Annotated in this window: 110 protein-coding genes and 1 tRNA gene (2 of these 111 only partly in view); 67 read left to right on the top strand and 44 right to left on the bottom strand. The window is 49.9% G+C overall.

Features of this window, described 5'->3' with window-relative positions; all coding sequences use genetic code 11:
- The 4 genes from ACYQ1O_RS03020 to ACYQ1O_RS03005 form a co-directional block, all read left to right on the top strand.
- Nucleotides 1-169, top strand: the 3' end of a protein-coding gene (locus tag ACYQ1O_RS03020; RefSeq protein WP_459990152.1) for an MG2 domain-containing protein. It extends 4682 nt beyond the left edge of the window; 169 of the gene's 4851 nt are visible here — the last part of the coding sequence; its start codon lies beyond the left edge, outside the window; the stop codon is at nt 167-169.
- Nucleotides 156-725: a hypothetical protein gene (locus tag ACYQ1O_RS03015; protein ID WP_459990151.1), complete on the top strand. Its 570-nt coding sequence runs from the start codon at nt 156-158 to the stop codon at nt 723-725. Before ACYQ1O_RS03020 ends, ACYQ1O_RS03015 begins: the two co-directional genes overlap by 14 nt.
- Before the next feature lie 71 nt (nt 726-796).
- The gene (locus tag ACYQ1O_RS03010) at nt 797-2743 is read left to right on the top strand and encodes a heavy metal translocating P-type ATPase (protein ID WP_459990150.1); all 1947 of its coding nucleotides are present in this window, start codon (nt 797-799) and stop codon (nt 2741-2743) included.
- A gap of 25 nt (nt 2744-2768) precedes the next feature.
- Nucleotides 2769-3458, top strand: coding sequence for a TIGR04283 family arsenosugar biosynthesis glycosyltransferase (locus ACYQ1O_RS03005; RefSeq protein ID WP_459990149.1), 690 nt, complete (start codon nt 2769-2771; stop codon nt 3456-3458).
- Nucleotides 3459-3644: 186 nt separating this feature from the next.
- Here ACYQ1O_RS03005 and ACYQ1O_RS03000 read toward each other — a convergent pair whose 3' ends face one another.
- The 4 genes from ACYQ1O_RS03000 to ACYQ1O_RS02985 all read right to left on the bottom strand — a co-directional run bounded on the left by ACYQ1O_RS03000 (nt 3645) and on the right by ACYQ1O_RS02985 (nt 6151).
- A complete protein-coding gene (locus ACYQ1O_RS03000; RefSeq protein WP_459990148.1) occupies nt 3645-4196 on the bottom strand; it encodes a chlorite dismutase family protein in 552 nt (183 codons plus the stop codon).
- A gap of 162 nt (nt 4197-4358) precedes the next feature.
- Entirely contained in the window at nt 4359-4643 is a 285-nt protein-coding gene (locus tag ACYQ1O_RS02995) for a helix-turn-helix domain-containing protein (RefSeq protein ID WP_459990147.1), read from the bottom strand.
- Entirely contained in the window at nt 4636-4863 is a 228-nt protein-coding gene (locus tag ACYQ1O_RS02990) for a type II toxin-antitoxin system RelE/ParE family toxin (protein WP_459990628.1), read from the bottom strand. Before ACYQ1O_RS02990 ends, ACYQ1O_RS02995 begins: the two co-directional genes overlap by 8 nt.
- A gap of 376 nt (nt 4864-5239) precedes the next feature.
- Nucleotides 5240-6151: a LamG domain-containing protein gene (locus tag ACYQ1O_RS02985; protein ID WP_459990146.1), complete on the bottom strand. Its 912-nt coding sequence runs from the start codon at nt 6149-6151 to the stop codon at nt 5240-5242.
- Between the two features lie 521 nt (nt 6152-6672).
- Between ACYQ1O_RS02985 and ACYQ1O_RS02980 the strand changes: the two genes are divergently transcribed.
- Both ACYQ1O_RS02980 and ACYQ1O_RS02975 read left to right on the top strand, forming a co-directional pair.
- A complete protein-coding gene (locus ACYQ1O_RS02980) occupies nt 6673-7029 on the top strand; it encodes a hypothetical protein (protein WP_459990145.1) in 357 nt (118 codons plus the stop codon).
- Between the two features lie 40 nt (nt 7030-7069).
- Nucleotides 7070-7657, top strand: coding sequence for a type IV pilus assembly protein FimV (locus ACYQ1O_RS02975; RefSeq protein ID WP_459990144.1), 588 nt, complete (start codon nt 7070-7072; stop codon nt 7655-7657).
- Between the two features lie 152 nt (nt 7658-7809).
- Here ACYQ1O_RS02975 and ACYQ1O_RS02970 read toward each other — a convergent pair whose 3' ends face one another.
- A complete protein-coding gene (locus ACYQ1O_RS02970) occupies nt 7810-8289 on the bottom strand; it encodes a nuclear transport factor 2 family protein (protein WP_459990143.1) in 480 nt (159 codons plus the stop codon).
- Between ACYQ1O_RS02970 and ACYQ1O_RS02965 the strand changes: the two genes are divergently transcribed.
- Nucleotides 8288-8413, top strand: a complete 126-nt coding sequence (locus ACYQ1O_RS02965) for a hypothetical protein (RefSeq protein WP_459990142.1) — start codon at nt 8288-8290, stop codon at nt 8411-8413. The two genes, ACYQ1O_RS02970 and ACYQ1O_RS02965, sit on opposite strands and share 2 nt — an antisense overlap.
- A gap of 10 nt (nt 8414-8423) precedes the next feature.
- Here the strand turns inward: ACYQ1O_RS02965 and aroE are convergent, their stop codons facing one another.
- The 3 genes from aroE to hemB are packed head-to-tail and all read right to left on the bottom strand — an operon-like array spanning nt 8424 to nt 10828.
- On the bottom strand, nt 8424-9260 hold the full coding sequence (gene aroE, locus ACYQ1O_RS02960) for a shikimate dehydrogenase (protein ID WP_459990627.1): 837 nt from the start codon (nt 9258-9260) through the stop codon (nt 8424-8426).
- A complete protein-coding gene (locus tag ACYQ1O_RS02955) occupies nt 9260-9793 on the bottom strand; it encodes a hypothetical protein (RefSeq protein WP_459990141.1) in 534 nt (177 codons plus the stop codon). Before ACYQ1O_RS02955 ends, aroE begins: the two co-directional genes overlap by 1 nt.
- Nucleotides 9794-9820: 27 nt before the next feature.
- Complete coding sequence (gene hemB, locus ACYQ1O_RS02950; RefSeq protein WP_459990140.1) at nt 9821-10828, bottom strand: porphobilinogen synthase; 1008 nt, start codon at nt 10826-10828, stop codon at nt 9821-9823.
- 92 nt (nt 10829-10920) lie between these two features.
- On the opposite strand from hemB, the gene ACYQ1O_RS02945 reads away from it, so the two are divergent.
- From ACYQ1O_RS02945 to ACYQ1O_RS02930, 4 genes are all read left to right on the top strand, one after another.
- Entirely contained in the window at nt 10921-11562 is a 642-nt protein-coding gene (locus tag ACYQ1O_RS02945; protein WP_459990139.1) for an MlaC/ttg2D family ABC transporter substrate-binding protein, read from the top strand.
- Between the two features lie 138 nt (nt 11563-11700).
- On the top strand, nt 11701-12672 hold the full coding sequence (cmoB, locus tag ACYQ1O_RS02940) for a tRNA 5-methoxyuridine(34)/uridine 5-oxyacetic acid(34) synthase CmoB (RefSeq protein WP_459990138.1): 972 nt from the start codon (nt 11701-11703) through the stop codon (nt 12670-12672).
- An 80-nt stretch (nt 12673-12752) separates the two neighbouring features.
- Complete coding sequence (locus ACYQ1O_RS02935; protein WP_459990137.1) at nt 12753-14405, top strand: copper resistance system multicopper oxidase; 1653 nt, start codon at nt 12753-12755, stop codon at nt 14403-14405.
- A complete protein-coding gene (locus ACYQ1O_RS02930; RefSeq protein ID WP_459990136.1) occupies nt 14402-15076 on the top strand; it encodes a copper resistance protein B in 675 nt (224 codons plus the stop codon). Before ACYQ1O_RS02935 ends, ACYQ1O_RS02930 begins: the two co-directional genes overlap by 4 nt.
- Nucleotides 15077-15182: 106 nt before the next feature.
- Here ACYQ1O_RS02930 and ACYQ1O_RS02925 read toward each other — a convergent pair.
- Nucleotides 15183-15269 (bottom strand) — tRNA-Leu (locus ACYQ1O_RS02925).
- A gap of 221 nt (nt 15270-15490) precedes the next feature.
- Between ACYQ1O_RS02925 and rnr the strand changes: the two genes are divergently transcribed.
- From rnr to ACYQ1O_RS02850, 15 genes are all read left to right on the top strand, one after another.
- Complete coding sequence (rnr, locus tag ACYQ1O_RS02920; protein WP_459990135.1) at nt 15491-17776, top strand: ribonuclease R; 2286 nt, start codon at nt 15491-15493, stop codon at nt 17774-17776.
- The gene (locus ACYQ1O_RS02915; RefSeq protein WP_459990134.1) at nt 17769-18089 is read left to right on the top strand and encodes a hypothetical protein; all 321 of its coding nucleotides are present in this window, start codon (nt 17769-17771) and stop codon (nt 18087-18089) included. Before rnr ends, ACYQ1O_RS02915 begins: the two co-directional genes overlap by 8 nt.
- Nucleotides 18090-18131: 42 nt before the next feature.
- Nucleotides 18132-18872: a 23S rRNA (guanosine(2251)-2'-O)-methyltransferase RlmB gene (gene rlmB / locus ACYQ1O_RS02910; protein ID WP_459990133.1), complete on the top strand. Its 741-nt coding sequence runs from the start codon at nt 18132-18134 to the stop codon at nt 18870-18872.
- Between the two features lie 369 nt (nt 18873-19241).
- On the top strand, nt 19242-20843 hold the full coding sequence (locus ACYQ1O_RS02905) for an efflux transporter outer membrane subunit (protein WP_459990132.1): 1602 nt from the start codon (nt 19242-19244) through the stop codon (nt 20841-20843).
- Nucleotides 20840-21970 carry an efflux RND transporter periplasmic adaptor subunit gene (locus tag ACYQ1O_RS02900; RefSeq protein ID WP_459990131.1) on the top strand — a complete coding sequence of 377 codons (1131 nt, stop codon included), beginning with the start codon at nt 20840-20842 and terminating at the stop codon, nt 21968-21970. Before ACYQ1O_RS02905 ends, ACYQ1O_RS02900 begins: the two co-directional genes overlap by 4 nt.
- Before the next feature lie 63 nt (nt 21971-22033).
- Nucleotides 22034-25087, top strand: coding sequence for an efflux RND transporter permease subunit (locus tag ACYQ1O_RS02895; RefSeq protein WP_459990130.1), 3054 nt, complete (start codon nt 22034-22036; stop codon nt 25085-25087).
- Nucleotides 25088-25187: 100 nt separating this feature from the next.
- Nucleotides 25188-26795: a DNA recombination protein RmuC gene (locus ACYQ1O_RS02890; protein WP_459990129.1), complete on the top strand. Its 1608-nt coding sequence runs from the start codon at nt 25188-25190 to the stop codon at nt 26793-26795.
- Between the two features lie 178 nt (nt 26796-26973).
- A complete protein-coding gene (locus ACYQ1O_RS02885) occupies nt 26974-27411 on the top strand; it encodes a protein YgfX (protein ID WP_459990128.1) in 438 nt (145 codons plus the stop codon).
- Nucleotides 27412-27530: 119 nt separating this feature from the next.
- Entirely contained in the window at nt 27531-27776 is a 246-nt protein-coding gene (gene hfq / locus ACYQ1O_RS02880) for an RNA chaperone Hfq (RefSeq protein ID WP_459990127.1), read from the top strand.
- Between the two features lie 100 nt (nt 27777-27876).
- Nucleotides 27877-29145: a ribosome rescue GTPase HflX gene (hflX, locus tag ACYQ1O_RS02875; protein WP_459990126.1), complete on the top strand. Its 1269-nt coding sequence runs from the start codon at nt 27877-27879 to the stop codon at nt 29143-29145.
- Nucleotides 29146-29332: 187 nt separating this feature from the next.
- A complete protein-coding gene (gene hflK / locus ACYQ1O_RS02870; protein ID WP_459990125.1) occupies nt 29333-30574 on the top strand; it encodes an FtsH protease activity modulator HflK in 1242 nt (413 codons plus the stop codon).
- The gene (hflC, locus tag ACYQ1O_RS02865; protein WP_459990124.1) at nt 30571-31434 is read left to right on the top strand and encodes a protease modulator HflC; all 864 of its coding nucleotides are present in this window, start codon (nt 30571-30573) and stop codon (nt 31432-31434) included. Before hflK ends, hflC begins: the two co-directional genes overlap by 4 nt.
- 78 nt (nt 31435-31512) lie before the next feature.
- Nucleotides 31513-32715 carry an ATP phosphoribosyltransferase regulatory subunit gene (locus ACYQ1O_RS02860; RefSeq protein WP_459990123.1) on the top strand — a complete coding sequence of 401 codons (1203 nt, stop codon included), beginning with the start codon at nt 31513-31515 and terminating at the stop codon, nt 32713-32715.
- A gap of 11 nt (nt 32716-32726) precedes the next feature.
- Entirely contained in the window at nt 32727-34019 is a 1293-nt protein-coding gene (locus tag ACYQ1O_RS02855; protein ID WP_459990122.1) for an adenylosuccinate synthase, read from the top strand.
- 168 nt (nt 34020-34187) lie between these two features.
- Complete coding sequence (locus ACYQ1O_RS02850; protein WP_459990121.1) at nt 34188-35645, top strand: outer membrane protein assembly factor BamB family protein; 1458 nt, start codon at nt 34188-34190, stop codon at nt 35643-35645.
- A 199-nt stretch (nt 35646-35844) separates the two neighbouring features.
- Here ACYQ1O_RS02850 and ACYQ1O_RS02845 read toward each other — a convergent pair whose 3' ends face one another.
- Nucleotides 35845-37140, bottom strand: coding sequence for an MATE family efflux transporter (locus ACYQ1O_RS02845; RefSeq protein ID WP_459990120.1), 1296 nt, complete (start codon nt 37138-37140; stop codon nt 35845-35847).
- Nucleotides 37141-37515: 375 nt separating this feature from the next.
- Here ACYQ1O_RS02845 and ACYQ1O_RS02840 point away from each other — a divergent pair, with 375 nt between their 5' ends.
- The 3 genes from ACYQ1O_RS02840 (at nt 37516) to ACYQ1O_RS02830 (ending at nt 39621) form a co-directional block, all read left to right on the top strand.
- Nucleotides 37516-37941, top strand: a complete 426-nt coding sequence (locus tag ACYQ1O_RS02840) for a ribosome-binding factor A (RefSeq protein ID WP_459990119.1) — start codon at nt 37516-37518, stop codon at nt 37939-37941.
- Nucleotides 37941-39137 carry an RtcB family protein gene (locus ACYQ1O_RS02835; RefSeq protein WP_459990118.1) on the top strand — a complete coding sequence of 399 codons (1197 nt, stop codon included), beginning with the start codon at nt 37941-37943 and terminating at the stop codon, nt 39135-39137. The genes ACYQ1O_RS02840 and ACYQ1O_RS02835 overlap by 1 nt, the downstream gene beginning before the upstream one ends.
- A gap of 169 nt (nt 39138-39306) precedes the next feature.
- The gene (locus ACYQ1O_RS02830) at nt 39307-39621 is read left to right on the top strand and encodes a helix-turn-helix domain-containing protein (protein WP_459990117.1); all 315 of its coding nucleotides are present in this window, start codon (nt 39307-39309) and stop codon (nt 39619-39621) included.
- Here the strand turns inward: ACYQ1O_RS02830 and ACYQ1O_RS02825 are convergent.
- On the bottom strand, nt 39615-39857 hold the full coding sequence (locus ACYQ1O_RS02825) for a type II toxin-antitoxin system RelE/ParE family toxin (RefSeq protein ID WP_459990626.1): 243 nt from the start codon (nt 39855-39857) through the stop codon (nt 39615-39617). The genes ACYQ1O_RS02830 and ACYQ1O_RS02825 overlap by 7 nt on opposite strands.
- 212 nt (nt 39858-40069) lie before the next feature.
- Here ACYQ1O_RS02825 and ACYQ1O_RS02820 point away from each other — a divergent pair, with 212 nt between their 5' ends.
- Nucleotides 40070-41122: a hypothetical protein gene (locus tag ACYQ1O_RS02820; protein ID WP_459990116.1), complete on the top strand. Its 1053-nt coding sequence runs from the start codon at nt 40070-40072 to the stop codon at nt 41120-41122.
- Between the two features lie 24 nt (nt 41123-41146).
- On the opposite strand, the gene ACYQ1O_RS02815 is transcribed toward ACYQ1O_RS02820, so the two are convergent.
- Both ACYQ1O_RS02815 and ACYQ1O_RS02810 read right to left on the bottom strand, forming a co-directional pair.
- On the bottom strand, nt 41147-41443 hold the full coding sequence (locus tag ACYQ1O_RS02815) for a helix-turn-helix domain-containing protein (protein ID WP_459990115.1): 297 nt from the start codon (nt 41441-41443) through the stop codon (nt 41147-41149).
- The gene (locus tag ACYQ1O_RS02810) at nt 41436-41765 is read right to left on the bottom strand and encodes a type II toxin-antitoxin system RelE/ParE family toxin (protein ID WP_459990114.1); all 330 of its coding nucleotides are present in this window, start codon (nt 41763-41765) and stop codon (nt 41436-41438) included. Before ACYQ1O_RS02810 ends, ACYQ1O_RS02815 begins: the two co-directional genes overlap by 8 nt.
- Before the next feature lie 132 nt (nt 41766-41897).
- Between ACYQ1O_RS02810 and ACYQ1O_RS02805 the strand changes: the two genes are divergently transcribed.
- From ACYQ1O_RS02805 to ttcA, 5 genes are all read left to right on the top strand, one after another.
- Nucleotides 41898-42485, top strand: a complete 588-nt coding sequence (locus ACYQ1O_RS02805) for a class I SAM-dependent methyltransferase (protein WP_459990113.1) — start codon at nt 41898-41900, stop codon at nt 42483-42485.
- 210 nt (nt 42486-42695) lie between these two features.
- On the top strand, nt 42696-44612 hold the full coding sequence (locus tag ACYQ1O_RS02800; RefSeq protein ID WP_459990112.1) for a transglycosylase SLT domain-containing protein: 1917 nt from the start codon (nt 42696-42698) through the stop codon (nt 44610-44612).
- Between the two features lie 86 nt (nt 44613-44698).
- Complete coding sequence (fabA, locus tag ACYQ1O_RS02795) at nt 44699-45214, top strand: 3-hydroxyacyl-[acyl-carrier-protein] dehydratase FabA (RefSeq protein ID WP_459990111.1); 516 nt, start codon at nt 44699-44701, stop codon at nt 45212-45214.
- Between the two features lie 8 nt (nt 45215-45222).
- Nucleotides 45223-46443, top strand: coding sequence for a beta-ketoacyl-ACP synthase I (gene fabB / locus ACYQ1O_RS02790; protein WP_459990110.1), 1221 nt, complete (start codon nt 45223-45225; stop codon nt 46441-46443).
- A gap of 69 nt (nt 46444-46512) precedes the next feature.
- A complete protein-coding gene (ttcA, locus tag ACYQ1O_RS02785) occupies nt 46513-47367 on the top strand; it encodes a tRNA 2-thiocytidine(32) synthetase TtcA (RefSeq protein ID WP_459990109.1) in 855 nt (284 codons plus the stop codon).
- Between the two features lie 82 nt (nt 47368-47449).
- Here the strand turns inward: ttcA and ACYQ1O_RS02780 are convergent, their stop codons facing one another.
- Nucleotides 47450-47728: a GIY-YIG nuclease family protein gene (locus ACYQ1O_RS02780; RefSeq protein ID WP_459990108.1), complete on the bottom strand. Its 279-nt coding sequence runs from the start codon at nt 47726-47728 to the stop codon at nt 47450-47452.
- 16 nt (nt 47729-47744) lie between these two features.
- Between ACYQ1O_RS02780 and ACYQ1O_RS02775 the strand changes: the two genes are divergently transcribed.
- The 4 genes from ACYQ1O_RS02775 to ACYQ1O_RS02760 all read left to right on the top strand — a co-directional run bounded on the left by ACYQ1O_RS02775 (nt 47745) and on the right by ACYQ1O_RS02760 (nt 51014).
- Nucleotides 47745-48200, top strand: coding sequence for an ATP-dependent zinc protease family protein (locus ACYQ1O_RS02775; protein WP_459990107.1), 456 nt, complete (start codon nt 47745-47747; stop codon nt 48198-48200).
- 386 nt (nt 48201-48586) lie between these two features.
- Nucleotides 48587-48901: a pyrimidine/purine nucleoside phosphorylase gene (ppnP, locus tag ACYQ1O_RS02770; RefSeq protein ID WP_459990106.1), complete on the top strand. Its 315-nt coding sequence runs from the start codon at nt 48587-48589 to the stop codon at nt 48899-48901.
- A 13-nt stretch (nt 48902-48914) separates the two neighbouring features.
- Nucleotides 48915-49388 (top strand): LabA-like NYN domain-containing protein, encoded by a 474-nt coding sequence (locus tag ACYQ1O_RS02765; RefSeq protein ID WP_459990105.1) that lies wholly within the window; start codon nt 48915-48917, stop codon nt 49386-49388.
- Nucleotides 49389-49427: 39 nt separating this feature from the next.
- Complete coding sequence (locus tag ACYQ1O_RS02760) at nt 49428-51014, top strand: ABC-F family ATPase (RefSeq protein ID WP_459990104.1); 1587 nt, start codon at nt 49428-49430, stop codon at nt 51012-51014.
- Between the two features lie 49 nt (nt 51015-51063).
- On the opposite strand, the gene ACYQ1O_RS02755 is transcribed toward ACYQ1O_RS02760, so the two are convergent.
- On the bottom strand, nt 51064-51966 hold the full coding sequence (locus ACYQ1O_RS02755) for a hypothetical protein (protein ID WP_459990103.1): 903 nt from the start codon (nt 51964-51966) through the stop codon (nt 51064-51066).
- Nucleotides 51967-52376: 410 nt separating this feature from the next.
- On the opposite strand from ACYQ1O_RS02755, the gene ACYQ1O_RS02750 reads away from it, so the two are divergent.
- Together ACYQ1O_RS02750 and ACYQ1O_RS02745 are read left to right on the top strand one after the other, a co-directional pair.
- Complete coding sequence (locus ACYQ1O_RS02750; protein ID WP_459990102.1) at nt 52377-52949, top strand: ANTAR domain-containing response regulator; 573 nt, start codon at nt 52377-52379, stop codon at nt 52947-52949.
- An 18-nt stretch (nt 52950-52967) separates the two neighbouring features.
- Nucleotides 52968-53879: a GAF domain-containing protein gene (locus ACYQ1O_RS02745; RefSeq protein ID WP_459990101.1), complete on the top strand. Its 912-nt coding sequence runs from the start codon at nt 52968-52970 to the stop codon at nt 53877-53879.
- On the opposite strand, the gene ACYQ1O_RS02740 is transcribed toward ACYQ1O_RS02745, so the two are convergent.
- On the bottom strand, nt 53876-54658 hold the full coding sequence (locus ACYQ1O_RS02740) for a sterol desaturase family protein (protein WP_459990100.1): 783 nt from the start codon (nt 54656-54658) through the stop codon (nt 53876-53878). The genes ACYQ1O_RS02745 and ACYQ1O_RS02740 overlap by 4 nt on opposite strands.
- Nucleotides 54659-54803: 145 nt before the next feature.
- On the opposite strand from ACYQ1O_RS02740, the gene ACYQ1O_RS02735 reads away from it, so the two are divergent.
- The gene (locus tag ACYQ1O_RS02735; RefSeq protein WP_459990099.1) at nt 54804-55031 is read left to right on the top strand and encodes a site-specific integrase; all 228 of its coding nucleotides are present in this window, start codon (nt 54804-54806) and stop codon (nt 55029-55031) included.
- A 32-nt stretch (nt 55032-55063) separates the two neighbouring features.
- A complete protein-coding gene (locus ACYQ1O_RS02730; RefSeq protein WP_459990098.1) occupies nt 55064-55252 on the top strand; it encodes a hypothetical protein in 189 nt (62 codons plus the stop codon).
- Nucleotides 55253-55702: 450 nt separating this feature from the next.
- Here ACYQ1O_RS02730 and ACYQ1O_RS02725 read toward each other — a convergent pair whose 3' ends face one another.
- The 4 genes from ACYQ1O_RS02725 to ACYQ1O_RS02710 form a co-directional block, all read right to left on the bottom strand.
- Nucleotides 55703-58126: a tetratricopeptide repeat protein gene (locus tag ACYQ1O_RS02725; RefSeq protein WP_459990097.1), complete on the bottom strand. Its 2424-nt coding sequence runs from the start codon at nt 58124-58126 to the stop codon at nt 55703-55705.
- A 9-nt stretch (nt 58127-58135) separates the two neighbouring features.
- A complete protein-coding gene (locus tag ACYQ1O_RS02720) occupies nt 58136-59338 on the bottom strand; it encodes a hypothetical protein (RefSeq protein ID WP_459990096.1) in 1203 nt (400 codons plus the stop codon).
- A gap of 443 nt (nt 59339-59781) precedes the next feature.
- Nucleotides 59782-60030 (bottom strand): type I restriction enzyme endonuclease domain-containing protein, encoded by a 249-nt coding sequence (locus tag ACYQ1O_RS02715; RefSeq protein WP_459990095.1) that lies wholly within the window; start codon nt 60028-60030, stop codon nt 59782-59784.
- A gap of 203 nt (nt 60031-60233) precedes the next feature.
- Nucleotides 60234-62345, bottom strand: coding sequence for an HzsA-related protein (locus ACYQ1O_RS02710; protein ID WP_459990094.1), 2112 nt, complete (start codon nt 62343-62345; stop codon nt 60234-60236).
- 291 nt (nt 62346-62636) lie between these two features.
- On the opposite strand from ACYQ1O_RS02710, the gene ACYQ1O_RS02705 reads away from it, so the two are divergent.
- The gene (locus ACYQ1O_RS02705) at nt 62637-64298 is read left to right on the top strand and encodes an ATP-binding protein (protein ID WP_459990093.1); all 1662 of its coding nucleotides are present in this window, start codon (nt 62637-62639) and stop codon (nt 64296-64298) included.
- Between the two features lie 70 nt (nt 64299-64368).
- Here ACYQ1O_RS02705 and ACYQ1O_RS02700 read toward each other — a convergent pair whose 3' ends face one another.
- Nucleotides 64369-65322 (bottom strand): glycosyltransferase, encoded by a 954-nt coding sequence (locus ACYQ1O_RS02700; protein WP_459990092.1) that lies wholly within the window; start codon nt 65320-65322, stop codon nt 64369-64371.
- A 21-nt stretch (nt 65323-65343) separates the two neighbouring features.
- Nucleotides 65344-67542, bottom strand: a complete 2199-nt coding sequence (locus ACYQ1O_RS02695; RefSeq protein ID WP_459990091.1) for a glycosyltransferase family 2 protein — start codon at nt 67540-67542, stop codon at nt 65344-65346.
- A gap of 245 nt (nt 67543-67787) precedes the next feature.
- On the opposite strand from ACYQ1O_RS02695, the gene ACYQ1O_RS02690 reads away from it, so the two are divergent.
- The 7 genes from ACYQ1O_RS02690 (at nt 67788) to ACYQ1O_RS02660 (ending at nt 73212) form a co-directional block, all read left to right on the top strand.
- The gene (locus ACYQ1O_RS02690; RefSeq protein ID WP_459990090.1) at nt 67788-68951 is read left to right on the top strand and encodes an MFS transporter; all 1164 of its coding nucleotides are present in this window, start codon (nt 67788-67790) and stop codon (nt 68949-68951) included.
- A gap of 80 nt (nt 68952-69031) precedes the next feature.
- On the top strand, nt 69032-69649 hold the full coding sequence (locus ACYQ1O_RS02685; RefSeq protein WP_459990089.1) for a MotA/TolQ/ExbB proton channel family protein: 618 nt from the start codon (nt 69032-69034) through the stop codon (nt 69647-69649).
- Nucleotides 69646-70083 carry an ExbD/TolR family protein gene (locus ACYQ1O_RS02680; RefSeq protein ID WP_459990088.1) on the top strand — a complete coding sequence of 146 codons (438 nt, stop codon included), beginning with the start codon at nt 69646-69648 and terminating at the stop codon, nt 70081-70083. The genes ACYQ1O_RS02685 and ACYQ1O_RS02680 overlap by 4 nt, the downstream gene beginning before the upstream one ends.
- The gene (lpxK, locus tag ACYQ1O_RS02675; protein WP_459990087.1) at nt 70080-71078 is read left to right on the top strand and encodes a tetraacyldisaccharide 4'-kinase; all 999 of its coding nucleotides are present in this window, start codon (nt 70080-70082) and stop codon (nt 71076-71078) included. Before ACYQ1O_RS02680 ends, lpxK begins: the two co-directional genes overlap by 4 nt.
- Complete coding sequence (locus ACYQ1O_RS02670) at nt 71068-71265, top strand: Trm112 family protein (protein WP_459990086.1); 198 nt, start codon at nt 71068-71070, stop codon at nt 71263-71265. Before lpxK ends, ACYQ1O_RS02670 begins: the two co-directional genes overlap by 11 nt.
- A gap of 62 nt (nt 71266-71327) precedes the next feature.
- On the top strand, nt 71328-72083 hold the full coding sequence (gene kdsB, locus ACYQ1O_RS02665; protein ID WP_459990085.1) for a 3-deoxy-manno-octulosonate cytidylyltransferase: 756 nt from the start codon (nt 71328-71330) through the stop codon (nt 72081-72083).
- 553 nt (nt 72084-72636) lie between these two features.
- Nucleotides 72637-73212 carry a hypothetical protein gene (locus ACYQ1O_RS02660; protein ID WP_459990084.1) on the top strand — a complete coding sequence of 192 codons (576 nt, stop codon included), beginning with the start codon at nt 72637-72639 and terminating at the stop codon, nt 73210-73212.
- Between the two features lie 64 nt (nt 73213-73276).
- Here ACYQ1O_RS02660 and radA read toward each other — a convergent pair whose 3' ends face one another.
- From radA to ACYQ1O_RS02640, 4 genes are all read right to left on the bottom strand, one after another.
- Nucleotides 73277-74662 carry a DNA repair protein RadA gene (radA, locus tag ACYQ1O_RS02655; RefSeq protein WP_459990083.1) on the bottom strand — a complete coding sequence of 462 codons (1386 nt, stop codon included), beginning with the start codon at nt 74660-74662 and terminating at the stop codon, nt 73277-73279.
- Nucleotides 74659-75492, bottom strand: coding sequence for an SDR family oxidoreductase (locus tag ACYQ1O_RS02650; protein ID WP_459990082.1), 834 nt, complete (start codon nt 75490-75492; stop codon nt 74659-74661). The genes radA and ACYQ1O_RS02650 overlap by 4 nt, the downstream gene beginning before the upstream one ends.
- Nucleotide 75493: 1 nt before the next feature.
- Complete coding sequence (locus tag ACYQ1O_RS02645) at nt 75494-76429, bottom strand: YbgA family protein (RefSeq protein ID WP_459990081.1); 936 nt, start codon at nt 76427-76429, stop codon at nt 75494-75496.
- A 126-nt stretch (nt 76430-76555) separates the two neighbouring features.
- Nucleotides 76556-77680, bottom strand: coding sequence for a helix-turn-helix transcriptional regulator (locus tag ACYQ1O_RS02640; RefSeq protein ID WP_459990080.1), 1125 nt, complete (start codon nt 77678-77680; stop codon nt 76556-76558).
- 190 nt (nt 77681-77870) lie between these two features.
- Here ACYQ1O_RS02640 and ACYQ1O_RS02635 point away from each other — a divergent pair, with 190 nt between their 5' ends.
- Complete coding sequence (locus ACYQ1O_RS02635) at nt 77871-78788, top strand: hypothetical protein (protein WP_459990079.1); 918 nt, start codon at nt 77871-77873, stop codon at nt 78786-78788.
- A gap of 20 nt (nt 78789-78808) precedes the next feature.
- Here ACYQ1O_RS02635 and ACYQ1O_RS02630 read toward each other — a convergent pair whose 3' ends face one another.
- The 4 genes from ACYQ1O_RS02630 to ACYQ1O_RS02615 are packed head-to-tail and all read right to left on the bottom strand — an operon-like array spanning nt 78809 to nt 81253.
- A complete protein-coding gene (locus ACYQ1O_RS02630) occupies nt 78809-79021 on the bottom strand; it encodes a SlyX family protein (protein WP_459990078.1) in 213 nt (70 codons plus the stop codon).
- Nucleotides 79021-80250: a c-type cytochrome biogenesis protein CcmI gene (gene ccmI / locus ACYQ1O_RS02625; protein ID WP_459990077.1), complete on the bottom strand. Its 1230-nt coding sequence runs from the start codon at nt 80248-80250 to the stop codon at nt 79021-79023. Before ccmI ends, ACYQ1O_RS02630 begins: the two co-directional genes overlap by 1 nt.
- Nucleotides 80250-80723: a cytochrome c-type biogenesis protein gene (locus tag ACYQ1O_RS02620; protein ID WP_459990076.1), complete on the bottom strand. Its 474-nt coding sequence runs from the start codon at nt 80721-80723 to the stop codon at nt 80250-80252. Before ACYQ1O_RS02620 ends, ccmI begins: the two co-directional genes overlap by 1 nt.
- The gene (locus tag ACYQ1O_RS02615) at nt 80720-81253 is read right to left on the bottom strand and encodes a DsbE family thiol:disulfide interchange protein (protein WP_459990075.1); all 534 of its coding nucleotides are present in this window, start codon (nt 81251-81253) and stop codon (nt 80720-80722) included. Before ACYQ1O_RS02615 ends, ACYQ1O_RS02620 begins: the two co-directional genes overlap by 4 nt.
- 267 nt (nt 81254-81520) lie before the next feature.
- On the opposite strand from ACYQ1O_RS02615, the gene tgt reads away from it, so the two are divergent.
- A complete protein-coding gene (gene tgt, locus ACYQ1O_RS02610; protein WP_459990074.1) occupies nt 81521-82633 on the top strand; it encodes a tRNA guanosine(34) transglycosylase Tgt in 1113 nt (370 codons plus the stop codon).
- A gap of 12 nt (nt 82634-82645) precedes the next feature.
- On the opposite strand, the gene ACYQ1O_RS02605 is transcribed toward tgt, so the two are convergent.
- Nucleotides 82646-83203 (bottom strand): DUF1415 domain-containing protein, encoded by a 558-nt coding sequence (locus tag ACYQ1O_RS02605; protein ID WP_459990073.1) that lies wholly within the window; start codon nt 83201-83203, stop codon nt 82646-82648.
- 83 nt (nt 83204-83286) lie between these two features.
- Between ACYQ1O_RS02605 and fnr the strand changes: the two genes are divergently transcribed.
- Together fnr and ACYQ1O_RS02595 are read left to right on the top strand one after the other, a co-directional pair.
- Entirely contained in the window at nt 83287-84051 is a 765-nt protein-coding gene (fnr, locus tag ACYQ1O_RS02600) for a fumarate/nitrate reduction transcriptional regulator Fnr (protein ID WP_459990072.1), read from the top strand.
- Nucleotides 84052-84554: 503 nt separating this feature from the next.
- A complete protein-coding gene (locus tag ACYQ1O_RS02595) occupies nt 84555-85466 on the top strand; it encodes a quinoprotein relay system zinc metallohydrolase 2 (protein ID WP_459990071.1) in 912 nt (303 codons plus the stop codon).
- A 71-nt stretch (nt 85467-85537) separates the two neighbouring features.
- On the opposite strand, the gene cysN is transcribed toward ACYQ1O_RS02595, so the two are convergent.
- The gene (gene cysN / locus ACYQ1O_RS02590) at nt 85538-87154 is read right to left on the bottom strand and encodes a sulfate adenylyltransferase subunit CysN (RefSeq protein ID WP_459990070.1); all 1617 of its coding nucleotides are present in this window, start codon (nt 87152-87154) and stop codon (nt 85538-85540) included.
- Nucleotides 87155-87208: 54 nt separating this feature from the next.
- Complete coding sequence (gene cysD / locus ACYQ1O_RS02585; protein WP_459990069.1) at nt 87209-88117, bottom strand: sulfate adenylyltransferase subunit CysD; 909 nt, start codon at nt 88115-88117, stop codon at nt 87209-87211.
- A 426-nt stretch (nt 88118-88543) separates the two neighbouring features.
- Here cysD and ACYQ1O_RS02580 point away from each other — a divergent pair, with 426 nt between their 5' ends.
- The 8 genes from ACYQ1O_RS02580 (at nt 88544) to ACYQ1O_RS02545 (ending at nt 98544) form a co-directional block, all read left to right on the top strand.
- Nucleotides 88544-88945, top strand: coding sequence for a hypothetical protein (locus ACYQ1O_RS02580; RefSeq protein WP_459990068.1), 402 nt, complete (start codon nt 88544-88546; stop codon nt 88943-88945).
- A gap of 221 nt (nt 88946-89166) precedes the next feature.
- Nucleotides 89167-90885, top strand: coding sequence for a potassium-transporting ATPase subunit KdpA (gene kdpA / locus ACYQ1O_RS02575; RefSeq protein WP_459990067.1), 1719 nt, complete (start codon nt 89167-89169; stop codon nt 90883-90885).
- A gap of 39 nt (nt 90886-90924) precedes the next feature.
- Nucleotides 90925-92979: a potassium-transporting ATPase subunit KdpB gene (gene kdpB / locus ACYQ1O_RS02570; protein WP_459990066.1), complete on the top strand. Its 2055-nt coding sequence runs from the start codon at nt 90925-90927 to the stop codon at nt 92977-92979.
- A 151-nt stretch (nt 92980-93130) separates the two neighbouring features.
- Nucleotides 93131-93859: an endonuclease NucS domain-containing protein gene (locus ACYQ1O_RS02565; RefSeq protein ID WP_459990065.1), complete on the top strand. Its 729-nt coding sequence runs from the start codon at nt 93131-93133 to the stop codon at nt 93857-93859.
- Nucleotides 93860-93959: 100 nt separating this feature from the next.
- Nucleotides 93960-94532, top strand: a complete 573-nt coding sequence (gene kdpC / locus ACYQ1O_RS02560; protein ID WP_459990064.1) for a potassium-transporting ATPase subunit KdpC — start codon at nt 93960-93962, stop codon at nt 94530-94532.
- A 15-nt stretch (nt 94533-94547) separates the two neighbouring features.
- The gene (locus ACYQ1O_RS02555) at nt 94548-97295 is read left to right on the top strand and encodes a DUF4118 domain-containing protein (RefSeq protein WP_459990063.1); all 2748 of its coding nucleotides are present in this window, start codon (nt 94548-94550) and stop codon (nt 97293-97295) included.
- A complete protein-coding gene (locus ACYQ1O_RS02550; RefSeq protein ID WP_459990062.1) occupies nt 97282-97983 on the top strand; it encodes a response regulator in 702 nt (233 codons plus the stop codon). Before ACYQ1O_RS02555 ends, ACYQ1O_RS02550 begins: the two co-directional genes overlap by 14 nt.
- A 327-nt stretch (nt 97984-98310) precedes the next feature.
- Complete coding sequence (locus ACYQ1O_RS02545; protein ID WP_459990061.1) at nt 98311-98544, top strand: PA3496 family putative envelope integrity protein; 234 nt, start codon at nt 98311-98313, stop codon at nt 98542-98544.
- A gap of 70 nt (nt 98545-98614) precedes the next feature.
- Here the strand turns inward: ACYQ1O_RS02545 and ACYQ1O_RS02540 are convergent, their stop codons facing one another.
- Nucleotides 98615-99091: a CinA family protein gene (locus ACYQ1O_RS02540; protein WP_459990060.1), complete on the bottom strand. Its 477-nt coding sequence runs from the start codon at nt 99089-99091 to the stop codon at nt 98615-98617.
- 23 nt (nt 99092-99114) lie between these two features.
- On the opposite strand from ACYQ1O_RS02540, the gene mutS reads away from it, so the two are divergent.
- Nucleotides 99115-101685 carry a DNA mismatch repair protein MutS gene (gene mutS / locus ACYQ1O_RS02535; RefSeq protein ID WP_459990059.1) on the top strand — a complete coding sequence of 857 codons (2571 nt, stop codon included), beginning with the start codon at nt 99115-99117 and terminating at the stop codon, nt 101683-101685.
- A gap of 51 nt (nt 101686-101736) precedes the next feature.
- Here the strand turns inward: mutS and ACYQ1O_RS02530 are convergent, their stop codons facing one another.
- The 9 genes from ACYQ1O_RS02530 to rpsB form a co-directional block, all read right to left on the bottom strand.
- Nucleotides 101737-102453: a DsbC family protein gene (locus ACYQ1O_RS02530; protein WP_459990058.1), complete on the bottom strand. Its 717-nt coding sequence runs from the start codon at nt 102451-102453 to the stop codon at nt 101737-101739.
- A gap of 65 nt (nt 102454-102518) precedes the next feature.
- Nucleotides 102519-103880 carry an RIP metalloprotease RseP gene (rseP, locus tag ACYQ1O_RS02525; RefSeq protein WP_459990057.1) on the bottom strand — a complete coding sequence of 454 codons (1362 nt, stop codon included), beginning with the start codon at nt 103878-103880 and terminating at the stop codon, nt 102519-102521.
- A complete protein-coding gene (gene ispC, locus ACYQ1O_RS02520) occupies nt 103880-105064 on the bottom strand; it encodes a 1-deoxy-D-xylulose-5-phosphate reductoisomerase (RefSeq protein ID WP_459990056.1) in 1185 nt (394 codons plus the stop codon). Before ispC ends, rseP begins: the two co-directional genes overlap by 1 nt.
- The gene (locus tag ACYQ1O_RS02515; protein ID WP_459990055.1) at nt 105061-105933 is read right to left on the bottom strand and encodes a phosphatidate cytidylyltransferase; all 873 of its coding nucleotides are present in this window, start codon (nt 105931-105933) and stop codon (nt 105061-105063) included. The genes ispC and ACYQ1O_RS02515 overlap by 4 nt, the downstream gene beginning before the upstream one ends.
- A 25-nt stretch (nt 105934-105958) precedes the next feature.
- Complete coding sequence (uppS, locus tag ACYQ1O_RS02510; protein WP_459990054.1) at nt 105959-106720, bottom strand: undecaprenyl pyrophosphate synthase; 762 nt, start codon at nt 106718-106720, stop codon at nt 105959-105961.
- 14 nt (nt 106721-106734) lie between these two features.
- Nucleotides 106735-107292, bottom strand: coding sequence for a ribosome recycling factor (gene frr / locus ACYQ1O_RS02505; protein ID WP_459990053.1), 558 nt, complete (start codon nt 107290-107292; stop codon nt 106735-106737).
- Complete coding sequence (gene pyrH / locus ACYQ1O_RS02500) at nt 107289-108017, bottom strand: UMP kinase (RefSeq protein ID WP_459990052.1); 729 nt, start codon at nt 108015-108017, stop codon at nt 107289-107291. Before pyrH ends, frr begins: the two co-directional genes overlap by 4 nt.
- 95 nt (nt 108018-108112) lie before the next feature.
- Nucleotides 108113-108997 carry a translation elongation factor Ts gene (gene tsf, locus ACYQ1O_RS02495; RefSeq protein WP_459990051.1) on the bottom strand — a complete coding sequence of 295 codons (885 nt, stop codon included), beginning with the start codon at nt 108995-108997 and terminating at the stop codon, nt 108113-108115.
- Between the two features lie 100 nt (nt 108998-109097).
- On the bottom strand, nt 109098-109838 hold the full coding sequence (gene rpsB, locus ACYQ1O_RS02490) for a 30S ribosomal protein S2 (protein WP_459990050.1): 741 nt from the start codon (nt 109836-109838) through the stop codon (nt 109098-109100).
- 273 nt (nt 109839-110111) lie between these two features.
- Here rpsB and map point away from each other — a divergent pair, with 273 nt between their 5' ends.
- From map to ACYQ1O_RS02475, 3 genes are all read left to right on the top strand, one after another.
- Entirely contained in the window at nt 110112-110876 is a 765-nt protein-coding gene (gene map / locus ACYQ1O_RS02485; RefSeq protein ID WP_459990049.1) for a type I methionyl aminopeptidase, read from the top strand.
- Nucleotides 110877-110879: 3 nt separating this feature from the next.
- Nucleotides 110880-113516: a [protein-PII] uridylyltransferase gene (gene glnD, locus ACYQ1O_RS02480; RefSeq protein WP_459990048.1), complete on the top strand. Its 2637-nt coding sequence runs from the start codon at nt 110880-110882 to the stop codon at nt 113514-113516.
- Between the two features lie 209 nt (nt 113517-113725).
- Nucleotides 113726-114733 (top strand): cytochrome-c peroxidase, encoded by a 1008-nt coding sequence (locus ACYQ1O_RS02475; protein WP_459990047.1) that lies wholly within the window; start codon nt 113726-113728, stop codon nt 114731-114733.
- A 104-nt stretch (nt 114734-114837) separates the two neighbouring features.
- Here ACYQ1O_RS02475 and ACYQ1O_RS02470 read toward each other — a convergent pair whose 3' ends face one another.
- Nucleotides 114838-115343 carry the end of a hypothetical protein gene (locus tag ACYQ1O_RS02470; protein ID WP_459990046.1) on the bottom strand. It continues 733 nt past the right edge of the window, so 506 of the gene's 1239 nt are visible here — the last part of the coding sequence; its start codon lies off the right edge, out of view; the stop codon is at nt 114838-114840.

The raw sequence follows: 115343 nt of genomic DNA, 5'->3' as shown, positions 1-115343 counted from the left end.
GATTGTCCATATTGGCAAATTGACCGAACGGGGCGAGCTGGACTTTTATCAAGTCTGGCGCGTCACGCGTCCGGGCAATGCCGCCATCCCGCCCGCCACGGCAGTGGATATGTACAATGAAAGCGTACAAGGCAATAGCGTTGCGGAACGGCTGAGTGTCAACCACTAAACGCACCACGTTTTACGAAGCCGGATCCGCGCTGTTGTTCATCGGCCTGTTCAGCCAACAGGCCGATTTACAACAAGCGGGCGATGCTGCACTCAAACAATTGGCATCGTACGGCTACCAAATCCCCAACGCCAGTGAGCCTGTCCGCGTGTTTGCCGCCGCCACCCAAGCGCGGTTTGGCACACACCATGCCGGCGCTTGGCGGCCTGGCGGTATTTATCTGCGCGACCAACCCGAAGGCGGCTTGGCAATGGCGGTTTATCTACGCCACGAACTCTTCCACGAAGCCAGCTACCGCACCTGCAATGGGCGTTGGCCTGAATGGGCGGAAGAAGCCGCCGCCATGCACTTTAGCGGCGAACTCGCTACCGACGACGCCACCGATTGGCCTAGCGGCATCGCACTGGAACGCTTTAAGGAAAAAATTCAACAGCAACAGCCGCTTAGCCTGCAAGACCGGCAATTGTTGAAACATTTGGCAAGCAATGCCGTTTGGCCTAACCAAGCTTGCAAATTGCCTGTTGGGCTGGAAGATTGGTTGGGAAATTTAAAATAAACAGCCCTAGTAAAAAATACAGCAAACAGTGTTAGCCTGTTGTTTTCTGATGCTAATTGGATGGACGGGTTATGCGTTCTACTCATGAATCAACCGCTTCACGGTATGAAAGCGGCGTTGTCCTTTTTAGTTTGCTGGGCATAAGCCTCTATTTGCTATTGCGCTACGCGCTGGCGATACCTGAAACACCCCCTCTTACCTTGTCATTACAATGGTCGCTGTCCGCCAATGGCGCGCCGCCTTGGCAAGGCCTGTTGCCGTTGTCGGTCAACAGGCTTGATCTGCCTTTGCTGGCAGTGTTGCTGCTGGCGGGCTTACCCCAAGTTTACCAAGTGTTCGGCAAATTATTGCGCGGCAATTTTGGCGCGGATTTGCTGGCGGCGATTGCCATTCTTACCGCTATCGCCTTGCAGGAATATTTGGCAGGCACGCTGGTGGTGCTGATGCTAGCAGGCGGCAGCGTTTTGGAAGCTTACGCGGTGCGGAAAGCTTCGTCGGTGCTGGAAGCTTTAGCCAACCGGATGCCGTCGATTGCCCATCGCCAATCGGAAGAGGTACTGGTGGATATTGCCATCGACCAAATTAACATCGGTGACAGGTTATCGATTTTACCGCACGAAATTTGCCCCGTAGACGGCACGGTTTTGGAAGGCAATAGCACCATGGACGAGTCGTTTTTAACAGGCGAACCGTATCTGATGTCAAAAATCAACGGCTCCAAGGTGTTGTCCGGCGCGGTTAACGGCGATGGCTTGTTGGTGATCCGCGCCGACAAACTGGCGATCGACTCGCGCTACGCCAAAATTATGACGGTGATGCGCGAATCCGACCAACACCGCCCCAGCCTACGCCGCTTGGGCGACCAACTGGGCGCGTGGTACACGCCGTTGGCGGTATTGCTGGCGTTGCTGGCGTGGGCTTACAGCGGCGAAGTGGTGCGTTTTTTGGCGGTGTTGGTGATTGCCACGCCGTGTCCGTTATTAATTGGCATCCCGGTCACCATCATCAGCGCCATTTCCTTGGCGGCGCGGCGGGAAATCATCATTAAAAATCCAGCCATTTTGGAAACCATCGGTCAATGCCGCACGGCGATTTTCGACAAAACCGGCACACTCACTTATGGACGGCCCGCGTTAACGGCGGTGTTGGTCAACCCACATTATCAAGAAGCCACGGTGTTGACTTTGGTCGCCAGTTTGGAACGGTATTCCAAACACCCGCTGGCGGGCAGCATTGTTAACGCCGCAGAAAAAGCGGGCATCAGCTTGTTAAAAGTTGACGACATCAACGAATTGCCGGGCGCAGGTTTGCAAGGCTCGGTGGATGGCAAAATCATCCAAGTCACCAGCCGCAAAAACTTCACCGCTTTGCACCCCGGCCAGTTTGCCGAATTGCCGCCCATGAGCGGCGGTTTGGAATGCGTGGTGCTGATAGACGAAGCCTACGCGGCAACCTTGCAGTTCCGCGATGAAGTGCGTAGCGATAGTTCCTCGTTTATCAACCACTTACAACCCAATCATTCGTTTGAAAAAGTCATGCTGGTTTCTGGCGATAGGGAATCTGAAGTGCGCTATCTGGCAGATAAAGTCGGCATCAAACACGTTTTCTTTAGCCAAAGCCCCGAACAAAAATTGGCCTTGGTGCGCGAAGAAACCCAAAAAGCCAAAACCGTGTTTATGGGTGATGGCATTAACGATGCGCCCGCGTTAACAGCGGCGACCATCGGCATTGCCTTTGGGCAAAACAGCGACATTACTGGCGAAGCGGCGGACGCGGTGATTATGGACAGCTCGCTGCTGAAAGTGGACGAACTGCTGCACATCGGCGCCAGGATGCGGAAAATCGCCTTGCAAAGCGCAGTCGGCGGCATGGTGCTCAGCGTTATCGGCATGGTGTTTGCGGGCATGGGCTACTTAAGCCCAGTGGCGGGGGTAGTCGCGCAGGAAGTGATCGACGGCTTGGCAATCTTGAACGCGCTGCGGGCGGCGATACCGCCGAAGAGTTTGTCTGATTACTAAGCCATTCCAACAACCCAAGCAATCCATGCAATTTTCCATCATCATCCCCGCTGTCAACGAAGCCGCCAGCATAGTCGCCTGTTTGACAGCCTTGCAAGTTTGGCGTCAGCGGGCGGAAATTATTGTTGTCGATGGTGGCAGCACCGACAACACCCGCGAATTGGCGCAAGCCTTAGCCCATCAAGTCCTTGTTTCTGAAAAAGGCCGCGCCAAACAAATGAATCTGGGCGCGCGCCACGCCTGCGGCGAAATATTGGTTTTCCTGCACGCCGACACCACCTTGCCGGCACAGGCATTGGAGCTGATCGCCGCCGCATTGGCTTCGCAACACCAATGGGGGCGGTTTGACGTGCGCCTGACAGGCCGCCCGTTTTTGCTGGGCGTGGTGGCGTTCATGATGAACCAGCGCTCGCGCCTGACCGGCATTGCCACCGGCGACCAAGCCCTGTTCATGGCGCGCCAAGCCTTTGACCAAGCAGGTGGCTACCCCGACATCGCCCTGATGGAAGATATTGCGCTAAGCAAAGCCCTAAAACGCATCAGCCCACCCGCCAACCTTAATGCCAAAGTCCAAAGCTCCGGCAGGCGCTGGGAACACTTCGGCGTGGTCAAAACCATCCTGCTGATGTGGTGGCTACGTCTGAGGTACTGGCTAGGCGCAGACCCCGCCCTGTTAGCCAAACTGTACACGGCAGGCCAATTTTGGCGGCGTTAGCGTTTGTTTCGTGTTGGATATTTTTGTTCGGGTTTATTTGCCACTGTAGGGTATGCATTGCATACCTTTTAAAAACTATCCAATACCACGAAAAAAGGTTCTGATTTTAATCTTTCTACGAATATATAAAATCGCGACTTAAAAACTGTGCAGTGCAGCGAAGCGGAACGGTACTACAAAGACTTGTTAGGCATTTTTTTCTAAGCGAATATCAATTTCACGTTCAACAAATTGCCACTCTTTCGTTGCTCGTAATCGCTTAAGTAATTTATTAAATAGCTCTGTGTGTTCAGGCGCGAATTCGAACCACGTTATAAAATCAAATTGTTCCCCAAGATCGCGCGAATGATGTAATTGGCGAGCAATTTCAGGAAGATAATTTAAACCGATTTCTGTGTGATGTGATTGCTCTTCAAAAATAGACCTACGTTCATCTTGAGACATAGACCACCATTCTGCATTCTTCTTTATGGGAATGAGCGCAGCACATAAAGAACTATTTCTATTTAAACCCTCTTGCGCTGATTGGAGCTTAACAATTTCATTTCGATTGGCGTAACGTACATTACTCGTAAAACCCTGCAAAACCCAAACACCTTTTGAAGCTAAATTAGCCGCAGGAGAATTAACAACGTCAATCCGTTGAATCAATTCAAGGGGAGAGCCGACAATTGTATTTTGGCTAGTTACAGCCCACTGCCCCGCATTACTTCCAACAAATGAATAATGATTTTTCATTGTAATATTTCCGTGTGGTGCCTAACGTCAATGCAAGGGGCGCGCCGCTAGCGAAAGCCAAGCGAAGCCACTGACCTTGAAAAAAACAGAACTTCAAAACCGCCAACGGGCGGCGCGTCCTTTTGACTGGCTTATTGGGCTTGATGCTATACAAAAGCCCTGTTAAGCCAATGCACGAAGCACAGCTTGCGGTTCTTTTGCAACCACGTGTAACAAAGCCAATGCGGGACCATGAGGTTTGCGGTCGCCGCGCTCCCAATGCCGAAGCGTTCCAAGGCTGATGCAAAATTTAGCCGCAAACTCAGCTTGGGTAAGCCCCAGGTTATGGCGTAATTGCCCGACATCAATTGCTTCTGGACGATAAGTGTTTGCTTGGGCCGCTCGCCCTTCATTTAAGGCCACGGCCTCACGCAAACCTTGTGCGATACTTTCGAATGCCTCAGACATGTTCCCTCTCAAGTGCAACCTGAACGAGCAACCCAACCAGCTTGGCAAGCTCGTTACGTTCAGATTTTGTAATGTTCGATTTTTCGTTTTTGCCAAAAACGGTAAGTAAATAGAGCGGGATGCGATGGTCATGGTAGTAGTAAATGACTCGGACACCACCGCTTTTACCTTTGTCGCCCCGCGCCCACCGAAGCTTACGGATACCACCAGTCCCTTCCATGATGTCCCCAGCTCGCGGATGAGCCGCAAGGTAATTTATAACGGACTTACGTTCTGCTTCATTGAGCAGAGCGTCAGCCCGTAGGTTGGGGTGAGGTACGAACCCCAACACATCCGGATACATCAATTGTTGGGGTTCCTGACGTCACCCCAACCTACGGGCTTGATAAAAACCAAAACTCCAAAACCGCCACCGGGTGGCGCGTCCCTTTGACTGGATTGTTGGGCATTGGATGAAGCCATTTTGCCTCACATCCGAACAGTCCATTGCACCACAGAGCTGCACAACCCGCCGACCCGCCAAACAGTTTGTAAGTGGTGGGCAGAAAAGCTTTGCACACCCTGGCTATAATGGATCGTTTATTAGCGAACCCAGTTTACGGGTTTCCCCAAGACACGCCATTCAAGTGAATGTCAATGAGGTCACCCGGGTTACTGGTCAAACCAGCGGATTCACAGTTCCAGCCAACCCGACCGTCTGGCAAAGCAATTGTTTTGCTTTCTCCTGTGGTGGTGTTGGTACAGGTGACGCTTTGTGTCCGCAAGCCTCTGATACCACCGCTGACAGGCAGGGTGTTGTAGAGTTCTTGAATTTCAGTGTCGCTTAACGCGCGGTTGTAAAAACGGATATCGTCCAGTGCGCCCTTGAATGGGGAATGAAGGCTGTATATTTCTGCGTTGGAACCGATCCACAAGTTGGCATTATTGTTTTTAAAACCGCTCTCGCTATCTGCTTGTTCGACATTCAATCTGCCGTTAATGTAAGTCTTCATGACATGCTTGTTGTTGCGGTCAATGACATTCACATAATGCAGCCATCTGCCTACTAGGCGGTCGAAGGTTTTACTGTCTTGGTTGGGGAAATTACAAGTATCACCTGCCACGCTTTGGGTAAAGTAGCGGTTTTGGTGTATCCATACCGAGTATTCACGATTGTAATAGCAATTGGTTTTGACACCACCTTTATGGATAACAGCTAAGAATTCATTGTTGATGTCATCTACCCGAATCCAAAACGCCATAGTCCATTCGCTGACCGGATTCAGCGAGGCTGAGCTGGGTACGCTGATATAGCTGGCTCCATCAAACAGCAAGGCTTTGTTGTCTATGCCGTTGATACATTTCAGTTTGCCGGTAATCGTGCCATTATTGCCATTACCGCTGCTGTCGGTGGCTTGGCAGTTGTCAAACGTATAATGTGCCGCGAGTCCGGTTGTCAAATCAGCCATCGCCGATTGGTTTAAGCCTAATAATATGGCTGTTATGGTAGCGGCAAGAATTTTACGCATTTGATTATCCTCAAGAAAATAAATAATGAGAGAAGCCCAACGTTAAGTATACCCCCCAAAAGGGGTCTTGAAATGCACCTGTAACAGTGTATATCAATCTTGTATATTGATATTTTTCAAGAATATACCCCATCACTTTTCTGTTAGCAAACGATTTGGGCGAACCCTTTATACACCTCCTAACCCGTCGTCCAAGTTGTTGGATATGGTGCGTGACCGCCTTCGGGTGAAGCATTGCAGTTCGTAGGTTGTGAGACGTACACCCCCCAACACATCGGCGAAGCCCAACTAAACATGCGCCCACCAAAGAACACGCATCCGCTTTAAATCACTTCGAACTTCACAGGCGGCAGCCCGTAGGTTGGGGTGAGGAACGAACCCCAACACATCCGGATACATCAATTGTTGGGGTTCCTGACGTCACCCCAACCTACGGGCTGTAGTATATGCAATTTGTAGGTTGCAATAAAAAAAAAACTGTTTAAAATCAATCCAAAGTTCTGTTGAATGGGGATTGTAACATGCCAAAAAAATTGTTAACGACAGGCTTGCTAGAGTTTTTCTTGCTTATAATGAACGCATTAGCCGCCCAACTGTATGAGGTTGGCGTTTGGCGAATTTTAGTGCCGCTAATTGATTTAGCTCTTATAGGACTATTGGTGTCTTTATATTTTCGTATCCCTATTAGTTATTTTTTAGTTTCTGTTTATTGCATAGTTGGCACGCTAATTGGCTTCATATGCTTTATAATTGCTATGACCAGTTCAATGCGTTCTTATAGTGGGACATTCATTCTCCCTTTAATGGAATCCATTGTACTTTTAGCTTTATATTTAACTTTACACAGCAGAAATTCAAAAAAATGGTTTTTTCACTGACACTAATTTACAAAAATTACAAATAACAAGAAGGAATTGAATGGAACGAGAGCTTAATTTGGGAACGCTGACATTTGTTATTTTTCACGAGAACCATAATCGAAAATTAACAGCGTCGGAAAAGATAAAAGCAGTCGAAGACTTTATAAGCGCGCTTGATCGACTTATTGAAAGTAGAAACTTTGATTTCAATATGTTTTTTGAGGTTAATTCAATTCAAGATGGCTGTATAAAAGTCAAGCTCTCTCTAAAAATAGCGGCAGTAGCATTTGTCTCAGCTTTGGCATTTGTGGAAAGATACCCTGGTTTGCGAGAGGGTGCTTTGGCTATTTTTGAAGACGGGGAAAAAATAATAAGTTATTTTAAAAGTGGCTCTAAACCGTGCAGAATTTCACTACATACTGAAAAATTAACTAAGTCTGTATATGGCCCTGTAAGTTCTGGTGAAACGCTTTCTAGTATTGTGGAAAATTGGGATTACCCTGGTAAAACTAATCGCCAGATAATGTACGCTACAGTAATTGCTAACCCACAAGCATTCGAAAGAGGTGATATGAACATTTTAAAGAAAGATGCCATACTAACCTGTCCCACTGATGTGCATTTCAAAGGCGTAAAAAATAGATAGCAAATAGTTTAGAGTTCGTAGGTTGGGGTAAGGAACGAACCCCAACACATCAGACAAGCCCATAAGATGCATCCACCAAAGGGTACGCATCGTTCGCTTTAAATCACTTCGAACTTCACAGGCGGCAGCCAAAACCGCCGCCTGTGGGTTTGCTACAAACCCAGTTCCGTTAGGCCGGGGTGTTCGTCGGGGCGGCGGCCTTGGTGCCAATGGAACAGGCGTTCCGATTCGGTAATGGCTAAGTCGTTGATGCTGGCATAGCGCTTTTGCATCAGTCCGTTTTCTGCAAATTCCCAGTTTTCATTGCCGTAAGAGCGGAACCATTCGCCCTTGTCGTTATGCCATTCATAGGCGAAGCGCACGGCGATATGGTTGCCTGCGTATGCCCACAGTTCTTTTATCAGGCGGTATTGGTGTTCGTTTGCCCATTTGCGCGTCAAAAATTCAATGATTTGTTCGCGGCCTTGAGGAAATTCGTGGCGGTTGCGCCATTGGCTGTCAACGGTGTAGGCCAGGGCGACGCGTTCGGGGTTGCGGTTGTTCCAGCCATCTTCCGCCATGCGGACTTTTTGGGTGGCGGTGTCTTGGGTAAACGGTGGGAACGGCGGGCGGGGTTCGTCAATGGATGTCATGGGGTCTCCTGTTGATTCGGTGGATAAGGCCAGCGTTGGCGGTTGTTTAGGGTCGTTGCCGGATATTGCCAATTACACAAACGTTTTTGGCGGCAAGGCCAATGACCCCGTTTCTTGGTTTTAATTGCATTCCTTTACTGTGGATTCCGCTCGCCATCCAATAATGCAATCACCGGAGCGGTCGCAGGTCGAACTCCGCGCCAGATAAAAAACGCTTCGGCGGCTTGTTCCACCAGCATTCCTAAACCATCCAGGCTTTTTGCCGCGCCGTGGGCGATGCCCCAGCGGACAAAGGCGGTGGGGGTGTTGCCATAGGCCAAGTCGTAACAGGTGCCGTGGGTTGCCAGCAGGCCATCGGGCAAGGGCGGGAGTTGGTCGCTTAAGCTGGCGGAGGTGGCGTTTAAGATAAGCCCAAACTGCTGGCCTGCCAAGGCATCAAAACCACAGCCGCTGACCGCGCCCAGCTGTTGGAATTCGCAGGCCAATTGCAGGGCTTTGTCCACGGTGCGGTTGGCGATGACGATGCGGGCGGGCTGTTGCGCCAAGATGGGCGCGATGATGCCTCGGCTGGCACCGCCAGCACCTAAGATGAGGATGTTGGTGCCGTTTAAGCTGATGCCGTGGTTGGTGGTCAGGTCGGTGACCAATCCGCAGCCGTCGGTGTTATCGCCCAAGACCGTGCCATCGGCTTGCAAGGCGAGGGTGTTGACGGCTTTTGCCAATTGCGCGCGTTCGGTTTTTTGGTTGGCGTACGCCCAAGCCAATTCTTTTAACGGCACGGTGCAATTTAAGCCTTTGCCGCCTTGGGCAAAAAAGGCGCTGACGGCGGCTTCGAAATTTTCGGCAGGCACTTCTTGGGCTTGATAGTTGATGTCTTGCCCAGTCTGCGCAGCAAACAGGCTGTGGATGCGCGGCGATTTGCTGTGTTTGATGGGGTTGCCGAAAACGGCGTAGTGGTCGGGGTGGTTCATCATTCGGCGGCCTTTTTTCTTATCCATATTTCCCAAAACAAGGTGCTGGCGACAATAGCCGCTGCAATAAACAATTCTATCCAGAAAAAGTGTTTGATGTAGGCGGCAATCACGGCGGATAGGCCTAAAAACACGCCGACCAAACCAAACCGCCAGCCAATGCGCAAGCCGTCCAAAAGCGTGGATTGCGCCAAGATCATCAGTACGATCAGCCCCGCGTCTTCTATGGAAAACTCACGCGCCCGTTGCAAGGCATAAACGCCTTGCACAACCGCCAGTGACGTCAGCCAATGCAGGGTTTGTTCGCGGACGATGGCGGTAAAGTCTTTCAGGCTGTGTTTCGATTGCAACCAGGCGATGCCAATGGCAAACAGGGCGAACACCAGCATCAGCACCATCCAGTATTCGTAGCTGTCCGGCGGCGAGTTGTCGGTGATCCACACGCCAATCAGCGACAACACCAGCATTAAGGCCAGCACTATTTCTTCTATAAAAAAAGTCCTGATCGGATGGGGGGGGTCTTCTGTTGACATAAATCTCTCCTGGTTTGGCCGGTGGCCTTATTGTTGTTTTAGGTAGCGGGCAACATCTTTGGCGAAGTACGTCAAAATGGCATCGCTGCCCGCCCGTTTAAAGGCCAGCAGAGATTCCATCACCACCGCTTGCTCGTCCAGCCAGCCATTTAGGGCGGCGGCTTTTATCATGGCGTATTCGCCGCTGACCTGGTACGCGAAGGTGGGCACGCCAAACTGGTCTTTGGCGCGGCGGATAATGTCCAGATACGGCATACCGGGTTTTACCATGATAATATCCGCGCCTTCCTGCAAGTCCAGGGCAATTTCACGCAAGGCTTCATCGGTATTGGCGGGGTCCATTTGGTAGCTGTATTTGTTGCTTTTGCCCAAATTGCCAGCCGAACCCACAGCATCACGGAACGGGCCGTAAAAACTGGAGGCGTATTTGGCGGAATAGGCCAAAATCAACGTATTGCTGTGACCTTGTGTTTCCAGTGCTTGGCGGATGGCACCGATGCGCCCGTCCATCATGTCCGAAGGGGCGACCATGTCCGCACCGGCTTCGGCGTGCGATAAGGCTTGCTTGACCAAGACGTCGATAGTTTCGTCGTTCAGCACATAGCCGTCGCCATTTATCAGGCCGTCTTGTCCGTGCGAGGTGAACGGGTCGAGGGCGACATCGGTTATCACGCCCAATTCCGGCAAGGCGGCTTTCAAGGCGCGCACGCTGCGTTGCACCAAACCTTCAGGGTTATACGCTTCGGCGGCATCGTCGGTTTTTTTGTCGGCGGCAATTACAGGGAACAAAGCGATGGCGGGAATGCCCAATTCGAAAACCGTGCGCGCCTCAGCCAACAGCAAATCCAGCGATAAACGTTCAACGCCCGGCATGGAGCCGACCGCTTCCCGCTGGCCTTCGCCTTCGGTGACGAACATCGGGTAAATCAGGTCGTTGACCGTGACCTGGTTTTCACGCACCAAGGCGCGGGCAAAGGCTTGATAACGCATCCTTCTCATGCGTGTGAGGGGAAATTTAATGTTATGATAGGGCATGGTATACGTGACTTATGGGTTTAGGAGCGCCGGTTTTTTGTTCCGCAACATCCGGTTAATCAGACCTTAATTTTTTTGATCTTAGAGGGTTTATGAACGTTAAACGATACACATTATTTGCCATGTTTGCACTCATTGTGGCCTTGTCGCCCATGAAAATCATGGCGTCGGATTTGTTGCCGCCGCAACAGGCCATTGAAACCACCTCTTTGCAGTTGCAAGCCAAATTGCAAGACGAAACGTTTACCAAAGATTTTGGCAAGATCACCCAATTCGTCAACCAAGTGATTTATCCACACATTGATTTTGACCGCATTGCCGCGCTGGTGCTGGGCAAAAGCTGGAAAGCCGCCACCGCCGACGAACGCCAACGATTCACCAAAGAATTCCAAACCTTGTTGGTCCGTACCTATTCACGCGCCTTTGTTGAATTTAAAGAATGGTCGGTGCGCTTCTTGCCCTTACAAATGGAAGAAGGCGAAACGAAAGTGGTGGTTAAAACCGAAGTGTTGCAGCCCGGCATCAAACCCATTGGTGTTGATTACCGCATGTTGCTCAGCGATGGCGAATGGAAAGCTTATGACATCTTAATTGAAGGCGTCAGTTTGGTGACCAACTACCGCTCCACCTTCAGCAACGAAATGCAAACCAAAGGTTCTTTGAATGCCGTGATTGAAGGCTTAGCCAAACGCAATGCCGAAGCATTGACGGCAAAACCTTCCAAAAAATCTTAACGGCATCTTGCCGCTGCTGTTGGCGTAAATCCTATCGGAATCCAAAACCTGTTTTGGATTCCATTCCTCCCCATCCCTTTCCACGAAGCAAGCGGTCCGCCGGGCTGCCTAATGCGTATCTTGTAAGCTGATTGCGGCATGATCGACTACCAACCCCTCTACGACCTTCTTCAAACCACCAAAGCCGAAGCTTGGGCGGCGCAATTGCCATCGCTTTTGCAGCAAGCGTTTGATCCGGCAGGCCACGGCAATTTGGCGCAATGGCAGGCTGCATTGGCAGACTTGCCTGCCGCCGCCACGCAAAAACGCCTGATCGACCAAGACACCGTTAGTATTGGTGAGGCGGGCGAGTTAAGCATTAGCCTGTCTGCTTTCGAACAACAACTGCATGCTTTTTGTCCGTGGCGGAAAGGTCCGTTTGATCTGTACGGCGTTCATATCGACACCGAATGGCGTTCGGACTGGAAATGGCAACGCCTGGAAAAGCACATTGCGCCGCTTAAACACCGATTGGTGTTGGATGTTGGCTGCGGCAACGGCTATCACTGTTGGCGCATGTTAGGGGCGGGTGCAAAAATGGTGGTCGGCATCGACCCCACGCTGCTCAGCGTGATGCAATTTCAGGTGGTCAGAAAACTCTACGGCGAAGCGCCCATTTATGTGTTGCCGTTTGCGTTGGAAGATTTGCCCACGGGCTTAAAAAGCTTCGATACCGTGTTTTCGATGGGCGTGTTGTATCACCGCCGTTCGCCCATCGACCACTTGTTGTCCCTTAAAGACTGCCTCAATCCGGGCGGCGAATTGGTGTTGGAAACCTTGGTTATCGACGGTGGCCTTGGCGAAGTGCTGATGCCGGAAGACCGCTATGCGCAAATGCGTAATGTCTGGTTTTTGCCCAGTTGCGAAACCTTAGCGTTGTGGTTGAAACGCTGTGGTTTTACCAACATCCGCTTAGTTGACGTCAGCACCACCACGACCGAAGAACAACGCAGCACGGCGTGGATGCGCTTCCAATCGTTGGGCGATTTTTTAATGCCAGGCAACCCAAGCCTGACTATCGAAGGCTTGCCTGCGCCTAAGCGGGCGATTTTTATAGCCAACCTGCCATAAAAAACGAGCCCTGGTAGGCAGGTGTTGGGTTTTTGGTGATAATGGCTGACGCGTTGTCCAACCAACCCTTCTGAGCGCTTATGCCCCATCCATCAAACGTCCGCGTTATTATCCTCAGTGTGCTGGTGCTGTGCGCCCCAACAACGTGGGCAGATACCTACCGGCTCACCATTGACGAGCAAGGCATCAGCCTCACAGGCGAAAAGCAAACCGCCATCACCGCCAATGGCGTATCGCCAGCCCCCACCTTGCACTGGCGCGAAGGCGAAATCGTCAACTTGCAAGTCAGCAACCGCTTAAAGACAGAAACATCGTTGCATTGGCACGGCATTATCTTGCCGTATGAAATGGACGGCGTGCCGGGCATCAGTTTTCATGGTATTGGTGCGGGGCAAACCTTCAACTACCAATTTAAAGTGCAACAAAGCGGCACCTATTGGTATCACGGTCATTCCGGTTTTCAGGAACAGCAGGGCTTGTATGGCGCGTTGATTATCGACCCGCCCCATAACCACCATCCCGCCGACCGAGATTACGCCATTTTATTGGCGGATTGGCCTGAAGACCGCCCTGAGCGCATCATGGCGCGGCTAAAAAAACAAAGCGATTATTACAATTTCCAAAAACGCACGGTTGGGGATTTTTTTAGCGATGCCCGTGAAAAAGGTTTTTTTGAAACCTTAGCCGACCGTATGGAATGGGGTGAAATGCGCATGGAACCCACCGATTTGGCGGACGTGACAGGCGCGACCTACCATTACCTGATTAACGGCGCAACGCCTGACATGAATTGGTCTGGTCTGTTTGCAGCCGGAGAAACGGTGCGCTTAAGGTTTATCAACGCATCGGCGATGACGCATTTTGATGTCCGCATTCCAGGCCTAAAAATGCAAGTGATTGCCGCCGACGGACAAGACGTTGATCCGGTTGCCGTCGACGAATTCCGCATTGCTGTTGCCGAAACTTATGATGTGCTGGTCACGCCCGAGCAACCGCAAGCCTACGCCATTTTTGCCGAAGCCATGGATCGAAGCGGCTACGCCAGCGCCAGTTTAACGCCCAAAATAGGCTTGCGCGCGACACCGCCCGGGATGACCCCGCGCACCTTACTGACTATGGCGGACATGGGTATGCCAGCCAGCGGCGGGCATCAGCACGACCACGCCGCCGCTACCGAAATGCCCGTGGAAAACGAACATGCAGGACACGCCCAACATCAGCAACACAATGCCGATGACGCGCCCGCCCACAGTATGCACGACCATCAAGCCATGTTGCGCCAGCAAGCCGAAGCGTCTAACGCGCATAAAACTTTAAGCTACCCCGATTTACGCGCCAGCCAACCCGACACTGGCTGGCGCGCGCCAGACCGCGAAATCAAACTGCGCCTGACCGGCAACATGCACCGCTATATGTGGTCCTTCGACGATATTGCCTACGCCGATGCAGATCCCATCCGGCTGCGTTTGGGTGAGCGCGTGCGCTTCACATACGTCAACGAAACCATGATGAACCACCCCATCCACATGCACGGCTTGTGGCAATATCTGGACAATGGCAACGGCGAATACAGCCCCAAAAAGCACGTCATCAACGTTAAGCCCGGCACAACCGCCAGTGTGGTCGTACCGGCGGATGCGGTTGGCGAATGGGCATTCCATTGTCATTTGATGTACCACATGGATGCGGGCATGTTCCGAAAAATCATCATTACAGCGGGGCCAAAACCATGAAAATGGCATTATTTGCCGTTTGCGGCCTGTTGGCAGCCCATACCGCCAACGCCCATGATGATTCGAGCATTTTCAACCATTTCAAAGCCGAACGTTTGGAATATGAAGGCAATGGCGAGCTGCACTTGTTCAAATGGGATGTGCAGCATTGGGTGGGTAACGACAAACACAAGCTTTGGCTGAAAACTGAGGGCGATTACTCACAAGACCAAAACATCTTTGGGCGCGCCGACCTGCAATTGCTGTACAGCCGCAACATCGACACCTTTTGGGATTTCCAAGTAGGTGCCCGCCGTGCCTTCGAACCGGAACGCACTTACGACGGCGTGATTGGCTTTAAAGGTTTGGCACCGTACTTTATCGAAACCGATGTCGCCATGTTTTTCACCAACAACGGCAATGTCTTGGGGCGTTTGGATTTAAGTTACGAATGCCTGTTGACGCAACGCCTTATTTTGCAACCACGCATCGGGCTTAACGTTGCCGCTTCGGACATCAACAATCGTGGCGTGAAAGCCGGTGTCAATGAATTTGAAGCCGGACTGCGTTTGCGTTATGAAATCAAAAGGGAATTTGCCCCGTATTTGGGTATGGATTATGTCGAAGAACAATCGCTGCTCGAACACCAGCACAGCTTGCGTTTCGCGGTCGGGGTAAGGCTTTGGTACTGATCCGCCCCTGTGCGGATGGGCAAATTTCGGGCAATAAAAAACCCGCCAAGCCAGATGGCCTGCGGGTTCTTCGTGTAGCGTCGCATCCGTATAAGGATGCCTATAATGGTACCGAGAAAAGGACTTGAACCTTCACGACCTTGCGGTCACCAGCACCTGAAGCTGGCGTGTCTACCAATTTCACCACCTCGGCTTAAATTGCGTAACAACAAATCAACGCGCACTATACTTAGGCGCTGTGAAATTGTCAATCGCACCTGTGTAGCCTACAATCCAGAGGCCATTTGCGCCGCCTGCCGCCCACTCTTTTCACTTGCCGGTGCAGGCCGTGTTATTATCAATTCTAATCAATAGCCTAAGCATGTATCATATAGCCCAAGCTTATTGTAGCCATCACCTCACCCATTAGTTTAAATGCCCTTGAAGTCCAAACAAGACGTTGATGCCAAATCAACCCCCGACCCCTACGCCCAGCGCGAAGCTGAAAAATATGAAAACCCGATTGCCAGCCGGGAATGCATCCTTCAACTCATTGAAAAGTCTGGCAAGCCTTTAGACCGCAAAGAAATTGCCGAAGCCTTTGCCATCACCGACGAAGACCAACTCGAAGCCCTGCGCCGCCGCCTTAGGGCAATGGAACGCGACGGGCAATTACTGTTCAACCGGGGGCAACGTTATTGCCTAGTCAACAACAAAGATTTGATTGTTGGGCGCATTATCGGACACGCCGACGGCTTCGGCTTTATCCGCCCCGATGACGGATCGGAAGATTTGTTTTTATCACCCCGCGAAATGAACCCGCTGTTACACAACGACCGCGCCATGGTGCGCATCGTTGGCATCGACAAAAAAGGCCGCCGCGAAGGTGCGGTGGTGGAAATTCTGGAACGCAACACCCATCAAGTGGTCGGGCGGCTCTATAAAGAAGACGGATTTACCTACGTTATTCCCGACAACAAAAACATTTCGCAAACCGTTTTGCTGCAAAAAGACGGGGTAGGCAAGGCCAAACAAGGCCAAATTGTCATTGCCGAAATTGTCGAACAACCCACCAAACTACGCCAACCCATAGGCCGCATCATTGAAGTGCTGGGCGATCATCTCGCGCCGGGCATGGAAATCGAAATGGCGATCCGCTCGCACGAATTGCCGCATAAATGGCCTGACGAAGTACAAGAAGAAATCAAGCCGCTGACACCGGAAGTGCCGGAAGCCGCAAAAGCAGGCCGCGTCGATTTGCGCGACATTCCGCTGGTCACCATCGACGGCGAAGATGCCCGCGATTTTGACGATGCCGTCTACGCTAAAAAAACCCCCAGCGGCTGGAAATTGCTGGTCGCTATCGCCGATGTTTCGCATTATGTGCAAATCGGCACTGCACTGGACAACGAAGCCAAAAACCGCAGCACGTCGGTGTATTTCCCCGAAAACGTTATCCCGATGTTGCCGGAAATTTTGTCTAACGGTTTATGTTCGCTGAATCCGCACGTTGACCGTTTGTGCATGGTCTGCGAAATGCTCATTGACCACGATGGCAACGTCACCCGCGCCAAGTTCATGGAAGCGGTGATGAACTCCCATGCCCGCATGACCTACACCGAAGTCGCGAAAATCTTGGTGGAAGATGACGCGGAATTAAAAGAAAAATACAAACCGCTGCTCAAGCATTTAAAAGAGCTGTACGCGCTTTACCAAGTGCTACGCATGAAACGGGAACAACGCGGCGCGATGGATTTTGATACTCAAGAAACCCGCATCGTGTTTGGCGACAACCGTAAAATCAGCAAAATCGTTCCGGTCACCCGCAACGATGCCCACAAGCTGATTGAAGAGTGCATGATTACCGCCAATAGCGTGGCGGCGAAGTATCTGAACGGCAAAAAAATGCCTAAGCTGCTGCGTATCCACGAAGGCCCCAGCACCGATAAATTGTTTAATCTAAAAACCTTTTTGGGTGAGTTGGGCTTGCGATTGGGTGGCGATAACGAGCCTAAACCTTTGGATTACATGCACTTGGTCAACAGTATCAAAGGCCGCCCCGACGCGCATCTGATCCAAACCGTGTTGCTGCGCTCGCTCTCGCAAGCCGTCTACAGCCCTGAATTAAAAGGCCATTTCGGCTTGGCACTCGATGCTTACGCGCATTTCACCTCGCCCATCCGCCGCTATCCCGACTTGCTCGTTCACCGCGCCATCCGCCACTGCCTGCAAGGCAAAAAAGCCGAAAGCTTTTTCTACGGCGTACCCGATATGGTTATGCTCGGCGAACACTGCTCCGCCAACGAACGCCGCGCCGACGATGCCACCCGTGATGTGGTCAGTTGGCTGAAATGCGAATACATGATGGACAAAATCGGCGACGAATTCACCGGCATCATCTCCGCCGTCACTTCGTTTGGTTTCTTCGTCGAACTCGCAGAAATTTACGTCGAAGGCTTGGTACATATCAGCAACCTAGGCCAAGACTATTTCCACTTCGACCCGACCAGCCACCGCTTGTTAGGCGAGCGCACCAATACCACTTATCGCTTAGGCGATAGCGTGAAAGTGAAGGTCGTACGTGTCGATTTGGATGAAAAGAAGATTGATTTTGAACTGGTGCTGAAAACGGCTTCGGTTAAAAAAGCGGGCGATGCGCCAGCTAAATCAGCTAAACCTAAGAAGAAGCGGAAGAGAAAACCGAAGCCGAAAAATGGCTAGTAAAAATCCCATTGAGTTATTGAACATAATAGCGTTCGATGGCTCAAGGCATTTTTTGGCATTGCCGGAAACAAAATCAGCCTATTACGTATTGTTACTGATTTTTACGTTGTGGGGTGCATACCCTACAGCATGTGTTTCCGGCTTTTTAGAATTCTGGATCGATTTCCGCTATCAAGGCCAGAAATTTTCAATTAATATTCAGTATGGCGAGATTTGGTTTTTTGTCGCGGATTCAAGCTGTCCAGAAGCGTTGCTATGCAAAGTTGCGAAGCATTTTGATCGCCATTTATCCGTACAGAAAATGCCTTAGCATTTATAGCCATTAGATAAGTCTGAAAAATACAATTTAAAAATGAAATCCTCCAAACTCTACGGCCTACATTCCGTACAAGCCGCACTCGATTACTCGCCAAAATCCATCAACAAAGCCTGGATAGACGAGCAGCGCCAAGACAAACGCTTAAGCCAAGCCATTGATGCTTTATTAGATTTAGGCATAGAGCCAGAAAAACTTGACCGCAAAAAACTCGATAAACTCGCGGAAGGCAATAATCATCAAGGTATCGTCATTGAAGTGGACATGCCGGGTGAATTGTCTGAAAGCGATTTAAAAACCGCCGTGCAAAGCTTAGGCGAAACTGCGCTGTTTTTGGTGTTGGATAATGTCCAAGACCCGCATAACCTTGGCGCGTGTTTGCGTAGCTGCGATGCCACCGGCGCACATGGCGTCATCATTACCAAAGACAACGCCACAGGCATTACGCCAACTGTCTGCAAAGTTGCCAGTGGCGCGGCGGAAACCGTGCCTGTCTACCAAGTCACCAATCTCGCCCGCACCTTGCGTTGGCTGAAAGACCAAGGTTTGTGGATTTTCGGCGCGGCGGGCGAAGCGGAACAAACGGTTTACCAAGCCGATTTGACTGTACCAATGGCAATAGTCATGGGCGCAGAAGGTAAAGGGATGCGCCGCTTGACCCGTGAGCAATGCGATGTGCTGGTGAAATTGCCGATGCAAGGCAAGGTGGAAAGCCTGAATGTGTCGGTGGCGACGGGCGTGTTGTTGTATGAAGTGGTACGGCAACGGCGCGGCTAAATATCGCCTATCGATTGTTAAATTAATCCGTTCATGGTTCGACAAGCCCGTCCTTTATGCCTTTTGGGTACGAACGGATTAATTTAAGGATATTTCCATTTGCCATCCAATAATCAAAAGCAATTTATCTCAAGGCGAATAGAAAAATCTTAATAGCATTCCACCACGTCAGTGGCTTCGGCACTTTTCGTAAAGAACCCCGTCTGTGTTTGATTGGGCGCATCTTCTTGTAAAACAAATTAATTGATATTGGCTGGCTTTGCCCTGCCGCTTTGTTGGTGCTAACATGCAAGGCAGCTTTGGCTTCAACTGGCAGCTTCACCTTGCCTCAATCCGCTTCTGTCCTACCAACAGCGAATAGACCTTGTTATGACTTTACGTGCCATCACCTTTTCCTGCCGTATCGCTTTGGCTACCAGTTTGCTGGTCGGTTGTACGCTGGGGCCTGATTTCTCCCAGCCCGCCGCACCCGCCTTGCAAAGCAAAGACATCACACCAGTGGCGGGTGATGCGGTCAGCAAAAGCGGCGTAAGCCAATCGTTAATACCGGGCAAAGACATTCCAGGATTGTGGTGGGCGCTGTTCCAATCACCGCAATTAAACGCCCTGATCGAAAAAGGTTTAAAACATAGCCCCGATTTGCAAGCCGCACAAGCCGCTTTAAGCCAAGCCCGTGAGCTGGCGATTGCCAAAAAAGGCGCGTTGTTTCCGTCTGTCGATGCCGGTTTTACCGGCAACCGGCAAAAAACTTCAGGGGCGCAATTTGGTAATCCTAGCTTTGGCGGTTCCTTATTCACTTTGTACAACGCGTCGGTTCAAGTGTCTTACACGCTGGATGTGTTCGGCGCGGTTCAGCGGCAAATTGAGCAATTGGATGCCCAAGCCGAATACCAACAATTCCAACTGGAAGCGGCGTTTTTGACGCTGGCGGGCAATATTGCCACCACCGCCATCCAAGAAGCTTCGCTGCGCGCGCAGATTGATGCCACGCAAGCGATGATTGATACGCAAAGCCGCCAGCTTGAGGTGATCCAACAACAAATCCGCTTAGGCAGCGCCGCCCCCTCGGCCTTATTGGCGCAACAGGCGGCGTTGGCGCAAACGCGTACGCAATTGCCGCCGTTGCAACAGCAATTGGCACAAACCCGCCACCTGTTGAATTTGTTGGTGGGCGATTTGCCAAACGCCAATGCCGGTACTTTTAAACTTAGCGATTTGCATCTGCCCGCACAATTGCCGCTTAGCCTGCCCGCCAAATGGGTTGAACACCGCCCCGACATCCGCGCGCAAGCCAGTGTCTTGCACGCAGCCAATGCCCAAATTGGTGTCGTGACCGCCAGCATCTTCCCTGATTTTACCCTGACCGCCAGTGCGGGCAGCATTGCCACGGAAGTCGCCGATTTGTTCATTCCTGGCAGTTATATTTGGAATGTGGGCGGCAAAGCCTTGCAACCCATTTTTCGTGGCGGCGAATTTACCCACAACCGTACCGCCGCCATTGCAGCTTACGAACAGGTTGCCGCCCAATACAAAGGCACGGTTCTGAAAGCTTTCCATCATGTTGCCGACAGCCTCAACGCCTTGCACTACGATGCCGCCGAAGCGGATGCACAAAGCGACGCCGTGCAAACCGCCGCCGCCAGTTTGGCGTTGCTGCAAGCCCAATATGCGGCAGGCGCGGTCAGCTATCTGCAAGTGTTGGATGCCGAACGCACTTGGCAGCAAGCGCAAATCGGCGACAGCAAAGCCCAAGCGGCGCGCCTTGCTGATACGGTCGCGTTGTTCCAAGCCTTGGGCGGTGGTTGGTGGAATCGCCCCGAACTCAGCAAAACTTTAATTGCCGAACGCGAACGGCAAAAACCTAAAGCAAAAACCACCTTCAGCCAAGACATCCACTGTTTTTTGCATGCCTGTTTGGATAACGGCAAGTTATTGGCAATCCCTTCTCCCTCACAGGAAAACCACAAATGATAAAGCGAATGCTCATTATGCTGGTGCTGGTCGGCTTGGTGCTGGGCGGCATTTTTGGTTTCATCAACTTTAAGGCGCGCATGACCAAACAGTTCATGACCGCCGGTGGCGAACCGTCGCAAACGGTATCAACGCTGGTCGCCAGCCACCAAGATTGGCAACCCAAACAAAGTGCGGTTGGTAGCCTGCGTGCTGTACAAGGCGTGGAAATCAGTGCCGAAGTGTCTGGGCAAATCAGCCAGATTTATTTTCAACAAGGCCAACCCGTGCAAGCGGGCCAGCCTTTGTTGCAATTGCGAGCCGACGACGAACAGGCGCGTTTGTCCGCCCTGACCGCCACGGCAAAACTGGCGCAGATCACTTACCAGCGCAGCCAAGCGCAATGGAACGCCAAAGCCATCAGCCAACAAACGCTGGACAGCGACAAAGCCAATCTGGACATTGCCCTCGCCAACATTGCCGCACAGCAAGCCTTGCTGGACAAAAAGCTGGTTCGTGCGCCGTTTACCGGACAATTGGGTTTACGGAATGTCGATGTCGGGCAATATTTGGAAGCGGGTAAGCCGATCAGCACCTTGCAAGCTTTAGATAGCTTGTATATCGACTTTTTCTTGCCGCAACAGGCCTTGCCTTTGTTGGCAACGCAGCAAGCCGTTACCGTTAAGTCCGACGCTTATCCAGACCAAGACTTTACTGGCACGATCAGCGTTATCAGCCCGAAAGTGGATGCCGACACCCGCAACGTACAACTCCGCGCCACGCTAAAAAATCCTGACCACAAACTGCTGCCGGGCATGTACGCAACCGTCACCATCAGCACTGGCGCGGCGCAATCCCTCATCACTTTGCCACGCACGGCGATCAGCTTCAGCCCCTATGGCTCAACCGTTTATATCGTCAGCGAGAACGGCAAGGACGACAAAGGCAATGCCAAGTTGATTGCCAAGCAAAGCTTTGTCACCACCGGTGCCAGCCGTGGCGACCAAATTGCCGTGCTGAACGGCGTGGCTGCTGGCGATGCCGTGGTCACCTCTGGGCAGATCAAGCTGCACAACGGCTCGCCCGTGCTGGTCAACAACAGCCTGCCGCCCAGCTTTCAACCCAACCCGCAACCTGTTGACCATTAAACCCATTGAATCTGCCGTTTAATCTCAGATACATGCCGTCAACCTAAAGCCATCACAATCACCATGAACCTGACCGATATTTTTATCCGCCGCCCCGTTTTGTCTACGGTTGTCAGCCTGATGTTACTGGTATTGGGGCTGCGCTCGTTGATGGGTTTGCCGGTGCTGCAATACCCGCGCACCGAAAATGCCATTGTTACCGTCACCACTACCTATTACGGTGCCGATCCTGAGGTGGTGGCGGGCTTTATCACCACGCCTTTGGAAAACATCATTTCCCAAGCCAACGGCATTGATTACATCACCTCGACCAGCCAAAACAGCGTCAGCACCATCACCGCCAATCTGCGCCTGAATTTTGACCCCAACAAAGCGCTGACCGAAATCAGCACCAAGGTCAATTCGGTGCTGAACCAACTGCCGCCGGAATCGCAACGCCCTGTCCTCACGGTAAAAATCGGCGAAACCATTGATGCCATGTACATTGGTTTTTCCAGTGATGTTTTGCCGATCAATAGCGTCACCGACTATCTGGTGCGCTCGGTGCAGCCGCGTTTGCAGTCTGTGGAAGGCATCCAGACCGCTGAATTATTGGGCAGCAAATACTTTTCCCTGCGCGCATGGCTGGATACCGATAAGTTGGCGGGCTACGCGCTCACCGCGTCCGATGTCAGCGCCGCTTTAGCGAAAAATGATTACATCGCAGGCTTGGGTACAACCAAAGGCCAAACCGTGCAGGTCAACCTGACGGCATCGACCAGCCTGCATTCCTTGGAAGAGTTTGAAAACCTGATTATCAAACAGCAAAACGGCGCGATTATCCGCCTGAAAGACGTGGCGAAAGTCACTTTAGGGGCGGATGATTACGAATCCAGCGTGGCTTTTGATGGCAACAAAGCGGTTTATATCGGCTTGCAAATTGCGCCAGGAGCCAATCTATTGGAAGTGATGGGGCGCGTGCGTGAGGTCTTTCCTGGCATCCAAACACAATTGCCGCAAGGCATTACCAGCAAAATCGTTTATGACGCCACCAAATTTGTCGACAGCTCCATACACGAAGTCATCCACACCTTGGTCGAAGCCTTATTGATCGTCACTTTAGTGGTGTTTGCGTTTTTGGGGTCGCCGCGTTCGGTGCTGATTCCGGTGATCGCCATTCCGTTATCGCTGATTGGCACGTTTGCCATCATGCTGATGCTGGGTTTCTCTATCAATTTGTTGACCTTGTTGGCCTTAGTGCTGGCTATCGGGCTGGTGGTGGATGATGCGATTATTGTTGTGGAAAACGTCAACCGCCATATCGAAGACGGCATGCAGCCGATACCGGCAGCTTTGCTGGCGGCAAAAGAACTGACCGGTCCGATTATCGCCATGACGTTGGTGTTGATTGCCGTGTATGTGCCGGTGGGTTTTCAGGAAGGTTTGACGGGCGCGTTGTTTTCCGAATTTGCCTTTACCGTGGTCGGCGCGGTCACGGTTTCCGCCATTGTCGCGCTGACCTTGTCGCCGATGATGTGTTCGCGCCTGCTCAAAACCCATATGACAGACCGCAGCGGCTGGGAAGAGCGCTTGGTCGATTTGATTGACCGGCGCATGTTAGCGTTGCAACACGCCTACGCCAGAAAACTGCAGCAATCGCTTAATTATTTGCCCGTGACCAGCGTATTTGCCGCCATTATTTTAGCCAGCATCTATTTCCTTTACGGTGTTGCCAATCGCGAATTGGCTCCGCAAGAAGACCAAGGCGTTATCCTCAGCTTGGCGACCGCCGCACCCGATGCAACGTTGGCGCAACGGCTGATTTACGGCAATGAAGTCTACAAAAACTTTGCCAGCCACCCGGAAAATGACAATATTTTCCAACTCGACCTGCCCGGACAATCCGTTGCCGGAACGGTGTTGAAACCTTGGCATGAACGCACACAAACCGCCCTTCAAATGTTGCCGGTTATTCAAGCGGAAATGAACCGGATTGCCGGCCTGAGGGTGGCAAGCTTTTTGGAACCACCACTGCCAGGCAGCAGCGGCTTGCCGGTGCAATTTGTGATTGGCTCGACCGACTCGTTCGAAAAACTGCACGGCATGAGCCAACAGTTTATGCAGGCCGCGCAAAAAACCGGCATGTTCATGTTTTTGGACAGTGATCTTAAATACGACCAACCGCAAGCGCGGGTGAATATCGACCGCGATAAAGCCGCCTTGTTGGGTTTGACCATGCAAGATGTCGGCGCGTCCTTGTCATCGTTGTTGGGCGGCGGTTATGTCAATTATTTCAGCATGGACGGGCGTTCGTACAAAGTTATCCCGCAGCTGCAGCAACGCTTCCGGCTCAACCCTGAGCAGCTCCAGCAAATCCACATCCGTACGGCAACCGGCACTACCGTGCCACTGTCCACCATCGCCAGCATCAGCACCCATACCGTGCCGCAATCGTTAAACCACTTCCAGCAAATCAATGCCGCCGTCATCTCCGGCGTGCCGTTTCCTGGCGTGACTTTAGGCGATGCGCTCAATACACTGAAAGACGTCGGCAAACAGGTGTTACCGCCCAATTATTCGGTCGATTACGGCGGGCAATCGCGGCAATTGGTGAAAGAATCCAGCAGTTTTGTCTTCACCTTTTTGTTCGCGCTCATCATCATCTTTTTGGCGTTGGCGGCGCAATTTGAAAGCTTCCGCGATCCGTTAATCATTTTGGTTTCCGTACCCATGTCGATAGCGGGCGCTTTGGTGTTTATCGCCCTCGGCATTGGTGGTGCCACACTGAACATTTACACGGAAGTGGGTTTGGTGACGCTGATGGGCTTAATTAGCAAGCACGGCATTTTGATTGTGGAATTTGCCAACAACAAACAAAAAGAAGGCTTAAGCAAACGCGCCGCCATCGAAGCCGCCGCCAGCATCCGCTTGCGCCCCATTTTGATGACCACCGCCGCCATGGTGTTGGGCGTATTGCCCTTGCTGATGGCGAGCGGTGCCGGTGCGGTGTCGCGCTTTAACATGGGCTTGGTGATTGCCACCGGCATTGCCATTGGCACGCTTTTTACCTTGTTTGTTGTGCCAGCGGTTTATCTATTGATCGGCGAAAGCCATGCCAAGCATGAAGAATTGGTTTAAGGTAATAGGAATGCAGTCAAAGCCATTAAAATAAAAATATAGCTTTGCAAGACTGCCCATCCCATTGACCTTTCAAACGGACGCCGATAAGGAATTCCCAATGCCCGACTTGTTCACCCTTGCCCTCGCTGTTGCCTGCGCGCTGCTTTTGCTGGTCGTTGTGCTGCTGTTTGTGGTTATCAAACAGCTCAAACCGTTGGCTGCCAATGCAGCGGGCGATACTCTCAACACACTTTTGCAACGCTTGCAGCACAACGAGGAAACCTTAAAACAAGGTTTTGCCGACTCACGGCGTGAGTGGCGGGAAATGGCGGCAGAAAATCGCCGTGAAACGCTGGAGCTGTTCAAAAACCAGCAAGACACTTTACTCAATCGCATTGGCGAAAACAGCAGCCAGCAAAACCAACAATTGGATTTGTTTAAAACCGCGCTCGCCAGTTTGTCGGAAAAGCTCATCAATAACGCCAATGATTTTAAACAGGCGGTGGGCGCGTCTTTCCAAACCACCAGCGAGGCTTTGAATGCCAAGCAGGACGAGTTCCGCGACAAAAATCTCGCCAAGCTTGACAGCTTCGCCGAGCTTATCAAAGCCGATGCCAAAGCCAACCGCCAAGAGCTGAACGACTCGTTAAAATCATTCGAATTGCAGTTTGCCGACAACATCAAGGCGCTCAATGAACAATTAAGCGCAAAATTTGCCGAGTTAAACAAACAGCAAGCCGATGCCAATGCCTTGACCAAAACCAGCATTGCTGACATCCGCGACAGTATCGAAAAGCAATTGAAAGCCATCCGCGATGACAATACCCAGCAATTGAACGAAATGCGCAAAACCGTGGACGAAAAATTGCAAAGCACGTTGGAAAAACGTTTGGGCGAATCATTCAAACAAGTCAGCGACCGTTTGGAGCAAGTCCATAAAGGTTTGGGCGAAATGCAGACTTTGGCCATTGGTGTGGGTGATCTGAAAAAAGTGTTGTCCAACGTCAAAACGCGCGGCATTTTGGGCGAATATCAATTGGGCAATATCCTTGAGCAAATCCTCACGCCGGAGCAATACGCAGTCAACGTCGCCACCAAGCCGGGCAGCCAAGCCAATGTGGAGTTTGCCGTCAAACTGCCTGGTAAAGCCGATGAAAAGACGGTTTGGTTGCCAATGGATTCCAAGTTTCCGCTGGAAAGTTACCAAAGCTTGTTGCAGGCTTATGAAGAGGCCGATGGGGTGAAAATTGACCAAGCCCAAAAACTGTTGCTGAAAGCAGTGGAAAGCTTCGCCAAAGACATCAGCAGCAAATACATTGACCCGCCGCATACCACCGATTTCGCCATCATGTTCTTGCCTATCGAAAGCCTGTTTGCCGAGGTGTTGCGCCATCCGCAAATGTTTGAGCTGCTGCAGCGCAAATACCGCATCACCATCACCGGCCCGACCACGTTATCGGCGTTGTTGAACAGCTTGCATATGGGCTTCAGGACGCTGGCGGTGCAAAAACGCAGCAGCGAAGTCTGGAAAGTATTGGCGGAAGTGAAAACCGAATTTGCCACCTATTCGGAACAATTGGCCTTGGTGCATAAACAATTGACCACCGCGTCCGGTTCTTTGGAAAAGCTAAAGGACACCCGCACCAAAGCCATGGAAAGAAAACTGCGCGATGTGGCGGTTTTGGAAATCAGTGATGGGAAGGATTCCTTACCGTTATTGGATTAATGGCGGATTTTTCTATATTCCAAAGAGTCGATCATTACTTAGGAATATAACAATGGTGTATTTACAAGCCCCAAACATCGGCTATATTCACAATGCTTTTTGTAAACACGGTATTTTTTGAACTTGTTTCAAATGAAAAGGTATTATGCTGCTTGAATCCGGCAATTAGGAGGCAAGGTTGGCGCGGCAACAAGAACCCGATTTATGGATAAACTTAAAGCCTTCAAAGTGGCTTCACGCCATCACATTGGGCGCGCACTCGTTGGCGATGGCGGCCTGTTCGCTGACGGCGCTGGCGATAAGCCTTAAAGCAGTTATGATGATTGGCATCGCTATCCACGCAATCCATGCTTTGCAGCAAGCTAAAAATACCGCCGTTACGCTACAACACAGCCATGCAGGCGGATGGACGCTGGGCGGCGAGGCGGTCAGCGTATCAGCCAGCAGCACCATTAGCCCTTATGCGGTTTTTCTGCATTTAAAAGGATTGAAAAATAAGCGTTATAATCATAAAACATTGCTGGTCTTTTACGACGCGTTAACGGAAGATGATTTTCGCCAATTGATTGTGCGATTAAAAACGTCTTTTAAAATACAAGCAAGCAGTAACGGGTAAAAAATTAAGCCATGAATCGGCGAGGCTGTCATCTTTTCGTAGATAATCATTTGTATTGGCTTGTAATTGCAGTTATCTTAAGCAACAATTAACAAAAAATAATATTAAGGAGAAATAGGATGTCAAAAGGTCAAAACTTGCAGGACAATTTTCTAAACTCACTCAGAAAAGAACACACGCCTGTGTCCATCTTCCTCGTCAATGGCATCAAATTGCAAGGCAAAGTCGATTCTTTCGACCAATACGTCATTATGCTGAAAAATACTGTCAGCCAGATGGTCTATAAACACGCCATCTCCACCATTGTACCCAGTAAAGCGGTAAAAATGTCGCGTGATGAAGACTTGCCCAGCACTGAAGAATAAGCCATGACCCAGGCCGATTGCCATCATTTGCAATACACATTTCCCCTAGTCGCTTTGCCAATCATTTCCTGTCCTATTTTGTTCCGCATGGAGCCTCTCATTGTTTGACCGTCCAGGTTCTTCGGGTGAACGCGCCGTGCTGGTTCACCTGAGCTTCCACCATGACCAAGAAGATTTGCTCGAACTTAAGGAGCTGGCAAAATCTGCCGGCACTGATCCTGTGCAAGTCATTACTGGCAGCCGCAAAGCACCCGATTCGAAATATTTTGTCGGTACCGGCAAATTGGACGAATTAAAAGCCGCCGTGGTCAGCCAAATGGCGGATGTCGTGCTGTTCAACCATTCCTTAACACCTAGCCAAGAACGCAATCTGGAGACTTATCTGGGCGTGCGCGTGGTCGATAGGAACGGCCTGATTTTGGACATTTTTGCGCAGCGCGCGCAATCCTTTGAAGGCAAGTTGCAAGTCGAATTGGCGCAGCTAAAACATTTGTCGACCCGCTTGGTACGCGGCTGGACGCATTTGGAGCGGCAAAAAGGCGGTATCGGCCTGCGCGGCCCCGGTGAAACGCAATTGGAAACTGACCGCCGTTTGCTGGCTTTGCGTATCAAGCAAATTCAGCAAAAGCTCGACAAGGTCGACAAACAGCGCCACCAAAGCCGCCATAAACGCAAAAAAGCCGACATTCCCACGGTGTCGTTGGTGGGTTATACCAACGCCGGCAAATCCACCCTTTTCAACCAACTGACTGGCGCGGATATTTACGCCGCGGACCAGCTGTTCGCCACACTGGACCCTACGCTACGCAACTGCCGCTTAAGTAATAACAATGACGTGGTGCTGGCGGATACGGTCGGTTTTATCCGCCATTTGCCGCATGAACTGGTCGCCGCGTTCAAATCCACCTTGCAAGAAGCCAGCGATGCCGATTTGCTGCTGCACGTCATTGATGCCCACAGCGATGACCGCGACGACATTATGGTGCAAGTCAATAAAGTATTGACCGACATCAATGCCGACAAAATCCGGCAAATCGAAGTGTTCAACAAGATTGACCTGCTCGACAACATTAAGCCGCACATCGACCGCGACGATCAGGGCAATCCCATACGGGTATGGCTTTCTGCCGCCACCGGTGCGGGTTTGGAGCTGCTGTTGCAGGCTTTGGCGGAAGTGTTCACCAACAATAAAGTCCGCAAACGCTGCCATTTGACCGCTAGCCAAGGCGATATTCGCGGCAAATTATTTTCTTGCACAAAAATAATTGACGAGCATATTGATGACCAAGGCGGCTGCCAGCTGGATATTGAGATAGATGTCAAGCATTTAGGATTGCTCAAAAATGTCCATTGCGAAGACCTGCCCTAATAACGGCAAGCTTTTTCACAAGCCCGTTTAATTTTGGGCTAAGCCCCCGCAAAAAACCAAGATGCCACTTAATTACGATAGAATAGCCAGAACAACTTATTGACACGGAAGCCTTTCAAACCCAACGTCCTGTCATCCCTCTTGGGAAAATAATAAAAACTTAATTCATCCAATACGGAGAACAACTATGTCGTGGAACGAGCCTGGCGGCGATAAGAAAGACCCTTGGAGCGGTCGCGGAGACCAAAACGGCCCGCCTGACCTTGATGAAGCCATCAAATCATTGCAAGAAAAGTTAGGCAAAATTTTCGGCGGCGGCAACGGTTCAGGTGGTGACGGGGAAGATCACTCCTCATTTGGCAACCCCATTGCCGGCATTGGCTATATCGTTGCAGGCGCTGTATTTTTATGGGGCTGCACGGGCTTTTATATTGTCGATGAAGGCAATAATGGCGTAGAAACCCGCTTTGGCGAATACGTCAACACCACCCAATCAGGTTTGCATTGGCATCTTCCCGCACCCATCGAAAGTGTGGAAGTCGTCAATGTCAAACAAAACCGTACCATTGAAGTCGGCTACCGTACCGGCGGCGAATTGGTGGCAGGCTCGGTGCTTAACGAAGCGCTGATGCTCACCAAAGACGAAAACTATGTGGACATCCGCTTGGCAGTGCAATACCAAATCAAAGACGCCAAACAATACCTGTTCAACATCGTCAATCCTTCTGCTACGTTAAAACAAGTCACCGAAAGCGCGCAACGCGGCGTTATTGGCGGCAACACGATGGATTATGTCTTGACGGAAGGCCGTGGCGAGATCGTTGCCGAAATCAAAAAAGAAATCCAAGACGTGATGGACAATTACCAGTCCGGCATCCACATCACCAGCGTCAACCTACAAGATGCGCAACCGCCCGAACAAGTGCAAAATGCCTTTGCCGATGCCATTAAAGCCCGCGAAGACCAGCAACGCTTGATTAACGAAGCGGAAGCCTATTCGAACGACGTGGTGCCGAAAGCACGCGGCGCGGCGGCTAGAAAAATCCAAGAAGCCGAAGGCTACAAAGAGCAAGTGATTGCCCAAGCCGAAGGTGAAACCAGCCGCTTCAGCAAATTGCTGACCGAGTACAGCAAAGCACCGGAAGTGACCCGCAAACGTTTATATTTGGAAGCGATGGAAGCGGTTTTATCCGAGTCCAACACCATCATGGTCGATGTGAAAGGCGGCAACAATTTGCTTTACTTACCCATTGACAAAATGCTTCCCCATAACACCAGTACCGCTTCGGCAACCGCCCCGACATCCAGCCAAGCTGACGTGCAACAACAGGCGGCATCACAACCACAAAGCCAAGCGCAACGATTCATAGCCGAAGACCATGTAGACCATTCATCAAACCGTGGTCGTGATGCGAGGGGGCGTCAATGATGCAAAATAAATCCATTTTAGGGGCAGCCTTATTGGCCGTGTTCTTAATCGGCAACATGTCCATTTTTACGGTTCATCAGACCGAAAAAGCCATCAAATTCCGCTTCGGTGAAATTGTCAAATCCGACTATGAGCCTGGCCTGCAATTTAAGTTGCCTATCATCAACAACGTCAAAGTGTTTGATGCCCGCATCCAAACCATGTCGTCCAGACCTGAGCGGTTTTTGACCGCAGAAAAGAAAAACGTCGTGGTCGATTCGTTCGTCAAATGGCGTATCGGTGATGTCAACAAGTACTACACCGTGGTTTCAGGCTCTGCCGACCAAGCCAACATGCGACTGGATCAAATCATTAAAGACGCTTTCCGTGGCGAGTTCAGCAAGCGCAACATCAAGCAATTGGTGTCCAGCGACCGCAGCACCATCCGTGAAATTTTGGTGAAAAACACCAAAGCTTCGGCGGCGGAACTGGGTTTGGAGATCATCGACGTGCAAGTCATGCGCATTGACTTGCCCGAAGAAGTCAGCAGCTCGGTGTTCCGCCGAATGGAAGCGGAACGTGAGCGGGTGGCGCGCGAATTCCGCTCGCAAGGTGCTGAAGCGGCTGAACGTATCCGCGCCGATGCCGACCGCCAACGCACCATTACTTTAGCCAATGCCTTCCGCGAAGCGGAAAAGCTACGCGGTGAAGGCGATGCCAGATCGGCAGAAATTTATGCCCAAGCTTACGGTCAAGATGCTGAATTCTTTAATTTTTACCGAAGCTTAAACGCCTATAAAAAGACATTCTCCAACGGCAATACCTTGGTGCTTGATCCCGACTCTGATTTTTTTCAATATTTTAAGAAACAGGGCAAGTGAAATAAGGTATTATTTACCGTTTTATAACAACACAAAACGCTCCTTCTGGGGCGTTTTGTTTGAGTGGACTGTCAAAACATGCAACAAAAAAACCCTTGGCTATTACCGGACGGCATTGAAGAGCTGTTGCCAGAAGCCAGCCAACAGCTTGAAAGCCTGCGCAGCCGGCTATTAGACCTGTTTGCTTGCTGGGGTTACGCGCTGGTTATCCCGCCGTTTATCGATTATTTAGACTCTTTGCTAACAGGCTCAGGCCACGATCTGGCACTGCAAACCTTTACGTTGACCGACCAAATCAGCGGCAAACTGCTGGGCGTGCGTGCCGATATGACCCCCCAAGTCGCCCGCATCGACGCGCACAACTTAAAAGCCGATAGCCCCAACCGTTTGTGTTACGTCGGTACCATTCTGCACACCCGTGGCGATGCCTTGGAAAAAACCCGCAGCCCCATGCAAATCGGTGCGGAGCTGTACGGTCATGCCGGACAAGAAAGTGATGTCGAAGTGATCCGCCTGATGCTGGAAATGCTTGCCATCACCGGTCTGCTGAATGTGCATTTGGACTTGGGCCACGTCGGCATTTACCGCGCCTTGTGCAAACAAGCCGGTTTGGACAAAAACCAAGAAAGCCAATTGTTTGACGTGTTGCAACGCAAAGCCCGCCCCGAATTGGCGGAGCTGATGGCTAGCTTTGCCATCGACGAAACGGTTAAAGCCATGCTGCTGAAATTGCCGGAATTGAACGGTGGCCTGGAAACCTTGGCGAAAGCCAAAGCGGCATTGTCAAACGCCAATGCCGAAGTGCAGCAAGCCTTAGCCGACCTTAGCGCCATTGCCGAACAACTGACGCGCCGTTACCCCAATTTGCCCATCAGCTGCGATTTGGCAGAACTGCGTGGCTACCATTACCACACCGGCATTGTTTTCGCCGCTTTTGTGCCGGGCATAGGCCGTGAAATCGCCCGTGGCGGACGCTACGATAATATTGGCGAAGTGTTCGGACGTGCGCGCCCTGCCACGGGCTTTAGCGCCGACTTGAAAGTGCTGTCAATGTTGAACCGCCAACAACAAACGGGCGAGCCAAAAGCACTGATCTTTGCGCCTTGCCTGGAGACAAGCGACGTCAACTTCAATGCTTTGGAAGAAGCCATCCGCGCTTTGCGCGCCCAAGGCCAAGCCGTGGTACAGCAACTGCCCGGCCAAACCGGTGGCGCAAACGAATTGGGCTGCACAGCCGTGCTAGCAAACGATCATCAAAATTGGGTTATCAAACCTTTATAACTGGAATCATTATGGGAAAGAATGTAGTCGTCATCGGCACTCAATGGGGTGACGAAGGTAAAGGCAAGCTGGTCGATATTTTGACCGAACAGGCGCAAGCGGTTGTCCGCTTTCAGGGTGGTCACAACGCTGGGCACACACTGGTGATCGGCGGCAAAAAAACTGTCTTGCACCTGATACCATCAGGCATTTTGCGCGAAAACGTGCAATGCATGATTGGCAACGGTGTAGTGCTGTCGCCTGTGGCGCTGATCGAAGAAATTGAATTCCTCGAAGCCGCGGGCATCCCCGTCCGCAGCCGTTTGCTCATCAGCGAAGCATGTGCATTGATTTTGCCTATTCATGTTGCTATCGACCAAGCCCGTGAAAAAGCCCGTGGCAGCAAAGCCATCGGTACCACCGGACGCGGCATTGGCCCGGCCTACGAAGACAAAGCAGGACGCCGTGGCTTGCGTGCAGGCGATTTGCGCAACCCCACCGCCTTTGCGGAAAAATTGAAAGACTTGGTTGATTACCACAACTTCATGCTGGTCAATTACTACCACGCCGAAGCCGTCGATTATCAAAGCATTTTGGACGAAGCCTTACGTTTGGGTGAGCAAATCAAGCCGATGTTGACCGATGTCAGCGAACACCTCTACCAACACTTGGAGCAAGGCAACAACCTGTTGTTTGAAGGCGCACAAGGCGCATTGCTGGATTTGGACCACGGTACTTTTCCGTACGTCACGTCATCCAGCACCACCGCAGGCGGTGCCGCCACTGGCACGGGCGTAGGCCCCTTGGACATCGACTACGTGTTGGGTATCACCAAAGCCTATTCCACCCGCGTCGGCAACGGCCCATTCCCAACCGAATTGCACGATGCCAATGGCGAATACTTGTGCGCCAAAGGTTTTGAATACGGCGCAACCACAGGCCGCAAACGCCGCACCGGTTGGTTTGATGCGGTTGCCATGCGCAAATCTGCCAAGCTCAACAGCTTAAGCGGCATTTGCCTGACCAAGTTGGACGTGCTCGACGGCATGGAAACCATCGGTATCTGCAACGCCTACCGCTTAAACGGCGAAATCACCCAAACCGCACCGCTGGGTGCCGACCAATACGAAGAATGCCACGCCATCATCGAAGAAATGCCAGGCTGGGCAGGCACGACAGCAGGTTTGACAAATTTTGATGATTTGCCGGAAAACGCCAAAGCCTATATCAAACGCATTGAAGAGCTGGTCGGCGTAAAAGTCACCATCTTATCGACCGGCCCGGATCGCGAAGAAACCATTATTTTGGAAAATCCATTTGCTTGATTAGTGGTTTAGAAAGCCCGCATCCATGAGCGATTGGATGCGGGCTTTTTTGTGCCTGTCATATTTTTTTTGCCAAATCCGTGTTAACCTCGAACGGGTATGGCATTCACTTAAACAATAAGTTGGCCTTTTCATTGCAAAGCCAACCACTACTTAACTGAGGCGAAAATGAAACAGGCAAACACCATTAAGAATCTGGTTTTACTCTCAACGTTATTAAGCAGCGGCATGGCGTTGGCAAGCGACCAATGGCCTATGTATCAGGCCAATCCGTCACACACGGGCTATTCGCCGGTCAGTTTGAATGCCAGCGATATTGCATTTAAATGGAAAAAAACACTGGGTACGCTGCCGTTAAATCCGGTCACCGCTGCCGAAGGCCGCATCTTCGTTTCCGAAAAAGGTTATTTCGGCGACCAAAACCTTTATGTTTTGTCCAAAGACAGCAGCGTGTTGTGGAGCAAGCTGTTCTCAGACATTAACTCCGTCAATCCTCCCAGCTTTGCAGACGGCAAAGTTTATCTGCAAACCGGCAACCATACGCTAGGCACTTTTTTGTCCGCTTATGATGCCCGCAACGGCAATTTAATTTTTCAAACTCCACACGAAGCCCAGTGGGAACGCTATTATGCGCCCACGATTTACAAAGGTACGGTTTACGCCAATGGCGGCTACTACGGCGGTATGTATGCGTTCAATGGCAAAGGCGGTAAAAAAACTTGGTTTGCCGCATTAAACCAATACGACCAATGGACACCCGCCGTTGACGGGCAGTGGGTTTATGCGTATGTCGGCAGTTACTCGCCGGGCCTTTACGTGGTGGACAGGACAACCGGCGCGGCGGTTTTCAACATAGCCGATCCTGATTTTGTCTGGGATGGATGGAGCATGAATTTGGCGCCTGTGCTGGGTGGTGCGAATGACGTCTACGCCATCCACGATGGCCGGCTCATTAAATTCAATACCAGCACCAAGGCCATCCAATGGCAAAACGATGCCAATTACTTCGGGCAACCCACGTTTGCCAACAACAGGCTTTATGCCATTGCCTCAAGCACGGTGGTTGCGGTCAACAAAAACACCGGCGCACCGATTTGGACTTGGCAAGCACCGGCCTCTGACCCGTTAACCAGCAACATTATTGCCACTAAAACACATTTGTTTGTCAGCTCTGACAGCCACACCTACTGCATCGACTTAAGCACCCACCAAAGTGTTTGGTCGTATGCCGTAGGCGGAAACCTGACCTTGGCAGAAAGCACGCTGTATGTTGCCGATAAAACCGGCGCGCTCAGCGCTTTTAAATTGGGTTTAAGCGACGTTTACGCACCAACGACTTACTTCTTTACCGGCGGTACGCCCGTCAACACGACCGTTTCCAAAAACATCACCCTCAAAAATTTGGGTGACAAAACCCTTAACATCAGCAGCGTCAGTTCCGATTCGGCTGTTTTTAAAGTGGAAACCAGCCCTGTTGCCTTTGCCATTCCCGCCAACCAAAGCAAGTTAATCAAAGTCAGCTTTACGCCCACATCCGCCGCCACCTTCACAGGCAAGCTCATTGTTAAAAGCGATGATGCCAATGAACCTGAAGTGCGTACCGCAATGGAAGGCAAAGGCCTTTAAACCAGCAAAGTCCCTCGCTGCCATTAAGTCTTTGTTCACGGATTTTTCCGTTCATCCATCGACAAGCTCAGGACGAACGGAAAAACCCTGCCCCATACAGCCTATCCCATTGATAGGCTTAACTTAATGGCAGTGAGCAAAGCCCCTGTAACACGCGTCAAGATTGTTGCAGGGGCTACTTGCCAGCACATCAGCCTTATCAACGCTGCCATTTTCCAGACCTGACCGACCACCACTTGCCCGCCGCTTTTAGCAAGGTTGAGACATTCACCACCCACCACACCGCCGCCGCGCCATAGCCAAAATGGACAGCGAACAGCCAACTAAACGGAATCCGCAAAATGTTTAACGGTGCGGACCAATAAAAAATCGACTTGGTTTTGCCCGCCCCACTTAGTACGCCTTCAGCCAAGGTTTCGTAAGCCATCAGCAATTGCGAGAAGGCCAATATTTGCGCATAGCGCACGGCTTCTTCCAGCACTTGCGGGTCGTTGGTAAAAAAACCACATAATGGCTCGGCAGCAAAATAAAACGTCGCTGAAACCAACAACCCGACCAGCGTCAACATTTTAAAGCCCAGTTTGATGGCCTGTTTGGCATGGTCGATTTGGCCTGCGCCCAAGCTTCGCCCGACAATGCTGGCGATCCCCATTGAGAATCCCCAAAAAACAGGCCAAGTAAAACCTTCTAAAGCTGAAAAGCCAATGCCCAAAGCCGCATTGACCGCTGCACCTAAAGGCGAAATCACCCAATGCAGCATGGCGGCGTAAACCAAAGCAAACATCAACGTTCCCCAGCACATTGGCAGGCCAATTTTGGCGATGCCCAGCACGGTTTTGTTGAAGGCCAAATCCTTAAGCCTAAACGGCGTGCGCTTCCTTAACGTCAGCAAACCAATCAACATCGCCACCGCCTGGCTCAACCCCGTCGCCATTGCCGAACCGCCAATGCCGTAACCGAGCTGATAAATGCACACCGGGTTTAGGACAATATTAAGCACCGTCGCCACAATTTGCAGCAGCAATACCGTACGCGTCTGCCCATAGGCGATAAACACCGCGTTAAGTGTCGGCATAATGGCTTGCGGCAAGCAATACAAGGCGTGCCAGCGCAAATATTCCGCCGCTTGTCCGGCAACTTGGTCGGACAAGCCCAGCAGTTTTGATAGTGCAGGCGAATACGCCGCGCTAAAGCTCAGCACCAAGCCGCCCAGCAACAGCGCCATCATTAAAGCATTGCCGACCAATTGTTTTTGCTCGGCAGGTTTGTCCGCACCAATCGCCCGCGCCAACAAGGCCAGCGTTCCGGCAGAGACAATCGAATAAGCCGCGTAATAGGCAATCAGGATAAACGTGCAAGAAGCAATCGCCGCTTGCGCCTCCACACCCAGCCATTGCACGGCATGTTGGTCAATGACGCGGTAAGCGTTATCCAGCATTGCTGATAAGGCAATCGGCAAGGTGAGGGCGATCAGTTGTTTGCTGGTGATGGTCATAGCGTGGGGAAAAGTAGCGGCAAAACCGACAATAAACCCTGCTGGGTGCGATTAGTCAAACGGCGGTTTTTTTTACTAAGGCAATATCCGCCCTGCTGTCAGTAAAAGACGCTATTGAAAAAACCGAATACGTTGATTGTTTTGACAAAACAGAAAATTCTCTGTAGATTGCCGCGCTTTCCAACCTTTACCCGCATTTAGGAGGCTGCCATGTTAGATAGTGTAATGATTTCCAGCCTCGCATCTGTTACCCCTCGGTAATTCTGCCGATTCTTACGGATCGGGGCTTCCACAAAAAATAACCTAAATTTTTTAACACGACCGGACACGGTAGGGCTTTGTTTTGCCCTGCGTTTTTGGTCAGTGGGAGTTCGTATGAATAAGCAACGTCTTTGGACGAAACAAGCGGCGCATTTGTGTGCCGAATTTGGCGCAGAGGATGGCGTAGACCCGCGCTATGCCAAACGCCATCAAGCGCGAAAACAAACACCGCGCAAAAACCTGCAATTATGTAAAGAAGCGGCGCGGATTGTCGCGCTGGTACTAACAGGCGAAACCCAACATCCGATGTTGCGCGATTTGCTGGTGTTGTCAGTCGAGCCAGAAAATGATGGCGCGTGTATTTGCGTCACCGTAGGCCAATATGCCGCCGACAGTTTGGCGGATGAAACCGACGTGCTGGCGGCGTTAGGCCGTGTGCAAGGTTTGTTGCGCTCGGCCTTGGCACACGCGCTACATCGTAAACACACGCCGACGTTAAGCTTCCGTTATGTCGGTGTCATTAGTGAAGGAGGTATCTGATGCCGATTCAAACCGTTATTACTAAAGGCAAAGTGCCAGTAAAAATCTACACCGACACTATCGAGCCGGAAGCCTACCGACAGCTCCTGAAACTATCGGAATTGCCGTTCATCCATAGCCACATCGCGGTCATGCCGGATGTCCATGCAGGTAAAGGCGCGACGGTCGGATCGGTCATCCCGACGGCGGGCGCGATTATTCCGGCGGCGGTGGGCGTGGATATTGGTTGCGGCATGAATGCCTTGCGCTTGTCGATCAAAGCCAAGGATTTGCCGGATAACTTGCGCTCTTTGCGTTTGTTTATCGAAGCGGCGATTCCGGTCGGCTTTAACCAGCACAAAAAAGATGTCGCCAAACCATCAACCGTCACAGGTTTGGCGGTAGGCTTGCATAGCATCTTGGGCAAACATCCTAAAATCAACACCATGCAAAAGAAGCCCTACCAAACCTGGGTGCGGCAATTAGGCACCTTGGGCGGTGGTAATCATTTCATCGAGCTGTGTTTGGATGAAAATGACGATGTTTGGGTGATGCTGCATTCCGGCAGCCGTGGCATTGGCAACGTCATGGGCGAATATTTCATTGCCTTGGCGAAGAAAGACATGGGGCGGCATTTGATTAACTTGCCGGATAAGGATTTGGCCTATTTCAGCGAAGGCGCGGCGTATTACGACGATTATCTGGAAGCGGTGGCCTGGGCGCAAGATTACGCACTCATCAACCGCCGCGAAATGATGCAGTTAGTCTGCGAAGCCTTGCGTAAGAAATTGCCCAAGTTCGGCATCACCAAAGAAGCCATCAACTGCCACCACAATTATGTCAGCCGCGAAAACCATTTTGGCGCATCGGTGTGGATCACCCGCAAAGGCGCGATCAGCGCAGCTGAAGGCGAATTGGGCATCATCCCCGGCAGCATGGGCGCGAAGTCTTACATTGTGCGCGGCAAAGGCAACCCGCAATCATTCTGCTCCTGCTCACACGGCGCAGGCCGCGTCATGAGCCGCTCCGCCGCTAAAAAGCAATTCGACAGTGACAATGTCGAAGCGCAAACCAAGGGCGTGGAATGTCGTAAAGATAGTGGTGTCGTGGATGAAATTCCGGCGGCTTATAAAGACATCGACCAAGTCATGGCGCATCAGCATGATTTGGTTGAGGTGGTGCATACCTTGCGGCAGGTGTTGTGTATTAAGGGTTAGCGTATTTGGGTTCGGAGTCCAAAACATGTTTTGGACTCCATTTTCTAAGCGGGATTCGCTTGTTTCCAGATTCCATTTTTGAAACGAGCGCAAACTAACTCAAACGCAATTATCTAAAATTATATATAATGCCAGCCCACCACTTAAACCTTAAACGGACATTTTTATCATGGCCTTAAAGTATTACGACAGCCCTTTTCACGTGACACATGATGAAGAAACTGCCAGCAAAATGGTGATGAAAATGGATTTATCCATTATGCTGAGCCGTTTAATTGAAAGCAAACAATGGACGCAAGCACAAGCAGCGGAACATCTGGGTGTCAAACAATCGCGCATTTCCGATTTGGTGAACGCCAAAATTGAAAAATTCACTATTGATGCCTTGTTTGATATGCTCGACAAACTGGGTTTTCAGGTGAGTTGGGATATGCCGACTTTACAAAAGGCAACGGTACTTATCACAACCAAAACGGCTCAATGAGCCTTTTTAAGCTCCGCCAGCAATTCTTTTAAGCGTTGTTCCGCCACTTTCAAGGCTTGCCGATCAACGCCATTGGTAGTTTTGGCAAAAGCATGTAGCACAACCACCGTATCCTCATACTTTGCCACATAAACACAACGAAACGCCGGACTGCCGTTTTTCCTTAATTCAATCACACCCGCACCAACGCTATCCAAATGAATGATAGACAGTTTAGGTTCTTCACCGTATTGGATGCGGCGTAAATCAATGAATGTTAACCGTAAGATATAAATTTATGCTCTTTTGGGCATCGTGTACTTTTTTGGATTCATTTTTCAAAAGAATTGGGAACGTACACTATAAGCACCTAATTTGCTTTAAATTTTTGTTAAACACTGAAATAATGCATTAGGCTCTTTGTACATACCCCCCTTAAATTTTAAAACGCACAGGTTCTAAACATTAAATGCTTACATTTCAAATAAGAGAAGAGGTTAAAAGGATCCTCGAATCATTTATTGACGCTCAATATTTCTTTGATAGCTTAGATTCAATAAATTCTGCATTTCCTCCAATAGATCGATGCATTAACAATATTGCAATTAACGGTGGAAATAAAGCAGTAATAGTAGAAGAATTAAGAGCAAACTTGTCTACAACAAAAAAGCTAATCAACAATGTAAAACCTCGCAGCTTTTTTGCTTCAATTGAAAAAATAAAAAACGAAATCAGTCAAGCTAAATTAATTTTTAGCGAATTATCACAATTAGAGGAAATTGAAACGAACTTGGAAACGCTATCTCATAGTTACGAATCGTTTATAGAAAATTATTCTCCGGAATCCGCATGGACAATGATTAAAGAGTCGAAATCAATATCACCACTCTTAGATGGATTTAAAAAAGGTCTTAGTTTTTATCTGTCCAATTCAGAATACCCTATTCCGAGTCTTGAAGCAGGAAGAGAGCTATCCATTGTACTTTCATCATCAATGAGCCTATCTGAATTTATTTCAAAACTTCAAGCTATAGAAGAGATTTATAAGGAACTGTGTATTTTAACGAAAGTATCAATATCAGAATTTCCAATAGAAATACTAAAAATTGAATCGGGGAGTTTGTTAGCTAAGGTTTTTGGCAACAGTAAAGTTATCGCCCTATTAACCAGCTTGATTACATCAGGTGTAACGTACATATATTCAAACTACAGCCAGCAAGGCCAGCTAGTATCTTTACCTCAAAAAGTTGAAACTATTGAATCTATACTTGAACTTAGAGCAAAGTTAAAAGCTGAAGGTATAGCAGTAGAAGAAATGGATGAAAATATTAATAAAGCATCCGTATTGCTATCTAAAGAACTTAACAGGCTTATCTCTGGACAGCCTGAGATTATTATTAATAATAGAAAGTTATCAGTTGGAGATGAAATTCAAAAACAACTTACACAATCTAAAACTGCTTTGAAGATAGGGTTTGATGATAAATCAGAGAGAAAGGATTATTACTTACCTAAAGATTAGCTTATGCTGTTTTCTGTCACTGAATTAAAGGACACGATCAGCAGTATCAGGCTCAAAACTGATTTTAAGCCGCGAACCTGTCGCCTTGGCGATTTTTTCCAGTGTTTTGGTGGTAGGCATGACATGACCACTTTCCAGCCGTGCGATAACCGATTGCTTGGTTTGCATCCGGTCGGCAAGGGCTTCTTGGGTCAGGCCAGCACGTGACCGCGCGGCAATCACAGCGTTTGCCAATGAAAACTCTTCTTCCAAAGCCTCATAAGCGCTTGAGTAAGCGGCATCTTTCATCCATTTGCTGTGTAATTCATTTATTTTAGTCATCTTGAAGCTCCCGAGCTCGTGTCAAAGCAATTTCAATCTCGCGGCGCGGCGTTTTTTCGGTTTTCTTGATAAAAACCCGCACAATCACCACGCGTTTTTTTCTGGCTGTCACATATAGTGCCCCTGAAATGCCGTCCTTGCCTTTCATCCGCATCTCCCATAACTGGCCTTCAATGTGTTTGATGTGCGGTTCGCGGACATTGTCAAGGCCGACCACTGCGATAAGCTCCGCAATACGGACTAACCGCGCCCGCATATCAACAGGCAAGGCCTCGATTTCTGCATCCACGGATGTATTTAGGGTTTCGATTGTCCACGTCATAGGTCATGAATTATAGCATTATTGTTATAATTTCAATCGCCAAAAGCTATTCTTAGGAAGCTCGGTTTCTAATTTGCAAACCGCCGCCTTCTAACCCAGTCCCTAAAACAACAAAAGCGTCCGGTACATAAAATGCAAAAAGTTTTAAATGTAGGCGGCAGTAGCAAAAAAATTGCTATCCCACCCCAATATGAAGCGTTTGAACACTTATTACTCGATATAGACCCGAAAGGCTCGCCTGATATTGTTTGTGATGCGCGCACGCTCACTTCGCTGGAAGCCAATCAGTTTGACACCATCTATTGCTCCCACAATCTTGAACACTACTACCGGCATGATGTGCGTAAAGTGCTTGCCGGTTTTTTACATGTGCTTAAAGATAATGGCTTTGCGCACATTCGTGTGCCAGATATGAAAGCCGTCATGAAGGCTGCGGTTGAACAAAATTTAGATATTGACGATGTGCTTTACCAATCGCCTGTCGGCCCAATTAGCGTGTCAGATGTGGTGTATGGTTACAGTCTTGAGATTGAACTCAGCGGTCAGGATTTCTATGCCCATAAGACGGGATTTACGCAAAAATCACTTTTGAAGGCATTGCAAGCGGCTGGTTTTTCAAAAGTTTACAGCGGCGAAAGCAATCTGGAAGTGACGGCCCTTGCCTTCAAAGGCACACCTTCCCCAGCAACGCGGGCGCTTTTCCAACTCCCTTCTGATTGAACAAATAAAAACAACGCCACTCCTGCCAGCCCGCCAAACGTATTGGCTTAGCAAGCAGAAGAAAATCCTTAAATTTAAATGCCGGTGATGTAGCTTGTTGTCATATCAGGCCGCTAAACTCTGCCGATAAAGAGGTCTGCATACAGGTTTGTTAAGGTCGCCGAATAGGGTTAGCATGGCGGCAATTTAAACATTGCTGAGATTGCCAACATGAACCGCCCCTTTTTTAAACCAGCGTTAGTCGGCTGTTTTTTATGGTTTTTGCCTTGCTTAGCGATGGCTGGCGATTTGGCACAGCAACGCCAAGACTTCTTGCAGGCCGAGCAGTTATTGACAGATGGCGGCGGTGTGCGTTTTTGGTTGTTGGGTATCAGCCTAAAAGATTATCCGCTCTACCCGTATTTGCAGTACCAGCGCCTGAGCCAGCAGTTGTCGGAAACCGAGCAGATCCAAGCATTTTTGTCCGACTATGCCAATACGCGTTATGCCGAATTGCTGAGGGGCAAGTGGTTGGCTTATTTGGCGGAACAGCAGCGTTGGTCGGAGCTTGTCAGCCATTACTTGCCGCAAAACCAAGACGTGTCGTTGCAATGTCTGTTTTATTGGGCGCAATACCAATCCGGCAACCCCGCGTTGGCTTTGGATGCCGCCAAAGGCTTTTGGTTAAGCGGCGAGTCGCAGCCTAAATCCTGTGACGCCTTGTTGACGGCATTGACGAAATCGCCTCAGATGACCAGCGATCTGCTTTGGCAGCGATTCACCTTGGCTTTGGCAAACGATAACGTTGCACTGGCTGAATATGTGCGTCGATTGTTGCCCGCCAGTGAGCAAAAAACCGCCGAGACATGGCTGAAAATCCACAAAAAGCCTGCCTTGATAGTGGACAATGCTTATCTAACGGGTGACGACCGCATCAGCCAGCAAATTTTATTGCAGGGTATCAGTCGCTTGGCGCAAACCGATCTGGATTTGGCCTTGTCGGTTTGGGATGGCAAACGGCCTTTATTTGCCAGCAACGATGCCGCCGCACAGCGGGTAGACAATCAGCTGGCGTTGGCCTTAGCGCACAAACGCGATAGCCGTGCCTATAACCACCTAAGTCTTCTGTCTGCCCCCGATGCCGAAGCACGTGAATGGCGGGTGCGCGCGGCTTTGTTGGAGCAAGATTGGCCACACGTCAGTGCGGCTTTAGCGGGGCTGACGGCAGAACAACAAAATGATCCGCATTGGCAATATTGGCAAGCCCGCGCTTTCACAGAGGCAGGGCAGCTTGAACAAGCGCAGGCGTTGTTCCGTAAGGTCGCCGAAAACCGTAGCTTTTACGGCTTTTTAGCGGCAGATGCCAGCAACCAGCCTTATCGTTTCGATGATTTCCCGGTGCAGGTGGATGAGATGCAAATGCAGGCTTTGGCTAATGAAGCGGATTTTTTGGCGGCAAGCGAGCTTAACGCGCTAAACCGCCCCGCCGAATTTAATCGCCAATGGCAGTTCGCCTGCAAAAAGCTGCCCAAAGAACGTTTAATGCTTGCCGCCAAACTGGCGCAACGTTGGCAAATGCCGCAGTTGGCGATCAAGACGTTGGTAAAAGCCGATTATTGGGATGATTTGTCGGTGCGTTTTCCGGTTCTTTATGAGGGTCAGGCACAAAACAACAGCGCGTTACATCATTTAAATCCTGCCCTGTTGCTAGGTTTGATGCGCCAAGAAAGCATGCTTGACGCGCAGGCCGAGTCGCCGGTGGGCGCAAAAGGTTTAATGCAGCTGATGCCGGATACTGCCAAGCAGGTGGCTCGCGAGTTGAGCGAAAACTGGCAGGGCGGGCAAAGTTTGTATAACCCTGACACCAACATCCGCTTAGGCAGCCGATATTTTAAAAAATTGCTTGACCGGTTTGACGGACACGCAGCCTTGGCAACTGCAGCTTATAATGCGGGGCCAAACCGTATCCCGAAATGGCTGCCCGCACTTAAGCCTATGCCGGCGGATAGTTGGGTGGAAACCATCCCTTATAAAGAAACGCGTAAGTATGTGACTAGCGTGCTGACTTATGCGCTGATCTACCAACAACGCCTACAAAGCGGTTCCTTGAAAATGCAAAGCTTGATGACAGATGTGCTGCCGCGCTAAAAATTGAGCTGATTTTTTTTGGTGTCTGTTGGATAATAGCGAGTTAAATCATAAGAACAAATACTTAAGGTATACAAATAAAAAGTATGGAGAAACAGCATAGCTTCACGCGCGAAGAACTCTTGATGTCAGGAAGAGGGGAATTGTATGGGCCAAAAAACGCGCAATTGCCCTTGCCCAATATGCTCATGATGGACCGCATTACCTTAATCACCGATGAAGGTGGTTTGTACGGTAAAGGCGAAATTGTGGCGGAATTGGATATTAACCCTGACTTGTGGTTTTTCGATTGCCATTTTCAAGGCGATCCGGTGATGCCAGGTTGCTTAGGCTTGGATGCGATGTGGCAGTTGGTCGGTTTCTTCCTGTGCTGGATGGGCGGCCCAGGTAAAGGCCGTGCGCTGGGCGTTGGCGAAGTGAAGTTCACCGGACAAGTTTTACCGACCGCTAAAAAAGTCACCTATCGGGTTAATTTAAAACGCCTGATTATGCGTAAGCTGGTGATGGGCATTGCCGATGCCACCATGGAAGTGGATGGCAAAGTCATTTATGAAGCGTCCGATTTGCGGGTCGGCCTATTTACTTCTACGCAAGATTTCTAGGGGCAGGTATGAAAAGAGTCGTGGTAACAGGCCTGGGTATTGTCTCCAGCATAGGCAATAACCGTGCAGAAGTGACCGATGCCCTTAAAGCAGGGCGGTCGGGCATTGTCGCCGCAGAAGTCTATAAGGAAATGGGCTTCAGAAGCCATGTGCATGGCGAAATCACTATTGATCTGGATGCGTTTATTGACCGCAAAATCAAACGCTTTATGGGTGATGGCGCCGCCTTCAACTACATTGCCATGCAACAGGCCATTGCCGATGCCGGCTTGGAAGATAACGAAGTCTCCAATTTCAGAACGGGCTTGGTGATGGGGTCTGGCGGCCCTTCGACCGCCAATTTGGTGGAAGCTGCCGACATCATGCGCGACAAAGGCGTCAAGCAAGTGGGTCCGTACCGCGTGCCACGCACCATGTCCAGCACCAATACCGCCTGTCTTGCCACGCCATACAAAATTAAAGGCGTCAACTATTCAATCAGCTCTGCTTGCGCCACTAGCGCGCATTGCATAGGCCATGCGATGGAGCTGATCCAAATGGGCAAACAGGATGTCGTTTTTGCTGGCGGCGGCGAAGAAGTGCATTGGACTATGTCGGTATTGTTCGATGCGATGGGCGCGCTGTCTTCCAAATATAACGACACGCCCAGCACCGCCTCACGCCCTTATGACGCCACCCGCGACGGTTTTGTCATTTCCGGCGGCGGCGGAGTGCTTGTGATAGAAGAGCTGGAACACGCCAAAGCCCGTGGCGCAAAAATTTATGCCGAATTGGTCGGCTACGGTGCAACCTCCGATGGTTACGATATGGTGCAGCCCTCCGGCGAAGGCGCGGTACGTTGTATGCAACAAGCCATGGCAACCGTCAGCGGTAAAATTGATTACATCAACGCCCACGGCACCAGCACCCCTGTGGGTGACACGCGGGAATTGGAAGCGTTGCGGCAAGTGTTTGCCGGACAAGATATGCCGCAGGTCAGCTCAACCAAATCGCTGACCGGTCATGCTTTAGGGGCAGCGGGCGTTAACGAAGCCATTTATTCGTTGTTGATGATGGAAGGTAACTTCCTCAGCGCATCGGCCAACATCACCCAGCTTGATCCGGCAGCAGAAGGCATTCCTATCGTCCGCAGCTTGCAGGAAAATGTCACGCTCAACACCATTATGTCGAATAGCTTTGGTTTTGGTGGCACCAACGCCACATTGATTTTCCAGCGTTATCAAGACTAAGCCTTCGGTTCGGGCAATGGTAAACGCCATTGCCTGCCTTTCCACACAGACGCCCTAATTTCTCTGACCATGTCAGATCCAAATCAAAAAACCCGCACCCAATTTAACAAGCTGCAAAAACGCCTGCGCCATTATGTCGGTGACGCCATTGCCGATTACAAGATGATTGAAGAAGGCGATAAGGTCATGGTTTGCCTGTCCGGCGGCAAAGATTCTTATACCTTGTTGGATATATTGTGGAATTTGCAAAAAACCGCACCGGTCAATTTTGAACTGATTGCCGTCAACCTCGACCAAAAGCAACCTGGTTTTCCTGGACATGTGTTGCCCGAATACTTGGAATCGTTGGGTGTGCCTTACCACATCATCGAAAAAGACACTTATAGCGTCGTCAAACGGGTTATCCCTGAAGGCCAAACCACGTGCGGCTTATGTTCGCGCTTAAGGCGCGGTACGCTGTATGGTTTCGCCGAAGCCAATGGCATCACCAAAATAGCCTTGGGCCACCACCGCGATGATATTTTGGAAACTTTTTTCCTCAATATTTTCTACGGCGGCAAACTGAAAGCCATGCCCCCCAAGCTGCTGAGCGACGACAAACGCAATATCGTCATCAGGCCGCTGGCTTATTGCCGTGAAAAAGACATCGAGCGTTTTGCTGCCTTTAAAAACTTCCCCATCATCCCTTGCAATTTGTGCGGTTCGCAAGAAAACTTGCAACGCAAGGCCATGAAAGTCATGCTAAAAACCTGGGACAGACAATTTCCAGGCCGTTTGGAAACCATTTTTACCAGCTTGCAAAATATTGCGCCATCGCAACTGGTGGACCGGCAATTGTTTGATTTTATGGGTTTAAAACAAGGTGTGCCAACAGAAGGGCAGCCCATTTTTGAAGCGGCTGGTTTGGACGTACTGGAACAATAACTCGTTAGCTGAAAATCCAAAAAGCATTGTGGCTTCTGATGAAGCCGCTTTGCTAATGATGCAAATACGCGGCGACTTTTTTCTAAAATACACCCTCCAAGCCCAACTCCACTGGCTTAAAACCACGAATCAACGCTAGTTTTCTCTCTCGCGGCATTTGCTTAATCTCGCACTCGCGCTTGCTCGCGCTGCTGCGGTCATGACCGCTCTCCCAATATGCTAAACACTTAGGTTGGTGGCCTCTAAAGTATTTGGCACCTTTTCGTGTGGCATGTTGCTGGTAGCGTCTGGACAGGTCGGTCGTTATACCTGTATAAAGTGAATCATCGGTACAGAGAATAATGTAAACATTCCAATCCATTAACAAACTCGCAAGCATGACAGAGATATTGACCGAAAAACCCAAGTTAGGTTGGCGTGAGTGGGTCGCACTGCCCGAACTTAACATTGCCCAAATTAAAGCCAAAATTGATACCGGCGCGCGTTCTTCTGCGTTACATGCTTTCAGTATCGACCCCTACCGCAAAGGCCACGAACGCTGGGTGATGTTCGCCATCCACCCTGTACAAAAATGCGATGACATTATTATTGAATGCCACGCCCCTGTTAAAGACCGGCGTGTCGTGTCTGATTCGGGCGGACACCGCCAGCGCCGTTATGTTATCGAAACACCGCTGCAAATTGGCAATTCGCTCATCATGGTGGAAATGACGTTAACCAACCGCGACAGCATGCGTTTTCGTATGTTGTTAGGCCGAACCGCCATGAAAGATCGCTTTATCATTGATCCTGCCGGCTCCTTTTTGCAAGGCAACTCAATCGTCCCGCGTTAGCACGTTTGGCGTACATGCCCGTACGCCAAAATCGCATCAGCCGCAGCCCCATCACGCCAGGAACATCCGCCAATAAACGGCTGCATAATCCCATTGTGCCATTATCAACAATTGCGAAAATAATACCCACCTAATATTGCGCTATGCGCCTGCTCCAAGTTGATAGCGGCAAAATCTAAACATTCAGAATTTTCTATGGATAGAGGCAATAATGGCGGTTATGACGCAAGATAAAATGGCAGCATAAACACCTTAAAACAAAATAAACAATGGTTTATTTTGCAAACAGTCATAAAGATTAAGCCAGTCTATCCGCCAACAATCTGCTATGATTGCCCACCCATTTTAACTACTTTCATGTAACCGAAAAGCCAAGAGGATAAGCCGTGTCAGAATTTACCCAAGTCTCCGTCGTTAAAAAAGCCAACGTTTATTTCGATGGCAACGTCAGCAGCCGCACCATCAAATTTGCCGATGGATCCATGAAAACCTTAGGTTTTATGCTGCCAGGCGAATACACTTTTAACACTGCCGACAAAGAACTGATGGAAATCCAATCGGGCGAGCTGGAAGTCTTGTTGCCAGGCGCTGAGCAATGGCAAAGCATCAAAGGCGGCGAATCTTTTGACGTACCGGCTAATGCCCAATTTACCGTAAAAGTCAGCACACCTTGTGATTATTGCTGCTCTTTTTTAAAGTAAACGGCCTTATAACATGCAAAGCGTGGCTGTGTTTGTGGATGTACAAAACATTTACTACACCACCAAACACAGCTACCAACGGCATTTTAATTACCGCGCGTTTTGGGATGCGGTAACAGCCAACCGCAACGTCGTGGCAGCTTTTGCCTATGCCATCGACAAAGGCGATGGCAAACAACAGAATTTCCAACAAATCCTCAGGCAACTAGGATTTACCGTAAAACTTAAGCCTTATATCCAGCGCAGCGACGGCTCCGCCAAAGGCGACTGGGATGTCGGCATCACCTTAGACGTTATTGAATATGCCGCACAAGTCGATGTGGTCGTACTCGTATCGGGCGATGGCGATTTTGCCTTGCTGTTAGACAAAGCCCGGCACCGCTACCCCGTTGAAACGGAAGTTTACGGCGTTACCAAACTGACGGCACCTGCACTGATGAACGCAGCCAGCCGTTTTATAGCCATTGATGACAGCTTGCTGTTATAAGCCATTCTTTTTTTATTTTTTACCTAACGGATAATCCGCTTGATTTCTACAGCCAACATCACCATGCAATTTGGGGCTAAGCCCTTGTTTGAAAACGTCTCCGTCAAATTTGGCGAAGGCAACCGTTACGGCCTGATTGGTGCTAACGGCTGTGGTAAATCCACGTTTATGAAAATCCTCAGCGGCGATTTGGAGCCAACCACCGGCAACGTCAGCATCACCCCTAACGAACGCCTAGGCACCTTGCGCCAAGACCAGTTTGCCTACGAAGAATTTACCGTGATCGACACGGTAATTATGGGTCATAAAGAACTCTGGGCAGTCAAACAGGAACGCGACCGTATTTATTCTTTGCCAGACATGTCCGAAGATGACGGCATGAAAGTCGCCGATTTGGAAGTCGAGTTTGCCGAAATGGACGGTTACACCGCCGAATCACGCGCTGGAGAAATCTTGCTAGGGTTGGATATTCCGTTGGATCAGCACTATGGCCTGATGAGCGCGGTTGCACCCGGCTGGAAGCTGCGCGTATTGCTGGCGCAAGCCTTGTTCGCCAACCCCGACATCATGCTGCTGGACGAACCCACTAACAACTTGGACATCAATACGATCCGCTGGTTGGAAGAAGTGCTGAACGAGCGCAACTGCACGATGGTCATCATCTCGCATGACCGCCACTTCTTAAACAGCGTCTGCACCCACATGGCGGATATGGATTATGGCGAATTGCGTGTTTATCCGGGCAACTACGACGACTACATGATCGCCGTTACCGAAGTGCGCGAACGCTTGTTGGCAGGCAACGCCAAGAAAAAAGCGCAAATGGCGGAATTGCAAACTTTCGTCAGCCGCTTTTCGGCGAACGCTTCCAAGGCTAGACAAGCCACGTCGCGCGCCAAGCAGTTGGAAAAAATCAAACTCGATGAAGTGAAACCATCCAGCCGCGTCAGTCCGTTTATCCGTTTTGACCAAACTAAAAAACTGCATCGCTTGGCGTTGGAAGTAGAAAGCCTCAGCAAAGGTTACGGCGCTGATCCCTTGTTTAAAAACCTTAAATTGGTCGTCGGTGCCGGTGAGCGCGTAGCGGTGATTGGCCCTAACGGTATTGGTAAATCTACCTTGCTGAAAACGCTCGTTGGCGAATTGACAGCGGATTCCGGCGAAGTCAAATGGGCAGAAAATGCCGAAGTCGGTTATTTTGCCCAAGATCATGCCGAAGATTTTGCCGTTAAGATGAGCCTGATTGAATGGATGGGGCAATGGCGCAAAGACAGTGATGACGACCAAACCATTCGCGGCACACTCGGCCGTATGTTGTTCTCGAATGACGACATCAATAAATCTGTGCAAGTGCTGTCGGGCGGGGAAAAAGGCCGTATGTTGTTCGGCAAACTGATCCTGCAGAAAAACAATATTATGGTGATGGATGAACCGACCAACCATTTGGATATGGAATCCATCGAAGCCTTAAACTCAGCCTTGGAAAACTACCCAGGCACGTTGATTTTTGTCAGCCATGACCGTGAGTTTGTATCGTCATTGGCAACCCGCATTATCGAGCTGACGCCGCACGGTATTGTCGACTTTAACGGTAATTATGAGGATTATTTGAATAGCCAAGCTTAATTGGCTAATGACGGCGGACTACAAGCCTAGGTTTGTAGTCCGCACGATTTTACTTTTTAACCAAACTTTTCAACCAAGGCAACGCCTTCGCCAGCCACGCGTCTTTAACAAACGCCAACGCCGGTTTCAGCTGCCCCGCCATTGTTTTGACGATCGCCAACAGCTTGTCACTTAAAAATTCTTCGTGGCTATCGCGCCATTCCAAATATTTAGCACCGATGCCATTGACAAAAACCGTTGTAAACAACCACATTTCCAAAATCGATGTCACCCACATAAAGATAAACGACACCGCCATGCCCATACCGGCAAACATCACCAACCAAGCGAACATAGGGTCAATTTTGGTTAACCACCACGATAGAATGTCAGCAATCAAAAACGCATAAGGCATACCGATGGCAATACACTTGTATTGCACGGTGGGCGTCTCCGAAAAGCTAAAAATCAGCCCGACAAACATAAAAATAAAGCTGATGCCAAACAAATGGATGTGTGAAACCCGCGTTAGCGATGCAAACGTCGCGCCGCCATCTTCATGCGTATAGGTTTTTAACACTTTAAAGTCTTTAAAATTAGGCAAAGACCCCGTGTCGTTATGGCACATTACACAACGCTGCTCGACAATTTTGTCGATGCCGTCATCCTTGTAAGCGTCTTCGTCCGCACCATCCCGAACCCATTCGATAATCGCAAAGCGTTCTTGGTCGGGTGCATTGGCTTTCATCGCGCCGTTCAACTGGTTTTCCAGTACCGTACCTGAGCGGTTGCCATAGTAGCTATAAACAATGTCGTCAATCGACAAACCCAATTTGCCGTCTGCCATACCGTGGGTAAACAAGATTTGGATCAACGCAAACAAATAGCCTATGCCGACTGTACACAAATAACCGGTGAACAAGACTTTAATAGGCGTATCGTGATCTTTTAGAGCGGTGAATTTAGTCGTCATAATCGGTCTTCACTCCAGTTAGGGAAAACCAGGGCAAAATGCCCTGTGTGTTTGAAAAATACATGCAGCAAAAGGATGTCGCTTATTTCCATACAAAAGCTAAGAAATTACAGCACAATTTATGCCCATAGCCTATGGTTTGTTAAGGCAATTGCTTGTTGCATAAGAAAAAACAGACTTATCGGGCAAATTGGGCAGATAATTGCCGAAACACCCTGCAAACCACCGCACGGGCATTTTCATGATTGGTGCAGCCAGCAACGGACTGCACAACATTAAAGCAAGTGCGGAAAGACTTTTAACGCATGCGAGGCTTCGATTACTATAAGCGCTGATTGTTCACTGCGCCCAAAAGCACGCCACACCACCGCGTCCACCGATGCGCTTATCACCTGCAAACGATTAGGATTATGCTAAACGTATTATTAATTGAGGGCGACATTAACCACCCGCAGCTTGAAGACAAGCTTAAGCCGTTGGGTTATGACATCTTAAAAAGCCAATACAACCGCTTGTTTGGCAGCTTGATAAAAGAATCCAACCCCGATGTGATCGTCATCCACATTGATACCCTGCCCGACAAGTTATTCGCCGACTTGCACGCGCTAAACCAATCCACGCCTTTGCCGGTCATTTTGTTTACCGAAGACAGCAGCCAAGAAAGCATCAGCAAAGCCATTAAAGCGGATGTTTGCGAATACATTGTTGGCGATAACCTGGAAAACCAGCCTGTTGCCACTATTATCCAAGTGGCAATGGCTAGGTTTAACCAACAACAAGCCTTAAAAGCGGCGCTAGAAGAAGCCCGCACCCAACTTGAAGACCGCAAACAAATCGACCGTGCCAAAGCTATTCTGATTAAAACCCAGAACTTTAGCGAAAATGAGGCCTATCACACCCTTAGAAAACTGGCGATGGACCGCAACATCACCTTAGGTGAAATGGCCAGAAACGTCATTGCGATGGCGGAATTGCTCAAATAATAAAAATCAGCAGACAGTATGAAAACCTTTATAAAAGTCACCGAAATTTGGATACCCGACCGCGACCGCACCCAACTGGAGTTTGGTTCTGGCCTGTATGGCGCGCTCACCGATTTTAAAGCCGCCAGCGAGCAGCAACGTTTCGCCTATGATGAAGGCTTGCCCGGCAAAGCCTGGGCGGCAGGTCATCCGATTGTACTGACGCAGTTCGAACACTCCTACTTCAAACGCACCGCCGCCGCCCAACAAGCGGGGCTGACCTGCGGGATTGCCTTGCCGATTTTTTCGGGCGACTTCTTGCTGGCGGTGGTGGTGTTTTTGTGTGGGGATGACGAAGACCACGCCGGCGCTATTGAGGTTTGGCGGCAAGCCAGTACTGAAGCTCTACAGGTGATGGATGGTTACTACGGCACTTTGCAACACTTTGAGAGCATTTCCAAACAAGTCAACATGGTAAAAGGCAACGGCATTCCTGGCATTGCTTGGGAAACGGGTATGCCGGTGCTGATGGAAGACATCAGCAAAGTCATCACCTTTAGCCGCTCCGCCGATGCCCAGCAAGCCGGCATCACCACAGGGCTTGGCATCCCTTTGCTGAATAACGGGCAAATTTATGTGATGACCTTCCTGTCCGCCAAAGCCACGCCCATCGCCAAGCGCATCCAAATTTGGATACCCGAAGGCGACAAACTGGTCTGCCAACAAGGCTACAGCAAAACCAGCAACAATCTGGCGGAAATTTTCGAAACCATCAGTGTCGCCAAAGGTGTTGGCGCATTGGGGCGGGTTTGGTTAACCGGCATGCCCTTAGTCACCGGCAACTTGGAAGACGAAGATTACAATCCTGAACTGGACACCCTAAGCAGTATGTTGGCGATTCCCGTCATTGAACAAGGCAAACTGAAAGCCATTGTGACATTCTTGTTTTAAGCCTTCTTAAACGGCAACATCAACAACTGCCAAAAACCCAAGCCTTCCGCATTTCGGAAGGCCGCCAAACCGATAGCCATGGTGGTTTGTGCCTGTTCGGGCTTGCCGGTGTAAGTGCCGCACAAGCGGTCCCAGCACGACACCGAAAAACCATAGTTACTGTCCATTTGCCGCCGCACCGGCGTGTGGTGGATGCGGTGCATATCCGGCGTGACCAGCAACCAGCGCAGCTTGGCATCCCAAGCCTCGGGTATGGCAATATTGCTGTGGTTAAAGGTAGCGGCGCCGTTCAGGATAATTTCAAAAGCAATCACCGCCAGAGGGTTGGCGCCCAGCAAGACAATGCACAGCACCTTATAAGCCATCGACAAAATAATTTCCAACGGATGGAAGCGGAGTGCTGTCGTCGCATCAAACTCCAAATCGGAATGGTGGACCTGATGCAAACGCCACAACCAAGGCAGCTTATGCATGGCAATGTGTTGTCCGTAAATGGCAAAATCCAACACCAACAAGGTTGCCGCCATGCTTAACCACGACGGACAAGGCCAGCCATTCAGCAAACCAAGCCCCGCCACTTGCGCGCTGGCTGCCGCCGCATAAGCCAAACCGCCAACACTCGCGCGCATCAGCAACTGATTGAACAACGCCAAACCTAAATTGACCCGCCAACGCTGCAACCGGCTAACCTGCTGCACACGCCGGGGCCTTAATTGCTCCCAAACCACCATCAGCAAAAAAATGCCCAACGCGGCAGATAAACGGATCAACGCTTCCAAAATAAGCCTCCGGTGTACAGACGGGTTGATAAGCTCGTAGGGTGGTTTCGCGAAGCAGACCACCCTTACATTTAAAATCGGGTAGGGTACGCATTGCGTACCTTTTTAAGGATAAGTGCAATGGAAGGATTTTAAAAGGTATGCAATGCATACCCTACAGGGCTTTATTGCCAGATACACCAAAAACCATACCGATTTTACCGCCTACATTGCGCCACAAATCAAACCTTATTTCAGAGGCTTGCAAGCATTAACTGGCGATAACCGTTTTGTTTTCCCTGGCGATTCTAAGGATGGCGTGATGAATATACCTAGAAAGCCCATTGCGGAAATTTGCAAGAAAACGGGTATTGATTTGCAAGCCACGACCTAAAACGAACCTTTTTAACCATTGGCGAAGCGGCAATGATACCGTTCTCTTTATTAAAAGCGCTGGCAAACCATAAAACGGATAACGACGTGACTGGCGGCTATATCAACCCCGAAGCCAAAACGCTTAAGGCGGCAACGTGGAAAATTGCCGACTTTATACAGTCTCATGCTGCGGCAACTGGAGACAATGTTCATTTTTTGTTAAAAGCGAGTGGGGAATAAACTGCAATTCCCGATTAAAGGTGCCATTGCTAGCCAAATCACATTGAAAGTGGCGATGGATCTTGGATCGACGATGCCTTTTGCTAGGTAAAATCTATGATGCACAGCAAAATTGCATAATGAACTTCCGATTTTCTCAAAAGATACCCAGCCTTACCTTTCATGAGTTTTTCGATGTTATGCCAAATATTAAAATCACTCAGACTATAACCTGCAAAAGCTGTAATACCTGCAATCACCCCAAACCATTGGGCTTAGTATTAAAAAAGAGACATTTAGATAGCGGGTGTGTTGGGTATTGTTGACCATCGACGGTTATATAGCGCTGATAATAAATTTTTAGTGACCCCGTCAGTCGTTAGAGCTCTTCAAGTAGTATTCCCTAATTAGGATTTGTAATAGATATGGTCGGCTTTAACCATTTATTGATAGTCATAATTTTTACGAGATTCAGACATCGAAGCCAAATTTATCCTTTAAATACAATTTAATTTCGTCACTTGGCTTTTCGCCATAACAGGACGCGACTACCCTTCCATAATCTTCCAAATCAAGAGTGCCATCACCTTCTATGGCTTTTAAAAACTCTTGTTCCATATTTACCATAACCAACACGAAGTAATAAGCCCAACGTCCAGTAGTATCCTTGGCTTTCAACTTATGTATCAAATTCCCGCGTTTAGCAATATAGCCATCAAATTCCCAAATCTTTGCCGTCACCAGCCAATGATTACCTTTTTGATTGTGGTCATCCTCTGTTTGGCGTAAATCATCAACAAACATTTGCACGATGTCTTTAACCTCTAACGTGAGTTTTTCCAACAGGTTTTCGTCGCCAGATTGCAAATATTCCACCGCCCTATCGAGCGGAAATAATTCTTCTCCCAAGCTTGCAGATTCAATAAGCTCGCGTGTGAAAGCCCATAACCTTCGGCGGGCTGCAAATATCAAACAACGCTTTCTGATGCGTGCCAAAGCTTCTACGGCAGTTGGCTTACACAAGCTCCCCCAGATTTGTCGGGCAGATTCCAATTGGTTTCCGTCCACGGCCTCTAAGAATTGGTCTTCAAACAAATTAAATAAGGATGCTTGATTGGATGTTGCAAGTTCGTTTTCTGGGTCGATTTCCAAGGCTCTATTATAAGCATCCATTGCTTCCATATTCCGCCCCAACTGTTTGAGGGTGATTCCATAATTGCTCCATTGCACGGAGTCGTTCGGATTAATTTCAAGAGCATGCTGATAGGCTAATATGGCTTCTTCGTATCGACCAAGAAAATATAATGCCGTGCCACGTTTACCCCATACAGAACCGTCATTAGGTGCAATTGCCAATGCTTGGTCATAACAATCCAATGCTGTTTCATACGCCTTATCCTCCCATACTAGCAAATCCCCTTTGGCGACCCAGCCTCCAGCATCATTGGGGTTTCTCGCCAAAACCGCTTCGATGTTGGCCCTCAATTCGGCAAGCAAACTGTCCTTGTTATCCATGTCAAAGTGTTTATCTCGCGCACGAAGAAATGTCCTGGTCGATATACGCAAAACTTGACCCGCCACTTCTGTACTCAAAGCTGATAGCGCCAACAGTTGCACATGATCCAACATTGCCAACGAATGTGGGCCATCATTGTTGCGTTCATGCTCCTGAAAACTCTTGAACAAACGTTCGGCTTTTTCCACCCGCTCGCGATCGTCATACCACTGGTACAAAAAATCCACTAGCCAAGCTAATTTGCGGTTGCGTGTTTCAGGGTTTAAACGCATTTGATGCCACAAGGAATACAAGGGTTCTGACAGCACATAACAGGCGGCACGTCCGCGTAACGGCACAGAACGCAAGTATCCGGCTTCGGTTAATCGCTTAAGTTGAGAGTTGACTTGATTGACTGGCAGTTGCACCTCGGCAGCCAATGCAGTGGGTGATACGCCCTCATGGGTCTTGGCGGCAGCTCGCGCAATAAAATCCACCAATTTGCGTGGTTGCGGCGGCAGCACTTCAATACGCGCTTTATAATACGGGGTCACTTCATCCAATAATTTTTCCAGCGCTTGGCGTACTGCGGACACATCCGATTCCATCAACACCCGATACAGCATCAACACCAGACGTGGTATGCCCTGTGTAAAATGGTATAAAACACGTTGGCGCACAATATTTGCCTGTAAAGTATCAGCAAAATGGGCGATGCCATCTTCCTCAGCGCGGCGTAATAACAAAGCCTGAGTTTGTTCAAAGCTTAGCGGATTAAGATCAAAGGTTTTGAAAAAATTGTACAACGGTTGATCGTAACTACGCGCCTGTTTGAAGTATTTTACGGCACTACCTACCAACATCACCGTGCCATCGTTCATCAACACTTCCCGCAAACGGGCATTGTCTTGCTCGTCGGAAAGAGTTTCAAATAATTGATCAAGATTTTCCACTAGCAATAACAAACGCTTACCACTGCGTTGCCGTACATCTTTGAGCAAAGCAAATGCAGCCTCGGCGATGTCTCTCCGTTGCTTGAAACGAAACGGCAATGTCTTTACTTGCTCGCTTAATGCCGGATCATGGATTTCTACCGCCAGTAGGCGCAAAGTTTCCAACCAAAAATCTGCCAAATCTGCAACGCCATATAATTCCTCGGGATATTTCAGCGGCAACCAAGTATCCGCCAATTCACTTTCAAGAATGGCAAAATACAAGCGTTGCAACAAGCTGGTTTTGCCCATGCCACGAGGAGCAATAACGATAGCATGTTGTACCCCAGCACCTTCCGGCTGACTGTGCACCAAGTCCACGAGTTCGCGCAGCAAATCCTCGCGGCCTACGAATGTAGCTTTAAATTCATTGGCGGACATGACATCCGGGTTATAAAGCATTTCCATAGTGTCCTCTTACAAGCCGTAATGGCGCAACCACCAATCGCGCAGCAGTTTACAGGCAAAACGGTAGACGCGCTGATCGGCATCGAAAGCCACATAAAATTCGTATTCTAAGTCAGCCATCATGCCAGCAAATTCGTTAGTATCAAACTTGTCCCCCACCGCTTCCCGATAGAACTGCTGGCAGGCATCACGACGCATTTCGCCCACCTGGGCCAATTCCCGCAATATATGTTTGGCAGCAACCTCCAGATGGCGTGGATAATAAAGGCGAAAACGGGAGTAATAGTGGTCGAAGTAAGTCTTGCAGTCTTCACCTAACACTTTTTCTCGATAGATACGGGCGATCATTTCAGGGCAAGCCTGAACTTGCTCATCTTCGCAAGCCTTGCGGGTTTCCGAAAACAATATTTGCAAAAAATAGGGGACGGGCGGGCCAATCAATTCAAGCATCGCGGAGCGGCTGGCAATGTCTAACGAAAAACTGTAAGTCGCTGCCAAGCTGTCTAAAAATTGCTCGGCGACGGGCTGGGTGAACACTTGTAATTTCATGCGTTCAAAATCGTTGATGGTAGCAATTTCACCGAGTTGGTTGAGTATGCGTTCAATACCAATTGACCCCGCCAAAACAAAGCGCAATATCTTCATTTCTGGTGCTTGGCGAAGTTCGCGTAACCATCGCATCAAGGCTATCGCTTCGTTCTTACCTTCCTTGGTTTTACACAACCTGTCTAGCAGCATCGGCAATTCATCTAGGAATATCACCACTGGCTTGTCTGCTGTAGCAATGCGACCCATCAATGCTTGCAGGTGTTCACGCCAGTTTGCGCTAGCGGCATCACGCAATTTTACCCGCACATCAAAAACTTCAATTTCCTCGGCATGGTCATTGACTAAGCCCACCATTTTTGCTGCCAAGGTGCTGAGTCCCGCGACGAGCGTAGCCAAAGCGGAAACCTTGGCAGTACTTTCCATTAACCGGGCAACCAAATCGGCGGGGTTGTGCAAGCTTTCGAGATCAACATGAACAACATGGTAGTCCCACAGCGGTTGTTGTATCAGCTTATACATGATACTGGTTTTACCAAAGCGTCGTGGCGCCGCCAATAGAATATGATTGCCTTCGCGTAGCTTTTCGGAAACTTGGTGTACAAACGACTCGCGGTTGAAAAAATCATTGCCCGTTACCGGTGGACCAACTCGATTATGGATCATGGGGTTCTCCTGTATATTTAACAACAATTATGTTATACAACACTTTTGTTGTTATATAAAGTAGAGATAGAGCCTTTTTACATTAAGAGTGATAAATATTTTCCGATTCAAGAAAAACATGATACATAATTGATCTATCATCATTTATATGGCATCTCTCCTTCACAATCGCAAGTGGTTAAATTACCACTTAAAGTTGATAGGGTTGTTGGTGTTTCAAGACACAAAAACAAATCTGTACTACTTTTCTCGTTGCAGGGTCCAAGGCTGACATTTTACTGTTGCCGTTGAGTGTTAAGAGTTATTGCTGAACTATAATATCTGGGCTATGGCTCAGGTAATGTTATGCTCCAGCGACAGCTATTTGAAAATTCCGAATTACTGTTTTTGATCGATTTATGCCACAAAAACAATATTAGCCTGCATTACAACCAACCATATAACTACCCCCACTCCGCACTCAATCTCTCCGCCTGCTCCAATACCAGTTGCACGGCTTCTTCCTGTTTGCCTGGCGGGTATTTGTATTTGCGTAATATCCGTTTTACTATCAGCCGTAAGCTGGCCCTTACGCTTTCGCGCACCGACCAATCGACGCTGACATTTTTGCGTAGATTCTCAGCCAGTTCATGGGCGATTTTTTTCAGGGTCTCGTCACCGAGTTCACGGACAGATTCTTCGTTATTCGCCAAGCAAACCCCCATTACATTAGAAAGTCAGGTAGGGTTCGCATTGCGTACCTTAGATTGATGGATAGGCAAATTGCTATCGTTTTCGGATTCCATTTAGGAATGATTTTTCCGTTGGCATAAAGCTGACAATTTAATGAAGCCACCATTGGAATTGTGCTGGATTTGTAACTGGCAGCAGCCAAAACTGCTGCCAGTTTGATTTTTTAAAGGCTGCCGATGCTTTTCAGATAGCGGACCAGTTGCCGTAAGGCTTGGGGTTTGTTGCCGGGCGAGCCTTTGCCGACTTGGTCGGTTTTGTTCACGCCATGGCAGGCCGGGCAAGTTCTGATTTCGCCGGGCTGCATTGACAGCCAGTTACGTTCGCGGACAACAAATTGCCCGGTGCTGTCAGTAATTTGCCAGGATAAGGCGCGGCGTACCGGCAGCAGCATGGCAACGGAGCCGTCATTGGCAATTTTGACACTGCCGACCGGTGCATCCGCCGCTTGTGGTGGATTGGCTTTGGTGCCGTGCATGGGCTGTGCCAATACCCGTCGGCCTGGCAAGATGTTGGGGCTGTCGTAGCCTTTAATGCCTCGGATTTGGTCGGCCTGGAAGGCTTGGAAATAGGCGACTTCATAAAGCTTGCCAACGCCGGTGCTGGTTTGTGTGGCGCTGCCGGCAACGGCAAGGTTGAAGGGTTGCTGTTTGTCGCTGCTGTCGCGGCGGGTAACGTTGCGCACCACGCCCAAGGCCAAATTGTTGGTCAGCAAATAGTTGCGCAGTTGACTTTCGGTGACGCCTTCTTCTTGCAGGACTTGCAGTTCCGGCGTGCCTAGTGTTGCTACCCGTTTGGCGGGTTTGATGCGGGCTTTGACTTCAACCGGTTGGAGTTCCCATAACAGGCCGTTGTAGGTAATTTTTGTGCTAGGATCGAAGTAGTTGATGTTTTTGCTGATGCCGCTGGTCAGTGGTTGGTCGATGACCCATTTGCCGACGGCGGGTTTTTTTAGGGTGTAAATGCGGAAGGCATAGGATGAGCTGGCATTGCCCTGGTCTTCAAGGGTTTCCGGTGTGTGGGTCGCCAATAAGGTGCCATCGGATAACATCAACGGGTCACGGTAGTGGCCTGAGCTGGGGTCGGTGATGTATGTGATGGTCGCATTGTAGGCATTTTGTGTGGGCGCGGCATTGTTTAGCCGCAGCAATTGCCCTGAGGCGTGCGTGCCGAACTCCGGTGCATCAACGCCAAAAAATTGGCTGGGCGTTACCGGATTTTGTTTGATTTGGAAAAAGTTGCCGATTTTGTTTTGGTTAACGCTCGTGGTCACGTAAGTTAAATTGGGGTCATCGTTAAAAACCGGATCGACATATGAGCCGCCCAGTTCATGGCGGCCCACATGGTTGACCAGTTCCAGTTCCGTACCGTCTTCATTGACCTGCCAAGGGAAAAAATGGTTAAAACGATGTCCGTTTAAGTTGGTGCCTGCCAGCGCTGGCGTGTCAAAGCTTAGCGGCTCTGGAAAGACTTCTTTATTGGTGTTCAGGACTGCCGCGTTTGTCGCTTCGCTGGCGTAGTTGAACGTGCCGTAATGGGCAACCGGATCGTTACGGTCGGCTTCGGCTTGCTGGTCTTGTTGCAGATGGTCCCAGCGGGTAAAGACCACCCTGCCGTAGCTGTCGATCATGGGGTTGAAGTCGCCCGATGGCGCGTGGGTGACGATAAAAATATTGCCGGCGACCGGGTCTAGGCTCCATAAGCCGGTATTGGTAGGTTGTTCTTCGTATTCGTCGCGTTGTGGATAAAGGTGTGCCAAACCGCCTCGAGTGCGGTCAGAAACAAAAATAATGCGCCCGTCAGTGCCGTAAATGGGGCTGACATTATTGAAGGTGGTCGGCTGGTAGGCCACTTTGGTAATCACTGGGGTTTCATTTTTGCCAAGCCCAGTCACTTCATAAAGTTGCCAGAAATATTGTTTGACTTGATATTGGCTGGGCGCGCCGACCACCATGCTGAAAATGATTTTGTTGCCATCCCAGCTCACCGAAGGGTCGCGCACTTGGATGGCATTGGCACCTTGATGCCCGCTCATGCCATAACCCGCCGCTTCCGTGAGGTTTTTTAGGCTGCCGTCGGGGTAGCGTATCCATAAATCACCGCCACGCCCTGTTACGTTAATTGCCGCTTGGTGGTTGCAGAAGGTGGCGTTAATTGTGCAGAAATCCTGATGGATGGGTACTTGGGTGACGAAGGCAATCGGGTAGTCCATCGCCGCATAGGCAAAATGTGGCAGCTGCGCCAGCACACAGCTAATGCCCAGTATTTTTTTTATCATGATACGCTCCGGAAGCAGGTGGGTGACGGGGTTGCAGGCCTACTTTAAAGCATATTGGCTGCGCTTTCATTAATGTTTTTAAATACCTAGGGCTGTTTGTGAGGCTGGTCTGCAGTTTTCGTACGCCTCACGGTTAAGCCGTTGGCTACACTCTGCCAATGTTCTATGCAAATCCAGTCCGCTGCCCAAAACGCCACCGCATTGGCTTTTTACGCAGATTAATCTTTTCTTAACATTGTCATAATTTAGGCTAAGCTTACTATTCAGTTTCGCCTTCCCGATAATCACATTATGTCAGCAACAGAAAATAACAACGTCTTGATCGCGCATCTGACCGAAGTGCGCGGCAATGGCATGAATGCCAGAATTATTCCTGATTTTGTCAATGCCGCACCGGTTTTAACCATCGATGGTGAGGAAATTTTAGCCGGACAAATCGGTTCTTACGTAGTTATCAAACAAGCCAGCATTAATGTTTTGGCTTTGGTTTATAAAATTTGGGAAGAAGATTTTATCGACGACCATCACCATAAGGCGATCCGCTTTATTGCCTTGATTCCTGTCGGTGAAATTCAACAAGACGGCTCGTTTAGCCGAGGTGTGCGCCGTTATCCAACCCCTGGCGCGCAGGTATTCGCCGTGGGTATCAGCGAAATCAACGCCATTTTTGCCCGATTCAGGGAATACGGCTTTTTTGTCGGGCAATTGTCATCGCACCGCGAATATGAGCTTAGCCTTAACCCACAGGCTTTGTTCAGCCGCCACTTTGCTATTTTAGGGCAGTCCGGTGCGGGTAAATCATGGACGGTCACGAGTCTTATCCAAAGCACGCTCAAATCCATGCCTAATTGCCATCTGGTCATGTTGGATTTGCACGGTGAATATTGCTGGAAATCGCCCAGCGGTGTGATTAACTCGGCCTTCCCTACGTATTTGGTCAATTATGTTGATGCAATGGAAGTGGAGATGCCGTATTGGATTATGAGTTATGCCGAATTGGTGGACTTGTTCATCGACCGTAACGACAACAACGCCTCCATACAAAAATCTTATTTGCGTGAAGTGATACAACAACTTAAACGCAAAGAAGCGGCAAAAATCGGCTTGCCTGACGTTTCTGTGGATACGCCCATCTACTTTCCGTTGGCGGAAATGTACATGATGTTTAAGGCCGCCAATGAAGAAAGAAGGGATTTTGGTAAAGTCAAAGGTGCGCTGTTCGGTCAGTTCGACGAATTCCTCATCCGTCTGCAAAGCCGTTTTAACGATGTCCGCTATGATTTCTTGCTCAAGCCCAAACTGCGCAATACCTCCGAATCCATGCACGGCTTACTGCGCCAGTTTATTGGTCTTGGCGAAAACAAAGCCAATATCACCATTATTGACTTAAGCTCGGTGCCGACGGACATTCGCCCCGCCGTTTCGGCACAAGTGGGCCGCTTGGTTTACGAATTTAACTATTGGAACCCAAAGCGCCGCGACTTTCCCATCACCCTCATCTGCGAGGAAGCCCATTCTTACATTCCTCGGGAAAAAGGCGGTCAGTTTGAAGGAACGCGTTTAATGATGGAGCGGATTGCCAAAGAAGGCCGTAAATACGGTGTATCGATCGGTGTGATTAGCCAGCGCCCAACCGAGCTGTCAGACACGATGTTGTCGCAATGCAGCACATTTATCTGTTTGCGTACCTCGAACCCTGACGACCAAGCCTACATCAAAAAGCTATTGCCGGAGGCTGAAAGCGATTTGACCGATGTGCTCAGCTCGCTAGGCCGAGGCGAAGCCTTGGTGTTGGGGGAAGCTGCACCGCTGCCCACGCGCGTACAAATTTACAAACCCGATCCTGCGCCGAAAAGTAATGACGTTGATTATTTTGAGGGTTGGCGTTTTGGTTTGGGTGATTTGGACGTAAAAGACATTGTCCACCGTTGGCGCACTCAGACCCGAATATGATATTCCCTTTGTTTGGACAACCGAAATGACTGTTTTTACGCGCTGCCGCCTGTCTGTGGGCGTTTAAGTTTTAACGCGATGTCATAGCGTCAAGGCGTTGTTGCACGCCTGCCGACAGCACTTCCCGTCGTTCACCATTGCTTGCCAGCTGCAAAATGGTTGTAGCCCATAACGACGGGTCGTTCGCCAACAAACAGCCGTCGAGGCCATCACGGATAAAGCCTTGATAAGGCGGTACATCGCTGTAAATGCCGATAGCCCCCATGCGGGCATAATCAAAAAACTTGGTGGGGCCACGTGCCGCATTAAAGGCGCTTGGCAGTAAAGGAGCCAAGCCTAAATCGCGTTGTTGTATGCGGGTGTAGTCCAAATAATTCGACCATGACAAGGGATGCAATACTGAAACTCTGGGGTATTGTTTAACCGCTTGCGCCAACTTCCCCGAACCGAACAGCTCAAAGTGGATGTTTTCCGATTGGGCCTGCACGGAGGCGATGATGGGGAGCAGCCAAGCCAATTCCGTTTGGTGTGATGCGGTGCCGTGATAGCAAACTGTTACGTAGTCTTTTGGGGTGGGTTTTGCCAAGGTTTTGGCAGTGGCGGTCGGGGTGATTAAAATCGGTTTTAACGCCGCATATTTCGCCAGCAAATGCTCGCTGGTCATCCAAAATGCTGAACAAATACGCATTAATTGTTGACGGTGGCGCAAGGCGGTGCGGAAAATTTTCCATTGGTAGCGTAGCGGCAATCCGTGCAGGGCTTGGCGGTCGAATAAGTCATCATCCATAAAATAAACAAGCTGCAAGCCGCTAGGCTGGTTGCGCGCCAGTAATGCCAATTGTTGGGTGGTGATGTAGCGGCAAATCACCACCAGCTGATAGCGGCTTAAATCCGTTTTTGCCAAGTCCGCGCCTTTGATTAACGTGGCTTGGTAGCCTAATTGCCCAATATGCGGCAAGACTAAATAATCGGTGCTGGCGGTGTGGCTATCTGAAATGACAGCTGCGTGTGCAAATGCATTCATCGTCGGCTCGGCAAATAAAGGCTAACGCTTCCAGGGTTTTTTAATCATGGGTGCGTAACTTAATGAGAAATCAGGGCGCACATAACTTAAGTTAGGGTTGTAGAACGGATCATGTGCCATCAGTTGTGCCCAACGCGAGCGAATATAATGGGCTTCGGTTCGTGAACGCGCTATTTTTTCTGGCGAATCATCTTTGCCGCGTGACATGGATTCGTAATGGTACAGTTCGGCATAAGGTGTCCATACCACACGGAAACCCGCTTCACGCACGCGCAAGCAATAATCGACATCATTAAATGACACGGGTAAGTTTTGTTCATCCAGCCCGCCTAACTGCAAAAATAAATTACGCCAAGTCATCAGGCAGGCGCCCGTAACGGCAGACAGGTCTTGTGCCAGCTGTGCGCGTCCGCAATAGCCGGGGGCGTCGCGTTCGATGAGCATGTGCAAATGGTTGGCACAGCCGCCGGGGCCAACAGTATCGCCGGCGTGTTGTACCCGATCATCGCTGTAATAGAGTTTTGCACCCACCACGCCGACGTGATTTTGCATCAGATGCCCGAGCATTTCCTCTAGCCAATTTGCAGTTATCACTTCGGTGTCGTTGTTTAGCAGGCACAGCACCTCGCCGGTGGCTTCGCTGGCCGCCAAATTGTTCATGGTGGAATAATTGAATGCCTGCTGGAACGGGATGATTTTTACTTTGGGATTGCCGGTTAAGCTGTTGAGGTAGGCCAGCGCATCGGCATCGGTGGTTTGGTTGTCGATAATCAGCAGCTCAATATTTGGGTAGGTGCTTTTGCTCAGCACGCTTTCCACGCAGTCGTGCAGATGCTGGTAAGCATCGCGGGTGGGGATGATGATGCTGATTTTGTGCAAGTCTTTGGGAAGTGTGTATCTAACACGGTAACCCATGTGTCCTTGTGCCTGCACTGTAGCGGCGACGCCTATACGATTAAGGTGTTTGTCGATGGGGTTGTCTTGTGTGCTTGTTGGCAACGATTGTTGATGATTTGCCAGATGCCAAAGCAGTGCAGGGATATGGCGGATTGATGTGACCGGCAAACGTTCGGTGGCGCGTAAATAGAGGTCGTGAAGCGCTGTTGGCTGTTCAGTGTTGACCTCCAGTTCTGGATAGGGCGGTATTGCATCGGCACGTATGACGGCGGCACTGGCAATATAATTGTTGGAGCGTAAAAGTTCGGGGGACCAGTCGGGTTTAAATGCCGGCTCGGTACGCTTGCCATCATCGGTCAAAAGGTCGTGGTCAGAATAGATGAACAGGGCATTGGGATGCTTGATGGCTTCGCTAGCCAGCCAATACAAGGCGTGTTCGGCGAGCTGGTCACCTATTTTTAAGTAGCTTAGCCAGCGGTTGCTGCCTTTGCCGGTATGGGTTGCCAATTGTGGTTTGTGTGTGGGGGTGTCGGACTCGACAATTGTCAACCAGTTTTGCAGATAGCGTAAAGGTATGGCGTAGTTTTGGCCTGTTTTGACCAATAAGGTCACGCGGAATTTGCGGTACAGCTGCCTATCCAAGCTGTCGAGTGTATGTTTTACAAGATGTTCGTCAAAGTGATGTGCGCACAGGGATATTTCAAATGCCGGTTGGATGCGCCATTTTTTAATCTGTCGGGTGATTTTTTTTCGGTCAGAGCTTGTTAAGGCGTCAAATTTATCAATCCAAGCATCGTATTGGGGGGCGGCGGCATAGGCGCGGAACTGTCCGGCAATGGCGTAGGCTTTTTTCAGGTCGAAAAAAGGAGTGTAAAAATAGATACCGGCTTGCCGTAAACGGGCATAGCGATATTTTTTAAACAACGGTGCAACGCGGTAGATCATCTTCAGTAGCCGTTCTGAACGGGAAACCGGTTTGATTTTGGCGTCAGTCAGCTTGCACCAGCCTTTGCAGAGCATGGGTTGTAATAGTAACCGCCGTATTCCACTGGGGAGATAAAGCAATTCGAAGATATTACCTTTCAGTGTAACGGTCAGTGGGAAATCGCAAAGGCTACCATCTTCCATTTCCAGGCGTAGTTGCGCGGTGCCATCTTCAGCACGTCGATGCAGCACACCACTAAAAATAACCCAGCCACAGGGCATGGCGGCGTTTTCTGGTGTCAGTTCGATATAAGCGGGTTGTCCACAGATAGTCCATTCATTCTCCGTTTGAGCCAGCAAGGCATTCTGCCCGGCGCTGGGCAGCAAGGATATGGTCATGAATAACTTTCCCTATTCTTGGCAACTGTCTTTTGGCTAAACAAATAACTTCCCCTTTTGATGTGATGGCAAACAATTCCCTTAAGATTGCTTGCATTCGGCATGGCGATGGTTGATTTTAATAATTCCGCCATTTTGATTTATTGTTGCAAAGATTTAAAAAACGCTAGTATGGGCGTTTGAGGCTTAAAGTAGCCTGAATCTTCTTGAAGTCATCGTATTTATCATTTATCGCAACATTGCCAATGCCCATTCCCCGTATTCGCTTATCTGGATTTTATTTTTTTTATTTTGCCACCTTGGGCGCGTTCATCCCCTATTGGGGGCTTAGCTTGAAAGCAGGGGGCTTTAATGCCCAGCAAATTGGTGAGTTGTCGGCATTGTTGTCGGCAACGCGCATTGTTGCACCTAATTTGTCAGGTTGGTTGGCAGATAGGTCGGGCAAGAGTGTAAACATTATCCGTTGTTGTTGTTTTTTTGCAGCGGTTTTCTTTGGCTGTTTCATGTTTCCGCTGGATTATGCTGGATTGGCAACTGTCACGGTTGCTTTTGGTTTGTTTTGGCATGCCGCTTTGCCCCAATTTGAGGCGGTCACTTTGTACCATTTAAAAGCCCAAACGAATCGCTATAGCCAAATTAGGCTGTGGGGGTCGGTCGGGTTTATTGCCGCAGTCCTAAGTATGGGGCGTTTTTTAGATGAGCAACCGATTAGCTATTTGCCAGCTCTTGTAGTGATATTGTTAACTGCAAATTGGATAATAGCAATGTTTGTGCCGGATGTGCATCCAGATAAGCGCCCAGACCAACAGCAAGGTATTGGGGCTATTATCCGTACGCCAGAGGTGCTGGTGTTTTTATTGGTGAGCATGATTTTGCAAATCGCCCATGCGCCTTATTATGCGTTTTATTCCTTATATTTAAAACAACATCAGTATTCCTCAACCCTGACGGGCGGGCTTTGGGCTTTAGGGGTGGCGGCTGAGATTTTGTTGTTCCTTATCATGTCCAAGTTACTGAAGCGATATTCTTTGCGCAGTATATTGTTATGCAGCATTGCTTTAGGAATGGTGCGTTGGTTGTTGGTTGCCCATTGCGCCGATAGCTTGCCCACCTTGGTGTTTGCCCAATTGCTGCATGCCGCCACTTTTGGTGGTGTGCATGTCACCTCCATCCATTTGATACATCGTTACTTTGGTGATCGGCATCAAGGTAAAGGCCAAGCATTATTCGGCAGCGTCAGTTACGGCTTGGGCGGAATGATTGGCGGAATATACAGCGGGCAATTGTGGCAAGCCGAAGGTGGTGGGGTAATTTACTCAATCAGTGCCTTTTGCTGCGCTCTCGCTTTATTGCTCGGCTTTGTCTGGATTGGCAGGGAAAATAGCCAAAAAGCCAATCGCTTAGGTTAAAATAGCCAAAATTGCTTAGCGAATTAATTAGGTGATATTTTTTCCTCCCAATGCTTTTTGACTCATTTTAGGAAACCTCGGTGTTTGAAATCATAAAAAGTGGTGGCTGGATGATGCTGCCCATTCTGATGTGTTCGGTGATTGCCATGGCAATTGTTGTTGAACGGTTTTGGACGTTGCAGGCCAATAAAGTGTTGCCGCCCGATTTGGTGCAGCAAGTTTGGAAGCTCTCACGGGAGCGGCGCTTGGACGCTTTGGCCTTGCAAAAGTTAAGGCACAGCTCGCCGTTGGGCTATGTGTTGGCGGCAGGCGCGGCCAACAGCTTCCACGGGCGCGAAATTATGAAAGAATGCATCGAAGAAGCCGGGCGCGTTGTTGTGCATCGATTGGAGCGCTACCTAAATACCTTGGGTACGATTGCCGCCGTCAGCCCATTATTGGGCTTGTTGGGTACAGTGTTTGGCATCATTGAAATCTTTTCCTCACTGATGAACGGCGGTGCCGGTGACCCAACCGCCTTGGCGGGCGGCATTTCTGTTGCCTTAATTACCACCGCCGCCGGTTTGATTGTCGGCATTCCAAGCTTGATCTTCCACCGTCATTTAGAGCGTATGGTGGATGATTATGTCATCCATATGGAGGCCGAAGCCCTAAAATTGGTGGAAATCATGCACGGTGACCGCGAGATCCTGCTATGAAGTTCCGCCGCAAAAAGCGTGAGCGCATTGATATTAACTTAATCTCAATGATCGACATTTTATTTGTGTTGCTGTTGTTTTTCATGGTGTCGACATCGTTCAGCCACAATACCCAAGTGAAGCTCAAGTTGCCTGAAGCCGGTGGGTCAGAAGGCGAATTGCCGCAAAAAATGGTCAATTTGATTATTGATGCCGAAGGCAAATATTACCTGCAAGGCGAAGATGGTCTGACACGGGCATTGGTCAACCAAAAAGGTGAAGGCTTAAAAGCCACTTTAGATAAATTGGCAGTAACCTCGGCGGATTTGCCGTTTGTCATCAATGCCGATGGCAAAAGCCCGCACCAATCGGTTTTGTCGGTATTGGAAGCCGCCAGCAGCGCAGGATTTAACCATATCACTTTCGCCGCGCAAAAAACCGGCGGGGAAAAATGAAAAAAACCTTAAGCCGCTTGGCTCAAGACATTTGGTATCACGATGCCTTTATCGGCCTCTGTTTAATGCCGCTGGGCTTTTTGTTTGCCGATATTGTCCGTTTTCGGCGCTTTTTGTACCGCATGGGCGTTTTAAAGTCGCGTAAACTACCTGTACCGGTCATTATTGTCGGTAATATTACCGTCGGCGGCACAGGGAAAACGCCGCTGGTGATTTGGTTGGCGAACTTACTGCACCAGCAGGGCTATAAACCCGGTATTGTCAGCCGAGGCTATGGTCGCCAAGCCGATGACGAACCGGTCATGGTGAGTGCTGATAGCTTACCCGCGCAAGTTGGCGATGAAGCCTTGCTGATTAAGCGGCAAACCGGTTGCCCTGTTGCCGTCAGTCCTATCCGCGCCGCCGCTGCCGACTGCCTGTTAAAAATCGGCGGATGCGACATCATCATTGCCGATGATGGCTTGCAGCATTACGCCTTGCAGCGCGATATTGAAATTATCGTTATTGATGGCGAACGCCGTTTCGGCAACGGCTATTGCCTGCCCGCCGGACCGTTGCGTGAACCGCCCAGCCGTTTGCTGGAAGCGGATTTTGTCATGGTCAACGGCGAAAAAACCGAGCCGGAACAGTTCGCCATGAGCCTGCAAGGTGATATTGCCATCAACTTGGCAACAGCCGAACAAAAACCGCTTGCCAGTTTCGCCGACAGCGATTGCCATGCCATTGCAGGTATCGGTAATCCGGCGCGATTTTTTAACTTGCTGGGAAAAGCCGGTTTAAACTGCACCACGCTCAGTTTTCCCGACCACCATCCATTCCTGGCGCAAGACCTTGCTTTTAAAGATGGCAAGCCTGTGCTGATGACCGAAAAAGACGCCGTCAAATGCGCGGCTTTCGCTACCGACCTATTTTGGTATGTACCTGTTTCGGCTCAGCCCGAATCAGGTTTCGCCGAACAATTGTTAACCCGATTAAGAGAACCTCATGATAGATAAAAAACTGCTCGATATACTGGCTTGCCCGATTTGTAAAAGCCGTTTGCGTTACAACAAAGCCCAACAAGAGCTGATTTGCCGCGCTGATCGCCTCGCTTTCCCCATTCGTGATGATATTCCGGTAATGCTGGAAGACGAAGCACGCGTTTTATCCAGCGACGAAGTAGATGCTTTGTACCAAAAGTAAGCATTGGAGAGCGGGCAGTGTGTCCGCCATTTGCCCGCATAAACCCACAACCGTTAGCCTTCATGTTTAAAGTCGTCATCCCCGCCCGTTACGGATCCACCCGCCTGCCAGGCAAACCCTTGTTGGATATTGCCGGCAAACCCATGATTGTCCATGTCTGCCAACGCGCCCAAGAAGCACAAGCCGATGAAGTGGTTGTGGCAACCGACGACCAACGCATCGCCGATGCCGTCACCGCGTTGGGTATCCGCGCCGTCATGACCCGCGCCGACCACCAAAGTGGCACCGAGCGCATTGCTGAAGTGGCGCAAATCTGTGGTTGGTCAAGCGATACTATTATTGTTAATTTACAAGGTGATGAGCCGCTGATTCCGCCTGCGTATATCCGTGACGTTGCCGAAGCCTTGGCTAGCCAAAGCCAAGCGGGTATTGCCACCTTAGCGGCGACTATTCATGATGACGAAGAAATATTTAATCCCAACGCGGTTAAGGTCGTGTTAAATCACGCCGGTTACGCGCTGTATTTCAGTCGCGCACCGATTCCTTGGGAGCGTGACGCCTTCGCCAAACCTGAACGCACGCCCAGCGGTAAAATGCCTTATTTCCGCCATATCGGCATGTACGCTTATACGGTAGATTTTTTGCGCCGCTATTGCAGCTGGCAAGCGTCAGTTTTGGAAACCGTGGAATCGTTGGAGCAGCTGCGCATCCTTTGGCAAGGCGAAGCGGTGTTGGTCAAAACGGTGGAAAAAACCCCACCGGCGGGTGTTGATACGCAAGAAGATTTATTGCGCGTTGCACAGATTTTAAGCCGTTAATAAGGTATTGTTTTCATTCAAACCATGTTTTTCCGTTGCCCTAAAGTACTTTGGGTGTAGGCGGAAAAACCTCCGGTTTATCTGTATCTATTCTGTTAATTCCTGACTCTTCCGTGTACTTGTCAGTAATCTGTCCTATGCTGATTTTGTGTTAACAAAATGGCTGTCTCATCCTACATTGTAGGCCTAAATGCCCACCCCCAATAAGCCGCTGCCATTGCGGGTAAAAAAGGCCGCTTTGAGCATTTAAAAGTTGATGTCATAAAATAATAATTTATATTTTTGTGATACATGCGGCACATTTCAATAAAATTGCTTTACATTAAAAAAAAATTTTGCTGGACATTTTTTTTAGGCGGCATACAATCCATACCCAACAAACGACTAATTTTTTGGTTAACAGCTCCATAGCTGTGGGCAGCGTTATTTTTCTTGGAAATTAAAACCAAGTTTTCTGTCTATGGGCGTTTAAAGTCCGCTAAGCCAACAACCAGATTCTAAGAGCCTTCCTATGAAACATTTATTGATTTTTACCTGTTTGGCAATCTCTTGCTTGTTGGGCGGTGTTGCCAGTGCTTCTACCGTTAGCTTTTTCGCGAATCCAGGTACGACAACTGCCAACGAAAACACCCATCTTTTTGATACCCCAACCTATGTTGGTTCGACAGGACAAAAGTTTTTTAGCATTGCCTACGCCATTCAATCGAACTGGAACGTGACTTCTGCCAAGTTGGCGTTGAAACTGACCGATGACCAATGTATTGCCGGCCACGGCAGTGCTTGTCCGGAAACCTTAGATGCACCAGAGCAAGCCAAAGTCTTCTCCTTAGAAGGTTATTTGGTCAGTGTCCCCACCGTGGAAATTGATTCCTACGGCTGGTATGAATTTAACGTACCTGATCTTTTGTCGTTGATTTTAACGTCTACCACATCACCTCTGACAGGTGCGGTTCGGCCAATTAATAATGCAAGACCTTCAACAGCTGATTTTTCATACAAAAACGCGAAACTCGTTTTAACCTATGATGAAGTTGTGCCAACCCCCCCTGTTCCTGTTCCGGCTGCGTTGTGGTTGTTTGGATCGGCTTTGGTTGGTATGTCGGCGGTAAGCCGTAAAAAAGCCCGTTAAAATTTCTTTGATACAGGCGGTTCATTTCTGTGGGCCACCTATGCCAGAAGCTGCTTTTTTAATATCAAATCTCCGCCAATACATCCAACGCTTCTGCCAGCGAAGACACGGCATAGATCTTCAAACCTTCAATGGCTTTTTTCGGCGCATTGCCTTTCGGGATCACCGCCGTTTTAAAGCCATGTTTGGCGGCATCTTGCAGGCGGGCATGACCGTTCGCCACCGGTCTTATTTCGCCGCTTAAGCCAATTTCGCCAAAAAAGAACATCGTGTGCGGGATGATTTTGTTTTTCAGGCTGGACACCACGCCGATGACAATCGCCAAATCCGAGCTGGTTTCCGTCACTTTAATGCCGCCGACGACGTTGGCGTAGATTTCATCTTGGGCGGTGACAATGCCGCCATGCCGCGACAACACCGCCAACAGCATCGCCAAACGGTTTTGGTCAAAACCCACCGCTAAGCGGCGCGGATTGCCGTATTGGCAATCGGTGACCAAGGCTTGGATTTCCACCAGCAACGGGCGCGTGCCTTCCCACAGCACCGTCACCACGCTGCCCGATGCCGGTTTTTCGGCACGGTTTAAAAACATGGCGGAAGGGTTTTTCACTTCTTTTAAACCGCTGCTGTCCATGGCAAAAAATCCCAACTCGCCAACACTGCCGAAGCGGTTTTTATCGGCGCGCAACACGCGGTAACGGGCATCGTCGGTCGAACCTAAAATCACTTGCGTATCAACAATATGGCTTAAGGTCATCGGCCCTGCCAGCGATTGGTCTTTGGTGACGTGACCGACCATAAAAATCGACACCTGATTTTTTTTCGCGTATTGGGTCAAATAGCTGGCGGATTCGCGCACTTGCGACACCGAACCGGGTGCGGATTCGGTGTCTTGTGTGTGCATGACCTGAATGGAGTCGATCACCAGCACTTGTGGTTTTGTTGGCTCGATGTCATTCAACACCTCACAAATCCGTTGCACCGAGGTTTCTGCCAGCATCATGATTTTGTCGGCAGACAATTTCAGACGATGCGCGCGTTCGGCGATTTGCTGTAACGATTCTTCACCCGATACATATAAAACGCCGATGCCCCGGTCGGCGATATTGGCAATCGCTTGCAGCAACAACGTACTTTTGCCTGCGCCAGGCGCGCCGCCAATCAACACCACGCTACCGCTGACGATACCGCCGCCCAATACGCGGTCAAATTCGCTGATGCCAGTCAATATCCGCTCGGCTTGCAACAAATCGACTTCTGACAGCAATTTGATTTCGGAACGGCTGCCCGCATAACCGGCGGTGCGTTGTCCGCGTTCATCCTTCGCCGACCCTAAACGCACCTCTTGGATGCAGTTCCATTCGCCGCAACTGGTGCATTGCCCGTTCCAGCGCGGATAATCCGCACCGCATTTTGTACAGACATAAGCGGTTTTGGTTTTTTTGCTCATCGTCGGATCAACTCGCCGTAGCCGTCGCGAAAACTGGGGTAGATGAATTCATAGCCCAAGTCTTTTAGCCGCTGATTGCGGCAACGCTTGTTTTGGTCGGCATGTTCGTCAACCGGTTTGGCGGTTGGTGCGGGATGCCCTAATTGCTCGGCTAGCCAACTGATAACATCCCACATCGGCGCCGGATCGTCATCGCTGGCGAGGTAAATGGGATCCAATGCTTTGTCCGCCAAGCTCTGCGCCAATAAAAACGCCAGCACACCCACGCAATCCTGTTGATGGATGCGGTTGGTGTAATAAACCGGTGTTTGTTGAATGGCGGGTGTTTGTGCCGCCATTCTGAGCAGATATTCGCGCCCCGGCCCGTAAATACCGGAAAAACGCACCACCACATTGGCGGGATTGGCGGCAGTGATTTTTTGTTCGGCTTGGCGGATTAGCTGGCTGGTCAGGTTTTCCGGTTCGGCAGGCGAATCTTCATCGACCCATTCGCCTTGGCTTTGCCCATAAACGCTGGTTGACGAGACGAACAGACACGGTACGGCGGCGAATTGCGCCAGCACATTATCCAAACCGGTTTGGTAAATGCTGCGGTAACTGGCTTCGGTACGCCCGTCGGCGGAAACGATAAAAATCCAGCGGTCGTAAGTATTGCCCAAGGCTGCCAGCGTATCGGCTTGGCTGATGTCAGCAGCAATAAAGCGGATATTGTCGTGTTGGTCGGCAGGCGGATTGCGCTTGAGGCCCGTTACGGCATGGCCTTGCGCCGCCAAGTTGTGTGCCAGTGGCAGGCCAATCGACCCGCAACCGATGATAAGGATGTTTGCCATGTTAAAGTTGGTTGGTGAGGCGCATTTCTTGCGGGTAAGGCGATAGGTAGAAAGATTCTTCGATATACGGATCGGGCGCTTTGCGGAAATGGTGCTTAAGCAGCGTAATCGGCACAATCAGCGGGATTTCGCCGTTGCGGTAACGTTCGATGATTTCGCACAATTCGGCCTTATCATCGCTATCCAGTTCTTTCTTTAAATAACCTTGGATGTGTTGCAAAACGTTGACGTGGCTGCCACGGCTGGCGACGTTTTTTAGCATAGGCATCAATTGCTTGATGTATTGGTCGGCAATGTCGGCAACATTGTCTTTGGTCGCGCTCGCCAATAATTGCCCCAATTCGCGGTAATCACCGTGGCTCATAATAATCAGCTTGTGGCGGGCGTGGAAATGCATCAGCCGATTAAGCGTCAGCCCTTCTGCCAGCAGATTTTTCCAACGGTGCAGCACATAAACGCGTTGGATGAAATTTTCGCGCAAGCCAGGGTCGCCCAAGCGGCCTTCTTCTTCCACCGGCAACAACGGATTATTTTTTAGCAGCACTTCGGTATAAATGCCGATGCCTTCTTTGTGAGGCTGCCCGTTGGTGAACACCTTGACACGTTCCATGCCACAACTGGGCGAATCTTTTTTGACGATGTAGCCGCACAAGTCCGCATGTAATGGCGAGACACCTTGGGCGTAAGCGCGTAAGGCATCGGTCACTTCCAATTCAGGGTTTTTAACGCCCACGCAACGGATGTCGCCAGCGATTTTCACCAAATGGATGGTCGGGCGCGGAATGCCTAAGCCAATCGCCACTTCCGGGCAAAACGGACGGAATTCGAAATGTTCGCCTAAAGTGCCGGTAATGTAAGCGTCGCGCTTATGCCCGCCGTCGAAGCGGACGTTTTCACCGATAAGGCAACTGCTGATGCCGATGGGGATTTTGTTCATAAGGCGGAGTCCGTAAAGAAGGTTATATTGAAAATGGATTGGCTTATACAGGCCATTACAAGCCGTATCCTTTACATACCATCATAACCGCAATCGGCAACTTTGCCGTTACCTTTACGGCAACAATCAATCGGCTTTATGTAACTGCGGCAATTGGCTTAACAGTGCGACCAACTCTGATTGCCTGGATGTCCCCGTTTTTCTAAACAAACTTTTCAGTTGGGTGCGCACGGTGTTTAAAGAGACTTGTGCTTCATGGGCATAGTGTTCCGGTGATTTGCCTGCCAATAAGGCGGCAGCCACGCGCAGTTCGGCGGGTGATAAATCGAATAACGAACCCAGCAATTGCAAGGTCGATAAGTTTTTACCGGGTTCGATTATCAAAACCAATGCCAACGGCATTTGCCAATCCTTCACAAAAGCGGATGTAGCTGGCAAAGGGATTGCAAAAACTTGCCGCGTTCTATCGCCATTCAGCAAAAGCATACCGCTTGCTACAGCTGGATAATGGGTGGCGGAGGCTATCAATGCGCTCAATTGGTTTCTGTTCCCAGGGATAGAGGACGATAGCCGCCCTGTTTTGCACAGAAAGCCTGCCGTGTTTTGCTGCAAAAAACGTTCGGCACCGGCATTCAAATGCAGGATGCTTTGCTTGCTGTCAACGATCAGCATCGGTATAGCCAGCGCGTCAATCGCCAATGCCCCTAGTGTGGCTTTCGCCTGCAGGTTTTGCGTGTATTTTTGCAGCCGTAATGCCCTTTGCAAATGCGGGCTAAAGCGCTGTGCTGCCAGCAAGTCTTCGTTATCAAAGGATTTTTGCCCTGCCGTTCGGGTAATGCCGACCGTACTGAGGTCACCGTCCGTTTCGTCCACCACCGCAAACAGCCCGTAATGGAAGCCTTGGGGCAACAAAAAATCTTGGTAAAACGCACTGTGGCTGATGAAGTTTTTATCAAATGTTTGGTTATTGCTGCGCCATTGATGTACAGGCGCACCTTTTAAAAGGTTTTGGTGCGGATCAATCGCCATGTAGTGCTGGGCATAATCCATCGCGACCTGCTCGGACATCATCACGCCCGCCGCCACACAAATGGGCGGTTGTTGCTGGTTTTTGCTGACAATGGACAGCTGTGCATTCACGCCGCCCAAATAATCAGAACATTCTTCCACCGCTTTATGCCATAAGCCAGGCTCTAAAACCGCTTCGTAAAGCAGACTGATTAGGTCATCGAGCTGCTTGTCATCCGCCATGCTATACCGCACCTTGCTAAAAATGGTTAGAAGTTAGGGGATTATATTCATAAAAAAATGCAGGTGTCACCTATATGGGTGATTACAGGTAGGGATTAAGTAAATACAATCAAATCGTAAGGCTTGTTGAGACAAATCCAATAGTTGCAAATCAGCCACTGAAATCCCATTCCTCACCAGGCAAGCCTTTATGAAGAGCAAAACCCGTTTTCTTGATAATGCCCATGCCTTGTTAATGCACCAAGAAGAGCATATTGCGATGGATATGGTTTTTAAAGGCTTAAGTGCGTTGCATGCCAAAAGCAAGCCAGAAGAATGGCGCCGTTTTGTGGCATCGGAGGTGTTGGCGCATCCTATTAAAGAGCTGATCCATTTATGCCCGTTTACACGCCGCTCTTTTTTAAAGCCGCTTGGTTATGCGGGTGATGCGGGGTTGATTGATTTTATTTACGGGACGGGTACGGCAAATCAGTTTCCGTTGGACGATTTGGCTTCTGCAATTTCCCATTACACACTCAATGTGCCGGTTGCGCGCGCCGTTCGGTATCGCCGTGAGTTGTTAGCGCGCTGTATTGACGAGGTGGCGGCTAAAGACAAGAATTCTTTGATGCTGTCAATTGCATCAGGGCATCTTCGTGAAATTGAACTAAGCCAAGCGGCTCGGAAAGGGGAAATTGGTTGCTTTTATGCGCTGGATCAAGACCAAGACAGTATCGCGCTAATTCAGCGGAAATACGCGGCTTATAATGTTTCGGCATCGGTAGGCTCGGTGCACCAGCTTTTAAGCAATGTCATCACGTTTGAGGGCTTGTCTTTGGTTTATGCAGCGGGTTTGTTCGATTATTTGGAAGAGCGCGTTGCGCAAAGGCTTGTCGAGAAAATGTTCGGTTTTTTAAAACCTGGCGGGCGCATGCTGATAGCCAACTTTTTGCCAAACTTGCCCGATGTTGGTTATATGGAAAGCTATATGGATTGGTTCTTGATTTTTCGTAGCCCTGAAGAAATGTTGGCCTTATTCAACACGCTGCCTGAAGATCAAATTAGTAGTTTGATGGTTTCTTTTGACCCCGACAAAAATATTGTTTTTGCCGAGGCGGTTAAGGTTTAAGTCTTATTCCACAAGCCGCATCAATAATGCGGCGGAATCTCATGCAAACTCCCCGTATTTTCCCCTTCCGGCTGCTGACTGGATAAGCTTTTAATCCGCTCATTCAGCAGCGTACAAGTCATTTCCAAGCGGTCAATTTGCTGTTGCTGTTGGCTGACGACGTTATTCAAGGCTTGCAGCAAATCTTCCTGATACGCCGCTTTTATTTCCAGCTCGATAATCCGGTTTTCCATTATTTGACCCGCGCATTGATGACGATGCTGTGGCTGGTTTTGTCGCCTGTTGCCGCTGATTCCACGCTGCCCAGCAAATCGCCTGCTTGCGTTATTGCCTCGCCGGATTTTGAAACCCGCGCCAACAATTTTACTTCAGCAAAATTGGATAGCTTCATGGCGGGCATCATCGCCTGTGCATCAGTTAAGGTGACCGTTAGTGGTAAATCCGACACTTGCTTGCGGACAATTGCCAGCGGCATTTTTGGTCCAGAAATGGCTTGGGCATAAACGAAAACCGTATCATTAGCGGCAACAGCGCTTTGCAATTCGGGCGCAAGGCTGACATTAATGGTTAAGGCCACCGCTGCTGTTGATGCCGTTTTCTCTGGTGCAGAAGCAGGCACCCCACCCGGTACAGAGGCTTCCAGTTGGCTGAGCAAAGTTTGCACTTCTTGCCTCCCTTGCGAGTCCGGCGGTAAAAGCATCAATACCTTACGCCACAACTTCACGCCTTCCGCCGCTTCGCCCGCTTGCGCTTTCGCCATGCCGCCGTACCACAACGCGGTAACGTTGTCGGGTTCGCGCGCCAAGACTTTAAATACCAGCTCGGCGGGTTTGCCGTCCATTTGTTCGTTGTTGGCAAAGGCCAGCGCATCGGCGTACAGCAACATAATTTCCGATTGCTCGCCCAGTAACGCATAGGCCTTAGCGAAGGCTTCGGCGGCTTTGGGGAATTGTTGCAGGTATTTATAAGACTTGCCCAGCATCGTCCAACCTTCGGCGTCATCGGCGTGGGTTTTCATGCGTTCGGCAAGTTTTTCGACCATTTTTTTCATTTCTTCAAGATTGGGCACAGCGTTTTGCTTACTGCCCAACATTTCCGGCGTCGGTTCGACGGCTTGGTAAGCGCCTAAGCCACCGTAAAAACTTAACGCCACCAGCGGTAACAAAATCGCCAACACGGTGGCTATCCAGCGGCCTTGTGCGGGGGTGGCGTTGCCTGTGGCGATGTCCAAATCATCTGCCAAAGCCAATTCCAGCTCGGCGCGTTGTTCTTGGTATTGCTCCTCGGTTAACGCGCCAGTGGCTAGTTGCGCTTGCAACTCCGCCAAGCGGGTTTTAGCGATGGCAATGTTGCGGCTGTCCATGTCGGCAGCCGCAACGGTGCGTTGCCGCCACAATGGCGGCAGCAAGATGGCTAGGGCGATTAAAATCAATAGGCCGATCAGCAGCCAAAATACAGTCATTAAGAAGCATCCTCTTCATCTAAGATACGGCGGATTTTCGCCAATTTTTCGGCTTGCGTGGCTTCGGCGCTGCTATCGCCAAGCGACGAACGGGAACGGCGCTGGTGGATCACCAAAAACACCGCCACCAATCCCACCAGCAAAAACGCCATCGGCCCCAACCACAACAAACTGGTTTTGGCCTTAAACGGCGGTTTATACAACACAAAATCGCCGTAGCGGTCGGTCATAAACTGGACAATCTGCTCGCGCGATTTGCCCTGTTCCAACATTTCCTGCACTTGCCGACGCAAATCCGCCGCCAGTTCGGCATTGGAATCGGCGATGGTTTGGTTTTGGCAGACCAAACAGCGCAATTCCGAAGTCAAGATTTCGTAGGCTTCTTGCTGTTCAGGATTGGCAAATTGGCGCGAGTCTATCGCTTGCGCCAGTGGTGATAGCATCAGTAGTAACAGCAATACGCGGCATTTCATGGCATTTCCTCTTGCAGTTTGGCAATCAACGGCAAGAACACCGTCTGCACATCGTTCCATGACACCGGCCCCGTGTGCTTATAACGCACCACACCTTTTTTATCCATCACAAAGGTTTCCGGCACGCCGTACACGCCCCAATCCAAGCCGATGCGCCCATCCTGATCCATAATGCTGACGTTATAAGGATTGCCCAAAGTCTCCAACCAGTTTTTCGCAGCAGCGGCTTCGTCTTTGTAATTAAGGCCGACAATCGTCACCGCCTGTTGTTTAGCAAATTCGTTCAGCACAGGATGCTCTTCCCGACAAGACACGCACCAAGATGCCCAAACATTGAACAACCAAACTTTGCCCATTAAATCGGCATTGCTGAGTTTTTCGGTGGGCGTTTGCAGTTTGGGCGCACTAAAAGTTGGCGCGGTTTTGCCAACCAAGGGCGATGGGATTTCGCTGGGCTTAAGGTTAAGGCCAATGGCAAGAAAAACCGCCATGATGATGAACAGAATAAGGGGCAGAAGATATTTAAGCATCAATAATGACCAAAGCAATTGTGCAAGCGGGCTGCGCCACGCAGGCCAGTCCGGCTAATCTTAAACCCTTGGCATCGCTTATGCTAAGAGACGCCTGCGGGTTTGTCGGTAAGCTTAACATTATAGGCAAAAAGCGGTTGCGCTTGCTTGGCTTATGTTTGGGGTAAGCAGAAAAACACGGTCTTGGCGTGATTGCGTCAGGCAGGATGTTGGCAACGGATGCTAAAATGCCCAGCTTTTAGACAACCGCATAAACTCGTAGCTTTCATGGAATTTACACTTAAAAACACCGACGGTTACGCCCGTCGCGGTCAGCTGACTTTTGCCCGTGGCGTGGTGGAAACGCCGATTTTCATGCCGGTCGGCACTTACGGCGCGGTGAAATCCTTAACACCGGAAGACCTGACCAGCATCGGCGCGCAAATCATCCTCGGCAATACCTTTCACTTGATGTTACGCCCCACCACAGCGGTCATCCAAGCCCACGGCGATTTGCACGATTTTATGCGCTGGCAAAAACCAATTCTCACCGATTCCGGCGGTTTCCAAGTATTCAGCCTTGGGGCATTGCGGAAAATCACCGAACAAGGCGTGACTTTCCAATCGCCGATCAACGGCAGCAAAATCTTCATGGGGCCGGAAGAGTCCATGCAAGTGCAACGCGAGTTAGGTTCGGACATTGTCATGATTTTCGACGAATGCACGCCGTACCCCGCTACGGTCGATCAAGCTGCCGATTCCATGCGCTTATCTTTACGCTGGGCACAACGCAGCAAAGACGCGCATGGTGACAATCCCAATGCTTTATTTGGCATCGTTCAAGGTGGTATGTACGAGCATTTGCGCCAAGAATCTATCGCGGGTTTGGTCGATATTGGTTTTGATGGCTACGCGATTGGCGGCCTGTCGGTTGGCGAACCTAAAGACGAAATGATGGCGACTTTAGACGTGGTGCATACCAAAATGCCGGTCGATAAACCGCGTTATTTGATGGGTGTCGGAACGCCAGAAGATTTGGTGGAAGCCGTGTGCCGTGGCATTGATATGTTCGATTGCGTAATGCCCACCCGCAACGCCCGCAACGGGCATTTGTTTACCCGTTTTGGTGTGGTGAAAATCCGCAACGCGAAATACGAATTCGACAATCGCCCGCTAGATGAAGAATGCGGTTGTTACACCTGCCAAAACTATTCCCGCGCCTATTTGCGGCATTTGGACAAATGCCAAGAAATGCTCGGCTCGCGGTTGAATACTATCCACAATTTGTATTATTACTTAAGCCTAATGCAAGGTTTGCGCGATGCCATCGAAAAGCAGGAATTGGACGCGTTTGTGAAGGAATTTTATCTGCAGCGGGAAGCGGAAAATCGGCCTGAATAATCCCGAAACCCTTCAGTTGTGACCATAACAAGCGGCCAGCAAGGTTTGCATTTTGGCTAGTCCCAGTTTTCGGGTCAGGGCAATATTGCGTTCTGGGATTTGCTCTGGGTTGGGGTAGCTGGCTAGGGCTTTTGCCATGCTGGCTTCGCGCAGCAGATGCAGCGTGGGGTAGGGCGCGCGGTTGGTGTAGTTGGCAGGATCATCTGCCGGTGCGCCATCAAAACAGTAGTCGGGATGGAAGCTGGCGAGCTGATAGACGCCGGTGTAGCCTTCTTCGTCGAGCAGCTGTTCGGCAATTGCCAGAAAGTCCAGGTAATCATCAAAGTGCTTAAGGCTATCGCTAAAGATCAGCAAAGTGGTGGCAATTTTAGGTTCGACATCCAGCAAGCAGCATTCGCTGATGAGGTGTTCCAGACCGGATTGCCAGTCATTGTCTGCGCAAACGCTGTAGCGGATGCGGTCTTGCTCGGCTTCGCGTTTGGCAAACGGGCAGAGGTTTTGGGCGATGACTAGGCTGTTTAGCCACGCTTGGGTGTCGGCAATCGTACGTTGGTCAGAATCAGGGTTCATAATGCAGGGTTTTATGGCTAGGGTTTGGGCATTTTAACAAGTTTGTCGCCCTTGCTTGCCACGGCTTTTGGTAAACTGTCCTGATGAACGAGAAAATTAATTATCCCCCTTTAAAACCTGTGCCGCTGCTGTCTTCTTGCTTGGATTGCCGCTTGTCCGAGTTGTGCCTGCCGTTTGGTTTGAATGCCGATGAAGTTAAGCAGCTGGTGTCGATTGTTAAAAATAAGCGCCCCATACCGGCGGATGCGGTGTTGTTTTGGCAAGGTGATGATTGCCAAAGCTTGTATGCGGTCAAATCCGGTTCATTCCGTACTTTTATCACCAATGCCGATGGTTCTGAGCAAACGCTGGGTTTTTATTTGCCGGGCGAGTTGATGGGGTTGGATGCCTTGCAGCATGGGCGGTTCAGCAGTTCTGCCACGGCTTTGGAAACGGCAGTGGTCTGTGAATTGCCGTTGGCCCATCTTAATAAGTTGTGCGCGGCGATCCCTGGTTTACAAAACCAATTGATGCGGATTTTGGGCAAAGAAATTGCTTCCGACCACGACAAGATCGTCTTGCTGGGGCATCGTTCGGCTCGTGAGCGGGTGGCGACTTTTTTGTTAATGTTATCGCGCCGTTATGATGCCTTGGGCTTGTCCAGCACCGAATTTAACCTCAGTATGCGCCGTCAGGATATTGCCAATTTTTTGGGGCTGACGATTGAAACGGTGAGCCGCCAGCTAGCGGAACTCAGTCGTGAAGGTGTGATTACCATTAAGCAGCGTGGTGTGCAGATTAACGATCCTGCAATGCTAAAAGCCATTGTTGAACCTTGCATGGCACAACCGTTATCGCATTCGGCGTAGCTTGGCTGTCAAAAAAGACCTTCTCCCTTGCGGAAGAAGGCCAGGTTGAGGGTATAAAAACCAAGTACTTAAAGCAATCCTCCCATGCGAGGACTTTGGGGCAACCTTAAATAGCCGTGCCATTTAAGGCAAAGGCGCGGCGGGTTTGGCTAGCTGTGCCAAACAGACCGCTCCAACTTGTCGGTATCAGTTGATTGATACGGATGAGCTGACTTTTTCTGGTTTGTTTGGACCTTTGCCAGATTCACAAGCAGTCAGCGATGTAGCTACCAAAACCATTAAAACCAATAAGCTAGAAATTTTCATAAAACGTTCCTTTGAGATAGATAAATGTGGCAGGCTTTGCAAAAGTACGGAAAGTGGCTTTTGCTTAAGTGCGGGTACATTATCGGTGTTCTGTTGGGGCGTGGATTTGATATAGATCAAGTTACCTTCATATTACGGGCTTTGCATCCGGCATTTGGCTAAAATAACCGCTTTTTTATGACCGATGGGGTGTGTCAGTGAAAAGCATTTTGTTTTTAGGGCTATGTTGGCTGCCAACAGCCATGGCTGCGCCGGTACTTTCAGTGACGGAAGTGGCGGCTGGCGTGTACATGCATCAGGGTGTCCAAGAAATTTCCGATACCCATAACCACGGTGCGATTGCCAATATTGGTTTTATCGTCGGCGAACGCTGTGTGGCGGTGGTCGATACCGGCGGCAATCCCGAACAAGGTTTGGCGTTAAAAAATGCTATTGCCCATGTGACGGACAAACCGGTCTGTTATGTCATCAATACCCATGTCCATCCTGACCATATTTACGGCAATGCTGCGTTTAAAGGAGCAGGCGTGCAATTTGTCGGTCATGAGAAATTGGCGCGGGCAATGTCGGCACGCGGGCAGTTTTATTTGGATAAAGCCGAAGCGGTGTTGGCGGCAAAAATTTCTGCCCATGACATTGTGCCGCCCGATATTGAAGTGGCTAACCGCGTCAGCTTGGATTTAGGCGGGCGGCTATTGGAAATCCGTGCGCACCGTACGGCACATACCGATAATGACGTGTCGGTTTACGATGCCAAAACCGATACCATGTGGTTGTCTGATTTATTGTTTTTGGAGCATATTCCTGTTATCGACGGCAGCTTGAAAGGCTGGTTGGCGGAATTGGAAATTTTGGAAAAACAGGCTTATAAAACGGTGATTCCAGGCCACGGGCGTGTTGTTACGGACTGGCCGAAAAGTATGCAACCGGAAAAAGCTTATTTGCAGGGCTTGTTGACGGACATCAGAGCCGCCATTAAAAACGGTGTCTATTTGGAAGATGCATTAAAAACCGTTGGGCAAGGCAATAAAAGCAACTGGTTGTTTTTTGAAGAATTCCACCGTAAAAATGCCACGACAGCATTTGCGGAATTGGAATGGGAAGATTAGCATCGGACGATGCAGGAATTGGAGAGGAAGTGCGCTGGCTGGGGCAAAGCCCGCAGCCAGCTGAAGCCAAATTAGTAAATGACTTTTTCTTCTTTTAATGCCGCGTAAATATCGTCAAGCGTCAGCTCGTCGGTGTTGTAAACCAAGTCGGCATTGCCACCCACACAGATACACAACAAGCCCGCGCCTTTGATAGCGTCTATTAAGGCCGCTTCTGGCGTTTCCAATACCGTGGTCGCATGACCATTATCAAACAGTTTTCTTTCCAACTGATAAGCAACATCTGCGCTGCTTGCGCCAGTCAAAGCAACTGATGTGGCTTTTTGGCTAAAGCGGGCGGCGCGTTCTTCGGCGCTCACAGCGGTTAGCACGTCTTCATCGCCCACGCTCAGGATCATACCTGCGCCGACCGTGCTGTTGCTTAAGCGGTCAATGATAATGAAAGAACCGGTGCCGTGGCTGGTTTTGTAAGGGTCAAACACCACAGGTGCGGAAACAGATACTGTACAGCAACCGATTTCGTTCAATTGCAGCTCGGTGGCATCGTGGTGCTCCATGGTGTTGACATCAATCCGGTGATGGATCAATGACACCGTGCCAGGCACGCTACGGGTCGCCAACTTGATGATGTACTGACGGCCTGATGTTAAGGCTTTTTCAGTCATCCAAACAATGTGCGCTTTAAACTTGTCGGCAATAATCGGCTCAATGGCTTGCTCACCGACGATGACGTCGCCACGGCTGATGTCGATTTCATCTTCCAAGGTCAGTGTGACTGCCATAGGAGCAAAGGCTTCTTCCAACTCGCCATCAAATGTGACGATGGATTTGATTTTGCTGGATTTGCCGGATGGCAAAGTAGTAATCAAATCACCTTTTTTAAAGATGCCGGAAGCGACCGTGCCGCAGAAACCACGGAAATCGAGGTTAGGACGGTTAACGTATTGCACAGGGAAACGCGCGTTGGTGAAGTTGCGGTCATTCGCAATCACAACGGTGTTCAGGGTTTCCATCAACGGTGCGCCAGTAAACCAAGGCATGTTTTCGCTAGGATTAACCACGTTGTCACCGTCGAGTGCTGACATCGGGATGAAAACGATGTCTTGCAAATCCAGGTTTTCAACAAATTTCAGGTAATCGGCTTTGATTTTGTTAAACACTTCTTCGCTGTAATCAACGATGTCCATTTTATTGACGGCAACGATGACGTGCTTAAGGCCTAATAACGAAGCAATAAAGCTATGGCGTTTAGTTTGGGTTTGCACGCCGTAACGCGCGTCAATCAAGATAATCGCCAAGTCGCAAGTAGACGCGCCTGTCGCCATGTTGCGGGTGTACTGTTCGTGGCCTGGGGTGTCCGCGATGATGAACTTGCGGGTGGAAGTTGAGAAGTAACGGTAGGCAACGTCGATGGTGATGCCTTGTTCGCGTTCGGCTTGCAGGCCGTCAACCAATAAGGCCAAGTCAATTTTGCCCGCGCCAGTGGTGCCAGATTTGACGCTGTCGGCTTGAACGGCTGCCAATTGGTCTTCGTAAATCATTTTAGAATCGTGCAGCAAACGACCAATTAAGGTGGATTTGCCGTCGTCAACGTTGCCGCACGTTAAAAAGCGCAGCATTTCTTTGCGTTCGTGTTGCGCCAAATAGGCGTTAATATCGGTACTGATAAGATCGGATTGGTGGGACATAGTCACTCTCTGAATGCTGAAATTTGGAGACGTTAAACAGGTTTATGGGATAGGTTAGAAATAACCTTCACGTTTTTTCTGTTCCATAGACCCTGCTTGGTCATGGTCGATCAAACGGCCTTGACGTTCGGAGGTCGTGGTCAACAGCATTTCCTGGATAATTTCCGGCAACGTGGTGGCAGTGGATTCCACCGCGCCTGTCAATGGGTAGCAACCTAAAGTGCGGAAACGCACCATTTTCATTTCAACTTTATCGTCTGGGCCAATCGGCATACGCTCGTCATCAACCATGATTAACATGCCGTCTTTTTCCACCACAGGACGTTCTTTGGCGAAATATAAAGGTACTAAAGGAATGTTTTCCAAGTGGATATATTGCCAGATGTCTAATTCAGTCCAGTTGGAGAGCGGGAAAACGCGGATGCTTTCGCCTTTATCGGTTTTGCCGTTGTAAGTGTTCCACAATTCTGGGCGTTGGTTTTTTGGATCCCAACGATGGTTTTTGTCGCGGAATGAATAGACACGCTCTTTAGCGCGGGATTTTTCTTCGTCACGGCGTGCACCACCAAAAGCGGCGTCAAATTGGTATTTGTTCAAGGCTTGTTTTAAGCCGTCAGTTTTCATCACGTCGGTGTGTTTTTTGCTGCCGTGGGTGAACGGGCCAATGCCTTGTTCAACACCGTCTTGGTTGATGTGGACAATCAAGTCCCAACCCAATTCTTTAACGTAGCTGTCTCTAAACTCAATCATTTGTTTGAATTTCCAAGTGGTGTCTACGTGCAACAAAGGAAATGGCGGTTTGCCTGGAAAAAAGGCTTTTCTGGTCAGGTGTAACATGACGGCGGAGTCTTTGCCGATCGAATACAACATCACAGGACGTTCAAATTCAGCGGCGACTTCACGAATAATATGAATACTTTCAGCTTCGAGCTGTTTTAGATGGGTCAGTTTATAGTCAGTCATTAAAAAGTCCGTCGGAAGTGAGTGATACGGTGGTTTGATTTGGAGGGGAAAAAAGAGTGTTTTCTATTCTAACGTTTAACAGCCAGAAAATGCCAGTGATCTCTAGTATAGGCTAAAAAGTGGCTTGGATAGCGGTAAGATTTACCAAATCAACAAGCCGTTGCGCTTGATTTGGGTTACTTTTACAGTATTTTTGTGACTGTTTTGCTAAACGCCGTTGTTGCCGGGTTTATCGGCAATGGCCTAAGTGACGGTTTTGTCACTATGAAAACTGCCCTCTCCGGTGGGTTATCGCCTTTTGGTAACACCCGCTAGTAAGGTACAATAAAACAGAACTATTGGGCAACTAATGGCTGAAGTTGTATTTTTTGCGTAGCCAATGGGTTGCGTGTCTGTTAATCAAACCAATTATAAAAGGGGAGTTCCATGAAAAATACGTTGTTGTTTGCTGTGGCAATGCTGGTTTCTGGCAGTGTTTTCGCAGGTACTGACCACTATGTGCTGCGTGAAGGCAGCCATGTGCATCACTTAAAAATTTCTACTGTGGGTGACGAAACGCACGTTAGCTCTGATGTTGATTTTGAACCGAATGCCCAAGAAGGCGGTAGCGCGGCATGTTCGGCAGACATCACCGGCAAAGCCAAAGTGGTTAGCGAAAACGAATTGGTGTTGAAAAAACACTCTGAAAGCGAAGCCAGCTACTGCGAATTAAAAATCCATTTGACCGCCACTGGCGCAACGATTGAGCAATCTAAAGATTGTGATAACTTTGCGGCAGGCATCTGCCATTTTGCTAGCGATGGCAAAGAGTTGGTCAAATTTAAATAATCGAAAGTTTTATTTTCAAAATTAATCGCTTGTTGGTCTTGGTTTGCGCCAAGTAGCTGACAGGCGATTTTTTTTGCCTGCCAAAAAGTGTTTCGGGAGTTATTTTGTGCCTCCCTCCAACGCGTTCAATTTCTCCCCACGATCTTTACGAATTTTTTATATCGAAACGACTAAATTAGCCATCACTTAAATGTATTTTCACTGAGAGGTGGGTAAGGCTTATGACAAGCAATGCTTTTCTGCAAATTTTCAGTTACTTGGCAATTTTACTTTTGCTTGCCAAGCCGTTGGGCATCTATATGGCGAAAGTTTATGAAGGCCAGCCCGTTTTCCTGAACCCGGTTTTTCAAACTTCCGAGCGTTGGCTTTATAAACTCTGCGGCGTACAGCCAGAAGGCAATATGAGTTGGCAACAATACACCGCCGCCTTGCTGTGTTTTAACGTCTTAGGTGGTTTAGTGGTGTTTGCTTTGCAATTGTTACAAAACAGCTTGCCGCTAAACCCGCAACAATTTGCCAATATCAGCCTCGATTCGGCTTTTAATACCGCCGTCAGTTTCGTCACCAACACCAATTGGCAAGCCTACAGCGGCGAAACCACGATGAGCTACCTCACGCAAATGCTGGGTTTGACGGTGCAGAATTTTCTCTCTGCCGCAACGGGCATGGCGGTGTTGATTGCCATGATCCGTGGCTTTCGGCGCACACATGACAAGGGCATCGGCAATTTCTGGGTGGATATGAGCCGAGGCACACTTTATATATTGCTTCCGCTATCGTTGGTGTTCGCGTTGGTGTTGGCAGGACAAGGCGTGGTGCAAAATTTCAAACCCTACCAAACCTTGCCGACGCTTGAACAAACCAGCAATACGCCAGAGCAAACCCAAACTATTGCGATGGGACCTGCAGCATCCCAAATCGCCATCAAACAATTGGGTACTAACGGCGGGGGCTTTTTTAACGCCAATTCCGCACATCCTTACGAAAACCCCACGCCCTTCAGCAATTTCCTGCAAATGCTCGCCATTTTGCTGATCCCTGCCGCCTTGTGCCATACCTTTGGTTATCTAGTGGGTGACAGCCGTCAGGGTTGGGCGATTTTATCGGCTATGCTCATCATCTTAACCGCCTTGCTGTTGGTCACGGTTGAAGCTGAACAAAACGGCAACCCCGCCTTAACCGCTTTGGGGGTGGATGCCAGCGGCGGCAATATGGAAGGCAAAGAGACTCGCTTTGGTATCGTCAATTCGGCCTTGTGGGCGACCATTACAACCGCTGCATCGAACGGCTCAGTCAACGCCATGCACGATTCATTCACACCTTTGGGCGGATTGATTCCTTTGTGGCTGATCCAGTTGGGCGAAGTGGTGTTTGGCGGAGTGGGTTCGGGTTTGTATGGCATGTTGATCTTCGCCATCATCGCCGTGTTTGTCGCCGGTTTAATGATAGGTCGCACGCCCGAATATTTGGGTAAAAAAATCGAAGCGTTTGAAATACAAATGGCTTCCGTCATTATCCTGATCCCCGCATTTTGCATCCTCGGCGGTACCGCAATTGCCGTGATGACCGATGCCGGCAAAGCCGCTGTCGCCAATCCTGGCGCCCATGGCTTTAGCGAAATTCTTTATGCCTTCTCGTCAGCGGCAGGCAACAACGGCAGCGCGTTTGCAGGCTTAAGCGCGAACACACCGTTTTATAACATGGCCTTAGCCATCGTCATCTTACTCGGACGCTACGGCATCATCATCCCCGTCCTCGCCATTGCCGGATCGCTCGCCGCCAAGAAAACTGTCCCCGTGACTACCGGCACTCTGCCCACCCACGCGCCGCTGTTTGTCTTGCTGTTGATCGGCACGGTGGTTTTAGTGGGCGCGTTGACCTTTGTGCCAGCCTTGGCTTTAGGGCCGGTAGTGGAATATTTGCAGATGACAGGTCAATGATTTGCGGAAGCAACCTACGAATTTTCAAGAGAGCCTAAGATGACTAAAATTCAACCCTTATTCGACCGCCAAATCCTCCAAACCGCGCTAGTTGATGCTTTCCGCAAACTCGCCCCGCAGCAGCAATGGAAAAATCCTGTGATGTTTGTTGTATACATCGGCAGCTTGCTGACGACTGGACTTTATATCTCGGCAATGCTGCAACACAGTAACGAACCGACCGATTTCATGTTCGCCATTACCTTTTGGTTGTGGTTTACCGTCTTGTTCGCCAATTTTGCCGAAAGTGTCGCCGAAGGCCGCAGCAAAGCGCAAGCCGCGTCGTTACGCGATGCAAAACGCGACATTATGGCAAAAAAACTCGATGACACGCGTTACAGCCAAGATTACACCAAACTCAGCAGCACCGATTTGCGGCGCGGCGACATTGTCTTAATCGAAGCAGGAGATTTTGTCCCTGCCGATGGTGAAGTCATTGAAGGCGCGGCTTCGGTGGACGAAAGCGCGATTACGGGCGAAAGTGCGCCGGTCATCCGCGAATCCGGTGGCGATTTCAGCTCGGTGACGGGCGGCACACGGGTGCTGTCGGATTGGTTGGTGGTACGCGTGATGGTTAATCCCGGCGAGGCGTTTTTAGACCGTATGATTGCCATGGTCGAAGGCGCGAAACGGCAAAAAACGCCCAACGAAATCGCCCTGACTATTTTGCTGGTGGCCTTGACGCTGGTCTTTTTGCTGACGACCGTAACTTTGCTACCGTTTTCCTATTACAGTGTCGAAATTGCCCACGCCGGTACGCCGGTCTCCATCACCGTCTTGGTTGCCTTATTGGTGTGCCTGATTCCCACCACTATCGGCGGTTTGTTGTCGGCGATAGGCGTGGCGGGCATGGGGCGGATGATGCAAAAAAACGTCATCGCTACTTCAGGCCGCGCCATTGAAGCGGCGGGGGATGTCGATGTTTTGCTGTTGGATAAGACGGGGACAATCACTTTGGGCAATCGCCAAGCTTCAGCATTTTTACCGATAGGCGAAACCAGCGAACAAGAGCTTGCCGATGCCGCGCAACTGGCGACGCTCGCCGACGAAACGCCAGAAGGCCGCAGCATTATCGTGCTGGCGAAGCAAAAATTCGCCATCCGAGAACGTAACATCCACGAACTTAACGCCATTTTCGTGCCGTTTAGCGCCCAAACTCGCATGAGTGGCGTCAACATCGGCGAGCGGCAAATCCGCAAAGGCGCCTTGGATGCCATCCGCCGTTTTGTCGAAGAACAACACGGAAAATTCCCCGAACAAGCCACACGGGTCGCCGACACAGTAGCGCGGCGAGGCAGCACACCGCTGTTGGTTGCCGATGGTGCGCGGGTCTTGGGTGTGATTGAATTGAAAGATACTGTTAAAGGCGGCATCAAAGAACGCTTTATCGAATTGCGGCGCATGGGCATTAAAACCATCATGATAACAGGCGACAACCGACTAACCGCCGCCGCCATCGCCGCCGAAGCAGGTGTGGACGATTTCCTCGCCGAAGCCACGCCCGAAGCGAAACTGAAATTGATCCGTACCCATCAAGCTGAAGGCCGCCTCGTCGCCATGACCGGAGACGGCACCAACGACGCGCCCGCCCTCGCCCAAGCCGATGTCGCCGTCGCTATGAACTCCGGCACGCAAGCCGCCAAAGAAGCGGGCAATATGGTCGATTTGGATTCCAACCCCACCAAATTGATTGAAATTGTCGAAACGGGCAAACAAATGCTGATGACCCGTGGCGCGCTGACCACTTTCAGCCTCGCCAACGACCTCGCCAAATACTTCGCCATCGTTCCCGCCGCTTTTGCCAGCACTTACCCAGAACTGGGCGCACTCAACATTATGGATTTGAGCAGCCCGAACAACGCGATTTTGTCAGCTGTTATCTTCAACGCCCTCATCATCGTCGCGCTGATACCGCTGGCTTTGAAAGGCGTGAAATACCACCCGCAAAGCGCAGAACAATTGCTGAGAAATAATTTATTGGTGTATGGCGGCGGTGGCGTGATTGTGCCGTTTATTGGGATTAAGCTGATTGATTTGGGTTTGGTATTGATGTAGCTTCATAGGATGTGCTGAGGAACGAAGCGCATCATTCGCGTAACTAATAAACGCGAACGATACTCCTCCTATCGTCGGCACATCCTAATAACTGAAATAAAGTGCCTAAAAAACCTATCATCTGTAAATATTTAAAACTAGAGAATAAATTATGACAACGAAAAACGCGCACGATTTTCTTAACGAATTTACCGTACAGGAACTCAAGGAACGGGGCATTTTAAGAGGTGAAACGAACCAACTAAAAAACATAAGCGTAGTTCCCTTGCTTACTTTGATGCAAGAAAATCAAATTGCGCGTCTTGAACATACCCAATTAGACTGGTTTTTGGATGTTGAGGGAAATTATAAGAACCCAAGAACGCCAGATTCAAAAGAAGGTAACTATATGGAAATGTCGAATCCTGGCAAAGTATTCGATTACATGAACACCACAATCAATCCACATTATCAAGGCTACCGATTGGAGTTACCCATTTCCTTGGAAAACTCACCGGAAGAAGAAGCCGAAGAAATTCTCTTTGGCCTAGAGCGTGATTTGCAGATGGCGCTTCGTCGTAACATCGAGCAATTGGAAGTCGGCTTCAAAATAATAGATGGGGGCAAGGAAAAATCGGTAGAAGGAGGTAGGATTGACATTTTGGCCGAAGACAGAGAACAGAGATTGGTTGCCATTGAGCTGAAAGCAGGCGAGGCAAAGCCTGAAAGTATTGCCCAAATATTGGACTACATGGTGTCCTTGCAACAAGAAGAAAATAAAGCCGTGAGAGGAATATTGGTGGCGAGTAGCTTTCATCGCCGTGTCGTAAGTGCCGCTAAGTTAGTACCAAACCTTGAACTTAGGGAATATTCTTACAGTTTTACTTTCAAAAAACTATAAGTCCCCAAGCTAGATTGAGCCACGATAGGTAAAACGCGAACGATGCGCTTCGTGCCTCAGCACATCCTATAGGTTTTAACTAAGCAATTGGAAAATTACCATGCAAATCACCTTAAAACCAGCCTTATCCTTATTGCTGCTATTCACCGTATTAACAGGTATTGTTTACCCGCTGTTAGTCACGATCAGCACACAAGTTTTCTTCCCTTATCAAGCTAACGGCAGTTTGTTGACAAAGGATGACAAACAGTTTGGCTCGGTATTAATCGGGCAAAACTTTACCCGCCCGGGTTATTTTTGGGGACGGCCTTCGGCGACTTCGCCTGCCTACAATGCCGCAGCGTCCAGTGGTTCAAATTTGGGGCCGACCAATCCGGCCTTAATTGAAGCGGTCAAAGGGCGTATCGAGCATTTGCACACTGCCGATCCCAGCCAAACCGGGGCGGTTCCGGCTGATTTGGTGATGGCTTCCGCCAGTGGCTTAGATCCGCATATCAGTCCGGCAGCGGCGTTGTATCAGGCGCACCGCGTGGCAATGGCAAGGCATTTGCCAGTCGCGCAAGTGGAAGCATTAGTGGCACGATTCACTGAAGCCAGGCAATTTGGTTTTTTGGGCGAACCGCGCATCAATGTGTTGAAATTGAATTTGGCCTTAGAGGGTCGCCTTAATTGATGCAGTAAAACTGAGATGACAGAACCCAGCCGCCCCAATCCCGATGCCCTGCTCGCCCGCGTAGAACGCGAGGAAAACCAACGCCAACATGGACGGCTGAAAATTTTCTTCGGCGCAGCGGCAGGCGTGGGCAAAACCTATGCAATGCTACAGGCAGGCCATGCCAAACGTTTGGAAGGCGTGGATGTTGTGGTGGGTTTTGTCGAAACCCATGATAGGCAAGACACCGCCAATCTCTTGCATAATTTGGATAGCCTGCCGCCCAAGCTAATGCAGTATCGCGGCAAAGTCTGGCGCGAGTTTGATTTGGATGCCACACTGAAACGTCGCCCGGCTTTGGTATTGGTGGATGAACTGGCGCACAGCAACATCGTTGGTAGCCGCCATCCGAAACGCTGGCAGGATATTGAAGAATTGCTTAACGCGGGCATCAATGTCTACACCACCATCAACGTGCAGCATCTGGAAAGCCTGAATGATGACATCAGCCAAGTCACTGGCGTACAAGTTTGGGAAACCATTCCCGATACGGTTTTTGAACTGGCGGATGAAGTTGAATTGATTGATTTGCCGCCCGATGATTTGCTGGTGCGCCTAAAAGAAGGCAAAGTTTATGGGCATCAACAAGCCGAGCGGGCCATGCAGAATTTTTTCCGCAAAGGCAATCTGATTGCCTTGCGCGAGCTGTCTTTGCGTTACACCGCCGAGCGCGTCGATGCGCAAATGCAGGATTACCGTGACATCCACGCCATCCGCGAAGTGTGGCAAGTCGGTGAACGCATTTTGGTCTGTATTGGCGCAAGCCCGATTGCGGAACGTTTGGTACGGGCGGGCAAGCGCTTTGCCGCTAGCCTGCACGCACAACTGATCGTGCTGTATGTGGAAACGCCCGAATTGCAACGCCTACCCGCCGAACGCCGCGATGCCGTCTTACGCTTGTTGCGTTTGGCTGAGCAGCTCGGTGCAGAAACCGTGACCTTATCAGGCCCCAGCATGGGCGAAGAAATCCTTAATTTCGCCAGAAACCGTAATGTCACCAAAATCGTCCTGGGCAAACCCAATCGGCGCGGCTGGCGGCGCTGGTTATTGGGGTCGGTGGTCGATACCTTGATTGCCGAAGCTCACAATATCAACATATACCTGTTAGGCAGTCCTCAAGATAAACCTTTAACCCCTGCTGCTTCCCCTGTCGTCCATCCTTGGGGGCGCGGCAAACACCGTTGGAACCTCGTCAATAGCGGCTGGGCTTTATTGATGACATTTTGTACCAGCTTAGTGGCGTGGCTGATGGCAGGGCGGTTTGAACTTGCCAATTTGGTCATGGTGTATTTGCTGGGCGTTGTCGTGGCTGCCGCCAAATTCGGGCGCGAGGCATCGATTTTGACATCTGTCCTCAGTGTTGTCGCTTTTGATTTTTTCTTCGTCGATCCTGTCCATACCTTTGCTGTTGCTGATGCCCAATATTTGGTGACATTTGCCATTATGTTGCTGGTTGCTCTGACGATTAGCCATTTGACGACCAATATGCGTTCGCAAGCGAAAGTTGCTGCTCATCGCGAGCGTCGCGCCCGCGTCTTGTACGCGCTGAGCGAAGAGTTGGCAACCAGCCGTACGGTCAGTGACACGGCTAAGATTGCCGTCAAACACATCAAGGCTGAATTTGGCGGCACGACGGTTATATTGTTGCCGCTGGACGATGGCAATGGCGGGCGTATCGCTTATCCGTTAGAAGCGCCGCTGTCGGCCTCGTTGACAGGTTGCGATCTAAGCGTGGCGCAGTGGGTGTTCGATCACGGACAAATTGCCGGGCAAGGCACGGATACTTTGCCGGGTACCGATGCGGTCTTTTTTCCGATGACCGGCTTTCATGGCGTGTTGGGGGTGTTGGCTTTGCAGGCGGCAAATTTGCGGCGGGTATTTTTGCCCGAACAACGGCGTTTGTTGGATACCTTCATCAACCAAATCGCTCAAACGATTGAGCGGGTGCGGCTGATGGAAGACGCGCAGTTGGCGCAAGTCAAAATCGAGTCGGAATCGCTGCGCAATTCGTTGTTGAGTGCCATTTCCCACGATTTGCGGACACCGTTGGCCTCGATTGTGGGGGCTGCCAGTTCCTTGACTGAAGAATCTGGTCGGTTGTCGGCGGCAGACCGCCACGAATTGAGCCAGACCATTTACGATGAAGCGCTTCGGATGTCGAGTCTGGCGAACAATATTCTTGATATGGCACGCTTGGATGCCGGACATGTGCCGCTTAACCGGCAATGGCTGCCGGTTGATGAGGTGATCGGCAGTGCTTTAACGCGCTTGAACAAAGTGCTGCAAGGCCGTCCGGTGGCGGTGCATTTGCCAAAAGCACAGGCTTTGGTGCGTCTCGATGCTGTCTTAATTGAACAAGTATTGGTTAATCTGCTGGAGAACGCCTGTAAATATACGCCACCGCTCAGTCCGATTGAAATTGATGGAGTGTTGACGCCGCACACGTTGAAAATATCGGTGGCTGATCGCGGGCCGGGCGTGCCGCTCGCTGAGCAGGAGCGGCTATTCGATAAGTTTTATCAGCTTAAACGCGAAGGCACGCAAAGTGGCGTTGGTTTGGGCTTGTCGATTAGCAAGGCGATTGTGCAAGCGCATGGCGGTATTGTGGGCGTTAAAGACCGCGATGGCGGTGGCGCGGAATTCTTTTTTATTTTGCCGGTTGAAGACATGCCGCCCGACATCCACGCCAGCCTATTGCCGGATTTGCCCCATGACGCAGCATAAAACCACGATTGTATTGATTGAAGACGATCCGCAAATTACCCGGTTTTTGCGCACCAGTTTGGGCGCACAGGGTTTTCAGCTGTTTACTGCCGAAACCGGCGAGCGCGGTTTGGTGGAGATTGGCTTGCGCAAGCCCGATTTGCTGATCCTCGACTTAGGCTTGCCGCAAATGGACGGTATCGCCGTTATCAAACAGTTGCGCGAATGGTCGGCTTTGCCGGTGATTGTGCTGTCGGCACGCAGCCAAGAAAACGATAAAGTTTTGGCTTTGGATAGCGGCGCTGACGATTATCTGACCAAGCCGTTCAGTATTGGCGAATTGCTGGCGCGTATCCGGGTGTCTTTGCGCCATGCCGCGCAAGTGCAGGGCGAAGATGGGGCTGGCAGCGTCTTTAGTGTCGGCGATTTGCGCGTCGATTTGGCGCGGCGCAGGGTTCACCTCAACGCCGAGGAGGTTCATCTGACGCCTATTGAATACCGTTTGCTGGCGACGCTTATCCATCATGCTGGAAAAGTGGTTACGCATCGGCAGTTGTTGCTGCAGGTCTGGGGGCCTGCGTATGTTGAACACGCCCATTATGTCCGCATTTATATGGGGCAGCTGCGGCAAAAGCTGGAGCATGATGCCGCCCACCCTCGCTATTTGCTGACTGAAGCCGGTATTGGTTATCGGCTTGCCGATTGTTGACGCGGCTTTTAACGAATAATATAAAAACAATCTTCGTCCCACTTGAAAAATCCTTGAACCGCCCTCTTCATATGAAGGTCGAAAAGTATTCATTACCATGACACTTTTGTGTGGATGAACTAGACTTTTTCCGTATTGCGCTTATAGTTGCATTCCCTCGCTTATTGGCGTGATGTTGATGGGGGCTTATGGCAAGATCAAGTTCAGCTTCTTGTTGTAGGCGTGCGGTTTGTTGATAATTAATAGCTAAATTGCCCGCTTATTTTGCTTTACTTGCCTATCTTATAATATTTAAATAGCAGCAATTTTATTACCGTGAGATGAAGAATGTCTAAAACACCCGTTAAATCAGTAGCACCGAAAGTCACGCCGTCAAGTTCTGCTGAACTTGAGCATGACGATGACGAAATCTTTGAAGCAGGTGACTTTCCTTTAGCAGAAGGATTGGTTGAAGAAGAAGGCGTCAAAAGGGATGCCCGCAGAAAAATTGAAATCTATTGGGAGAAAAAACGCCTAAGAGAACAATTTGACGATTTTGATGAATCTGAATTTGGCTTTTAAAAATAGTTTGAAAAGCCAAAAGTGAATTGCCTAGCCTTCCTGATTGATTATCAACCTCGCGTATCGTGCATTATGCCAGTGCGCCTGCCAATGCTGTTGCTACCGTTTGTAACCTGATTTGCTGACGGTCTCCCTGAAACTGCTTCGCTACGACGACAGGCGCATCACCTCGCCATTGCCACGCCAAATATACCAAGCCTACGGGTTTTTCTGCCGAGCCGCCGCCAGGGCCGGCAATACCGGTGACGGCAACGGCTAAGTCAGCGGTGCTGTGCGCCAAGGCTCCTGTTACCATTGCCAATGCTGTTTCTGCACTGACCGCGCCAGATGTATCTACTATTTGCGGGTCAACCCCCAGCATGTCAATTTTGGCGGCATTACTGTAAGTGACAAAACCACGATCAAACCAAGCCGAGCTGCCTGGGATACTTGTCAGCGTTTGTGCTATCCAGCCGCCGGTACACGATTCCGCTGTTGCCATTGTTTGTTGTTTAGCTAACAATTGCTCACCCAGTTGGCGGGCTAACGCCTCTAAGCCATTTTCCATTGCCGTTATCCACTTTTGATTGCATGACCACAAAACCCAAAGCTGCCGAGCAGCACACGCCAATGATGCAACAGTTTTTGGCGATTAAAGCGCAATATCCCGACACTTTGTTATTCTACCGAATGGGCGATTTTTACGAATTGTTTTTCGATGACGCCAAAAAAGCCGCCACGCTGCTGGACATCACCCTCACCAGCCGAGGCCATTCGGCAGGCAGCCCGATTGCCATGGCGGGCATCCCTTACCATGCTGCCGAAGGTTATCTGGCGAGATTGCTCAAGCAAGGCGAATCGGTCGCCATTTGCGAACAAATCGGTGATCCAGCCACCTCAAAAGGCCCAGTTGAACGTAAAGTAGTGCGGATCATCACGCCCGGTACGGTGACTGACGAAGCCTTGCTGGAAGACCGCCAAGACAATCTGCTGGTGGCGGTCAGTGTTGCCGCTGATGGCGGCTTCGGTTTGGCGCATTTGGATTTGGGCAGCGGTCGTTTTGTGTTACAGCAACTGGCTTCGGAAGATGCGCTAATCAGCGAGATTAGCCGCTTGAATCCGGCGGAACTGCTTTGGTCTGACGACCAAACTTTGCCTGTTGCGCTCAAGCCACGCAGCGGCATCAGCAAAAGGCCGCCTTGGCATTTTGAACAAGCCAGTGCGCGGCAATTATTGTTAAAGCAGTTCAATTGCCATGATTTGCAAGGCTTTGGCTGCGAACACCTTGCCGTTGCCATCGCTGCTGCGGGCGCGTTGTTGCAATACGTTAAAGACACCCAACAAAGCGCGTTGCCGCATTTGCAAGGCATCCGCATCGAAAATACCGACGATGGTATTGCTCTTGATGCCGCCAGCCGCCGAAATTTGGAATTGGATTACCACCCGACCGGGCAGTTGCAATACACCTTGTTTGGTGTGTTGGACAAAACCGCCACGGCAATGGGCAGCCGTTGTTTGCGGCGCTGGCTGAACCGGCCTTTGCGCGACCAACACGTGCTGAAACAACGCTACACCTGCATCGGCAGTTTGGTAAATGACGGTTTGCAGCAAGACTTGCAGGGCGTTCTGCGGCAAGTCGGTGATATTGAGCGCATCAGCTCGCGCATCGCCCTAAAATCGGCACGTCCCCGTGATTTGCTGGTGTTGCGCAATACTTTGGCTGTATTGCCCGAACTGCAGCAAACCCTCGCCGGTAGCGACAATCCGCAACTGGGCTTGCTCAGCCAAGCGATCGGTACACAACCGGTGATGCTGGATTTATTGCAACGGGCGATTATCGACAACCCGCCGGTGCTGATCCGCGATGGTGGTGTATTGGCAAGCGGTTATCATGCCGATTTGGACGAATTGCGCAATCTTAGCCAAAATGCCGACCAATATCTGTTGGATATGGAAAACCGCGAAAAAGCCGCGACGGGCATCAGTACGCTGAAAGTCAATTACAACCGCGTGCATGGTTTTTATATTGAAATATCGCACTTGCACGCCGAAAAAGTACCCGCTCACTACACCCGCAAACAAACCCTAAAAGGCGCAGAACGTTACATTACCCAAGAATTAAAAAGCTTTGAAGACAAAGTGCTGAGCGCGCGGGAAAAAGCTTTGGCTTTCGAAAAGCAGTTGTACGAGGCGTTGTTGGTAACCCTTGCCGAATCTTTAAGCGCCTTGCAAACCTGTGCGGCAGGTTTGGCGGAATTGGATGTGCTGGTTAATTTTGCCGAACGTGCCGATACCCTTAATTTGGCGCAACCTGAATTGACGGGCAAACCGGGCTTGCAGATAGACGGGGGGCGGCATTTGGTGGTCGAGCGTTTTTCGGACACGCCATTTGTGCCGAACGATTTGGCCTTTTCCAACCAACGGCGGATGTTAATCATTACCGGTCCTAACATGGGTGGTAAATCGACTTATATGCGCCAAGCGGCGATCATTGTGCTGATGGCGCATGTCGGCTGCTTTGTGCCTGCCAAGGCCATGACCTGTGGGCCGATCGACAAGATTTTTACCCGTATTGGCGCGTCGGACGATTTGGCGGGTGGGCGCTCAACGTTTATGGTGGAGATGTCGGAAACGGCTAATATTCTGCATAATGCCACTGCCAACAGTTTGATTTTAATGGATGAAATTGGTCGGGGCACCAGCACGTTCGATGGTTTGTCGCTGGCTTGGGCGTGTGCCGATTTTTTGGCTAAACAAACCCGCGCGTTTACGCTGTTCGCCACCCATTATTTTGAGTTGACCACGCTTGCCGATGAGCAAAAATCCATCCACAACATCCATCTCGACGCGGTTGAACATGGCGATAAAATCATTTTTTTGCATGCCGTCAAAGAAGGTCCGGCAAGCCAAAGTTATGGTTTGCAAGTGGCGGCTTTGGCGGGCGTGCCACGTTCGGTGATTGACAAGGCCAAGGCCAAATTGCAGGAGCTGGAAGACCATGCCTACCTAGGCAAGCAGTCGGAAACGGGAGTCAACCAGTTGGATTTGTTTGCGGCTAAAGAATATCACCCCGCCGTGTGTGTGCTGGAGGATGTCAGACCCGATGAGTTAAGCCCGAAGCAGGCTTTGGATTTGTTGTACAAGTTGAAAAGCTTGTTGTAGGCGGGATTGGGGTACAAAAACCGATTTGTACCCCGTCGGTGATCTTTGCTTTTAGTTAGATTCTTCCGCTTGCAACGCTTCCAGCAATTGTTTGGCGGGCATGTAGCCTGGGTAGGTGTTGCCTTTTTCGGTGACGATCATTGGCGTGCCTCTTAATTGGAACATTTCTGCCAATTTCATGTGTTCGTCAACCGGATTTTCGCACGTTTTCATGTCCAATTTTTCGTCTTTTTTGGCGGCGGTCAACGCGGCATTGCGGTCTTTGGCGCACCAAACGGCAACGGCTTTGTGGTAAGACTCAGAATCTTTACCGGCTCTTGGGTAGAACAAATATTGGATGGTGATGCCTTCCGCCAAGTAAGTGTCGAGTTCTGAATGCAGTTTACGGCAATAACCGCAGTCGATGTCGGTGAAGATGGTGACCGTGTATTTGGCTATTTTAGGTTTGAAAACGATCATGTTGTTGCCAATTCCGGCAATCGCTTTTTTTCTGGCGGCGCTTAGTTTTTCTTCGGTTAAGTCTTTTTTTCCTTCAAGGTCAATCAAATGGCCTTGAAACGCGTAACGCCCGTCGCCTGACATATAAATGGTTTCCGCGCCTATGGACACTTCATAAATGCCTTTGAGCGGGGTTTCTGTAATGTCGCCAATTTTTGCTGCAGGCATGGATTTGGTGATGGATGCTTTGATCGCATCATCATTGGCATGGCTGACCGTCGCGGCGATGGACATCAGCGATAAGGCTGCAATCTGGATAAATTTTTTCATGGCGTTCTCGGTTGCGTATAAGTAGGTTTAGATCAGGATTGGATAGCCAAAACAGCGAGGGCGGTTTATTGGAACAAACGGTTGATGTCCATAAACATGGCTAAGGCCATGAGGGTCATCAACAAAGCCATACCAATTTTTTGGTAGAACAGTTGCACGTTGTCGGACAACGGGCTGCCTTTGATGGCTTCAATGGTATAAAACATCAGGTGTCCGCCATCTAATACAGGAACCGGCAACAAATTGAGTACGCCTAAGCTGACACTGACCAAGGCCATAAACTTCAAGAATGGCGTTAATCCCATGTGGGCGGATTGTCCGGCATATTGGGCAATACTGATGGGGCCGCTGAGATTTTCTACCGACGCTTTGCCGATCAGCATTTTGCCCATCATGGCTAAGGTGGTGCTGGCGTAAAAATACGTGGTTTTGCAGGCTTCGGGAATGGCTGCCAGCGGCGATAATGAATATTCGACGGTAACGGCTTTAAGCAAATCTTCGGGTACTTTAACGCCCGCACCAATCTTACCTTCAGTTTTGTCGCCTACGGTCACACTTTTAGGAATGATGGTGATTGGTAAAGACTGACCTTCGCGCTGGACTAACAAACTGATAGGTTTGCTGGGATGGCTTTTTACATAGTCCACCCATTGTATCCATTCCGTAATGGCATTGCCGTCGGCACTGATAATCAAGTCGCCCGTTTTTAAGTTGGCGGCTAAGGCGGCGCTGTCGGGCAAGATGTTGCCAATAATGGGCTGCAATTTCGGCGACCAAGGTTGAAAACCCAAGCGTTCGTAAAGGCCATCGGGGGTTTTGCTGTCTTCGTCGCTTAGCGATAAGTTTTTGACGCTTTGTTGCTGGTTGCGGTCTTGAACGGCAATTTTGAATTCATGTTCACCATCGAGAGCGGAAGTGACCAGTACGGTCATGGCTTCTGTCCAAGTGGGGGTGGCACGGTCGTTGACGCTGAGGATTTCGTCGCCTTCGGCAAAACCTGCTTGGGCGGCTAAGGTGTTGGCTTTGATCGTGCCAATAATCGGTTTGATGCCCGTTTCGCCAATGACCAACACGCTCCAGAATAAGGCCACTGCCAAGACCAAGTTAAAAATAGGACCGGCGGCGACAATCGCGGTTCTTGCCCAAACGGGTTGGCGGTTGAAGGCGTAAGGCAAATCTTCAGGATCAACCGTATCTTCACGTTCGTCGACCATTTTGACAAAGCCGCCGAGCGGAATGGCGGAGATGACGTATTCGGTGCTGTCCGGTTTTTTTTGGTAAGACCATAGCACCTTGCCAAAACCGACGGAAAACTTAAGGACTTTAACCCCTAATTTACGCGCAACCCAAAAATGTCCGAATTCGTGAAAAGAAACTAAGACGCCAATGGCGATGATGAAGTAAAAAAGGGTGTTAAAGATGTCCATTATTGTGTGAGTCCGCTAATGATCTCGTGTGCTAACGCTCTGGCATGTTGATCGGCTTGCAGAATCAGTTCCAGACTATCGGCAGGGGTGGCTGCAACCGCGTCCATACAGCGTTCAATGACGATTGGGATGTCGGTAAAGCGGATTAGTTCATTCAGGAAGGCTTCTACGGCAATCTCGTTGGCGGCATTTAAGGTGGTCGGCATAATCCCGCCTGCGCCAATGGCCCGATAAGCTAACCGCAAACAAGGGAAGCGTTCGAAATTAGGTTCTTCAAAATCCATGTATCGCACGCTAAAGATATTTAGTGGTTCGGCACCGGAATCGAAACGGTCAGGCGAAGCCAAGGCATGGGCAATGGGGATGCGCATGTCAGGGTTGCCCATTTGCGCCAACACCGTACCGTCGACGTAATCGACCATGGAATGGATCACGCTTTGCGGATGGATCACCACTTGGATTTGCTCGGGCTGCATGTTGAACAACAGGCAGGCTTCGATCATTTCCAAGCCTTTGTTCATCATGGTGGCGGAATCGACAGAAATTTTCTTGCCCATATCCCAATTCGGATGGGCGACGGCTTGTGCTGGCGTGACGCTAGGCAGCTGATCCAAAGGCATTTGCCGGAACGGGCCGCCTGATGCGGTCAACAAAATGCGCCGTGCCGTTACTGCGCGGCTGCCGGTTTGGTAACCTGCAGGCATGCATTGGAAAATGGCGTTGTGTTCGCTGTCGATAGGCAACAATAGAGCGCCTGATTGGGCGACCGCTTGCATGAAAATATCGCCAGACATGACTAGCGCTTCTTTGTTGGCGAGCAGCACCGTTTTGCCCGCTTGGGCGGCTGCCAACGTAGGCAACAGACCCGCCGCACCCACAATGGCTGCCATTACTGAGTCGACTTCCGGCATGGTCGCCACTTGGCTGAGTGCTTCTGCGCCTGCTAAGACTTCCATATCGGCAATTGCCGTGCCGACCAGTTGACTTTTAAATGCCGCCGCTTTGGCTTCGTTGACGACGACGACAACTTGCGGGCGATGCGCGAGGCATTGCTCAAATAAGGTATCGATATTGGTGTTGGCGGTTAAGGCAACGACTTTGTAAAGGGTGGGGTGTCGTCCGACGACGTCTAAGGTGCTGACGCCGATAGAACCGGTCGCACCGAGTATGCAGATGCCTTTCATGAAACTTGCTCGTAAATTAAGTAAACGCCAGCGTAGAAGAGGGGGGCGGCGGCGATGGCGCTGTCAATCCTGTCTAAAATGCCGCCATGACCTGGCAACAACGTACCGCTGTCTTTAACGCCGCGTTGCCGTTTGGCAATGCTGATGAACAAGTCACCGTAAATGGAGATCAAGACGGTTAACGTGGACAGCAGGACAAAATCTGAAGCGATGATGATGGGGAAGCCGTAAATCAAGCTTAGCACCACCGCGCTTAACGCGCCGGAAATTAATGCACCGAACATGCCTTCAACGGTTTTGCCGGGGCTAATGTCGGGCGAAAGTTTGTTTTTGCCAAATTTGCGACCGGTGAAATAGGCGCTAATGTCGGCTATCCAAACGATCATCATGAAATATAAGGTCATTTCCGCGCCGTAGAAGGCTCTGAGGCGGGCGATGAACATCCAGCAGGAAATAAGGATAAAAAAGCCAATGAACGCTTTTTGCCATCTTTTGGGACGCAAAGCCAAAATGCCTTGTGGTGAGTTGCGGATCAGCAGCGTGATTAATATCCAGAAGATCACGGGCGGTATAACCAGCCATTCCAAAATGCCCGAATAGGTACGGACTTCTGTCCAATCAAAGGTTTGCGAAATCAGTTCTAAAATTTGTGTCCAGAACTGGATGGCCAGAATGGGCAGTAGCGTTAGCAAGACAAACAAAACCCGTTGGTAGATGGCGTTAAGGCCAGCCAGAAATGCCCATTCCCATGCACCCAGAAGGATCAGTACGCCTAAAACAAGGGAAAAATATTCTGCGGAAAAATTAAGTACCGCGAAGGCGAGCAGGGCTGCCATGATTGATCCGGTGATGATTCGCTGTATTAACATAGCTTTAAGTTCGGGGTTATTAGGTTTAAGGTTTGGCGGATTGGTTGGCGATTTGTTCGCCGGTGTGGCCAAAGCGCCGTTGCCGGCTTTGGAAGCTGGCAATAGCGGTAGCCATCGCTTGCTCGTCAAAGTCAGGCCAAAGAGTTGGGGTAAAATACATTTCCGTGTAGGCCAGTTGCCAGAGCATAAAGTTACTGATGCGCTGTTCGCCGCCTGTTCTGATGAATAAATCAGGGTCTGGTATGCCTTGGGTGGCTAGATGCTGGTTGATGAGCTTGGCATCAATTGTTTGTTTTGGCAGTTCGCCACGGGACATTTTGTCGAATACAGCTTGGGCGGCTTGGCACATATCCCAGTGACCGCCGTAGTTGACGGCGATTACTAAGGTGAGGGCTGTGTTGTGTTGGGTTTGTGCTTCGGCTTCGCTCATCTTTTTTTGCAGTGCTTCAGCAAAGGCCGTGCGGTCGCCGATGAAGCGCAGGCAAATGTTGTTGCGGTCAAGCTTGTCGACTTCCTTTTGCAGGGTAGTCAAAAACAAGCTCATCAGCAACGAGACTTCTTCTTCAGGGCGTCGCCAATTTTCGCTGCTGAATGCAAATAAGCTGAGTACTTCGATTTTCCGTTTGGCGCAATATTCGACCATCTTTCGGACAGTGCTGACCCCCGCCTGATGCCCGAAAGCACGCGGCATAAAGCGTTTTTGTGCCCAACGTCCGTTGCCGTCCATGATGACGGCAATATGGCGGGGCAGGCTGGGTTCGGAGGGGGTTATATCATCACTGGACATGAACGGGTCTCGATTTACAAAGACAGCAAATCGGCTTCTTTGGCTTCCAGCAGCTTTTCGACTTCTTTAATGTATTGGTCGGTCAACTTTTGGATTTTTTCTTCGCCAGCGCGGGCTTCGTCTTCGGAAACCAGCTTTTCTTTTAAAGCGTCTTTAATTTCCGAATTGGCATCGCGGCGGATATTACGAATAGCCACACGACCGTTTTCCGCTTCATTTTTTACCACTTTGACCAAGCTGCGGCGACGTTCTTCCGTCAGCGGCGGCAAAGGAATGCGGATGACCATGCCGTTAACGGCAGGGTTTAAGCCTAAGTCAGACTTTAAAATGGCCTTTTCAATCGCTTGCACCATGGGTTTTTCCCAAGGTGTAATAGATAAGGTGCGGGCATCTTCAACGGCAATATTGGCAACTTGCGATAAGGCGCTGTCGGTGCCGTAATAATTGACGCTGATCTGATCCAATAAGCTAGGGTGCGCCCGTCCGGTACGGATTTTAGAAAACTCGTGTTTTACGGATTCGATGCTTTTGCCCATGCGGGTGGCGGCATCTTTTTGAATGTCGTTAATCATTGCTCTGTTCCTTTCTCAATTAGCGTACCGATGTCCTCGCCTTGCATGAGCCGCATAATAGCGCCCGACTCAAAAATATTCATGACCCGCATCGGCACATTGTTGTCACGGCACAGTACCAAGGCGGTGGTGTCCATCACGTTAAGGCGTTGGTCTAGGGCGTCGTCATAAGATAAGCGGGTGTACAGCACGGCATCGGCAACTTTGTGCGGATCGGCTGAGTAAACGCCTTTGACTTTGGTGGCTTTAATCATCAGATCGGCATTGATTTCAATGGCTCTGAGGCTGGCTGCCGAATCGGTGGTGAAAAATGGGTTGCCGGTACCGGCAGCGAATACCACAACACGGCCTTTTTCCAAATGGCGGACGGCGCGGCGGCGGATGTAGTCTTCACAGACCTGGTTGATTTTTAATGCGGACATGACCCGCACAGGCTGGCCTAAGAATTCCAAGGCATCTTGCATGGCTAGCGCATTAATCACGGTTGCCAACATGCCCATTTGGTCGCCGGTGACTCGGTCCAAGCCTTCGGAAGCTTGTTGCGAGCCGCGCAGGATGTTGCCGCCACCAATCACCAAGCCCACTTGCAGGCCCGCATCACATAATTCTTTAATTTCAATGGCCAGTCGTTTGACTATGCCAGCATCAATGCTTGAGCCTGACTCGCCCATTAACGCTTCACCGCTTAGCTTAAGTAAAATTCTCTTACAGATCAGTTGGGTCATTGTAGGGTAAGGGGTCAAAGTTTAAGGGGTAACCACGGAGTTTGTCGTGTTGCCACAACGGCTGTTTTGATACCTCCGTTGTGGCGGGTCGGAATTTAGTGGGCCCGTACTTGCGCCATCACTTCCTCTGCGAAGTTTTCTTCTTTTTTCTCGATGCCTTCACCGACTTCAAAACGGCTGAAGCGGATCACGGCATTGTCTTTGCTGGCAACTAATTTGCCGACGGTGACTTTGTCGTCTTTAACGAAAGGTTGACCGTTCAAGGTGATTTCCGCCAAGAATTTGCTGATGCGGCCCATGACCATTTTTTCAATGATTTCAGCAGGTTTTCCGCTTTCAGCCGCTTGTGCGCTGAAGATTTCCTTTTCTTTTTGGATGGATTCGGCAGACACTTGGTCTTCAGAGACGCACTCAGGTTTGCAAGCGGCGATATGCATGGCAACATCTTTGCCTAAGTCGCTGTCAGCTTTTGCCAATTCGACGATAACGCCGATTTTGCTGCCGTGCAGGTAGCAGGCGGTGCCGCCGTTTTCGGTTTGGAATTTTTGGAAGCGTCTGATGGTGATGTTTTCGCCCAGTTTTGATACCAAGCCACGACGCACTTCATCAACGGTGGCATCGCCTAAAGGCATTGCCAATAATTGTTCGTCAGTTTCGATGTTGGCGATTAACAAGCCTTCGGTGACGTTTTTAACAAAACCAACAAAGTCGTCGGCTTTGGCAACGAAGTCAGTTTCGCAGTTGATGTCAACAATCGCAACGGTTTTGCCGTCGCCGCTGACTTGAACGCCAATGATGCCTTCGGCAGCGATACGTCCGGATTTTTTGTCGGCGCGCGCCAAACCGGCTTTACGCATGTTTTCAATCGCCAATTCCATGTCGCCGTTGGCTTCAACCAAGGCTTTTTTACATTCCATCATGCCGGAGCTGGTTCTTTCGCGCAGTTCTTTTACCATGCCTGCGCTGATTGTAATACTCATGATTGTTTCCTCTAATGGTGTCGTCACTATAAAAACGCCCCCAAAAGGAGGCGTTCTTTGCTTTTAACTGCTTGGCAGGCACAGCCCGCCATTATTCAAATTATTCTGCTGCGGCTTCTTCAACAAAATCATCGGCTTTGGCTGATAAGCTCAAAGTGGCTGATTTGGCTTCCAAGATGGCGGCTGACACGCTTTCGCAGTACAACTTAACGGCACGGATAGAGTCGTCATTGCCAGGAATGACGTAGTCGATTTTTTCTGGTGAGTTGTTGGAATCGACAATGCCGACCACGGGGATGCCTAATTTTTTGGCTTCGCCAATGGCGTTCTTTTCGTAGCCTACGTCAAGAATGAAGATGACATCAGGGATGCCTTTCATGTCTTTAATGCCGCCTAAGCTGCGTTCCAATTTTTCCAGCTCGCGCTCCATGCCCAAAGCTTCTTTTTTGCCGAAACGTTGGTACAGTGTGCCGTCTGCTTTCATCGCTTCCAATTCTTTCAGGCGTGCGATAGATTTTTTGATGGTTTTGAAGTTGGTCATCATGCCGCCCAACCAGCGATGGTTGACGTAGGGCATGCCACAACGAGCGGCTTCTTCGGCAACCACTTTACGGGCCGCTTTTTTAGTGCCAACAAACAAGATGGTGCCTTTGTTTGCGGCCATTTGACCCAAGTAGTTCATTGCGTCGTTGAACAATGGAAGCGTTTTTTCCAAATCGATGATATGGATTTTGTTACGTGAACCGAAAAGGTAGTTAGCCATTTTGGGGTTCCAGTAACGGGTTTGGTGTCCAAAGTGGACGCCCGCTTCAAGCATTTGACGCATGGATACAGCTGCCATTTATTTCTCCTAAGATGATTGCCGGGATAGCGCCCGACTGGGTTGAGCCTCCGCTTGCCCCGATCAGCAACCGGCAACATCGTTAAATGAGCCAGCACCCTGCTAAACGTGACGACAAACGTGAGTATTAATTAAAAAATGAACTTAGCTTTATACCATAATTAGCTTTTTACAACAAGCCAATCTCTGTTAAACTCAGCGAAATTGCCTGAGCGTATTACTGGGTTTCAGGCGGTATTATCACTAGACAGAGCCATCCTTAAGCTAAGAAACATGAGCATCGTAATAAAAACTGCCGCTGAAATTGAAAAAATGCGTGTTGCCGGACGCTTGGCGGCTGAAGTGCTGGAAATGATTGTGCCGTATGTTGTGCCGGGCGTAACCACCGACCAGCTGAATCAAATATGCCACGATTACATCGTCAACGAACAGCAGGCTATCCCTGCGCCGCTCAACTACCACGGTTTCCCCAAGTCGATTTGCACCTCGATTAACCAGCAGGTTTGCCACGGCATTCCTTGCGAAAAAAAGCTTAAATCGGGCGACATTGTCAATGTTGATATTACGGTCATTAAAGACGACTATCACGGTGACACCAGTATGATGTTTTGTGTCGGTGATGTTAGCGCCCACGCCAAACGCTTGGTAAAAATAGCCCGCGAGTCAATGTTCTTAGGCATCGAGCAGGTCAAGCCTGGCGCAACCTTGGGTGATATTGGCTTCGCCATCCAAAAGCATGCCGAAAGCAACCGTTATTCAGTCGTTAGGGAGTTTTGCGGACACGGTATTGGCAAAAAATTTCACGAAGAGCCGCAAGTGCTGCATTACGGCAAGCCGGGAACCGGGGAGACATTGGATGCTGGCATGATAATCACCATCGAACCGATGATTAACTTGGGCAAACGCCATGTCAAAGTGCTGGCGGATGGTTGGACGGCGGTCACCAAAGACCGCAGCCTGTCCGCGCAGTGGGAGCATACCGTGCTGGTCACTGACACGGGCTATGAAATTCTTACCCTACGCAAAGAAGAAATGTAACCCATGGATAATTATCAAGCCTTGTTCGCGCAGACTGACAGCGTTTCTGCCTTTAAGCAACTGCTCAAACAAAAGGATGCTGAGCTGCAGGAAAGGTTTGACCCGTTCAATTCGGTTTCCGACTTACTGAAAGAAAAGTCGGATTTTATCGACGGCTTATTATCGGCGGCTTGGCAGCATTACTTGGGCCCACACGCCGCGCAGTTGTGTTTGATTGCCGTTGGTGGTTATGGTCGCCGCGAATTGTTCCCTTATTCGGACGTGGATATTGTTGTCTTGTTGGATACTGGCGACACCGCCCCGTTTCAGGAAGCATTAAGCGGTTTGTTTACCTTCCTTTGGGATATTGGCCTGAAATTGGGGCAGAGCGTCCGCACGATCGAACAATGCCTACAGACCGCGCTGGCCGAGCAAACGGTGATGACCAGCCTGATGGAGTTGCGTCTGCTGCAAGGCAATTACCGGCTTTTTGAGGAGCTGAAAGACCGTACTTCCCCCGACAAAATCTGGCCTTCCGATTTGTTTTTTGCCGCCAAAATGGAAGAGCAACGCCAGCGCTACAGTAAATTCCACGACACCGCTTATAACTTGGAGCCGAATGTCAAAGAAGGCCCGGGCGGTTTGCGCGATATGCAGGTGGTGGCTTGGGTGTTCAAGCGCCATTACAACTCATCCACGCTTAAGGAGCTGATTAAATACGGTTTTATGCCGGAATCGGAATACAACGAGCTGATTGCCGCCCGCGATGTCTTGTGGCGTATCCGCTATGCCTTGCATGTGATGACCCAGCGCGGCGAAGACCGCTTGATTTTTGATTACCAGCGCGATCTGGCCCACCAGTTCGGTTTTGGTGGCGAACAGCAACGCAACAACCAAGCGGTCGAACAGTTCATGCAGTTTTATTTTAAAACGGTGCAGGGCTTGGAACGGCTGAATGAGATGCTCTTGCAGCTCTTCAATGAACGTTTTGTTTGCGGCGAGGCCGGAACAGGCTGTCGTCCGGTTGACATCAACGACCATTTTGTTGCCATCAATGGCTATTTGGAAGCGGTTGATGATGAGGTTTTTGAGCGTGAACCGCTGCTGCTGCTGGAAATTTTCTTGCTGTTGCAAAAAAATGCCAGCTTGCAGGGCGTGCGCGCCACCACCATCCGCTTGATCCGCAAAAACCTGTATCTGATTGATGATGCATTCCGTGCCAACAAAACGGCTAACCGATATTTTATAGAAATTTTCCGTCAATCCAACTGCATCACCCATTTGTTGCGGCGAATGAACCGCTACGGTGTGCTGGCGGCGTATCTGCCATCATTCGCCAATATTGTCGCCAGAATGCAGTACGACCTGTTCCACATTTATACGGTGGACGAGCATACGCTGTTCGTGGTGCGTAATTTGCGGCGTTTTTCAATGACCGAACATGCCCAAGAATTGCCGTTCTGCTCAACCATTTTCGAGTTGATCCCCAAGCCGGAAGTGTTGTATTTGGCGGCTTTGTTCCATGACATCGCCAAAGGCATGGGTGGTGACCATTCTTCCATCGGCGAAGATATTGCCGCTGCTTTCTGTAGCCAGCATGGCTTGTCAGTGCAGGACACCAAATTGGTGTCTTGGTTGGTCCGCAACCATTTGATGATGTCGATGACCGCGCAGCGCAAAGACATCAGCGATGCCGATGTGGTGCATGAGTTTGCCTGCCAAGTGGGCAATGTCAACTACCTCAACCACTTGTATTTGCTGACGGTGGCGGACATCCGCGCCACCAGTCCGGAATTGTGGAATTCTTGGAAAGATTATTTGCTCAGGGAGCTGTACACATCAACGCAAGCCGTGTTGCGCAAAGGCTTGCAAAATCCGGCGGCGATAGCGGATCGTCTGCGCGAAAACAAAAGGGAAGCCAAGGATGAGCTGCTTAAATTGGGCATGGACGAAGCCACGATTGATGCCACATGGGAATTCGCGCCTGATGATTATTTCCTGCGTTACAGCGCCGATGAAATCGCTTGGCATAGTCAAGCCATTGCCACCTGCGGTAGCGAAGATTTGCCATTGGTGCTGTTCCGCCCACTGACCCAGCGTGGCAGTGCCGAGGTGTTTGTTTACACCAAAAACGAAGGCGCCATCTTCTCGCTCAGCACGGCGACGTTAGATCAGTTGGGCTTGTCGATCCTCGATGCCCGCATCATGACCACGCAAGACGATTATGTGCTGAACAGTTTCCAAATTCTGGAACAGTCGGGCGAACCCATTAACGACAGTTGCCGCCAAGAACATATTTGCGCCTCGCTGCGCCACAATTTGGCTAAGCATGAGGTATTGGAACGCCGCAACATCCATCGCCAATCCCGCCAAGCCAAGCATTTCCCTATTCCAACCAGTATTGGTTTTCAGGCGGATGGCCTTAACCGGCATACGGTGATGGAGTTGATTACCACGGATCGCGCCGGATTGTTGTCAAAAATCGGTCGGGCTTTTATCCAGCAAGGCATTAACCTGCACAGCGCAAAAATCACCACGATTGGCAGCCGCGTGGAGGATATGTTTTACATCACTGATATGAATGCCCAACCTATCAATGATGAGGCCAAACAGGCGTTGATCCGCGAGAAAATCTTACAAACCTTGGATGGTGACGCCTAGGGCGCTTGCCTTGGCGGATTTGGCGTGCGTGAACTTGCGGCATTGTGCCGTCATGGTAATTTCATTGTATCTTGTGAGTAATCTATTTTACAATTCAAGCGGGTATACAAGTTAAAAGCGGCATCAAACCAATCTGCCCGAACAGATATAGCAGGGCTGATGCCGCCCTGATTAACACTATTTTAATAATAAAAATTTGGAGAATGGTTATGTTCAAAATTCGCTTATTGGTTACTGCATTGGCATTAGCCGGTTCTGTCTCTGTTGCTTCTGCATGGGAAGCTTTACCAACCGAAGCCACTGCACCGGCTGACAACGAAACTACCCCCGCCAAAGTGGCCTTAGGGCAAATGCTTTATCACGACCCACGCCTGTCATCGACTGGCACGGTTTCTTGCTCTTCATGCCATAACACGATGTTGGGCGGTGAAGACAATCGTCCTAACTCGATGGGCGTTAACGGTCAAACAGGTGGGCGTAGTGCGCCAACCGTTTGGAATGCTGCCTTTAACACTGTGCAATTCTGGGATGGTCGCGCGCCAAGCTTGGAAGCCCAAGCAGCAGGCCCGGTCACCAATCCGATCGAAATGGGTATGAAAAGCTGGGATGACGTGGTTGTCCGTTTGAAAGAAATCGGCGGCTACAAAAAAGCCTTTGACGAAGCCTTTGGCGGTGCGGATTCCATCACAAAAGACAACGCCACCAAAGCCATTGCCGCTTACGAGCGCACTTTGATTACACCCAACAGTCCTTACGACCGTTATGTCAAAGGCGAAACCCACGCGCTGACTGAACAACAAGTGCGCGGTATGGAAAAAATGCAAGAATTGGGCTGCACCAGCTGCCACAGTGGCCCAGCATTTAACGGTGCGGGCATGTTCCAACGTTTCCCTGTGTTTGAAAACGGCTTCTTCGCCGCGCAATACCATTTCAAACAAGACAAAGGTTTGGCTGAAGTCACTAAAAACGACGCCGACAAACATCTTTGGAAAGTGCCAACCTTACGTAACATCGCGTTGACGGCACCTTATTTCCATAACGGTTCGGTCAAAACGTTGGAAAAAGCGGTTGAAGTAATGGGCAAGTCGCAGTTGAACAAAGACCTGACTGATGCTGAAGTGGCTGATATTGTTGCGTTCTTGAACGGTTTGACCGGCGAGTTCCCTAAACAGACCATGCCAACTTTGCCAGGCACACCAGGCAAAACCTTTAACTAAGCGGGTTTTAGCCGCTGGCTTTGGTTCTTTTTCCAAGGCCCGTTAAGCAAGTCTATTCGAGGGGCAAAAAAATCGTTTTTTTGCCCCTCTTCCGTTTCTGGCGGTTATTGCCCATAAATGGGCGCAGCCGCAATCCTTGCTTCAATCTCTTGTGAAAGCTTTTGATATTCAGCACTTTGTGTTGAGCCAAAACGCTTGGCAAATTCTTCTGTGCTCATGTGTTCGGGCAAATCGCTAGGGTCTGGCATAAAGGCTTGATAGTCCTTGATATTTGCCATAGCTTGCTGAAACTTCTGGGCGCTTTCCGGCGCAGTTGCCATTAAGCCAAATCGTGTGCCGGCTTTATCGGCAGCCAAATCGACAAAACTAAAACCACTTTTGCCTTGGGCATCGTGCAGTTCTTTTTCTACGCCAACAGCTTCCGAGACTTGTACGCTGACTGACGCGGTAATGGCTGCCGAGCTGACGAAATGCTGGGCCAAGTCGGTACGTTTATAGAGAAAAACTGGATGATAAGGCGCATGCCTTGTTTGTTCAGGATCGAAACGGTTGATGTAATCGTTGACGGCAGCAATTGCCCAACGATTTTCGGCGACAGCGGTTTCCGGTG

This window comes from Methylosoma difficile, from assembly GCF_054657615.1.
Note: the sequence above shows the minus strand (reverse complement) of the source record. Positions and strands in the feature narration are given on the sequence as shown.

Excerpts from the sequence above, each read along its gene's own strand:
- ACYQ1O_RS03010 (WP_459990150.1), top strand. The coding sequence starts at position 797 with ATGCGTTCTACTCATGAATCAACCGCTTCACGGTATGAAAGCGGCGTT.
- ACYQ1O_RS03005 (WP_459990149.1), top strand. The coding sequence starts at position 2,769 with ATGCAATTTTCCATCATCATCCCCGCTGTCAACGAAGCCGCCAGCATA.
- ACYQ1O_RS03000 (WP_459990148.1), bottom strand. The coding sequence starts at position 4,196 with ATGAAAAATCATTATTCATTTGTTGGAAGTAATGCGGGGCAGTGGGCT.
- ACYQ1O_RS02995 (WP_459990147.1), bottom strand. The coding sequence starts at position 4,643 with ATGTCTGAGGCATTCGAAAGTATCGCACAAGGTTTGCGTGAGGCCGTG.
- ACYQ1O_RS02990 (WP_459990628.1), bottom strand. The coding sequence starts at position 4,863 with ATGGAAGGGACTGGTGGTATCCGTAAGCTTCGGTGGGCGCGGGGCGAC.
- ACYQ1O_RS02985 (WP_459990146.1), bottom strand. The coding sequence starts at position 6,151 with ATGCGTAAAATTCTTGCCGCTACCATAACAGCCATATTATTAGGCTTA.
- ACYQ1O_RS02980 (WP_459990145.1), top strand. The coding sequence starts at position 6,673 with ATGCCAAAAAAATTGTTAACGACAGGCTTGCTAGAGTTTTTCTTGCTT.
- ACYQ1O_RS02975 (WP_459990144.1), top strand. The coding sequence starts at position 7,070 with ATGGAACGAGAGCTTAATTTGGGAACGCTGACATTTGTTATTTTTCAC.
- ACYQ1O_RS02965 (WP_459990142.1), top strand. The coding sequence starts at position 8,288 with ATGGGGTCTCCTGTTGATTCGGTGGATAAGGCCAGCGTTGGCGGTTGT.
- ACYQ1O_RS02970 (WP_459990143.1), bottom strand. The coding sequence starts at position 8,289 with ATGACATCCATTGACGAACCCCGCCCGCCGTTCCCACCGTTTACCCAA.
- aroE (WP_459990627.1), bottom strand. The coding sequence starts at position 9,260 with ATGAACCACCCCGACCACTACGCCGTTTTCGGCAACCCCATCAAACAC.
- ACYQ1O_RS02955 (WP_459990141.1), bottom strand. The coding sequence starts at position 9,793 with ATGTCAACAGAAGACCCCCCCCATCCGATCAGGACTTTTTTTATAGAA.
- hemB (WP_459990140.1), bottom strand. The coding sequence starts at position 10,828 with ATGCCCTATCATAACATTAAATTTCCCCTCACACGCATGAGAAGGATG.
- ACYQ1O_RS02945 (WP_459990139.1), top strand. The coding sequence starts at position 10,921 with ATGAACGTTAAACGATACACATTATTTGCCATGTTTGCACTCATTGTG.
- cmoB (WP_459990138.1), top strand. The coding sequence starts at position 11,701 with ATGATCGACTACCAACCCCTCTACGACCTTCTTCAAACCACCAAAGCC.
- ACYQ1O_RS02935 (WP_459990137.1), top strand. The coding sequence starts at position 12,753 with ATGCCCCATCCATCAAACGTCCGCGTTATTATCCTCAGTGTGCTGGTG.
- ACYQ1O_RS02930 (WP_459990136.1), top strand. The coding sequence starts at position 14,402 with ATGAAAATGGCATTATTTGCCGTTTGCGGCCTGTTGGCAGCCCATACC.
- rnr (WP_459990135.1), top strand. The coding sequence starts at position 15,491 with ATGCCCTTGAAGTCCAAACAAGACGTTGATGCCAAATCAACCCCCGAC.
- ACYQ1O_RS02915 (WP_459990134.1), top strand. The coding sequence starts at position 17,769 with ATGGCTAGTAAAAATCCCATTGAGTTATTGAACATAATAGCGTTCGAT.
- rlmB (WP_459990133.1), top strand. The coding sequence starts at position 18,132 with ATGAAATCCTCCAAACTCTACGGCCTACATTCCGTACAAGCCGCACTC.
- ACYQ1O_RS02905 (WP_459990132.1), top strand. The coding sequence starts at position 19,242 with ATGACTTTACGTGCCATCACCTTTTCCTGCCGTATCGCTTTGGCTACC.
- ACYQ1O_RS02900 (WP_459990131.1), top strand. The coding sequence starts at position 20,840 with ATGATAAAGCGAATGCTCATTATGCTGGTGCTGGTCGGCTTGGTGCTG.
- ACYQ1O_RS02895 (WP_459990130.1), top strand. The coding sequence starts at position 22,034 with ATGAACCTGACCGATATTTTTATCCGCCGCCCCGTTTTGTCTACGGTT.
- ACYQ1O_RS02890 (WP_459990129.1), top strand. The coding sequence starts at position 25,188 with ATGCCCGACTTGTTCACCCTTGCCCTCGCTGTTGCCTGCGCGCTGCTT.
- hfq (WP_459990127.1), top strand. The coding sequence starts at position 27,531 with ATGTCAAAAGGTCAAAACTTGCAGGACAATTTTCTAAACTCACTCAGA.
- hflK (WP_459990125.1), top strand. The coding sequence starts at position 29,333 with ATGTCGTGGAACGAGCCTGGCGGCGATAAGAAAGACCCTTGGAGCGGT.
- hflC (WP_459990124.1), top strand. The coding sequence starts at position 30,571 with ATGATGCAAAATAAATCCATTTTAGGGGCAGCCTTATTGGCCGTGTTC.
- ACYQ1O_RS02860 (WP_459990123.1), top strand. The coding sequence starts at position 31,513 with ATGCAACAAAAAAACCCTTGGCTATTACCGGACGGCATTGAAGAGCTG.
- ACYQ1O_RS02855 (WP_459990122.1), top strand. The coding sequence starts at position 32,727 with ATGGGAAAGAATGTAGTCGTCATCGGCACTCAATGGGGTGACGAAGGT.
- ACYQ1O_RS02850 (WP_459990121.1), top strand. The coding sequence starts at position 34,188 with ATGAAACAGGCAAACACCATTAAGAATCTGGTTTTACTCTCAACGTTA.
- ACYQ1O_RS02845 (WP_459990120.1), bottom strand. The coding sequence starts at position 37,140 with ATGACCATCACCAGCAAACAACTGATCGCCCTCACCTTGCCGATTGCC.
- ACYQ1O_RS02840 (WP_459990119.1), top strand. The coding sequence starts at position 37,516 with ATGAATAAGCAACGTCTTTGGACGAAACAAGCGGCGCATTTGTGTGCC.
- ACYQ1O_RS02835 (WP_459990118.1), top strand. The coding sequence starts at position 37,941 with ATGCCGATTCAAACCGTTATTACTAAAGGCAAAGTGCCAGTAAAAATC.
- ACYQ1O_RS02830 (WP_459990117.1), top strand. The coding sequence starts at position 39,307 with ATGGCCTTAAAGTATTACGACAGCCCTTTTCACGTGACACATGATGAA.
- ACYQ1O_RS02820 (WP_459990116.1), top strand. The coding sequence starts at position 40,070 with ATGCTTACATTTCAAATAAGAGAAGAGGTTAAAAGGATCCTCGAATCA.
- ACYQ1O_RS02815 (WP_459990115.1), bottom strand. The coding sequence starts at position 41,443 with ATGACTAAAATAAATGAATTACACAGCAAATGGATGAAAGATGCCGCT.
- ACYQ1O_RS02810 (WP_459990114.1), bottom strand. The coding sequence starts at position 41,765 with ATGACGTGGACAATCGAAACCCTAAATACATCCGTGGATGCAGAAATC.
- ACYQ1O_RS02805 (WP_459990113.1), top strand. The coding sequence starts at position 41,898 with ATGCAAAAAGTTTTAAATGTAGGCGGCAGTAGCAAAAAAATTGCTATC.
- ACYQ1O_RS02800 (WP_459990112.1), top strand. The coding sequence starts at position 42,696 with ATGAACCGCCCCTTTTTTAAACCAGCGTTAGTCGGCTGTTTTTTATGG.
- fabA (WP_459990111.1), top strand. The coding sequence starts at position 44,699 with ATGGAGAAACAGCATAGCTTCACGCGCGAAGAACTCTTGATGTCAGGA.
- fabB (WP_459990110.1), top strand. The coding sequence starts at position 45,223 with ATGAAAAGAGTCGTGGTAACAGGCCTGGGTATTGTCTCCAGCATAGGC.
- ttcA (WP_459990109.1), top strand. The coding sequence starts at position 46,513 with ATGTCAGATCCAAATCAAAAAACCCGCACCCAATTTAACAAGCTGCAA.
- ACYQ1O_RS02780 (WP_459990108.1), bottom strand. The coding sequence starts at position 47,728 with ATGGATTGGAATGTTTACATTATTCTCTGTACCGATGATTCACTTTAT.
- ACYQ1O_RS02775 (WP_459990107.1), top strand. The coding sequence starts at position 47,745 with ATGACAGAGATATTGACCGAAAAACCCAAGTTAGGTTGGCGTGAGTGG.
- ACYQ1O_RS02765 (WP_459990105.1), top strand. The coding sequence starts at position 48,915 with ATGCAAAGCGTGGCTGTGTTTGTGGATGTACAAAACATTTACTACACC.
- ACYQ1O_RS02755 (WP_459990103.1), bottom strand. The coding sequence starts at position 51,966 with ATGACGACTAAATTCACCGCTCTAAAAGATCACGATACGCCTATTAAA.
- ACYQ1O_RS02750 (WP_459990102.1), top strand. The coding sequence starts at position 52,377 with ATGCTAAACGTATTATTAATTGAGGGCGACATTAACCACCCGCAGCTT.
- ACYQ1O_RS02745 (WP_459990101.1), top strand. The coding sequence starts at position 52,968 with ATGAAAACCTTTATAAAAGTCACCGAAATTTGGATACCCGACCGCGAC.
- ACYQ1O_RS02735 (WP_459990099.1), top strand. The coding sequence starts at position 54,804 with ATGCATACCCTACAGGGCTTTATTGCCAGATACACCAAAAACCATACC.
- ACYQ1O_RS02730 (WP_459990098.1), top strand. The coding sequence starts at position 55,064 with ATGATACCGTTCTCTTTATTAAAAGCGCTGGCAAACCATAAAACGGAT.
- ACYQ1O_RS02725 (WP_459990097.1), bottom strand. The coding sequence starts at position 58,126 with ATGGAAATGCTTTATAACCCGGATGTCATGTCCGCCAATGAATTTAAA.
- ACYQ1O_RS02720 (WP_459990096.1), bottom strand. The coding sequence starts at position 59,338 with ATGATCCATAATCGAGTTGGTCCACCGGTAACGGGCAATGATTTTTTC.
- ACYQ1O_RS02710 (WP_459990094.1), bottom strand. The coding sequence starts at position 62,345 with ATGATAAAAAAAATACTGGGCATTAGCTGTGTGCTGGCGCAGCTGCCA.
- ACYQ1O_RS02705 (WP_459990093.1), top strand. The coding sequence starts at position 62,637 with ATGTCAGCAACAGAAAATAACAACGTCTTGATCGCGCATCTGACCGAA.
- ACYQ1O_RS02700 (WP_459990092.1), bottom strand. The coding sequence starts at position 65,322 with ATGAATGCATTTGCACACGCAGCTGTCATTTCAGATAGCCACACCGCC.
- ACYQ1O_RS02695 (WP_459990091.1), bottom strand. The coding sequence starts at position 67,542 with ATGACCATATCCTTGCTGCCCAGCGCCGGGCAGAATGCCTTGCTGGCT.
- ACYQ1O_RS02690 (WP_459990090.1), top strand. The coding sequence starts at position 67,788 with ATGCCCATTCCCCGTATTCGCTTATCTGGATTTTATTTTTTTTATTTT.
- ACYQ1O_RS02680 (WP_459990088.1), top strand. The coding sequence starts at position 69,646 with ATGAAGTTCCGCCGCAAAAAGCGTGAGCGCATTGATATTAACTTAATC.
- lpxK (WP_459990087.1), top strand. The coding sequence starts at position 70,080 with ATGAAAAAAACCTTAAGCCGCTTGGCTCAAGACATTTGGTATCACGAT.
- ACYQ1O_RS02670 (WP_459990086.1), top strand. The coding sequence starts at position 71,068 with ATGATAGATAAAAAACTGCTCGATATACTGGCTTGCCCGATTTGTAAA.
- kdsB (WP_459990085.1), top strand. The coding sequence starts at position 71,328 with ATGTTTAAAGTCGTCATCCCCGCCCGTTACGGATCCACCCGCCTGCCA.
- radA (WP_459990083.1), bottom strand. The coding sequence starts at position 74,662 with ATGAGCAAAAAAACCAAAACCGCTTATGTCTGTACAAAATGCGGTGCG.
- ACYQ1O_RS02650 (WP_459990082.1), bottom strand. The coding sequence starts at position 75,492 with ATGGCAAACATCCTTATCATCGGTTGCGGGTCGATTGGCCTGCCACTG.
- ACYQ1O_RS02645 (WP_459990081.1), bottom strand. The coding sequence starts at position 76,429 with ATGAACAAAATCCCCATCGGCATCAGCAGTTGCCTTATCGGTGAAAAC.
- ACYQ1O_RS02640 (WP_459990080.1), bottom strand. The coding sequence starts at position 77,680 with ATGGCGGATGACAAGCAGCTCGATGACCTAATCAGTCTGCTTTACGAA.
- ACYQ1O_RS02635 (WP_459990079.1), top strand. The coding sequence starts at position 77,871 with ATGAAGAGCAAAACCCGTTTTCTTGATAATGCCCATGCCTTGTTAATG.
- ACYQ1O_RS02630 (WP_459990078.1), bottom strand. The coding sequence starts at position 79,021 with ATGGAAAACCGGATTATCGAGCTGGAAATAAAAGCGGCGTATCAGGAA.
- ccmI (WP_459990077.1), bottom strand. The coding sequence starts at position 80,250 with ATGACTGTATTTTGGCTGCTGATCGGCCTATTGATTTTAATCGCCCTA.
- ACYQ1O_RS02620 (WP_459990076.1), bottom strand. The coding sequence starts at position 80,723 with ATGAAATGCCGCGTATTGCTGTTACTACTGATGCTATCACCACTGGCG.
- ACYQ1O_RS02615 (WP_459990075.1), bottom strand. The coding sequence starts at position 81,253 with ATGCTTAAATATCTTCTGCCCCTTATTCTGTTCATCATCATGGCGGTT.
- tgt (WP_459990074.1), top strand. The coding sequence starts at position 81,521 with ATGGAATTTACACTTAAAAACACCGACGGTTACGCCCGTCGCGGTCAG.
- ACYQ1O_RS02605 (WP_459990073.1), bottom strand. The coding sequence starts at position 83,203 with ATGAACCCTGATTCTGACCAACGTACGATTGCCGACACCCAAGCGTGG.
- fnr (WP_459990072.1), top strand. The coding sequence starts at position 83,287 with ATGAACGAGAAAATTAATTATCCCCCTTTAAAACCTGTGCCGCTGCTG.
- cysN (WP_459990070.1), bottom strand. The coding sequence starts at position 87,154 with ATGTCCCACCAATCCGATCTTATCAGTACCGATATTAACGCCTATTTG.
- cysD (WP_459990069.1), bottom strand. The coding sequence starts at position 88,117 with ATGACTGACTATAAACTGACCCATCTAAAACAGCTCGAAGCTGAAAGT.
- ACYQ1O_RS02580 (WP_459990068.1), top strand. The coding sequence starts at position 88,544 with ATGAAAAATACGTTGTTGTTTGCTGTGGCAATGCTGGTTTCTGGCAGT.
- kdpA (WP_459990067.1), top strand. The coding sequence starts at position 89,167 with ATGACAAGCAATGCTTTTCTGCAAATTTTCAGTTACTTGGCAATTTTA.
- kdpB (WP_459990066.1), top strand. The coding sequence starts at position 90,925 with ATGACTAAAATTCAACCCTTATTCGACCGCCAAATCCTCCAAACCGCG.
- ACYQ1O_RS02565 (WP_459990065.1), top strand. The coding sequence starts at position 93,131 with ATGACAACGAAAAACGCGCACGATTTTCTTAACGAATTTACCGTACAG.
- kdpC (WP_459990064.1), top strand. The coding sequence starts at position 93,960 with ATGCAAATCACCTTAAAACCAGCCTTATCCTTATTGCTGCTATTCACC.
- ACYQ1O_RS02555 (WP_459990063.1), top strand. The coding sequence starts at position 94,548 with ATGACAGAACCCAGCCGCCCCAATCCCGATGCCCTGCTCGCCCGCGTA.
- ACYQ1O_RS02550 (WP_459990062.1), top strand. The coding sequence starts at position 97,282 with ATGACGCAGCATAAAACCACGATTGTATTGATTGAAGACGATCCGCAA.
- ACYQ1O_RS02545 (WP_459990061.1), top strand. The coding sequence starts at position 98,311 with ATGTCTAAAACACCCGTTAAATCAGTAGCACCGAAAGTCACGCCGTCA.
- ACYQ1O_RS02540 (WP_459990060.1), bottom strand. The coding sequence starts at position 99,091 with ATGGAAAATGGCTTAGAGGCGTTAGCCCGCCAACTGGGTGAGCAATTG.
- mutS (WP_459990059.1), top strand. The coding sequence starts at position 99,115 with ATGACCACAAAACCCAAAGCTGCCGAGCAGCACACGCCAATGATGCAA.
- ACYQ1O_RS02530 (WP_459990058.1), bottom strand. The coding sequence starts at position 102,453 with ATGAAAAAATTTATCCAGATTGCAGCCTTATCGCTGATGTCCATCGCC.
- rseP (WP_459990057.1), bottom strand. The coding sequence starts at position 103,880 with ATGGACATCTTTAACACCCTTTTTTACTTCATCATCGCCATTGGCGTC.
- ispC (WP_459990056.1), bottom strand. The coding sequence starts at position 105,064 with ATGAAAGGCATCTGCATACTCGGTGCGACCGGTTCTATCGGCGTCAGC.
- ACYQ1O_RS02515 (WP_459990055.1), bottom strand. The coding sequence starts at position 105,933 with ATGTTAATACAGCGAATCATCACCGGATCAATCATGGCAGCCCTGCTC.
- uppS (WP_459990054.1), bottom strand. The coding sequence starts at position 106,720 with ATGTCCAGTGATGATATAACCCCCTCCGAACCCAGCCTGCCCCGCCAT.
- frr (WP_459990053.1), bottom strand. The coding sequence starts at position 107,292 with ATGATTAACGACATTCAAAAAGATGCCGCCACCCGCATGGGCAAAAGC.
- pyrH (WP_459990052.1), bottom strand. The coding sequence starts at position 108,017 with ATGACCCAACTGATCTGTAAGAGAATTTTACTTAAGCTAAGCGGTGAA.
- tsf (WP_459990051.1), bottom strand. The coding sequence starts at position 108,997 with ATGAGTATTACAATCAGCGCAGGCATGGTAAAAGAACTGCGCGAAAGA.
- rpsB (WP_459990050.1), bottom strand. The coding sequence starts at position 109,838 with ATGGCAGCTGTATCCATGCGTCAAATGCTTGAAGCGGGCGTCCACTTT.
- map (WP_459990049.1), top strand. The coding sequence starts at position 110,112 with ATGAGCATCGTAATAAAAACTGCCGCTGAAATTGAAAAAATGCGTGTT.
- glnD (WP_459990048.1), top strand. The coding sequence starts at position 110,880 with ATGGATAATTATCAAGCCTTGTTCGCGCAGACTGACAGCGTTTCTGCC.
- ACYQ1O_RS02475 (WP_459990047.1), top strand. The coding sequence starts at position 113,726 with ATGTTCAAAATTCGCTTATTGGTTACTGCATTGGCATTAGCCGGTTCT.